Source organism: Sphingobacterium mizutaii, assembly GCF_900187125.1.
GTDB lineage: Bacteria > Bacteroidota > Bacteroidia > Sphingobacteriales > Sphingobacteriaceae > Sphingobacterium > Sphingobacterium mizutaii.
The window spans coordinates 865,072-980,414 of sequence record NZ_LT906468.1 but is presented as its reverse complement, the minus strand read 5'-3'; the positions used below and the strand labels follow the sequence as shown (position 1 = coordinate 980,414).

98 protein-coding genes and 1 tRNA gene (2 of these 99 only partly in view) are annotated in these 115,343 nt (G+C 40.3%); 54 read left to right on the top strand and 45 right to left on the bottom strand.

Annotated features, from left to right (window positions below):
• Positions 1-1,164: the 5' portion of an LptF/LptG family permease gene (locus CKW03_RS04230; RefSeq protein WP_093098724.1), read on the bottom strand. It extends 300 nt beyond the left edge of the window; 1,164 of the gene's 1,464 nt are visible here — the first part of the coding sequence; the start codon lies at positions 1,162-1,164; the stop codon falls past the left edge of the window.
• A 209-nt stretch (positions 1,165-1,373) separates the two neighbouring features.
• Positions 1,374-1,751 (bottom strand): START-like domain-containing protein, encoded by a 378-nt coding sequence (locus tag CKW03_RS04225; RefSeq protein ID WP_093098723.1) that lies wholly within the window; start codon positions 1,749-1,751, stop codon positions 1,374-1,376.
• Between the two features lie 326 nt (positions 1,752-2,077).
• Here CKW03_RS04225 and CKW03_RS04220 point away from each other — a divergent pair.
• Positions 2,078-2,151: transfer RNA gene (locus CKW03_RS04220), tRNA-Met, on the top strand.
• A gap of 262 nt (positions 2,152-2,413) precedes the next feature.
• Here the strand turns inward: CKW03_RS04220 and CKW03_RS04215 are convergent.
• The 3 genes from CKW03_RS04215 to CKW03_RS04205 form a co-directional block, all read right to left on the bottom strand.
• The gene (locus tag CKW03_RS04215) at positions 2,414-2,818 is read right to left on the bottom strand and encodes a hypothetical protein (RefSeq protein ID WP_139185477.1); all 405 of its coding nucleotides are present in this window, start codon (positions 2,816-2,818) and stop codon (positions 2,414-2,416) included.
• 163 nt (positions 2,819-2,981) lie between these two features.
• Positions 2,982-4,013 carry an ABC transporter substrate-binding protein gene (locus CKW03_RS04210; protein WP_093098720.1) on the bottom strand — a complete coding sequence of 344 codons (1,032 nt, stop codon included), beginning with the start codon at positions 4,011-4,013 and terminating at the stop codon, positions 2,982-2,984.
• 8 nt (positions 4,014-4,021) lie between these two features.
• Entirely contained in the window at positions 4,022-6,190 is a 2,169-nt protein-coding gene (locus CKW03_RS04205) for a TonB-dependent siderophore receptor (RefSeq protein ID WP_093098718.1), read from the bottom strand.
• A gap of 244 nt (positions 6,191-6,434) precedes the next feature.
• Here CKW03_RS04205 and CKW03_RS04200 point away from each other — a divergent pair, with 244 nt between their 5' ends.
• Positions 6,435-6,818, top strand: coding sequence for a diacylglycerol kinase (locus CKW03_RS04200; RefSeq protein ID WP_093098717.1), 384 nt, complete (start codon positions 6,435-6,437; stop codon positions 6,816-6,818).
• 12 nt (positions 6,819-6,830) lie between these two features.
• Here the strand turns inward: CKW03_RS04200 and CKW03_RS04195 are convergent, their stop codons facing one another.
• Together CKW03_RS04195 and CKW03_RS04190 are read right to left on the bottom strand one after the other, a co-directional pair.
• Positions 6,831-8,129, bottom strand: coding sequence for a serine hydrolase domain-containing protein (locus CKW03_RS04195; RefSeq protein WP_093098715.1), 1,299 nt, complete (start codon positions 8,127-8,129; stop codon positions 6,831-6,833).
• Positions 8,130-8,492: 363 nt separating this feature from the next.
• Positions 8,493-10,907: an outer membrane beta-barrel family protein gene (locus CKW03_RS04190; RefSeq protein ID WP_093098714.1), complete on the bottom strand. Its 2,415-nt coding sequence runs from the start codon at positions 10,905-10,907 to the stop codon at positions 8,493-8,495.
• A 263-nt stretch (positions 10,908-11,170) separates the two neighbouring features.
• Between CKW03_RS04190 and CKW03_RS04185 the strand changes: the two genes are divergently transcribed.
• From CKW03_RS04185 to CKW03_RS04175, 3 genes are all read left to right on the top strand, one after another.
• Entirely contained in the window at positions 11,171-12,169 is a 999-nt protein-coding gene (locus CKW03_RS04185) for a helix-turn-helix transcriptional regulator (RefSeq protein ID WP_093098712.1), read from the top strand.
• Between the two features lie 98 nt (positions 12,170-12,267).
• Positions 12,268-13,479 (top strand): bifunctional 3,4-dihydroxy-2-butanone-4-phosphate synthase/GTP cyclohydrolase II, encoded by a 1,212-nt coding sequence (locus CKW03_RS04180; protein WP_093098711.1) that lies wholly within the window; start codon positions 12,268-12,270, stop codon positions 13,477-13,479.
• A gap of 104 nt (positions 13,480-13,583) precedes the next feature.
• The gene (locus tag CKW03_RS04175) at positions 13,584-15,017 is read left to right on the top strand and encodes an NAD-dependent succinate-semialdehyde dehydrogenase (protein ID WP_093098709.1); all 1,434 of its coding nucleotides are present in this window, start codon (positions 13,584-13,586) and stop codon (positions 15,015-15,017) included.
• 12 nt (positions 15,018-15,029) lie between these two features.
• Here CKW03_RS04175 and CKW03_RS04170 read toward each other — a convergent pair whose 3' ends face one another.
• The 6 genes from CKW03_RS04170 to CKW03_RS04145 form a co-directional block, all read right to left on the bottom strand.
• Positions 15,030-15,536, bottom strand: a complete 507-nt coding sequence (locus tag CKW03_RS04170) for a hypothetical protein (RefSeq protein ID WP_093098708.1) — start codon at positions 15,534-15,536, stop codon at positions 15,030-15,032.
• A 10-nt stretch (positions 15,537-15,546) separates the two neighbouring features.
• Positions 15,547-16,098, bottom strand: a complete 552-nt coding sequence (gene hemJ, locus CKW03_RS04165) for a protoporphyrinogen oxidase HemJ (RefSeq protein WP_093098706.1) — start codon at positions 16,096-16,098, stop codon at positions 15,547-15,549.
• Between the two features lie 130 nt (positions 16,099-16,228).
• Positions 16,229-17,254 carry a uroporphyrinogen decarboxylase gene (gene hemE, locus CKW03_RS04160; RefSeq protein ID WP_093099064.1) on the bottom strand — a complete coding sequence of 342 codons (1,026 nt, stop codon included), beginning with the start codon at positions 17,252-17,254 and terminating at the stop codon, positions 16,229-16,231.
• An 11-nt stretch (positions 17,255-17,265) separates the two neighbouring features.
• Positions 17,266-17,781 (bottom strand): hypothetical protein, encoded by a 516-nt coding sequence (locus CKW03_RS04155; protein WP_093098705.1) that lies wholly within the window; start codon positions 17,779-17,781, stop codon positions 17,266-17,268.
• Between the two features lie 8 nt (positions 17,782-17,789).
• Entirely contained in the window at positions 17,790-18,497 is a 708-nt protein-coding gene (locus CKW03_RS04150; protein WP_093098703.1) for a response regulator transcription factor, read from the bottom strand.
• The gene (locus CKW03_RS04145) at positions 18,487-19,362 is read right to left on the bottom strand and encodes a sensor histidine kinase (protein WP_093098702.1); all 876 of its coding nucleotides are present in this window, start codon (positions 19,360-19,362) and stop codon (positions 18,487-18,489) included. The genes CKW03_RS04150 and CKW03_RS04145 overlap by 11 nt, the downstream gene beginning before the upstream one ends.
• Before the next feature lie 120 nt (positions 19,363-19,482).
• Here CKW03_RS04145 and CKW03_RS04140 point away from each other — a divergent pair, with 120 nt between their 5' ends.
• Complete coding sequence (locus tag CKW03_RS04140; protein WP_093098700.1) at positions 19,483-20,184, top strand: YjjG family noncanonical pyrimidine nucleotidase; 702 nt, start codon at positions 19,483-19,485, stop codon at positions 20,182-20,184.
• 27 nt (positions 20,185-20,211) lie between these two features.
• Here the strand turns inward: CKW03_RS04140 and CKW03_RS04135 are convergent, their stop codons facing one another.
• The 4 genes from CKW03_RS04135 to CKW03_RS04120 all read right to left on the bottom strand — a co-directional run bounded on the left by CKW03_RS04135 (position 20,212) and on the right by CKW03_RS04120 (position 25,053).
• Entirely contained in the window at positions 20,212-21,315 is a 1,104-nt protein-coding gene (locus tag CKW03_RS04135; RefSeq protein ID WP_093098699.1) for an SGNH/GDSL hydrolase family protein, read from the bottom strand.
• Positions 21,315-22,133, bottom strand: a complete 819-nt coding sequence (locus tag CKW03_RS04130) for a 3-keto-disaccharide hydrolase (protein ID WP_093098697.1) — start codon at positions 22,131-22,133, stop codon at positions 21,315-21,317. The genes CKW03_RS04135 and CKW03_RS04130 overlap by 1 nt, the downstream gene beginning before the upstream one ends.
• Positions 22,134-22,191: 58 nt before the next feature.
• Positions 22,192-24,684, bottom strand: a complete 2,493-nt coding sequence (locus CKW03_RS04125) for a TonB-dependent receptor domain-containing protein (RefSeq protein ID WP_093098696.1) — start codon at positions 24,682-24,684, stop codon at positions 22,192-22,194.
• An 87-nt stretch (positions 24,685-24,771) separates the two neighbouring features.
• Positions 24,772-25,053 (bottom strand): ATP-dependent Clp protease adaptor ClpS, encoded by a 282-nt coding sequence (locus CKW03_RS04120; RefSeq protein ID WP_093098694.1) that lies wholly within the window; start codon positions 25,051-25,053, stop codon positions 24,772-24,774.
• 68 nt (positions 25,054-25,121) lie between these two features.
• Between CKW03_RS04120 and CKW03_RS04115 the strand changes: the two genes are divergently transcribed.
• On the top strand, positions 25,122-26,171 hold the full coding sequence (locus tag CKW03_RS04115; RefSeq protein ID WP_093098693.1) for a 3-oxoacyl-ACP synthase III family protein: 1,050 nt from the start codon (positions 25,122-25,124) through the stop codon (positions 26,169-26,171).
• A 58-nt stretch (positions 26,172-26,229) separates the two neighbouring features.
• On the opposite strand, the gene CKW03_RS04110 is transcribed toward CKW03_RS04115, so the two are convergent.
• From CKW03_RS04110 to CKW03_RS04065, 10 genes are all read right to left on the bottom strand, one after another.
• Complete coding sequence (locus CKW03_RS04110; protein ID WP_236736512.1) at positions 26,230-26,919, bottom strand: sterol desaturase family protein; 690 nt, start codon at positions 26,917-26,919, stop codon at positions 26,230-26,232.
• Positions 26,920-27,525: 606 nt separating this feature from the next.
• Entirely contained in the window at positions 27,526-28,407 is an 882-nt protein-coding gene (atpG, locus tag CKW03_RS04105; protein WP_093098691.1) for an ATP synthase F1 subunit gamma, read from the bottom strand.
• A 152-nt stretch (positions 28,408-28,559) separates the two neighbouring features.
• Complete coding sequence (gene atpA / locus CKW03_RS04100; protein ID WP_093098690.1) at positions 28,560-30,134, bottom strand: F0F1 ATP synthase subunit alpha; 1,575 nt, start codon at positions 30,132-30,134, stop codon at positions 28,560-28,562.
• Positions 30,135-30,192: 58 nt separating this feature from the next.
• The gene (gene atpH / locus CKW03_RS04095; RefSeq protein WP_093098688.1) at positions 30,193-30,738 is read right to left on the bottom strand and encodes an ATP synthase F1 subunit delta; all 546 of its coding nucleotides are present in this window, start codon (positions 30,736-30,738) and stop codon (positions 30,193-30,195) included.
• A gap of 27 nt (positions 30,739-30,765) precedes the next feature.
• Positions 30,766-31,266 carry a F0F1 ATP synthase subunit B gene (locus CKW03_RS04090; protein WP_093098687.1) on the bottom strand — a complete coding sequence of 167 codons (501 nt, stop codon included), beginning with the start codon at positions 31,264-31,266 and terminating at the stop codon, positions 30,766-30,768.
• Positions 31,267-31,374: 108 nt separating this feature from the next.
• Entirely contained in the window at positions 31,375-31,566 is a 192-nt protein-coding gene (atpE, locus tag CKW03_RS04085) for an ATP synthase F0 subunit C (protein ID WP_093098685.1), read from the bottom strand.
• Between the two features lie 38 nt (positions 31,567-31,604).
• Complete coding sequence (gene atpB, locus CKW03_RS04080; protein WP_093098684.1) at positions 31,605-32,690, bottom strand: F0F1 ATP synthase subunit A; 1,086 nt, start codon at positions 32,688-32,690, stop codon at positions 31,605-31,607.
• Between the two features lie 89 nt (positions 32,691-32,779).
• Complete coding sequence (locus CKW03_RS04075) at positions 32,780-33,184, bottom strand: hypothetical protein (protein ID WP_139185476.1); 405 nt, start codon at positions 33,182-33,184, stop codon at positions 32,780-32,782.
• A complete protein-coding gene (locus CKW03_RS04070) occupies positions 33,177-33,404 on the bottom strand; it encodes an AtpZ/AtpI family protein (RefSeq protein ID WP_236736511.1) in 228 nt (75 codons plus the stop codon). Before CKW03_RS04070 ends, CKW03_RS04075 begins: the two co-directional genes overlap by 8 nt.
• Before the next feature lie 1,010 nt (positions 33,405-34,414).
• Positions 34,415-36,619, bottom strand: a complete 2,205-nt coding sequence (locus tag CKW03_RS04065; protein ID WP_093098681.1) for a helix-turn-helix domain-containing protein — start codon at positions 36,617-36,619, stop codon at positions 34,415-34,417.
• Positions 36,620-36,728: 109 nt separating this feature from the next.
• Here CKW03_RS04065 and CKW03_RS04060 point away from each other — a divergent pair, with 109 nt between their 5' ends.
• From CKW03_RS04060 to CKW03_RS04045, 4 genes are all read left to right on the top strand, one after another.
• Positions 36,729-37,235: a cupin domain-containing protein gene (locus CKW03_RS04060; RefSeq protein ID WP_093098679.1), complete on the top strand. Its 507-nt coding sequence runs from the start codon at positions 36,729-36,731 to the stop codon at positions 37,233-37,235.
• A 558-nt stretch (positions 37,236-37,793) separates the two neighbouring features.
• The gene (locus CKW03_RS04055; protein WP_093098678.1) at positions 37,794-39,689 is read left to right on the top strand and encodes a DNA topoisomerase IV subunit B; all 1,896 of its coding nucleotides are present in this window, start codon (positions 37,794-37,796) and stop codon (positions 39,687-39,689) included.
• Positions 39,690-39,742: 53 nt separating this feature from the next.
• Positions 39,743-40,585 carry a formyltetrahydrofolate deformylase gene (purU, locus tag CKW03_RS04050; protein ID WP_093098676.1) on the top strand — a complete coding sequence of 281 codons (843 nt, stop codon included), beginning with the start codon at positions 39,743-39,745 and terminating at the stop codon, positions 40,583-40,585.
• Positions 40,586-40,816: 231 nt separating this feature from the next.
• Positions 40,817-42,598, top strand: coding sequence for a hypothetical protein (locus tag CKW03_RS04045; RefSeq protein WP_093098675.1), 1,782 nt, complete (start codon positions 40,817-40,819; stop codon positions 42,596-42,598).
• Between the two features lie 300 nt (positions 42,599-42,898).
• Here CKW03_RS04045 and CKW03_RS04040 read toward each other — a convergent pair whose 3' ends face one another.
• From CKW03_RS04040 to CKW03_RS04030, 3 genes are all read right to left on the bottom strand, one after another.
• Positions 42,899-43,801 (bottom strand): class I SAM-dependent methyltransferase, encoded by a 903-nt coding sequence (locus CKW03_RS04040; protein WP_236736510.1) that lies wholly within the window; start codon positions 43,799-43,801, stop codon positions 42,899-42,901.
• A 103-nt stretch (positions 43,802-43,904) separates the two neighbouring features.
• Positions 43,905-44,669 (bottom strand): ABC transporter ATP-binding protein, encoded by a 765-nt coding sequence (locus CKW03_RS04035; protein ID WP_093098672.1) that lies wholly within the window; start codon positions 44,667-44,669, stop codon positions 43,905-43,907.
• Between the two features lie 6 nt (positions 44,670-44,675).
• Positions 44,676-45,410 carry an MlaE family ABC transporter permease gene (locus CKW03_RS04030; RefSeq protein ID WP_093098670.1) on the bottom strand — a complete coding sequence of 245 codons (735 nt, stop codon included), beginning with the start codon at positions 45,408-45,410 and terminating at the stop codon, positions 44,676-44,678.
• Positions 45,411-45,620: 210 nt separating this feature from the next.
• Here CKW03_RS04030 and CKW03_RS04025 point away from each other — a divergent pair, with 210 nt between their 5' ends.
• Positions 45,621-46,538, top strand: coding sequence for a toast rack family protein (locus CKW03_RS04025; protein ID WP_093098669.1), 918 nt, complete (start codon positions 45,621-45,623; stop codon positions 46,536-46,538).
• 28 nt (positions 46,539-46,566) lie between these two features.
• A complete protein-coding gene (ispG, locus tag CKW03_RS04020; RefSeq protein ID WP_093098667.1) occupies positions 46,567-48,567 on the top strand; it encodes a (E)-4-hydroxy-3-methylbut-2-enyl-diphosphate synthase in 2,001 nt (666 codons plus the stop codon).
• Positions 48,568-48,654: 87 nt separating this feature from the next.
• Here the strand turns inward: ispG and CKW03_RS04015 are convergent, their stop codons facing one another.
• The gene (locus CKW03_RS04015; protein WP_169918977.1) at positions 48,655-49,440 is read right to left on the bottom strand and encodes an META domain-containing protein; all 786 of its coding nucleotides are present in this window, start codon (positions 49,438-49,440) and stop codon (positions 48,655-48,657) included.
• Positions 49,441-49,762: 322 nt separating this feature from the next.
• On the opposite strand from CKW03_RS04015, the gene nuoH reads away from it, so the two are divergent.
• The 12 genes from nuoH to CKW03_RS03955 all read left to right on the top strand — a co-directional run bounded on the left by nuoH (position 49,763) and on the right by CKW03_RS03955 (position 62,301).
• Positions 49,763-50,836, top strand: a complete 1,074-nt coding sequence (gene nuoH / locus CKW03_RS04010; RefSeq protein WP_093098664.1) for an NADH-quinone oxidoreductase subunit NuoH — start codon at positions 49,763-49,765, stop codon at positions 50,834-50,836.
• Entirely contained in the window at positions 50,837-51,400 is a 564-nt protein-coding gene (locus tag CKW03_RS04005; protein ID WP_236736509.1) for a 4Fe-4S binding protein, read from the top strand. It begins immediately after the preceding gene.
• Positions 51,400-51,942 carry an NADH-quinone oxidoreductase subunit J family protein gene (locus CKW03_RS04000; RefSeq protein ID WP_093098663.1) on the top strand — a complete coding sequence of 181 codons (543 nt, stop codon included), beginning with the start codon at positions 51,400-51,402 and terminating at the stop codon, positions 51,940-51,942. The genes CKW03_RS04005 and CKW03_RS04000 overlap by 1 nt, the downstream gene beginning before the upstream one ends.
• Entirely contained in the window at positions 51,939-52,244 is a 306-nt protein-coding gene (nuoK, locus tag CKW03_RS03995; RefSeq protein ID WP_093098661.1) for an NADH-quinone oxidoreductase subunit NuoK, read from the top strand. Before CKW03_RS04000 ends, nuoK begins: the two co-directional genes overlap by 4 nt.
• A complete protein-coding gene (gene nuoL / locus CKW03_RS03990) occupies positions 52,244-54,250 on the top strand; it encodes an NADH-quinone oxidoreductase subunit L (RefSeq protein WP_093098660.1) in 2,007 nt (668 codons plus the stop codon). The genes nuoK and nuoL overlap by 1 nt, the downstream gene beginning before the upstream one ends.
• A gap of 1 nt (position 54,251) precedes the next feature.
• Positions 54,252-55,856: a complex I subunit 4 family protein gene (locus tag CKW03_RS03985; RefSeq protein WP_093098658.1), complete on the top strand. Its 1,605-nt coding sequence runs from the start codon at positions 54,252-54,254 to the stop codon at positions 55,854-55,856.
• An 11-nt stretch (positions 55,857-55,867) separates the two neighbouring features.
• Positions 55,868-57,355, top strand: a complete 1,488-nt coding sequence (locus tag CKW03_RS03980) for an NADH-quinone oxidoreductase subunit N (RefSeq protein WP_093098657.1) — start codon at positions 55,868-55,870, stop codon at positions 57,353-57,355.
• A gap of 322 nt (positions 57,356-57,677) precedes the next feature.
• Positions 57,678-58,283 carry a DUF4254 domain-containing protein gene (locus CKW03_RS03975; protein ID WP_093098655.1) on the top strand — a complete coding sequence of 202 codons (606 nt, stop codon included), beginning with the start codon at positions 57,678-57,680 and terminating at the stop codon, positions 58,281-58,283.
• A 9-nt stretch (positions 58,284-58,292) separates the two neighbouring features.
• On the top strand, positions 58,293-59,312 hold the full coding sequence (locus CKW03_RS03970; RefSeq protein WP_093098654.1) for a glycosyltransferase family 9 protein: 1,020 nt from the start codon (positions 58,293-58,295) through the stop codon (positions 59,310-59,312).
• Between the two features lie 35 nt (positions 59,313-59,347).
• The gene (locus tag CKW03_RS03965; RefSeq protein ID WP_093098652.1) at positions 59,348-60,586 is read left to right on the top strand and encodes a glycosyltransferase; all 1,239 of its coding nucleotides are present in this window, start codon (positions 59,348-59,350) and stop codon (positions 60,584-60,586) included.
• An 85-nt stretch (positions 60,587-60,671) separates the two neighbouring features.
• A complete protein-coding gene (locus CKW03_RS03960; RefSeq protein ID WP_093098651.1) occupies positions 60,672-61,484 on the top strand; it encodes a glycosyltransferase family 2 protein in 813 nt (270 codons plus the stop codon).
• A 1-nt stretch (position 61,485) separates the two neighbouring features.
• Positions 61,486-62,301 (top strand): glycosyltransferase family 2 protein, encoded by an 816-nt coding sequence (locus CKW03_RS03955; RefSeq protein WP_093098649.1) that lies wholly within the window; start codon positions 61,486-61,488, stop codon positions 62,299-62,301.
• 63 nt (positions 62,302-62,364) lie between these two features.
• Here the strand turns inward: CKW03_RS03955 and CKW03_RS03950 are convergent, their stop codons facing one another.
• Together CKW03_RS03950 and CKW03_RS03945 are read right to left on the bottom strand one after the other, a co-directional pair.
• Complete coding sequence (locus CKW03_RS03950; protein ID WP_093098648.1) at positions 62,365-63,027, bottom strand: glycosyltransferase family 2 protein; 663 nt, start codon at positions 63,025-63,027, stop codon at positions 62,365-62,367.
• A 15-nt stretch (positions 63,028-63,042) separates the two neighbouring features.
• Entirely contained in the window at positions 63,043-64,239 is a 1,197-nt protein-coding gene (locus CKW03_RS03945) for a glycosyltransferase family 2 protein (RefSeq protein WP_093098646.1), read from the bottom strand.
• 167 nt (positions 64,240-64,406) lie between these two features.
• On the opposite strand from CKW03_RS03945, the gene CKW03_RS03940 reads away from it, so the two are divergent.
• From CKW03_RS03940 to CKW03_RS03925, 4 genes are all read left to right on the top strand, one after another.
• Positions 64,407-64,892, top strand: coding sequence for a SixA phosphatase family protein (locus CKW03_RS03940; protein WP_093098645.1), 486 nt, complete (start codon positions 64,407-64,409; stop codon positions 64,890-64,892).
• A 21-nt stretch (positions 64,893-64,913) separates the two neighbouring features.
• A complete protein-coding gene (locus CKW03_RS03935; protein ID WP_093098643.1) occupies positions 64,914-66,923 on the top strand; it encodes a thioredoxin domain-containing protein in 2,010 nt (669 codons plus the stop codon).
• 20 nt (positions 66,924-66,943) lie between these two features.
• Entirely contained in the window at positions 66,944-67,444 is a 501-nt protein-coding gene (locus tag CKW03_RS03930; RefSeq protein WP_093098642.1) for an FKBP-type peptidyl-prolyl cis-trans isomerase, read from the top strand.
• Between the two features lie 83 nt (positions 67,445-67,527).
• A complete protein-coding gene (locus CKW03_RS03925) occupies positions 67,528-68,997 on the top strand; it encodes a sulfatase family protein (RefSeq protein WP_093098640.1) in 1,470 nt (489 codons plus the stop codon).
• A 6-nt stretch (positions 68,998-69,003) separates the two neighbouring features.
• Here the strand turns inward: CKW03_RS03925 and mnmC2 are convergent, their stop codons facing one another.
• The gene (mnmC2, locus tag CKW03_RS03920; RefSeq protein WP_093098639.1) at positions 69,004-69,669 is read right to left on the bottom strand and encodes a tRNA (5-methylaminomethyl-2-thiouridine)(34)-methyltransferase MnmC2; all 666 of its coding nucleotides are present in this window, start codon (positions 69,667-69,669) and stop codon (positions 69,004-69,006) included.
• Between the two features lie 60 nt (positions 69,670-69,729).
• Here mnmC2 and CKW03_RS03915 point away from each other — a divergent pair, with 60 nt between their 5' ends.
• From CKW03_RS03915 to CKW03_RS03895, 5 genes are all read left to right on the top strand, one after another.
• Positions 69,730-70,962, top strand: coding sequence for a dicarboxylate/amino acid:cation symporter (locus CKW03_RS03915; protein ID WP_093098637.1), 1,233 nt, complete (start codon positions 69,730-69,732; stop codon positions 70,960-70,962).
• 285 nt (positions 70,963-71,247) lie between these two features.
• The gene (locus CKW03_RS03910) at positions 71,248-71,667 is read left to right on the top strand and encodes a cytochrome c maturation protein CcmE domain-containing protein (protein WP_093098636.1); all 420 of its coding nucleotides are present in this window, start codon (positions 71,248-71,250) and stop codon (positions 71,665-71,667) included.
• Between the two features lie 22 nt (positions 71,668-71,689).
• Entirely contained in the window at positions 71,690-74,158 is a 2,469-nt protein-coding gene (locus CKW03_RS03905; RefSeq protein WP_093098634.1) for a heme lyase CcmF/NrfE family subunit, read from the top strand.
• The gene (locus CKW03_RS03900; RefSeq protein WP_093098633.1) at positions 74,158-74,937 is read left to right on the top strand and encodes a Rossmann-like and DUF2520 domain-containing protein; all 780 of its coding nucleotides are present in this window, start codon (positions 74,158-74,160) and stop codon (positions 74,935-74,937) included. The genes CKW03_RS03905 and CKW03_RS03900 overlap by 1 nt, the downstream gene beginning before the upstream one ends.
• A 172-nt stretch (positions 74,938-75,109) precedes the next feature.
• Complete coding sequence (locus CKW03_RS03895; protein ID WP_093098631.1) at positions 75,110-76,663, top strand: FMN-binding glutamate synthase family protein; 1,554 nt, start codon at positions 75,110-75,112, stop codon at positions 76,661-76,663.
• Positions 76,664-76,670: 7 nt separating this feature from the next.
• Here CKW03_RS03895 and CKW03_RS03890 read toward each other — a convergent pair whose 3' ends face one another.
• On the bottom strand, positions 76,671-77,114 hold the full coding sequence (locus tag CKW03_RS03890; protein WP_093098630.1) for a MarR family winged helix-turn-helix transcriptional regulator: 444 nt from the start codon (positions 77,112-77,114) through the stop codon (positions 76,671-76,673).
• A gap of 89 nt (positions 77,115-77,203) precedes the next feature.
• Here CKW03_RS03890 and CKW03_RS03885 point away from each other — a divergent pair, with 89 nt between their 5' ends.
• Positions 77,204-77,671 (top strand): hypothetical protein, encoded by a 468-nt coding sequence (locus CKW03_RS03885; RefSeq protein WP_093098628.1) that lies wholly within the window; start codon positions 77,204-77,206, stop codon positions 77,669-77,671.
• Between the two features lie 76 nt (positions 77,672-77,747).
• Here the strand turns inward: CKW03_RS03885 and CKW03_RS03880 are convergent, their stop codons facing one another.
• Positions 77,748-78,524, bottom strand: a complete 777-nt coding sequence (locus CKW03_RS03880) for an amidohydrolase (RefSeq protein WP_093098627.1) — start codon at positions 78,522-78,524, stop codon at positions 77,748-77,750.
• A gap of 70 nt (positions 78,525-78,594) precedes the next feature.
• A complete protein-coding gene (locus tag CKW03_RS03875; protein ID WP_093098625.1) occupies positions 78,595-79,572 on the bottom strand; it encodes a polyprenyl synthetase family protein in 978 nt (325 codons plus the stop codon).
• Positions 79,573-79,685: 113 nt separating this feature from the next.
• Here CKW03_RS03875 and CKW03_RS03870 point away from each other — a divergent pair, with 113 nt between their 5' ends.
• Together CKW03_RS03870 and CKW03_RS03865 are read left to right on the top strand one after the other, a co-directional pair.
• Entirely contained in the window at positions 79,686-80,849 is a 1,164-nt protein-coding gene (locus tag CKW03_RS03870; RefSeq protein ID WP_093098624.1) for a glycosyltransferase family 4 protein, read from the top strand.
• 3 nt (positions 80,850-80,852) lie between these two features.
• Positions 80,853-81,182: an iron-sulfur cluster assembly protein gene (locus CKW03_RS03865; RefSeq protein ID WP_093098622.1), complete on the top strand. Its 330-nt coding sequence runs from the start codon at positions 80,853-80,855 to the stop codon at positions 81,180-81,182.
• 4 nt (positions 81,183-81,186) lie between these two features.
• On the opposite strand, the gene uvrC is transcribed toward CKW03_RS03865, so the two are convergent.
• Both uvrC and CKW03_RS03855 read right to left on the bottom strand, forming a co-directional pair.
• On the bottom strand, positions 81,187-82,989 hold the full coding sequence (gene uvrC / locus CKW03_RS03860) for an excinuclease ABC subunit UvrC (RefSeq protein ID WP_093098621.1): 1,803 nt from the start codon (positions 82,987-82,989) through the stop codon (positions 81,187-81,189).
• Between the two features lie 68 nt (positions 82,990-83,057).
• Entirely contained in the window at positions 83,058-85,319 is a 2,262-nt protein-coding gene (locus tag CKW03_RS03855) for a penicillin-binding protein 1A (RefSeq protein ID WP_093098619.1), read from the bottom strand.
• Positions 85,320-85,543: 224 nt separating this feature from the next.
• Here CKW03_RS03855 and CKW03_RS03850 point away from each other — a divergent pair, with 224 nt between their 5' ends.
• Positions 85,544-86,761: a TCR/Tet family MFS transporter gene (locus tag CKW03_RS03850; RefSeq protein ID WP_093098618.1), complete on the top strand. Its 1,218-nt coding sequence runs from the start codon at positions 85,544-85,546 to the stop codon at positions 86,759-86,761.
• Here the strand turns inward: CKW03_RS03850 and ispF are convergent.
• Positions 86,755-87,240 carry a 2-C-methyl-D-erythritol 2,4-cyclodiphosphate synthase gene (ispF, locus tag CKW03_RS03845; protein WP_093098616.1) on the bottom strand — a complete coding sequence of 162 codons (486 nt, stop codon included), beginning with the start codon at positions 87,238-87,240 and terminating at the stop codon, positions 86,755-86,757. The two genes, CKW03_RS03850 and ispF, sit on opposite strands and share 7 nt — an antisense overlap.
• 680 nt (positions 87,241-87,920) lie before the next feature.
• Complete coding sequence (locus CKW03_RS03830; protein ID WP_093098612.1) at positions 87,921-88,742, bottom strand: glycogen/starch synthase; 822 nt, start codon at positions 88,740-88,742, stop codon at positions 87,921-87,923.
• A gap of 145 nt (positions 88,743-88,887) precedes the next feature.
• Between CKW03_RS03830 and panC the strand changes: the two genes are divergently transcribed.
• The 8 genes from panC (at position 88,888) to CKW03_RS03790 (ending at position 96,758) form a co-directional block, all read left to right on the top strand.
• Positions 88,888-89,736 (top strand): pantoate--beta-alanine ligase, encoded by an 849-nt coding sequence (gene panC, locus CKW03_RS03825; protein WP_093099058.1) that lies wholly within the window; start codon positions 88,888-88,890, stop codon positions 89,734-89,736.
• A 44-nt stretch (positions 89,737-89,780) separates the two neighbouring features.
• Positions 89,781-90,128, top strand: coding sequence for an aspartate 1-decarboxylase (gene panD / locus CKW03_RS03820; RefSeq protein ID WP_093098610.1), 348 nt, complete (start codon positions 89,781-89,783; stop codon positions 90,126-90,128).
• A gap of 52 nt (positions 90,129-90,180) precedes the next feature.
• A complete protein-coding gene (locus CKW03_RS03815; protein ID WP_139185475.1) occupies positions 90,181-90,543 on the top strand; it encodes a DUF8478 family putative metalloprotein in 363 nt (120 codons plus the stop codon).
• 172 nt (positions 90,544-90,715) lie between these two features.
• Positions 90,716-93,055: a TonB-dependent receptor gene (locus tag CKW03_RS03810; RefSeq protein WP_093098607.1), complete on the top strand. Its 2,340-nt coding sequence runs from the start codon at positions 90,716-90,718 to the stop codon at positions 93,053-93,055.
• On the top strand, positions 93,055-93,528 hold the full coding sequence (locus tag CKW03_RS03805; protein ID WP_093098606.1) for a thioredoxin family protein: 474 nt from the start codon (positions 93,055-93,057) through the stop codon (positions 93,526-93,528). Before CKW03_RS03810 ends, CKW03_RS03805 begins: the two co-directional genes overlap by 1 nt.
• A 76-nt stretch (positions 93,529-93,604) precedes the next feature.
• On the top strand, positions 93,605-94,171 hold the full coding sequence (locus tag CKW03_RS03800; protein ID WP_169918976.1) for an FKBP-type peptidyl-prolyl cis-trans isomerase: 567 nt from the start codon (positions 93,605-93,607) through the stop codon (positions 94,169-94,171).
• A gap of 339 nt (positions 94,172-94,510) precedes the next feature.
• Positions 94,511-96,157, top strand: a complete 1,647-nt coding sequence (locus CKW03_RS03795; RefSeq protein ID WP_093098603.1) for an NAD+ synthase — start codon at positions 94,511-94,513, stop codon at positions 96,155-96,157.
• Between the two features lie 43 nt (positions 96,158-96,200).
• On the top strand, positions 96,201-96,758 hold the full coding sequence (locus CKW03_RS03790; RefSeq protein ID WP_093098601.1) for a DUF4136 domain-containing protein: 558 nt from the start codon (positions 96,201-96,203) through the stop codon (positions 96,756-96,758).
• Positions 96,759-97,838: 1,080 nt separating this feature from the next.
• Here the strand turns inward: CKW03_RS03790 and CKW03_RS03785 are convergent.
• The 4 genes from CKW03_RS03785 to CKW03_RS03770 form a co-directional block, all read right to left on the bottom strand.
• A complete protein-coding gene (locus tag CKW03_RS03785) occupies positions 97,839-98,210 on the bottom strand; it encodes a DoxX family protein (protein ID WP_093099056.1) in 372 nt (123 codons plus the stop codon).
• Positions 98,211-98,315: 105 nt separating this feature from the next.
• A complete protein-coding gene (locus CKW03_RS03780; protein WP_093098600.1) occupies positions 98,316-99,356 on the bottom strand; it encodes a GntR family transcriptional regulator in 1,041 nt (346 codons plus the stop codon).
• 39 nt (positions 99,357-99,395) lie between these two features.
• A complete protein-coding gene (locus tag CKW03_RS03775) occupies positions 99,396-99,710 on the bottom strand; it encodes an L-rhamnose mutarotase (RefSeq protein WP_093098598.1) in 315 nt (104 codons plus the stop codon).
• A gap of 13 nt (positions 99,711-99,723) precedes the next feature.
• Positions 99,724-102,573, bottom strand: a complete 2,850-nt coding sequence (locus tag CKW03_RS03770) for an alpha-L-rhamnosidase (protein WP_197700974.1) — start codon at positions 102,571-102,573, stop codon at positions 99,724-99,726.
• A 799-nt stretch (positions 102,574-103,372) separates the two neighbouring features.
• Between CKW03_RS03770 and CKW03_RS03765 the strand changes: the two genes are divergently transcribed.
• The 8 genes in view from CKW03_RS03765 to CKW03_RS03730 are tightly spaced (at most 42 nt apart) and all read left to right on the top strand, a layout consistent with a single transcriptional unit that may run on beyond the window.
• The gene (locus tag CKW03_RS03765; RefSeq protein ID WP_157739389.1) at positions 103,373-106,462 is read left to right on the top strand and encodes a SusC/RagA family TonB-linked outer membrane protein; all 3,090 of its coding nucleotides are present in this window, start codon (positions 103,373-103,375) and stop codon (positions 106,460-106,462) included.
• Between the two features lie 10 nt (positions 106,463-106,472).
• Positions 106,473-107,957: a RagB/SusD family nutrient uptake outer membrane protein gene (locus CKW03_RS03760; protein WP_093098595.1), complete on the top strand. Its 1,485-nt coding sequence runs from the start codon at positions 106,473-106,475 to the stop codon at positions 107,955-107,957.
• Positions 107,958-107,999: 42 nt separating this feature from the next.
• The gene (locus CKW03_RS03755; RefSeq protein WP_093098594.1) at positions 108,000-110,681 is read left to right on the top strand and encodes a c-type cytochrome; all 2,682 of its coding nucleotides are present in this window, start codon (positions 108,000-108,002) and stop codon (positions 110,679-110,681) included.
• A gap of 8 nt (positions 110,682-110,689) precedes the next feature.
• Positions 110,690-111,763: an aldose 1-epimerase family protein gene (locus CKW03_RS03750; RefSeq protein ID WP_169918975.1), complete on the top strand. Its 1,074-nt coding sequence runs from the start codon at positions 110,690-110,692 to the stop codon at positions 111,761-111,763.
• A gap of 11 nt (positions 111,764-111,774) precedes the next feature.
• Complete coding sequence (locus CKW03_RS03745) at positions 111,775-112,986, top strand: cupin domain-containing protein (RefSeq protein ID WP_093098591.1); 1,212 nt, start codon at positions 111,775-111,777, stop codon at positions 112,984-112,986.
• 23 nt (positions 112,987-113,009) lie between these two features.
• The gene (locus CKW03_RS03740) at positions 113,010-114,050 is read left to right on the top strand and encodes a sugar phosphate isomerase/epimerase family protein (protein ID WP_093098590.1); all 1,041 of its coding nucleotides are present in this window, start codon (positions 113,010-113,012) and stop codon (positions 114,048-114,050) included.
• An 18-nt stretch (positions 114,051-114,068) separates the two neighbouring features.
• Positions 114,069-115,229, top strand: coding sequence for a Gfo/Idh/MocA family protein (locus tag CKW03_RS03735; RefSeq protein WP_197700973.1), 1,161 nt, complete (start codon positions 114,069-114,071; stop codon positions 115,227-115,229).
• An 18-nt stretch (positions 115,230-115,247) separates the two neighbouring features.
• Positions 115,248-115,343, top strand: partial view of a 3-keto-disaccharide hydrolase gene (locus tag CKW03_RS03730; RefSeq protein WP_093098587.1) — the 5' portion only. It continues 702 nt past the right edge of the window; 96 of the gene's 798 nt are visible here — the first part of the coding sequence; it begins with the start codon at positions 115,248-115,250; its stop codon lies off the right edge, out of view.

Here is a 115,343-nt window from a genome sequence, read left to right as displayed (position 1 = left end):
CGCCCCTAAAGGTGCCCCTATTCCAAAAAGTAAGAGACAGGATACCGCTAGGGTAAACTTCCTGTGCCATTCGATGTCATATCGAACATCCTTTTCGGCATATGGAGTGAATTCCGCATCCCTATTGACCGCCATGTCCTTTATTTGTCTTGCCTGGCTCAAGCCATTGTTAATGGCCATTCGCAATTGTCCATTTTTATCCAGATCAGGCAAGGAAACCTTGGCTTTCGTTCTGCCGGGACTGTTCTCCCTGAAGTATGGGGAATAATAATTGACATATCGCTTTGCTTCGGCCGCATTGACCAGTTCTAAGCTATCGATATAAACTCTATTGGAATCGGAATATAATCGCAGTTGCTTTAGATTCAACATCTGATGATGGGATTTGAATAGGTCTTGGTCCGTCCTATTCATCTGAAAACTACCCATATCAAACTTGGTTGTCGTCTCTTTGAACCTGAATCGTGTAAATTGTTGTCTCGGATCGTAACGTTTCGCGTTTTCTACACGCGCATCCTCATATCGTACACCGTCCTTTAATTCAAGGACCATGTAGTTATTGTCGGCTGAATTTTGGATAAAGCCTTCCTTAGCGAATGTAACATTGCTAGCTGTCCCTCCAGATGGATGTTCATAGATCATCAGGTCTTTCAAAGTGGTTCCATCTTCACTTTTTCCTTTTGCACGGATACTATAGCCTGGAATGGTATTATTAAATACGCCAGGTTTGATAAAGAAATCCGCTTTTTTCTTACGGACATCATATAACAGGGAACCCATTTTTAAGTTGACCACCGGAAGGATATAATCCGAGAAGAAAAAGGATCCGGCACTAAATAGGCCTACCACAATAAATAAGGGGGTCATGGCCTTACGTAGCGAAACACCGGCCGCCTTGATGGCCACGAGTTCATAACTTTCGCCCAAGTTACCAAAGGTCATGATGGACGAAAGGAGCATGGACAGAGGAAGCGCCATGGAAAGCTGTACGGCACATTGATAAGCTAAAAGCTCTAAAATCACATACCATTGAAAACCCTTTCCGATTAGGTCATCGATGTACTTGAACAAAAACAGCATCAACAGTACAAACATGACAATAAAGAAAGTCACCAAAAAGGGCTTAATAAATGCTTGTAATATGAGTAAGTTTACTTTTTTCATGTAATATCAATAGGACCATTTGACAAAATCCCTTCGGAAAGAGATGGTCTTGCAGCAAAGATACACTTTTTGTGAACGGAAAAATGTTAGAAAAAAGTTAATGTGGTCGTAAAACAATCCAGCTTTCTCGATTTCTGATGGATGAAGAAAGATGGATATAAAGAGGCCTCCAAAAAATATTTAGAGGCCTGCATTACTATAAGTATTTTTTATGCTCCGATAACCCTTTGCAGGTAACCGATGGAGTTGTTCCAAATCAATTTTCTATCGTCCAAATTGTCTTCTTTCACATAATCTGTAACACTCAATGCTACGTCATTGGTCAATTCATCTTGGATGATTTCAATTTCGAAGAAATAGGGTTCATCATCCAACCATTTGAATTTAACGCTTTTGTTTTCTTTAGTTGCGATCAACTTCGCGCGGTGGGATTCATTATCCCAAATAAATTCATAGATACCATCGTGATAATTCACATCATCTGCAAACCATTGAGCAAGCTCATTTGGCTCCTGAAGGTAAGGAAAGAGGATTCTAGGTGAAGAATTTAATACATATTCTAAATTTAATTTAATCTTTTCTGCCATTTGATATGTATAAGTAGATCTTAATATTTTTGTTAGTACTCAATACGCATGGATTACATGCTACTTTTTGTAAGTATAATGAATAAATCCGTTATTCAAAAAAAACTACAAAAATCTTTTATTCACAAAAACAGCATTATTAACAGTGTAGAACTGCGTTAGATGGAGATGGTATCCTGAATTTCGCTAATTTTCTCTTGAGGCTATCCTTTTGAATATAAATTGATTGTAGGGATTCTGCTGAAAACCGAGGATTTGAAGTCTAAAATTGTATAAAATTTTCTTTGAAAATTATTCCTTATTGCTATCTTTGCATACCGAAAAACGGCGGGGTAGCTCAGATGGTTAGAGCGCAGGATTCATAACCCTGAGGTCGGCAGTTCGATCCTGCTCCCCGCTACTGGAAAAAAAGCTCGACTTACGTCGAGCTTTTTTAGTATTTAGTAGAAAGTATTTAGTATTTAGACTTCCTGCAGCCGTGCCGGGGGAATAAATATCAGTTACAGACTACATGAGTTCTATACTAATTACGCTTTTGACATTGAAAAAGGTAAGCCTAGTACGATCATTGCCATCAGGGAAAGGGTGTAATCCTTCAAATAAAAGAAAATGGACATATTATGGTTAAATGTTCACTTGATATATGGTTTAGGTATTGATCCCTAATCTTTCTGTTCCTTCTCCAATTCTTTGATTTTTCTTTTCACCTCTTTTCTGAACTGGATACTTTCTTGAAAGTGTTTCTTCCTCAAGAATTCCAATAAGTATACGGTCAAAGCTCCTCCAAAAATTGCGATCCCTATTTCGGATAGGACATCCAGAATAATTCTATCGACAAATTCACCAAATGCATCATCATCAAAGAAATAGCGCAGGAGTCTAACGCCGATGGTTAAGCCTAGGCCTAAAACAAAGAAATATTTCAAGAATTTGGCTTGGAAGATGGATTGATTGACCATGGAGTCCAGTTCTGTCGGATTCTTTTGATAATATTCAACGATTTCATCGGTAATGATAGGTTTTTCATTCCTGAGCGCAGATTCAAGGATTTTATCTTCTATATTCATCTTTTCATCAATCTTTAAGAAGATAAAGAATTTAAGGCATAAAATGTTTGCTGTAGGTAGGTAATACAAAAACATGGATAAATAGAAAGCTCGACTTTCATCGAGCTTTTTCTTATATGTAGAATATAGGCCGCAATGGGTCTATATGTAATTTTTCTACACATTATAGCAGTTCGACTAACCGATCTGCCTTTTCATTTCCATATAGTTTTTGCAATACTTCCGAGATTCTCTGGCTGGTTTGAGCACTATCGCCTTGGTATGCCCATTCATTTATCAATGTCGCTGTACATAGCGCTTTAAGGGTGTGCGGGTTGTAAAAGAACATCGGCTCCAGGTTAAAGATCTGCTTGTTTTGTATTGCGGGGATTCCTGCAAACTCTTTTCGATCATAGAAAAGATTTGGACTATCATTCCACATTACAATCATATCGGGGTTCCATTCTATGAGGGTTTCAGGATTAATGGTAGGAAATCCGACCTCGTAAGGGCAAACATTTTCAACCCCTGCCATGGTCAAGCACGAGTGCATCATCCCATTAATTCCGGTTGTAGAAAAGATCCTTCCGTGTGCTCCAGTAAAATATACCCGCCTCTTTTTATCTAAACCTGCCACTTCTCCCTGCATCCGCTTCACTTCTGATTTTGTATAGGAAACAATCTCTTCTGCTCTATCCTCTTTTCCGGTCAACATGCCTATATCCTCAACGGTCTTATAGACCTCGTCTTCTGAAATGGCATTCAAGGAATATACTTGGACACCTGCGTTACGAAGGGTTTCGATCAAATCCTTTTGTGTTGAGGCCGCTATAACCAAATCAGGTGATAGTTCGATAATGTTCTCTATATTCCCCTGATTATTCAAACCGGGGGCAGGGATTTTTCTTTCGGCAATCTCCGTACTCATTTTAGAATAATAAGGATATAGTTCTTTGCTCATGTATACATCATTGAATATGCCGACCAAGCTTTTTTCAGCACCCAAAACAAACAAAGCATCCAATCCCGGTTCATCCAAACAAACAATCCGCTTCACAGGCTTATCAAGATTGATTTTGACTCCTAGGGCATCTACGACCATGATGGCTGATTTACCTTCTTCTTTTGTCTTGTCTTGTGAAGAATTACAAGATACCATCAGGAATACTAGCATGATTCCCAGTAGGCTTGTTATGATGTTAATGGAATTTTTCATGTTGTTGATTATAAGTTAACACGTAGGGAAAGTCTTGCATGGATTGGAGCCATCTGAACCCAATAGTACATATCATTTGCACCATTTCTCCATGCTGTTGAATACATTTTCCTGTTCAATACATTATTTACGATAAGGTTTATTTTATATTTTTCATTATTCCATCCTGCCCCAACATCTAATCGGAAATTATCTTCAAGAGGTTGCGAAGTGGCATTTGGAAACCTTTCTGTCCTTCCCATCAAGAGCTGATAGCCAGCGGACAAAGAAAAGCCACTTAGTTTTTGAATGGGCAGATAATAATTCAGCCAAGTATTCTGGATATGTTTTACCAAATTGGGGGTTGCCCTTCCAATAAGTTCTGGATTATATTCATCTTCGGTGATTTCTGAATCCGTATAGGCATAGTTGACGATGGCATTCAAGCCTTTGGCGAGTTGACCTTTCATATCAAATTCAAATCCTCTGGATTGGCTAACCCCGGTCTGATAGATCAAGTTGGAGGTAGGATCGACAGAAACCAGCTGATTACGTTCGATATGATATACTGCCAAGGTTGTATTCCATCTTCCTTCAGCCCAATCGCGTTTGAAACCTAGTTCATAATTGATCCCTCGGATGGGTTTCAAGGCATTTCCTTCTACTGAAATACCCGATTGCGGCAAGTAAGTGCGATCATGCAAAAAGTACAGGGAAGCATCTTTCGTCAGGGAATAATTAACCCCCAGTCTTGGCGTCAAAACCAGGTCGTCGGTTTCGGTTTTTGCTCCGTAGTCGGTAGAGTTTCCATTCGAGGCCGTCAACCGCAAGCCAAGTGTAATCCTTAATCTATCATTCAACATGCTCAGTTCGTCCATGGCATAAACTGATGCATAGAATAGTCTTCTTTCTACGATATTTCCTTCAGAATAGAAATCATTTTCAGAGGCAAAGTCACCCCCAATGCCATTATTCATGATGGTGGTTGAATAGACCGGATTGGAAATGGAAAGAGGATAAACTGCGGTGGCAGTACCCCAAGTATCCCGACTGTTGGATGATTTATTATTGATATCGACTCCTGTAATGAAATTATGTTTTAGTCTACCAGTATTGAAATTGCCATTCAGATAAAACTGGGTAGAAAAGACATTGTATTTATTGGAATCATAGACTAAATTTCGGTCTAGGATATCTGGGTTTTGCTTATTGGCACCATTTACCCAAAAAATGGACCCATCATATCCCATCGTGATATAACTGGCTTTGGCGGTAAACTCCCAATTATTCTTAAAACTGTTTTGGTAGGTCAAGAACATATTATGGTCATTGCCTGAAAAAGGACGGACGCTTGGATCTGTAATGGTAAAATCATTGGGCAGTGTACCATATCCATAAGGCGACATTTGGGCTTCGCTCAACAATAGGTAATTTAGTTGTTGGTAAATATATTCTGCCGTTATTGAAGACCTCTCATTGATCTGGTATTTTAAGGATGGAGCAAAAAGAATTCTGTTGTTTCGATCATGTTCCATAAAACCATTGGCTTTCATCCCCATTAAGTTCAGTCGATATTGAAGTTTTTCTGCTCCTTCAAACTTCCCATCTAGGTCTACCGCTGCCCTCAATTGATTAAAACTACCCATTAATACGTCGATGCTCCGGCGGGTTTCACCTGTTGGCTTTTTGGTGACCACATTATAGGATCCTGCTGGATCGCTCATGGCATGCATAAAGCCTGCTGGACCTTTCAGAAATTCTACCCGATCAATTATCGCAACATCATCCCCAATTGGACCTTTTCCTAAGGGTCTCAAATCCACGCCATTTCTTTGCGCTGAAATATAGCCAGCTCTTGAATAAATATCAGGTGAAATACCATTATGCAGTTCTTCACGCATTGTTCCACTAACGTTTCTCGTCAAGCTTTCATTCAAGTTGGTTACGGCTTGGTCACGGAAAATCTCGCCATCAAGGATTTGAATATTTTGGGAGGTATTCAACAGGGAAGTGCGAAGCCTCAATCCTTCAGACATCTCTTTGATATTATATCGCTTGTAATACTTTGATGTGACTTCTACCTCTTCCACTTGATAGACTTTTAATGTATCGGCTGTTAATTGGTCCTTATTCTGCGCCTTCAAGATTATAGGCAGCATAAAACACATTCCTAAAAAGAGTTTTTTGTTAGTTAGCATAGAGCATGAGTTTGTTTATTTTCTCATTCTCAAAGGAAATAAAATGCTATTAAAGGGGTATAAGTGCGATATTAGAATGAAATTAGAATTCAGTTTTGATCGTTTTTTAATTGAAATCTTATTTTTTCATGACAAAAGAATTTATTCTTTAATAATCTCATTAATTGTCCCTACCTTATTTCTAATACACAGGATTTGATACCTTTGAAAAAATTCGGTCCGCAATTATTTACAACAGAAAGAAATGTCCAAAGAAAAAGAACCCTTCAGCCTAAAAAAAAGAATCAAGAGTTTCGAGTATTCCTTTGCTGGATTAGTACATCTTTTTAGGCTTGAACATAATGCTAGGATACATGCCATTGCTGCAATCTTGGTAGTCATTGCGGGATGCATGCTTGAAATCAGCAGTATGGAATGGGTGGCCATAGTTATTTGTATAGGTCTTGTTTTAGTGACAGAAACCTTGAATACTTCGATAGAAAATATCTGTGACCATTTGACCACAGATATTCATCCTCATATTAAAATCATCAAAGACTTAGCGTCTGGCGCTGTATTAATTAGTGCCATAACCGCTGTTGTCGTTGCATTGATTATTTTTTTACCGAAAGTCCTCAGTTTGATTTAAGAACCATCTTTTTTATTTCTTGTTCAACAGATAGTTGGCTACTGCATCATAAGCTGGCAATGAATATGGGTCATTGGCGGTATTGCTCGCTATTGGATGGGAAGCTAATCTCACCAAGACCATTTCAGCAGTTGGGTCAATGTAGATTGTTTGCCCATGCACTCCCCTAGCACAGAAAGCTCCATTTTTATTATTGGATATCCACCACATATTGCGGTAACTCCAGTTCTTTAGATTGGTATAACCAGCTTTAGCGAAATCAGATTTTTTACCTCCTTTACGGATATCGTCAATAACTTCCTTTTTCAAGACCTGTTTTCCATTGAATTGACCATTGTTTCGGATCATCTCACCAAACATGGCTAAATCCCTGAGGTTAGCATTAAAGCCTCCACCAGCAAATGCGATTCCAGACCGATCGATTTGATAATACCCATCGTGATGAGCTCCAATTGGTTTCCAGATCTTTTCTGAGAGCAATTCAGGAATACTTTTCCCAGTGGCTCGACTAATGATCCACCCCATAGCATCGGTATTAATGGTTTTATAACCAAAAGCCTCGCCATGTTTTCCGGCTTTCTTCACGGTCTCCAAAAACTCATAATAATTGGTAGGTCCCTTATAATCTTTTGGAACTGGAACTGGATTTCCTGCTGCTGAAAACACCCAAATATCTGCATTGGGATCAGCATAATCCTCCGAATAATCTAAAGAGGTAGTCATATCTAAAACCTGCCTGACCGTTGCATCTCCAAAAGCAGAGTTCTTTAATTCTGGAACATAATCTTGGACTAATTTATTCTCATCCAATATCCCCTCAGCAACTAAACTAGCCCCTAATGTTCCGGTAAAGGTCTTGCTAACAGACATGACCGCATGCGTACCTTCTTGGTCCAGCTCGGCAAAATACTTTTCATAAACGATTTTCCCTTTATGCAATACGATAATGCCATCTGCATAATTTTTCGACAATGACTCCTCAAAGGTAACTGGAGATTTTTCTCCAAGGGGTACAAAGGTAACTTTGTCCAACTCCGCATCGACGTCACTTTCAAAGTCATAGCGGTCATTTTGGGTGGCCTGAACCACTTTGGTTGGCATAAATTCACGCATGTGGCAAACACTGTAGCGTAAGCCCGGGAATTGGAAAAAACTGCCATCAAATAGCGATAAGGTGCTGTCTTTCGCAGGAGGGAATCCTTTCATCCATCCCATCAGTTTTGGATCAGATTGTTCTGCTGTTAAATGGTTTTGTGCGCTCAAGGTAGTACAGATTGATAAGTTGACTAAACAGATTAATAGTTTTTTCATAGCAATTCAAAGGTAGTCTATCTAAATTAATAGCTGAAGGCAAAAAATTGTTTGGAATGAATCAATAGTACGCGATGGGATATCGAATCTCGTCAACTACTTGTTAATATAGTGTAGATATTTGTTAATTAAGGCAAAGTTCTTTAAGGCTAATTATATTATTTTCGATTATTCAGAAACATGTAAGAATTTGTAAAAAGATTTGATATGTGGGGAATAATTAACCTAAACCTATTTTACAGGATTAATACATTTCCTCACATTTAATTAAATCATTGCTATTAAAGAGTTAGTTAGTCAATATAGTTTTTAATTTGGTTTAAATCCACCTTGGGGAAGGTGGATTTTTCATATTAATGGGTTTTAGTTCCCTCCTCTTACGCGGTTCTGTTCTTCATTGTCTTTTTTCTTTTGTCTTCCATTGAGTTCCTTTCCTAGTTTTATGGTTGCTGAAAAGATGAAAGTCCTACTGTCAAGATTAAAGTTCTGGTTCATCCTTACTCCACCAGCGTATGATTCAGTTTGATAAGTCATCGATTTAAAAATATCATTGACTGCTAATTTTAGGCTGACCTTGTCTTTCCAAACGTTTTTCATCAGTCCAGCCGATACAAAACCAAAGCCTTTTTGGCGCAAAACGCCATCTGTCTGTGGAGAATTGTATTGACCGTTTATTTCAAATGACCATTTCTTTGGGAGTTTGAAGATATTATTGGATTGAATAGCATAGGACCATTCCCTATTATCGATGGATTCATTGTTGAACTTACCAAAATAATGGTTTTCAAAAATGTTAGCATTGTTGATACTGGTCCAAAAGTTTATTGGAGAATAGGAATGGTTGATATTGACACCTTTGTTCCTAAATCCCTCAATATTCGCAATCGATCGAATAGTGACATTTTGGGCTGGAAGTTGGGTCAATACACTCGTCATCACATCCTTTACATCGGTATAATAGAAGGATGCATGGAGATTCTTTCCAAAACTATAATTCAATTCAAAAGCATTGGCCAACTCAGGTTGCAACAAGGGATTTCCTTCGTAAAAGACAAATGCATCAATGTAATATCGAAAAGGATTCAGGTCTTCATAATCTGGCCTATTGACTCTTTTACTGTAGGAAAACTGAACACTATGTTTTTCACCAATTTTTCTAGTGATTGAAGTACTTGGAAACCAATTGGTATATTTTCTTTCATTTTGGAGATTACTGGTCAATTGATTACCTAAGGAATAGGTGTTTTCAACCCTTATCCCAGCAGTAAAATTCCAGTTATTCGACTCCAAATGATAGTTAACATAGCCCGCATGAATGTTCTCGTTGTAAAGGAAATGATTGCTGGTACTTCCATCATTAACCCAATTCCCTGCTTTTAGGGTATCATTGATTGCATTATTATCAGCGTTCATAAAGCTGCTTTTCCATCCCAGCTCTAACCTCTGATGGCTATTGATATGCTGCAAATAATCCAGCTTGCCGACATAAAGTTGAGTAATGGATGGAGTTTGGTTTTTTCTCTTCGAAAGAAAAGCAGGCTGATGGATGGTTTTTTGGAAATCCGAAATCAGTTGCTGATCGGCTTTATAATGTGCATGTAGGTATTCAAAATCGGCTGATAACAAATTGTCGTTAGAACCTATTTTCTGCTGCAAATTGGCCATCAGGGTATGGGTGTTCCATTTACTGATATTACTGTTATTGGTTAGTGAGTTGGAAATGAGTTCTTCATTACTGAACAGGATATTATTATAGCCTTCATTAAAGTTCTTATAAGTACCGAAGCTTCCAGTCCAACCGATACCCAAGCTTAGCTTTTCATTGGCCTGAAAATCAACTCCTGCTTTTGCGTTATTGGTCTGGAGGGGTTCATTGGTATGGGAATATTGAATTGACTTCCTGGCTAAGGATTCTGATGGGTTCCTTTCAAAAAAACGATTCAATGTTCGAAACTCCTCTTCGCCTCGAAACCCCTTGTCAAATCCTAAGATAAAATTCCAATTGTCCTTTTGGCTGTTCAGGTTTAAACCCGCCCCATACCTTTCTTTCCTTCCTGCGCCTCCGTAGCTATTTACGGACAGATTGAAACCAGCCTTTTTATCATTCTTCATGACAATGTTGATCATGCCTCCCATTCCTTGAGCGTCGTATTTAGCCGAAGGATTCGTAATCAGCTCTACACTTTTTATGGAGGATGAGGAGGTACCTTTAAGCAAGGTAGCAAGGTCTCTAGGTGAAAGGTAGGATAATTTACCATTAATCATGACCGCAACATCAGACTTGCCTCGCATACTGATATTTCCATCATCATCTACCTTGACTGCTGGAGCTCGTTGAAGGATCTCTAAAGCAGTCATACCGTCAGCGAGGATGCTGTTTTCAATGTTGATGACCATGCGGTCCGAGAGTCTTTCAATTAACTTTCTTTCACCTTTGATTTCAATCTCTTCTAGGGATTGAGCTGAAGGAAGCAAAGTAATATTTCCCAAATTCACCTGCTTTGAAGCCACAGGAATATCTTTTCTAATAAAATTTGAATAGCCTAAATAGGAAATTATTAAATCATAATTACCATAAGGTAATTCGAACGAGAAAGAGCCATTTTTATCAGTTGAAATAGATTTTTGGGTTTGATTAGAAATTGATTTGATCGATACGGTAACTTGACTAAGGGGGGCATTATTTTCATCATGCACCCGACCATTTACAATGGATTGGGCATGGAGAGTAACGGAAAACAACAACAGGAGTGTGCATAGTTTGATTTGTAATAACATAATAAAAAATTAATATTCATTGTATTTCTGTTGTTTTCATAGATAGAATGTTTAATTACGGGTAATTATCTTCATCTAATTTCACCTTTCAAGCCAGTCTGGAACCAACCAACTGATAAGGAATTCGTGTATAAAACACGAGGAAGGCAGACAGCTCCCCAATACTGCCTAGGAATCTATTTAGAATAATTATAAATAATGCTGCAAAAGTATTACTTTTGAATACCTTTTGATAACATCTAAAGGATATTCAACAACAAATAATGGATAAATTGCAGTCAGTGACATTAAAGGAATTCTATGGTAAAGAGCATTTGAAAGACCTTTTGTCTAGTCCTGCCAACTTCCAAATAGCCAATGGATTTTCATCCAAGCAGCTTTCCAATGAATTTGTGGAAGGTAAATTATTAAAATACCATGAGGATTCGATTTCTATTACCTATCAAGAATGGGACTTATCCAAATCCTTCAAACTAAGGGTCAAGCATGCATCGCATTTGATTAAAGTACAGTTCGAGATAGAAGGATACTCCCACTTTGAGAGCCAGGACAATTATTGTATCATCATCCCTTCCAATCATTATCAATTTATCAATATCCCCAATCCAGATGGCCATATTACCTACAGCAGTTCCCGTAAAGTTTTGGACATCTACATGGAACAAGAGTTTCTATTCCAGTTATTAAGAACGCAAGGCTATTCCGACCAGCAATTAAAAGCCCATTTCCTATTAAATAACTATACGTTCTGCAGACAGGCAACCCCGATTACGGCACAGCAACAACAGCTGATCCAAGAACTTCTCAATCATCAATATCAATCCGATTTCGCAAAACAGTTCATCCGAATTAAGGCAATTGAATTAATGATTACGGTATTTGCAGGAGCTAGCAACCAGATCAATCAAGTCAAATGGATCCAATCGGATATTGATACTATGATGTCAATAAAGGAGTTTTTGGATGAAAACTATCATCAGGACCTTCGAATCAAAAGTTTGAGTAGGCAATTTGGGATAAATGAATTTAAACTTAAAAATGGCTTCAAGGACCTATTTGGAGATACTGTCTTTGGCTATATCAGAAGACAAAAAATGAAGAAAGCAAAGGAGCTCTTGAGAAATCCTGAATTGGAAATCAAAGAAATCGCCTATTTAATAGGCTTTAAATACGCCCATCATTTCTCGAAGGTGTACTTGGATCATTATCAGATTCGACCAAGTGAGTATAGAAACAAGCATATGGTCGCTGAGGGAGGTTAGTTTCAATTGAGGTTACTTTCCCAATAGCGTTTTTTATGACAACATACTTATAAAATAATGGCTAAATACCCCTACCTTTGCAGTAATATTTAAAACAAATGAAAATTCAATTAAATACGATTGAAGAAGCAATCGAAGACATTAAAGCTGGAAAGGTTATCATTGTTGTAGACGATGAAGACCGTGAGAATGAAGGAGACTTTGTAACCGCAGCTAGAAATGCCACTCCTGAGGTCATTAACTTTATGGCTACTCATGGTAGAGGATTGGTATGTGCTCCATTGACCGAAGAACGTTGTAAGGAATTAAACTTAGGTTTAATGGTCAACAACAATACAGCAGTTTATGAGACAAACTTCACTGTATCTGTAGACCTGCAGGGTTATGGCTGTACCACTGGTATTTCAGCCTCCGATCGTTCAAAAACAATCAAAGCCTTAATTGATCCCAATATCAAACCAGAAGAACTAGGTCGTCCTGGTCACATCTTCCCATTGATCGCCAAAGATGGTGGTGTATTGCGTAGAACTGGCCATACCGAAGCTTCTGTCGATTTGGCGCGTCTTGCGGGTTTTGAACCTGCTGGTGTATTAGTCGAAATCCTTAAAGATGATGGTGAAATGGCTCGTCTTCCTGATTTGATAAAGGTAGCCGAGAAATTCGACCTTAAGATCATCTCTATTGAAGATTTGATTGAATATCGCTTGAAGCATGATACTTTGATCCAAGAAGAAGTAAGTGTTGAAATGCCTACGGAATGGGGTGATTTCAAAATGAAAGCATTTACCCAAAAGAATACTGGCGAACAACATTTAGCACTTTATAAAGGCGAATGGAAAGAAGATGAACCCATCCTAGTACGTGTGCACAGCTCATGTGTGACAGGTGATATCTTCGGTTCTTGCCGTTGCGACTGTGGACCACAACTTCACAAAGCCATGGAAATGATCCAGAAAGAAGGAAAAGGTATTGTCGTTTATATGAACCAAGAAGGTAGAGGAATCGGCCTTGTCAATAAATTACATGCTTATAAACTTCAGGAAACTGGTATTGATACGGTAGATGCAAACCTTGAACTAGGCTTCAAACCTGATTTACGTGATTACGGAGTGGGTGCTCAGATCTTGAGACATATGGGTGTTACTAAAATGCGCCTAATGTCCAATAATCCTACTAAACGTGCTGGCTTGATCGGTTATGGTCTTGAAGTGGTAGATAATGTGCCAATCGAAATCATTCCCAACAAATACAACGAAGAATATTTGAAAACTAAAAGAGACAAAATGGGTCACACCCTAAGTAATCTTTAAAATATAATAATGGAGGCCTAAAAACCTCCATTTTGTTTTATCCAAGGTCTTACCCATGGAGAGAAACATTTCCCATCTCCATTTGTTCGAATAAAAAATTGACTATGAAGAATTCCCTATTAATAGAAAAAGCATATTTGAATGGATCTTTTATCAGTTCCAAAGAAACATTTGATGTCATTAATCCCTCCACTTTAAAGCCAGTTGGTTCTTTGCCAAATCTGACCGTTAAAGACTGTCAGAAATTCATTGACACAGCCTACAAAGCTTGGGATTCTTGGAAAAATACGCCTGTTGGCGAAAGGTCTAAAGTCTTAAGGAACTTATATAACCTGATCAATGAACACAGGGAGGAACTTGCAGAGATCATGACCCTAGAAAGCGGCAAACCCATTAAAGAATCGCTTACAGAGGTAGATTATGCCAATTCCTTTATCGATTGGTTTGCTGAAGAGGGAAAACGTGCGTATGGCGAAACCATTCCATCATTGGCCGGCAATGCTAGGATGCAAACCATCAAACAAGGAGTAGGAGTCGTTGCTGCAATCACCCCTTGGAATTTCCCATTGGCGATGATCACCCGCAAAGTAGGTCCCGCCTTGGCAGCTGGCTGTACTGTGGTATTGAAACCCGCTTCCCAAACACCTTTCTCCGCGATTGCATTGGCTAAACTAGCAGATGAAGCTGGAGTACCTAAAGGCGTATTGAATGTCATTACCTCCAAGGACAGTAAAGGAATAGGAAAAGAACTGGCAACAAACGACAAAATTAGAAAGATTTCCTTCACGGGGTCCACTTCGGTTGGTCGCACCCTGATGGAACAAGCCGCTTCAACTATCAAAAGAATCTCCTTGGAACTAGGTGGGAATGCTCCATTCCTAGTGTTCAACAATGCCGATATCGACAAAGCTGTTGAAGGTGCGGTAGCAGGTAAATTCAGGAATACAGGACAAACTTGTGTCTCGATCAACAGATTCTATGTGCAGGAAGGAGTATATGAAGAATTCACCGAAAAACTAACGCAAGCTGTAAATGCCTTACAAGTCGGTGATGGATTAAAGAAAACATCACAGGTTGGACCATTGATCAACGAAGAAGGACTTAAGAAGGTCGAAGAACATGTGCAGGACGCCATTGATAAAGGAGCAAAAGTAGAAACTGGAGGAAAGGCCATGAAAGGCTTGTTCTATGAACCAACGGTACTTTCCAATATGCCAGCACACAGTGTCATAGCAACAGAAGAAACCTTCGGTCCTATATGCGCCTTATTTAAATTCAAAACGGAAGAGGAAGCTATCAAATTAGCAAACGATACTCCTTTTGGATTAGCATCCTATTTCTTCAGCCAAGATGTTCATCAATGTTTCCGTGTGTCTGAGCAGCTAGAAGCAGGAATGGTCGGTGTCAATACAGGATTGATTTCGAATGCTTCAGCACCTTTTGGAGGTGTTAAGCAATCTGGATTAGGTCGAGAAGGTTCAAAATATGGACTCGATGAATACATCGAAGTAAAATATATCTGTTTTGGAGGTAATTAACCTCCAAAACATCTACCAAATATGATATCTCAAGCCCAACATCACATAGTTGGGTTCCGTAACTTCATCTTTAAATTGATATTTCACTTTATATCCCGTATAAAGCGATAAAGCCACTGACGGGAAATAATAACTGATTCCCACTTGGCCATTGGCTTTCGTAAAGTTTTCCTTTCTAGGCATAGGCTCATCACCTTCAGCACCTACAGCATTCTCATAAGTAAAAAACTCTTGACCCAATCCGGCACCTAAAAAGATGTTGAAATTAGACTTTTCCTTATTAAAAATGCTAACTACATAGTCCGCACCTACCGCCAATAGATCTCCCCTACCATGAATCTGAGCTTGAACAGCAGAACGGTTGGTGAAATCGTACTTACCTTGTACACCGAAACTAGCGTCATAGGCCGCATCATCCAATTTCAAGTCACTATAGATCCCAAAGGCCCAATCATGCTCTTGAGCATGCAAGGCAATAGGAAAAACAAACGCGCAAAAAATCCAAAGTAATCTCTTCATAGCATAAATATTAGTCAACTTGTTCCCCTTTACTCTTTCGGTATTTCTTATAAAGCTTAACAAGTATCATCAGTAAAATCCCTAAACCAAAGATTCCTAATACCCCAAACACCCAACCAATGGCAGATTTAAGGATAACCAGAAACACTATGGCAAACAATATGATCGTAGAAACCTCATTCCACATCCGCAGTTGCGTGGAAGTCCAATTCGATTGTTCATCCCTTAACTTAAACATGATGTTTTGGGAAATAAAATGATAGACGATCAAGGCCGTAACAAAGCCCAACTTCACCTGCATCCATCCTGTAGACAACAGCGCTGGATTGATATAAAGCATGACCAAGGCTGAAATAACAACGATATACATCGAGGGCGTGGTAATCACCCACCACAGCCTATTTTCCATAATGATGAATTGCTTATGCAAAACCTGATATTCTACATCAGATTTCTGCTTGGCTTCCGTATGATAGACAAACAACCTGGGCATATAAAAAAGCCCAGCCATCCAACAGATAACAAAAATAATATGGATTGCCTTCGCGTATAGATAGACCATAATTTGTATTAATCCTCAAAAATATAAATTAAATCAGCAAATATTGACATGATAGGGTAAGGAATTAAGAGCTAAAACGAAAGGAGCTGCCACATCGTGACAGCTCCCCATATCTTAATTTGATAAATTCTTAGTATCTGAATTCCTTAATGGTTTCCACAGCGTATTTCACGTTGTCAAAAGGAATATCAGGCATGATACCATGGCCAAGGTTAAAGATAAAGCCATTCTCTCCGCGCATACGCTCGAATAGATCCAAGATCTTCTTCTTGATTACAGGTTTATCCGCATAAAGCACGAATGGATCCAAGTTACCTTGAACTGCCATATTGCTTGGCAATGATTTTTTGATGTTCAATAGATCAGCATTCCAATCCACAGATACGACATCCGGTTGTGCTTCTGCCATGATTGGAGCAAACACAGAACTTCCCTTACAGAAAGAAATAACAGGAACGTCTTTTCTGTTCAACTTAGAAATAATGTATTTGTTGTATTTATGCGAAAACTCTTGGTAATCGTTCCATGATAATGCCAATGCCCAGCTATCGAATAACTGCAAAGCATTCACCCCTGCTTCGATCTGCATATTCATGTAATTGATGGTTACATCAGCAATCTTTTGCAAAATAGAATGAGCCAACTCAGGTTGATTGTTCAACAATGTTTTGGTCAATTTGAAATCTTTGGAAGAACCACCTTCTACCAAATAGCTCAAAATCGTAAATGGAGCCCCCGCAAAACCGATCAATGGAACTTTCCCATCCAAACGGCCTTGAATTACTTTGATGGCATCCCCTACATACTGTAGCTTATCCAAACAATCTACCGATAGATTCTCGGCATCTTGCACTGTCCTAATCGGATTGGAGAACCTCGGACCCACACCTTGTTCAAAGGATAGGTCTCCGCCCATTGCCTCGGCCGTAACCAAGATATCCGAAAATAAAATAGCTGCATCAACACCTAATAGGTCTATTGGCAGCATGGTAACATCTGCGGCAATCTCAGGGGTTTTGCACATTTCCAAGAAAGAATACTTGTTCTTGATTTCCCAATATTCTTTCATAAACCTTCCTGCTTGACGCATCATCCATACTGGAGGTCGTTCCGTAGGCTGCGACAAGGCAGCGCGAATCAATAGATCGTTTTTCAAATTTTTGTCCACTACTTATTCTTATTTACTTCGTTTTGTATTTTCTCAATAATTGACTGTTGTCTGGCGGTCAGCCTCAATTTATTCGCCACATCTAAATAGGCCTGCACTCTTTCATAATCATGCTTCCTCAAATTGATGTTCGCTAAATTGATCAAGACCATCCCCTTCTCATTATCCTTTCGCCAAGGCAATCGGGAAGCTAATTGAAAATGATATTCCGCCTCCTCAATGTTATCCTCTTTCAAGGCAATATTGCCCATCATAAACTCATAGAAGTTTCTTCTCCCTTTTCTAAGTTTATCTGGGTTCTTGATCTCAGCCAGCAATCTTTTTGTTTTCTCGTAATCCTGTTTATGAAAAGCCTGGGTCGCCAAATAAACGGTACCCTCTTTCAGATAGCTCCATACCAAGTAGGTGATCCCTCCAAAGATATAGACCGCTATATTATAATGCTTAGCATAAATGGCATACAATAGAAAAGCAATCGCAATTGCGATTACTATTTTTCGAGCTTGATTAGTCATCTATTCGTTTAGTTCGAGTTGTCTGTAAATTTATAACCAACTCCACGGATGGAATGGAAATAAATCGGATGCTTTTGATCAGGTTCAAAATACTTCCTAAAGGTCAAGATAAAATTATCGATCGTACGGGTTGATGGATATACATCATAATTCCAAACGGTCTCTAGGATTTGCTCACGAGAAACAGCCTCATTTCTACGCTCAATCAATAATTTAAGCAACATGGTCTCTTTCTTCGTCAAAGAAGTAATGCTACCATCTGCATGATGCAGTTCAAAGGAGTTAAAATAGATCGTCTTATCACCAATCGTGTATGAATTCAACTCTTTTAAATCATCCCCTTTCATACCACGGCGGATCAAGTTGCTCACACGTAAAATCAGCTCTTCCAAATTGAATGGCTTCACCAAATAATCGTCTGCTCCTTTTTTAAGACCTGTGATACGATCTTCTGAACTGTTTTTGGCGGTCAAGAACATAATTGGAACTTCAGAATTCTGAAGCCTAATGGTTTCTGCCACCTGGAAGCCATCGATTTCAGGGATCATCACATCTAGGATAATCAGGTTAAATCGTTCTTCCTTAAATATTTTTAATGCTTTTTTACCATCTGTGGCCGTGGTCACACGGTAGCCTTCAAGTTCTAGATTCAACTTGATCGCTTCCAACAGATGTTCTTCATCTTCAACTAATAGTATACGTTGTTTAGTTTGCATAATTTTCAAAAATTACTTCAAAGATACTTCCAGTAGGAGTATTATCCTTTACCCTAATGGTTGCATTGTGTTTTTGTAATACTGTCTTAACAATATATAACCCTAAACCAGTGCCTTTGGTTTTTCGGGTCGCTTCACTACCTACTCTATAAAACTTATTAAATATAAGTTTTTTTTCATCATCAGGTATTCCTTCACCATGATCTGTTACCGAAAATAACAGGTTGTTGCCCTGTTTCTTCAACTTTACATAAACAGTGGCACATGGAGGAGAGTATTTCACGGCGTTCTCAATCAAGTTGGTGATCACATTACTGATCGCAAATTTGTCCGCCTTCAATTCAATTTCTTGATCTAGCTCAGGCTTAATGACTTGGGATTTACAGGCATTCTTTTGCAGTCGATCAACGATCTGCTCTACCAATTCGGTGACATTGAAAGCCTCTTTCGGCAACTGATAGGCCCGATTCTCTAATTTGGTGGTCAACAAAATATTTTCAACCAAATCATCCAAGCGTTCGATATCCTTCAGGGAATTCCCTAAAAAGACCTTTTGCTGCTCACGATCCAGGTCGCGCTTCAAAATCGTTTGGATATACAGTTTGACAGATGCTAAGGGAGATTTAAGTTCATGCGTAATGGCCAGTAGGAAATTCTGCTGCTGCTGACTGATCTCATGCTCTCTTTTCACATGTCCCTTGAGCTTCAAAGCTCCCCAAATAAAAATGAGCAAGAATATCAGACCTTCTCCTATGATCATCCCCTTGCGGTCAGGTTCAAATTTAACTAAGATAAATCCCCACCAGAATAATTGGGTAATCGCATAAAAGACAAGAAAATAAAATAGAAATAAAGCTTTTCTCATACTTGACGTTTCCTGCGCAAATGTACTCAAATACGGCTTCATTAGGAAGCAAGCAAGACTTTATGACAGTAAACTTAGATTCCTGGTTGATTCAGCGAGCGATTGCCCTTATATTTGCACATGTTCAACGATAAAAAACACTTATTTTTCGATTTAGATCATACCATTTGGGATTTCGACAGAAATGCCAAAGAAACCTTGCATGAGCTTTATTTCAGATATTCCTTCAATGATATCTTCAATAATCCGACCTCAGAAAGCTTTATCGCCACTTATACGGAAAACAATCATCGTTTGTGGAACCTGTACCATCATGGAAAAATTGACAAACCTACCTTAAGAAAGCTCAGATTTGCCGATACATTTACCCAATTAGGTGTCAATCCGGAATTGTTCCCCTTAGCCTTTGAAGAAGAATACCTTGAAATCTGTCCTACTAAAACCAACCTTTTCCCTAATGCCCACGAGACCTTAGGATACTTAAAGGACAGATATACCTTGCACTTAATCTCTAACGGCTTCAAAGAAGCTTGTGAGAAAAAATTGCAGCATAGCAATCTAGCCCCCTACTTTGAGACCATAGTTATTTCAGAGATCATCGGCATCAACAAACCCGATATCCGCATCTTTGAACATGCATTGAATAATGGTGGAGCAAATAAGACCGAAGCGGTCATGATTGGTGACAATTTAGATGCAGACGTACGTGGAGCGCAGAATGCCGGCCTAGAAGCCATTTTCTTCAATCCTCTGGAGGTAGAGAAACCTGAGGATGTGAATCACATGATAAAAGATTTGAAAGAATTACAACAGCTATTTTAATCCTAATAGCTGTTGTAAACCAATATTCTACTTCAAGATTCTCTTCAATAATTTAGTATAGGCATCTGCTATTTTTTCCATTCCAAAATCATTCGGATGGGCATAGTCAACCGTTGAATTCCTATCTAATCCGATTTCCTTTTCAGACAACCAATACAGGTTCTTGTCCCCTTTCCCTTGCAGCGCTTTCACTGCCTTTTCAGCAACTCTGGAACGGCTCTCGTAATCCGCATTAGTTTTCAGGTTATAGACCCCAGGAACCTCACTGGAACTATGAGCAGCAATAACGATTGCTGTTTTCGGATGCAACTCCCTGATCGTCTTTACCGCATTCTGGATCAATCCAGTCAATTTCGCTGCTCCATCTTCTCCAGATACCGAAAGATTGGGAATACAATCCAATATAAAAACAGCAGCATCTTCCTGCTTGATCAGGTCTAAAATAGGTTGTTCCAATCTTCCATTGCCACTGAAGGCCAAATTAATAACCTCATGGTCAAAGTTCCTACCCATCCAATTCGTCCAACCCAATCCCGGTCTTGATGCACAAGCTCCTTGTGCAATAGAAGTACCATATATCACAATTGGCTTACTTTCCCTATGCAGAAAGCTCAAATCCCCTGTTGTACCTATCTCCATCCATTTCACGGCATTATAGAGTGGCAGGTACAATCTATAGGTATTTTCAGGACGAACTCCAAAATCTTCAAATTTATAGCTTATGGTATCTTTAAAGCTATATTTTCCATGGATCCAATTCCAGTCCTTTTCATTGTTTGCCTTGGTATAGAGATCCAAACCGCTTACCCCAGTTGTGGGCATATGCGGCATATTCAAACCTTCTGTCACTTGATATCTCACAGTAAATGATGGAGCTGAAGTCTGGAACTCCACATACACACCAGCTGCATCTTGTCCCAAATTCCAGACTGGTTCCCGAACCTCATCTTTTAGGCCCAATGGCAATCGAGCATATCCATCGCTGGCGTCAATTGCCTTTACTCTACCTTCCAGGGCACTCTCCTTCAGCACATCATGCCATTTCATCTCCTGGGCTGATGCTAGGACTGCCAGCATACAAAAAAGAGAGCTCAAAAAGCTCTCTTTCCAATGTCTTATCGATTTAAACATTATAATTCTTTAACAGTGATATTTCTCAACCATACATCGTCACCGTGATCTTGGAATCCAATCACACCTGATTTCGATTTTCCGCCAACATTATTCAATAACTCAAATGCCAAAGGCCATTTTTCCTTACTGAATTTACTAGCTTCTAACAATTGAGTCCATTCCGGAGTCCACAATTCATATTCCACAACTTTCTCGTCGTTCTGGTAATGAGTTACTTTTCCTTTGCTTACCACGATCTTAGCTCTGTTCCACTCTCCTGCAGGAAATGCATTCTGAGGTTTTGCTGGGATCATATCATACAATGAAGATGATTTACGGTTGCCATCAACACCTTGTTTCGCATCAGGGTGGTTTTCATTATCCAATAATTGGAATTCTGGACTTGAAATATAGATTGGCTGTCCTTTGATCTCTTTTGCCAAGAAGAAGGTTCCAGAGTTTCCTCCTTTTGAAATCTTCCATTCAAATTCAAGTTCAAAGTTTTTGAAATCATGAGCGAAGATCAAATCGCCACCTTCAGGGTTCTGAACACCGGCAGGTGCTTTTGAAAACTTCAACGTTCCATTATCAATGCCCCATTTACTAGGCACATGGTCCTTGCCGTAGCCTCTCCATCCATTCAATGATGTTCCATCAAATAAAACGTATGCTCCAGCGGAGTTCTTTTTAAAATCTTTAAGGGATACTTTAGGCAGATCAAGTACTTCATAGGCAGGAACATCTGCTCCTTTTGGCGTGGTAGCGTTCTTAGTTGCACATGAGGCAACTGTCAATCCGATTGCGCCTACTAATACATACATAAAGTTTCTTTTCATAGTATAAAGTTGATTAAGTAAAAATCTAATTTAATTATTCTTATCGTAAAATCAAGTATTAAAATTGTTGACCGCCCATATCATCCATGTCTGGTCCTTGTTGTTCACGATCTTTCCTTCCAAAATTTTGGAGACCAAAACGATAGGTAAATGATAGGGTAATCATCCTTTTCATCCAACGATGCGAAAACTGCATTTCACGGTTTGGAAGGTAATTGTGCATTTGGAATTTACGCGTGTTGAAGGCATCTCTTACGTTCAACATCAAACTGCCCTTATTCTTCAACACCTCCTTTTTCAAGGCCACATCCACACCTTTCATCGGCTCCATCTCTCCCTGCATGGTCTTCATTCCACTTCTATAATCTCCACGGACCTGCGCAGAAAAAGTAGGCGTAATCTTGAAGTTCGTCGTCAGGTTTCCGTTCCAGTTAAAGGACTCTCTTCCTTCTAGTCCCAAACCTGCTTTCGGATGAAAAGTTATCTGTGAAAGGTTCGCATTGGCTGTAACATCCCACCACTTGGTTAGATTTACTTTGGAAATCAACTCAAAGCCCATCGCATCAAGATCAGAAGCATTTTCCCATTTCATATAGGTCACATTCGTTCTATCCCCTACAATATCAGCAATCAAGCTTTCATCATAGATAACAGGCTGGGTTTGGTCATTTACTCGACGATAAAACACGGAGGAAATAAAATTCCATTTCTCATAAAACTTGGAAAAGCTCAATTCAGTGGAATGGATATCCTCTGGCAACAAATTCGGATTACCTTGACGGTAGTTCTGAACATCTGAAACATCGATAAACGGGTTCACCTGCCAACCTCTTGGACGCTGAACACGACGAGAATAGCTTAACTGCACCTTGTCCCCTTGTCCCTTACCTACGGCATAGCTCAAGAATACACTCGGGTATAAACGGAAATAATCCAATTTACCTTGATCTTTCTTAATGATACTTGGGTTATCTAAATCATGCGAATAGATATTGGTATTCAGGTTCGCTTGCTCCGCTCTTAATCCTACTTGTGCACCAAACTTCTCCGTAATCTGTTTTTGGTAATTCGCATAAAGGGCATGCACGGTGCTCGCCATGTCAAAATCGTTCGTAATTCTATAATCCGGAATAAACTGCTGGGTCACTGAATCCAGTTCTTCTGAATATTGGCTCTCATCAGAATACCTTAAGATACTGCGATATCCAGCTTCAAATTTATGGTTCTCCCCTAATGGCAATACATAATCCAATTGCATATTCCAGTTCTTACCCGATTCCGAAGTGTTATTCACGCGTTTAAGGTCTGCATTTCCATTGGCAAAAGTTTGATGGAAATCATTGACTCCATCTTCCGTGTCATAGCCAAAGGAGACATTTGCCGTCAATTCCTCCCCCTCACGCTTCAAAGTACGTTTGAAATCAACTTGGGCATCAATTCCCAAATCATCTTCATTCTGCAAGGAATTACGGAAACTGGTCGTTCCTAAACCAGGAACATTCCAATAATTATAATTGATATCGTTCCCGCGTTCATTATCCCGTAAGCTCAAGTTTGTGGTCAAACTCAAGGTGGTCTTATCGTTCATATAATAATCCGTACCGAATCGGATCGTATGGTTATAACCTAATCGATTGCTTTCCTCGATACTTTGGGTCCTGGGACTCTCGTTAGTAATTCCGCCATTGACATAATCGATATTATCAGAAAAACCGCTACCTAAGTTATTACGGCGGCTGAAATTATAATTTCCAAAATAATTCACTTTGCCATCCCTATAATTCAGGGTCACCCCGGCATTTGCATTCTCATAGGAACCACCTGAGGCCGTAACTGATCCATTCAGACCCAAACGGGCATTTTTCTTTAAGATAATATTGATGATACCTGATTGTCCTTCCGCATCATACTTCGCTGAAGGATTCGTGATGATCTCCACCTTGGCAATTGCATCTGCTGGCAAAGATTGTAAGAAAGCATTAATGTCCGATCCTGCCATAGCCGACTCCTTTCCATCAACCAAAAAGCGTACACTACTCGATCCACGCAAACTGATGCTACCATCAGACTCTACTTGCAAGGTTGGCACATTACCCAAGAGGTCCTGTGCTGATCCGCCCACGCTGACCATACTTTGGGAAACATCGAACACCTTTTTGTCAATGCCGATCTGAAGGTCAGGAACTCTACCTTGAACAACTACTTCAGAGATCTTTTCCCCTTCTTCAGCTAAGACAATTGAACCTAAGTCAATATCCTTTCCTGCCGTAACAACAAAATTATTACGGGTATAGGTAGAAAAACCAATATAGGTCACTTGTAGGTTATAGGTTCCAGGATCTACATCCGGGATAGAAAAAGAACCATTGGAGCCAGTTTGTTGTCCACGGATATAGGCATTATTCACGTTCGACAGCAAGCTTACACTGGCACCGATCGCCGGTCTGACACTATCTTGTTCTAAAATCCGACCTTTTATATCGACTTTCTGGGCAAATAAAATAATAGGAAATAATAAAAATAAACTGCTTAGGCATCTTTTCAATAGCATTTTGGATCTTTCTTAGTGTTTTCAGCTACAAAGTTGCGCATTAATTAAGAAAGTTAAATCCTCGTAACTGTATTATTACGAGGCTATTTATTCCACGGAAACAGTTAATCCCTCGGTTTTCAAGATCTTTCGGTAGACCTCAACTTCCGTATAGGTCCCTTCCAAGATTGTACATTTCCCCTTGGTATGTACGGTCCAGGCTATACGTGAAGCTTCAGCTTCGGAATATTGGAGGTAATGCATGAGGCAATGAATGACATGGTCAAAAGTATTGAAATCATCATTCCACAAAATCAACTTGTTGGAATCTTTGGTAACTGCAAGGATTTCTTCAAGGGTAAAAGTTTCTTGTTCAACTTCAGTGCTCATACAGCAAAAATAGCTTATTTTTCAAATAAATCAGTATTTTAGCTGAATTGTTTATTAAAGTTAGACCTATGTTTCAATCAAAAATAGCCGGTTTGGGATACTATGTCCCAAAGAACGTATATACCAATAATGACCTGACTCGTTTTATGGAAACGAGTGATGAATGGATCCAAGAACGTACCGGAATAAAAGAACGCCGATTCGCCGATAGGGTTGGTGAAACAACAACTAGCATGGCTGTAGAAGCTTCTAAAATAGCCATTGAAAGAGCCAATACAACGGCAGAAGAAATCGATTTTGTTATTTTCGCAACCCTTTCCCCAGATTACTATTTCCCGGGCTGTGGCGTACTGTTACAGCGTGAAATGGGCATGAAGGAAATTGGTGCTCTAGACGTAAGAAACCAATGTTCTGGATTTATCTACGCCTTGTCCATTGCCGATCAATTCATTAAAACGGGAATGTACAAGAACATCTTGGTGGTAGGATCTGAAAAACACTCCTTTGCTTTGGACTTCTCTACCCGTGGGCGCTCAGTTTCAGTAATCTTCGGAGATGGTGCTGGTGCTGTCGTGTTGCAGCCAACCAACGAGGAAGGAAAAGGTATTTTAAGTACTCACCTGCATTCCGATGGTGCCGAGGCCGAGAAACTGGCGATGTACTTCCCAGGAGCTTCTGCAGGTTATTATTTAGGTGAGCAGATGCCCCAATGGCCAGATGTTGAACTAGGCGGTATGCTGATGACCAAAGAGATGCTGGAAGATGGTTCGGCATTCCCTTATATGGATGGGCAAGCCGTATTCAAAAAGGCAGTTGTAAAATTCCCTGAAGTTATTGGGGAAGCATTAGCAAAAAACAACCTTAAAACAACAGATATCGATATGTTGATTCCCCACCAGGCAAACCTTCGTATTTCTCAATTCGTCCAAAAGACCTTGGGATTGTCTGATGATCAGGTATTCAATAACATCCAGAAATATGGCAATACTACTGCCGCTTCTGTACCTATCGCACTTTGCGAGGCTTGGGAAGAAGGAAAGATAAAAGATGGGGATTTAGTATGTCTAGCAGCCTTCGGAGCTGGTTTTACTTGGGGATCCGCTTTGATCCGCTGGTAATACAGAATTACCCAAAATAAGAAGGGGCTCAGATGATCTGAACCCCTTCTTTATATATTTAATTTAATTGTTGTTCTTGGACTTCCTTAAGTTCATTTCCTTTTTTCTTTTCTGATTGGCCAGCTTTCTTTTTGCTGAATCCCGAACCAAAGATCACATCCCAAATCGCTGAGCTCACCCCAAAACCTTTCTCAGGCTCTGAATAGTGGTGCAACATATGGTGATCCTTAATTCGCTTAAACAAACCAGACTTAAAGTTGGCATGATGCATTGCATAATGGCATTCATCATAGATCAGGTATCCCAATAAGAATCCGGAGAAGAATGCCGCTAAGGTATAAGGCGAAAAGAAAAAGCTAAAGATAAAATAGATGACCGCCGCCATTGGAATACTTGCCGACAAAGGCATTACCAAACGCAAGCGATCCTTCGGAAAATCATGGTGTACCCCATGGAAAATAAAGTGCACCCTTTTGCCAAATTTTGAACTCGGCTCATAATGGAAAACCCACCTATGCAAGACATATTCCGCCAATGTCCAAAAAAGCAACCCGAAGATATAATACATTACAACAGTCCCAACCGATAATCCCCCCGGTACCAATGCTCTCCAAATAAAAAAGATCTTAACAGGAATCCAAAATATTAAAGGAACAGAATAATGCACCTTGGTCAAAGATTCAAGAAAATCATTCTTGAACATTCTCGAAGACTCTGTCGAATTGGATACGTATAATTTCTTTGCCATAACCTAAATAATTTCATTCACACTCCAGGTTAAATATCTTAACCTCCCAAAGCGTTCTATTCAATAAAAAACCCTGCACAAATTTATAAAATTGCCTATCAGAGCAAATAGAAAACTAATATTTTGACAAAATTACGATAATAGTCAGAAATACAGAAGTCAAATCGGTAATATTAAGGTAATGTTGTCATAATATTAATCAACCTTCTCTTAATCATAGAACAGTACAGGATTAGAATGGTTTGTTGGAGGTGAGATATGAGATGTGAGATGTGAGATATGAGAGGGTTTTGAACCAGGATGTGGCTCGACTCCGCTCGCCAAACGAGGATTCGAGGATAGACCAAGATCTAGGCATGAACCAGGATGAATGGGATTAGAGGATAGACCAAGATCTTTGACACCTTTTAAGGTTAATAATCTTGGTCCATCCTCCTATCTGTAAGGCGAGCTGTTCCCTGAGCGAAGACGAAGGGGAGTCGAGCCACATCCTGGTTCTTCCCCTGATCTTGGCCCATCCTCCCATCCCTCGAATCCTGGTTCTACCAAAAAAAGCCGTTATCTCACGATAACGGCTTTCCTTATACAAATTAATATTTTTATCTATTAGCCATTTGAAAGGGCTGCAGCACCAGAAACGATCTCTGTCAATTCTGTAGTAATTGCTGCTTGACGCGCTTGGTTGTACGACAATTTCAATTGGCGTAACAAATCACCAGCGTTTTCGGTTGCTTTATCCATCGCAGTCATACGGGCACCATGCTCAGAAGCATGTGAGTCCAATACGGCTTTGTATAACTGAATCTTGATTGCTTTAGGAATCAGCTCTTCAATGATTTTCTCTTTTGAAGGCTCGATGATATAATCCAATTCTGCAACATTGTCATCTTCTTTATTCTCAGGCAAAAGAGGTAAAATCTGCTCTGATGTTAAGATTTGAACGGCTGCATTACGGAATTGGTTATATACCACCTCAACGCGGTCGATGTTTCCTTCTTTAAACTGATCCATTACGTATTCCGTAATTTTCGAAACGTTCTCGAAATCCAAATTGTTGAACAATTCGTTGTTATTACCGATTACTTTGAAATCACGTTTGCTGAAGAAATCCTGACCTCTTTTTCCGATTGCGATAATACTTACATCTCCTCTTGCGAATTGATCTGCATATTTCGTTGCAATCAAATTATTGGCAGTTTTAATGGCATTAGCATTGAAAGCTCCCGCCAAACCTCTGTTTGAGGTCACCACGATGATCAAAACCTTCGTCGGGATACGATCTTGCGTGAATGGCGAATTATTACCTTCTACGGAGGCTGAAACCTGAGCCAAGATCTCTCTCAATTTCGTCGCATAAGGACGCAATTGGATAATAGCATTGGTTGCACGCTTCAACTTCGCTGCAGACACCATTTTCATCGCTTTGGTAATCTGTTGCGTAGAGGTAACGGAGGTAATACGATTTCTAACTTCTTTTAAGTTTGCCATAAGTCAAATTTAGATGTGAGACGTGAGATATGAGTATTTAGCTATTAACCTCTATACTTTTCTCAAACCCTTCTGATTTGAGAACTGAGATTTGAAATACAAAAAGAACCTTTCTGCTTTCTCAAATCTCATATCTCCAATCTCAGATCCTTTTAATATTTCGAAGCTAATTCCTTAGCTACTTTTTCTAATACATCAGTTAATTCATCAGAGAACTTACCAGCTTTAAGTGCTGACAATACTTCTGGATGACGTTGCTCTAGTTGTGTCAAGTATTCTTCTTCGAATTCTCTCACTTTGTTTACAGGAACATTACGTAATAAACCTTTTGTACCTGCGTAAATAATAGCAACTTGTTTCTCAACTGAAACTGGTGAATATTGACCTTGTTTCAAGATTTCCACGTTACGGATACCTTTGTCCAATACCGCTTTAGTAGCTGCATCTAAGTCAGAACCGAATTTCGCGAAAGCTTCCAATTCACGGTACTGTGCTTGGTCTAATTTCAAGGTACCAGCAACTTTCTTCATTGATTTGATCTGCGCATTACCACCTACACGTGATACCGAGATACCTACGTTGATCGCTGGACGGATACCTGCGTTGAACAAGTTCGATTCCAAGAAGATCTGACCATCTGTGATGGAAATTACGTTGGTAGGAATATATGCAGATACGTCACCCGCTTGAGTTTCAATGATCGGAAGTGCTGTTAATGAACCACCACCTTTAACTTTGTCTTTCAAGGACTCAGGAAGGTCGTTCATGTTACGAGCGATCTCATCTGAACTATTGATTTTCGCAGCACGCTCTAATAAACGAGAGTGAAGGTAGAATACGTCTCCTGGGTATGCTTCACGGCCTGGAGGACGTTTCAATAATAAAGACACCTCACGGTAAGCAACCGCTTGTTTTGACAAGTCATCATAAACGATCAATGCCGGACGACCTGTATCACGGAAGTACTCACCGATAGCAGCACCCGCCATTGGCGCGTAGAACTGCATTGGTGCAGGATCCGCAGCTGATGCAGATACAATCACGGTATAAGGCATTGCACCTTTTTCCTCTAAAGTACGAACAATGTTCGCAACTGTAGAGTTCTTTTGACCTACCGCTACATATATACAGAATACTGGTTGACCAGCTTCGTAAAATTCTTTTTGATTCAAAATGGTGTCGATACAAACAGCAGTCTTACCTGTTTGACGGTCACCAATTACAAGCTCACGTTGTCCACGTCCGATTGGAATCATGGCATCGATCGCTTTAAGACCAGTCTGCAATGGTTCAGTTACGGGCTGACGGTAGATAACTCCAGGAGCTTTACGCTCGATTGGCATTTCGAAAGTCTCTCCAGTAATTGGGCCTTTACCATCGATAGGCTGACCTAATGTATTTACCACACGGCCTAACATACCTTCACCTACTTTAATAGATGCGATACGGTTAGTACGTTTGATAGTATCACCTTCTTTAATTTCATCCGATGGACCTAAAAGTACAACACCTACGTTGTCTTCTTCTAAGTTCATCACAATACCTTGTAGTCCATTCGCAAACTCAACCAACTCTCCTGATTGAACTTTTGTTAAGCCGTAAATACGCGCAATACCGTCACCTACTTGCAATACGGTACCCACTTCTTCTAAATCGGCTGCTGACTTAAAGCCTGACAATTGCTCTCTTAGAATTGCCGAAACTTCATCTGGTCTTACCTCTATCATTGTTGTAATTCGTATAAGGGGTTTTTGATTCTATTATATCTTGTTCTCAAACGAAGGATTAAACACCTTGGTTTTCGAAATGTCTCTCTAATTTATTTAGCTTGCCTTGAATACTCGCATCAATCTGCTTGTCTCCAACCTTAACCACAAAGCCACCAATCAATGATTTGTCTACTTTGTTAGCCAAGATAACCTGCGCATTGATCTGAGCGGCAATCTGCTCTTTCAATGCTTGAAGGTTGGCCTCCGATAATGGACTTGCCGAAACAACTTCCGCATGAACAATACCTTTGACCTCGTTGTATTCACGAACAAACTCCAAGGCTGTCGCATAAACTAATTCTGCACGGCCTTTTCTTACCATGATATTGAAAAACTCCAATATCTCCGGTCTGATTTTACCTTGAAATAAAGCCTTCAAGATCGCCAGTTTCTTGTCCGTCTTAATGATCGGATTATTTAAAACTGCTTGCAATTCAGTGTTGGATTTGATTATGGCAATAACTCCTTCGATATCTGCCTTAACCGCATCCAGACTCTCTTGCTCTAGCGACAAGTCGATTAAGGACTTGGCATATCTTGAAGCTACTTTGAAAACTGACATACGTTAATTTTTAAATTCGTTAACCAATTAGTTTAATTTAACATCTTTCATCAAGTCAGCTACTAAAGCTTCTTGCTTTCCTTGGTCCTCGAATTCTTTCGTTAATACTTTGCGGGCAATCTCTAAAGATAAGGTAGAAACTTGGTTCTTAACCTCAGCCAAAGCTTTTAATTTTTGGTCTTCAATCTCACGTTTTGCTTGTTCGATCAATTTACCACCTTCCACTTGAGCAACCTCTTTTGCCTCTGCAACGATCTTATCTTTCAATACTTTTGCTTCTTTCAAGATAACATCACGCTCTTCACGAGCCTGTTTTAACAAATTCTCGTTCTCATTGGTCAAACGTGCCATTTCCAATTTTGCTTTCTCTGCAGAAGCTAAAGCATCGGTAATGCCTTTCTCGCGTTCCTCTAAAGCATTTACAATCGGTTTCCAAGCAAATTTCCCTAACAAAAAGATGACGATCAAAAGGATGATCAATTGCCAGAAAAATAACCCGAATGAAAAATCATGAATTAAAGCGTCCATTTATTTACGTTATTATATTTTTGAATTTAAATTTTTTGTCTTTTTGATAAACACAACTTGCAACCAACCGTTGCAAGATGTGTTCATTGTTTTTTTAATAAGCTTAGCTTATTTACCTAATAGAAGAGCACCGAATGCTAAACCTTCCAATAAGGCACCGATGATGATCATCGCTGTTTGGATTTTAGATGCTGCTTCTGGTTGACGAGCGATAGCTTCCATTGCTGAACCACCGATTTTACCTAAACCTAAACCAGCTCCGATAACGATCAAACCTGCTCCTACTAAATTTGGAATCATAACAATTTTATATTTAAAAATTTAACAAAAAATTCGAATTAATGATGCGAATGCTCTTCAACCGCCATACCGATAAACAGGGATGACAACATGGTAAAGATAAACGCTTGTAAGAATGCTACCAATAATTCCAAGAAGAATAATAACAACGTTAGAAGTAAAGATACACTCACTGAACCTACTACGGTCAACTGATGTTGCAACAAATAAACAACAGCAATCAGACCCATCACAACGGTGTGACCAGCAGTAATGTTTGCAAACAAACGAACCATCAAGGAGAAAGGCTTAGTAAACATACCTAAAACTTCGATCGGCGCTAGAACAAACTTGAATGGAACCGGTACGCCTGGCATCCAGAAAATATGTTTCCAGTAATCTTTGTTTGCTTTGAAATTTGTAATGAAAAATGTAAACAAGGCTAAACACAATGTAACAGAGATATTTCCCGTTACGTTCACCCCTAGTGGAGTCAATCCCAATAAGTTCAATAAGAAGATCAAGAAGAATACCGACAATAAATAAGGCATGAATTCTTTGTAACGATGTCCAATGTTTGGAACCGCCATCTCATCTCTCACGTAAAGAACCAATGGCTCTAATGCACGTCCAATACCTTTAGGAACAGCGTTAGGACCGTTTTTATATGTTTTAGCTAAACTTGTAAATCCAATGAACAACAACAAAGCTGCTAATAGCAATCCTACCACATTCTTGGTGATCGAGAAATCCCAAGGTTTTGCATTGGTTGGATGATGTTTGTCATCGTAAGTAATCGTACCTGCAGCATCGGTCTTGTAGATTTTGCTATGGTACAATTTGTAATATTGTCCGTCTTTTTCAACCACTTTTTCTCCATGCTCAAACTCGCCAGCTGAAAACACTTTCAAACCACCATCAATCAAAATAACCGGTAAAGGGAAGCCATAACTCTTTCCTGTTTTCGAATCAGTAAAGAAATTGAAATAGTAATCATCCTTTAAGTGGTGTTGAATATGAGCGTTAATTTCCTCAGAACTAGAAGTTTCACCATGTGCATGCCCTTCTTCAGCAACTGAGCGGAATGGATTAACAGTAAACAAAATTACTGCAAATAATAAAAGTACTTTCTTAAGACTCACCATTTTAAAATAATGTTGAATTATGACAAATTTTGCGCAAAATTACAATTTTATTTGGCATAAATTCAGAATTGTTTAAACTTTTTATAAAATTAGTTTTTACTGACCGTTTCTTGTTGATTTACAATATAATAGGCAGCAAAGGCATCATACAGCAAATAAACAAAAAACACAATTAGAAAATTCAACTCAATAAAATCATTTTCCAGCAAATTTATACCCTCATGAATGAACACATAACTGCCCACAGCCTTCAAGGTCATTCCCACCAAAAACGCAAAGCCGACCTGCACCGGCATCGTATAGTCGATGACTAATAAAATAAGGACCATGACAATGGAAGCAATTGCTCCAAAAACATACATCCCCTCTAAACTATATCCCGATCCTATCCACCAATGGTCCTGATGGTTCATCTTCAAAACGGCGTAATGTATGCCAAAACATACACCCGTGACGCCAAGCAGAACTAATAATAAGAGCAGGTATCTATTCATTTCTATTGATATAATTTACTTGTTTAATAAACTGATATAAGGACAGCCCGACGCCAAACATCGTCAATCCTTTCATCCACCATTCCCCCTCTACCGCATATTTTTCATCTAGCCAAGTCCCTAACCAGTAGAACACATAAATGGTCACCCCCATTTGAAAGGGCATGGAGGTAAAAACCAACCATTTGTTGACCTTCTTATTTGACTTGCTATCTTTCAAACTATAGTAGATGTGTTAGCTAACAAAGATAATTAAATCTCATTAGGCTAAACCTTTTGTGTCGATTTTTTGTAAAAAAGCTGCTATTTGACTTAAAAATGATCAATTAATGGACATTTCAGGTTATTTGTGGGTGGTTGCCAAGGATGTCATGGCTCGACTCCGCTCGCCAACCAGGGATGGGAGGATAGACCAAGATTATGATCATATGTCGCTGGAAAGTCCCCGATACTGTAGGGGCGTATCGAATACGCCCGCCTCATACAAACCTAAATTATTATCATCTTCTGATTAAAGAAACTCCTAGATTTTCAAATTCTCATCCGTACAATTTTCAGATTCCAAACCCACAGCGTGGGTGAAATATTTGTAGAATTTGGATGTTTGAAAAGGCGAACCCACAGGGTGGGTGAAATATTTTCAATAATTCCTCATTATGGGTTAAAAAAGATGAAAAATAGATTCTTCGCTCCGCTCTGAATCCCTCCCAAACACATTCAAATTCTGAACGATCAGTGAAGAATCTGTATGGAATGATAAAATAGGTGCCGTACAGGTCCTTAACCTCCGGTTAAGGACCTGTACGGCAGTGCAAAAAATGATTTTTTTGTTGTTAGATGTTTGCATTTTTCCGAGATTCTTCCTTCCTCATAATGACACAAAAAACCTTAACAAAATGATATTGCTCAGCGGGGGTGAAACATTACCTTAACCCTTCCGTGCCACACTGAGGGTTTCCCGATTGTCTCGGAACTATCCTCTCTTTATTTGATAATAGTTTGTTCATCTTACGATGACACACATCCCTAAAAAAACAAAATAGATTCTTCGCACCACTCTGAATAACCTTCGGTTAAGGACCTGTACGACAGTGCAAAAAATGAATTTTTTTGATGTTGGATGTTTGCGTTTTTCCGAGATTCTTCCTTCGTCAGAATGACACAAAAAACCTAGTTATCGGTAATAAAAAACTGGTCGATATTCAGATAAATTATAGGCGGAATTTCCCCTTACTTCCCAGCAACTTCCAAATATTTCTGGGCAATTTTGATCTGTGGGTAATCTACTTTCATGTCCATCAAGGTTCTCAGTTCGGTAGCTGATGCATCTGGATGTGCTTTGATGACCTTGACAATGTTTTGCAGCTCCGCATCTGGAATCAAATCGGAAGCTTCGATATCGGAACCTATAAAATTAATCAGATGACCATAGATGGTCCCTACTACCATATCGCGTTTCGTTGCAATCTCTTCAATATCCATCCCATCCATAAACATATCCAATGAAATCTGCTTGGTATCCTTCTCTTTCTCCTCTACTTCCTTTTCCAGGTTCTCTTTTGGCTTATTCCACTGCAATAGTTCTTCCGTCAGTTCATCAGAAGACTTATTCAAGGCTTCAGCGATGGTCAGGCTATGCTTGAGTTGTTCATGCTTTCTTTTGAAATCCAGCAAGATACTTTTCAAGGTAGCCACATATTTCTTGGTCCTTTTCTTCACAACCCAGGCCTCAATATGCTTTTCCATCGGCATCAAGCATTCTTTTTCAAATGTTGGAATAAACCAACTGACAGCAGCCTTTGAACGTTCGCAGATCTTTTCATAATCAATCTCCACCTGCCCCAGCATTTTATACAATTGGGTGATAAACTTATTCGCAACAATTTCTTGCGCCTTTAACTTACCCAACATATCCTTCAAGAAAGCAACTGCTTCATCCTTACCTTCAATTTTCTTTCCTTCTTGTTCCACGATCAGAGATTCCAGCTCTTCACACATCTGGTTCCAACGGAAACTCTGCAACAAGATCTGACCTAGGTAGCGCTTCTGCGCTTCCTGCAGGATCGGGTCTAAATCGGTAATAGCTTCCATTTGCTTCATAAAGCTCACTACCTGAAAATCCGTACGGATGGCATAGGATGGAACCCTAGACCGCAGCACCAACCCTTCTAATCCTGTCAACCTACTTAAGGCTACATAGACCTGCCCTGCTGCAAAGGATGTCCCCGCATCAATGATCGCCTTTTCAAAGGTCAAACCCTGGCTCTTATGGATAGTAATGGCCCAAGCCAATCGCAATGGAAATTGGGAGAATGTACCCAATACCTCCTCTTCGATCTTATCATCTCCTTTATTATAGGAATAGCGGATATTTTCCCAAGTCTCTCGCTTCACTTCCACATCCTCTTCCCCATTCGGGAAAGAAACGATGATCTTATGCTTTTCAACTTGTATATCTTTGACCGTCCCAATCTTACCGTTGAAATAACGGCGCTCATCGCCGACATCATTCTTGATAAACATCACCTGGGCTCCCACTCTAAGGCTCAAAGTCTCCTCTGCTGGAAATAATCCGTTCTGGAATTCATCCTTGATAATAGATTTGATCTGATGCAGCTTGGTCTCCAAACTTTCCAGTTTTTCTTGGTTGATCTGGTCTGCAAGTCTGTTGTGTGAGGTCAAAGTAATATATTGCTCGCCTTCAGGAGCGATAAAATCCGGCTTGTAATGGGTATTCAATTCATCGAGATCTGAATTAGTAGTCTCATTATTCCTGATCTTATTTAGGATATTGATAAAAGCACTATCCTGCTGCCTATAGATCTTTTGGAGCTCAATGAGAACAGGCGGCTGTTGTTTGAAAACTTTGGCATCAAAGAAGAAGACACTCGAATAATAATCCCTTAACACCTGCCATTCGCGATCTTGCACAACCGGAGGCAACTGGTACAGGTCACCGATAAACAGGACCTGAACGCCCCCAAAAGGACGCATATCTCGACGAACACTCTTCAAGATGACATCAATGGCATCCAAAGTATCCGCGCGCACCATGGAAACTTCATCAATCACCAACAATTCCAACTCCTGCAGGATGGCCCTACGGTTTTTGGTCAGTTTAATCGTACTGAACAACCTATGCTTATTATAGATAAACTGGTCTGATTCTCCCCATTGCAGAGGGTAATCCTCAATAAACACACCGAATGGCAACCAAAAAAGGGCATGCAGGGTTGTCCCACCAGCATTCATTGCGGCCACACCAGTTGGTGCAGTGATCGCCATTTTCTTGTAGCTATTCTCCCGTATAAACTTCAAAAAAGTGGTCTTTCCAGTACCCGCCTTACCCGTCAGGAAGATAGGTTGTTGAGTCTGGTTGACGAACGCGACGGCCTTGGCAAAAATATCATTTTGTGTATCGAATGCTTGTGACATGAGGATTTTTCTTATTTTGCAAATATAAGGTAAATCAATCGATAGACTGATTTATGCCTTGTATTAATACAAAAGTTATATTATCTTCACATAAGTAAACATCGTAACCATGACATATATAGATAAAAGCGAATTATTTCAAGAGATTTCAACTAAATTGACCAATAAGGGATTCAAGATTGAAAGTGAAGATCAGAATAGACCTTGGGGTGGATTTTTTGTGATCAACGAAGATCAGGCACAAGAATTTGCCGACGCTTATTTCGAAGGCCTTAACGTTCAGGACCTGAAGATATCTGGCAAATTAAGTCCTAAAGTTTTGATTGTAGGCCCTAACAAACGTCTATCATGGCAATATCATCACCGTAGAGCTGAAATTTGGCGTGTAATCCGTGGAGAAGTTGGTGTCGTAACCAGCCCTACTGATGAAGAACATGAATTAAAAATCTTAAAAGAAGGCGATTCGATCCGCCTATCACAAGGTGAAAGACACCGTCTAGTGGGTTTAGGCTCGTATGGAGTCGTTGCAGAGATCTGGCAACATACCGACTCTGCTAATCCGTCGGACGAAGAAGATATCGTAAGAGTGCAAGATGATTTCGGAAGAGGAGTCTAAAGAAATTATTGAACATAAAAAAAGGGAGGTTTGTATAAAATCTCCCTTTTCTTTTGAAAATAACCTGCTGGATAAATAGCTGACCTCCTCTACCACATCGCTCCCCTTTTGACCTTATTCGAGAATCATTCGGAATTTTCGCAAAATCTGTCGGATGTTCTCCAACTCCGTCCCGAAGCATTCTCGAATATGCCTCGAATGAATCCCCAATTCCTTTGCTGGCATTTCCATTCCAAAGCAACCCGAGCCTGGGATCAAAACGGAATATTTCAGCATGCCAAAAAACACAAAGGGTCATTTATCTAACTACAATAAACTACAAACCAAGGCTTTAAAGGGTTATTTTTCACGTGAAATAATAAGTTTTACCCTATTAGATGTGGAAAACTCATTTTAGTTTTTATCATTAAATTCCATTTCAGTCCTATCAATTGACAAGAATATAGCTCAATTTGCGATGTGCAATTCTATTGCTGAATTAAATGTGCAAAAGTGTTGTGCAAAAGTCGATTAACTTTTTTATATTTTTGCGATGGTTCAAGCATATCGAAAAACATTATGAGTACATATAACGAAGATAGCATACGGTCCCTAGATTGGAAGGAGCATATCCGACTAAGACCGGGGATGTATATTGGTAAGTTGGGAGATGGATCGGCCTATGATGATGGTATCTATGTGCTATTGAAGGAGGTAGTGGACAACTCGATTGACGAGTTTGTCATGGGAGCCGGAAAGATCATCGATATCACCGTTAATGAGAACAGGGTTACGGTACGTGACTATGGTCGCGGTATTCCTATTGGCTCGGTCGTGGACGTTGTTTCTAAGATTAATACCGGTGGTAAGTACGATAGTAAAGCCTTCCAAAAATCAGTAGGTCTGAACGGTGTGGGTACCAAAGCAGTCAACGCTTTGTCCAATCAGTTTTCCGTACAATCATATAGACAAAACGTAACGCGTATTGCCCAATTCAGCAAAGGTGAATTGGTCTCTGACGAACAAAAAGATACTACTCAGCGCAATGGTACATCCGTGACCTTCTATCCGGATGATAGCATTTTCCGTAACTATAAATATAGGTTAGAATTTGTGGAGAACATGATCTGGAATTATGTTTTCTTAAATTCTGGACTGACCATTAATTTTAATGGGCAACGCTTTATCTCCGAAAATGGTCTAAAAGACTTATTGGAGCGCAACGTAGATACCGAAGGCATGCGCTATCCGATCATTCACCTTAAGGGAGATGATATTGAAATCGCCATGACCCACGGTCAGCAATATGGTGAAGAATATTATTCCTTTGTCAACGGACAGCATACCACGCAAGGTGGTACGCATCAGGCGGCCTATCGTGAAGCGGTCGTGAAGACGATCCGTGAATTTTATAAAAAGGAATTCGATGCTTCTGATGTTCGTGCTTCCATCATTGGCGCCATTGCCATCAAGGTGCAAGAACCTGTATTCGAATCGCAGACCAAAACCAAACTGGGTTCCCAAAGCGTTGGTCCGGATGGTCCAACCGTGCGTACCTTCATCAATGACTTTGTGAAGAAAGCATTGGATGATTATTTGCATAAGAATCCAGCAACAGCTGATGCCCTGCAAAAGCGTATCATGCAATCGGAACGCGAGCGTAAGGACATTGCTGGAATCAAGAAACTGGCAAATGAGCGTGCGAAAAAGGCTTCCTTGCACAATAGAAAATTAAGGGATTGTAAGGTACATTTCAGCGATAAGCATGAGCGTAACCTTGAAACTACCTTATTTATAACAGAGGGTGATTCTGCATCTGGATCGATTACCAAATCCAGGGATGTATATACTCAAGCGGTATTCAGTCTTAAAGGTAAGCCATTGAACTCTTATGGCCTAACCAAGAAGATCGTTTATGAAAATGAGGAATTCAATTTATTGCAGCATGCCTTGAATATTGAGGATGGCATCGAAGGGCTTCGCTATAACAATATCGTGATCGCGACGGATGCCGATGTCGACGGTATGCACATCCGACTTCTACTGATGACCTTCTTCCTGCAGTTTTTCCCTGAATTGGTGAAAGCAGGGCATGTTTCCATCCTACAAACCCCATTATTTAGGGTCCGTAATAAAAAGGAAACGATTTACTGCTATTCCGACGAAGAGCGTGTGAATGCCATCAAAAAACTAGGTGCAAAACCTGAGATTACACGATTCAAGGGTTTGGGAGAGATCTCACCTTCGGAATTTGGCATGTTCATCGGTGAAAATATCCGTTTAGAGCCTGTAATCTTGTCAAAGGACAATAAGCTTCCACAATTGCTGGAATATTATATGGGTAAAAATACCCCGGACCGCCAAGTCCATATCGTCAACAACTTACGCGTTGAGTTGGATACCGAGGACGACCTGGTGACCACCAAAGATGGCGTTGAAGAGGCTGCAATAGAGTCTATTCAGGAAGCCGTTTAATAAAATATTTATGGGGAGAGGTCAAACTTCTCCCCTTTTTCAACCTAACCAACATGAATACGCAAACCTTAATTCTCATCCAGTGTACGGATGCAGTTGGCCTTGTCGCCATTATATCCAATGTTTTGGCAGAACAGGAGCTCAACATCGTAAGTATGCGCGAATTTGTCGATGAAGCCAATAAGAAATTCTTTGTTCGGGTAGTATGTGCTGGCGAACTATATCACAAGGAAGTCCTACAGCAGGCTTTTACAGATAGATTACCTTCCAACAGTCAGGTAATGATCAATCCTGACCAAAGAAAGCGTTTGGTCGTCCTAGTCACCAAGGAGCATCATTGTTTGGCAGATATCTTGGTCCGCAATTATTTCGGCACTTTCCAAGCTGAAGTCCTTGCCGTGGTTGGTAATTATGATAATTTACAGGAATTTACGGAAAAATTCAACCTTCCATTCCATTATATCAGCCATGAAAACAAGAGCAAGGAACAGTTTGAAGAGGAATTAGCGGAGGTTGTTTCCAGCTACCATGCCGATTATATCGTCCTAGCAAAATTTATGCGTATCCTCTCACCTACTTTTGTCTCCAAGTTTAAAGGTAAACTCATCAATATCCACCACTCCTTCTTGCCGGCTTTTATCGGAGCCAATCCCTATAAGCAGGCACATGATCGCGGCGTGAAGATTATCGGCGCAACTGCCCACTTCGTAACCGACGACCTCGACGAAGGACCAATTATCGTCCAGAACACCAAATCCGTCGACCACAGCTACGACGTCAGCGGTATGCGCACCGCAGGAACCGAAATCGAAAAAGCCGTCCTGAGCCGCGCCATCCAGCTCCTCTCCGAAGACCGCGTAATGCTACACGGGAATAGGACGATTGTTTTTAAATAAGATTTGAGATATGAGATGGGAGATATGAGACCTTTCCATTGTCCAGCCAATTTTGGATATAAAATTGTAAAGCAACTTCTGTTTTTCAATTAATTTGACAATTTTCTATCTCATATCACAAATCTCACTTCTCATATCTATTCAAAGTGACCAACATCACATTTTCCTTTTATCACCTGTTACTTTTTGTATGGGGATTGTTTTGTTATTTGCGGACAGTAAAAGATATACATGACGCATTCATTTCATATTCCTGTTTTAGGCCTTGCATTTTCGATTGATACCCCGATTAAAGTTGCTCAATTTGGTATTTCTTCGGTTATTTCAATCGTGGATGACGAGTTGATTGAGCGTATGCGTGAGTATTATTCGAAGAAGTACGAACTTGCTTTTGAAGCGATTAGCAAGAAACATGCTGATTACCGTGCCACGCGCATCTGTAAATACCTGGACTTGGTTCAGGATTTGGTTTCTGAACAGGTGGAACGGTTGAAACGAGTGGATTGGAAGGAAGATAAAGAGGCCCAGCGTTATTTTGAATTGCTTCCGGAGTCACATCCAAGCAAGGAAAACTATGCCCGCTGGAAATCATTGAAGCATGGCTATGAAAAGCATTTGGTTGCGAATGATATCCGTGAGGCCATGGTTGCGGGAGAAATCGACGTGAACATCATGTCGAAAGTGGACAAGATCAATAGAGATGCTGATGGCAATGAATTGCCAGAGGTATTTTCGGATGCATCAGCGGCGGTACGAGGTTTTGCGATGAGTAAATTGCAGTCCTCCTTGGTCCTGTCTGCGGGGATGAATCCAAGATTATATGCGTACCTATCAGAGCTGGGTACCTTCTTTCCAGATGCCGATGGAAATTTCAAGAAGAAGATCACTCTGAAGGTGTCAGACTATAGGTCGGCACTTATCCAAGCCAAGTATTTGGCAAAAAGAGGTATTTGGATTTCCGAATACCGGATTGAATCGGGCTTAAACTGTGGCGGTCATGCGTTTGCCACCGACGGATTTCTTTTAGGCCCGATTCTCGAAGAATTTAAGAACAATAAGGAAGCCCTGATAGCGGATATATTCCCGCTATATCAGCAAGCCCTTCAAGATTTAGGTCTAAATAGTGAAAACGCTCCTGCAATCAAGTTTTCCGTACAAGGAGGTGTGGGAACTTCGCAGGAGCATTCTTTCTTATTGGATTATTATAATATGGATGCCGTAGGTTGGGGATCGCCCTTCCTCTTGGTTCCAGAAGCGACGACCGTTGATGAGGAAACCCTGAATAACCTAGCGACGGCTACGGCTGATGATTTCTATATCTCCCAAGCGTCGCCTTTAGGCGTTCCCTTCAACAACTTCAGGAAGAGCACGGCCGAACTGAATCGGCTGAAAAGGATTGAGCAAGGCAAACCTGGTTTCCCTTGCACCAAAAAATACTTGGTTTCAGATACGAGCAATTCTACTGAGCCTGTATGCACTGCCTCCAGGGTCTATCAATTGAACAAGATCAATGAGTTAAAGCAACAGGAACTCGATGAAGCCAGTTATCAATTGGCGTACAATAAGATTGTTGAAAAACAATGTCTCTGTGAAGGCCTGGCAGCTCCAGCATATTTGAAATATGGAATCCTCAAACCTCGGGAAAGAGATGCTGTTGCCATCTGCCCAGGACCGAATACGGCATATTTCAATAAAGTATATAGCTTAAAGGAAATGGTTGACCATATCTACGGTAGAATCAATGTCCTAAATGATGTGAACAGACCATCGTTCTTTATCAATGAATTGGATTTATATGTTAAACACTTGGCAGGCTATATCAACGAAAACCTGTCCAACTTGGATGTGAAGAAGCAAAAGTACATCCAGAAATTCCACACTCAACTCTTGGATGGTATCAGCTATTACCGTTCCCTTCAATCGAAAGTAAATTCAGCTTTTGGAGAATCCAAAACTGCCTTTTACGAACAATTGAATAGACTTGAGTCCCAGCTTAGCCCCTTAAATGTGTAATAATAAGAAACCTACCTATGAAAAACGAAAGAGGTTGCCGATCATGGCAACCTCTTTTTTTATGTCTATATGGGGTGGGCGTATGCGATACGCCCCTACGAATTTTGTGAATATAATGTTGAATGTAATACCAATAATAATCCTGTGCCGGGTCTCGACGGATATCGAGCGAAGCCGAGATGCCGCTCCATCGGAATTATGATCTTGGTCCATCCTCTTATCCTCGTTTGGCGAGCTGTTCCCTGTGCGAAGCCGAAGGGGAGTCGAGCCAAATCCTGGTTCAAAGGCAATATCTTATGTCTATTTAGCTATTTTCCGAAACTTCCCAAAAACACCTAAAGGCAATTTTGGTCCTGCGGTTGCTTGTAGATACAGCTCTCCAATCTCTAGGTTTTCGACTTTCGGGAAGGAGGTTTTGATCAGGTTTTCGACAATAACAGAAGAAAAACCTAGGGAATAGGTATTGAGGATCAGGAAGTGCTCTTTAGGATCCAATAGTTGAACGACATCGCGCATCATTTCCATGATATGGTCTTCCAATTTCCATTTTTCACCTTTAGGGCCATGTCCATAGGCTGGTGGATCAAGGATAATTCCATTATAGGTGTTTCCACGTTTCAATTCGCGTTTCACGAATTTCAAAGCGTCTTCAACGACCCAACGGATATCGCTGATTCCAGAAAGTTCTTGATTTTCGTTGGCCCAGGTCACCACTTGCTTAATGGAATCCACGTGAGTGGTATCCGCACCGGCGGCCTTAGCGATTAAAGATGCTCCACCCGTATAGGCGAATAAGTTCAATACTTTGGGTTTCGGTGTCTTAAAGGATTTCACAGAATCGGAGATGTAATCCCAATTGACAGCTTGTTCAGGGAATATCCCGACATGCTTAAATGAGGTAAGACCAAGTCTGAACTTGATGGCTACATCTTCATTTTTATATTGAATATGCCAACGGTCTGGAGTTTTCGGGTTCTTTTTCATCCAGTCCCCAGAGGTTGCCGAACGGCCTTTGAATTTGATATGATAACGTTTATTCCATTCTGCATCGCCCAAAGCTTTAGGCCATACTGCCTGCGGTTCAGGACGAATGAGGATCAGTTCGCCAAAACGTTCAAGTTTTTCAAAATCACCACAGTCGATCAGTTCATAATCTTTCCAGTGTTGCGGCGTAAGGAGTTGAATTTGGGTATCGTTGTTCAAGTTGCAATATTTAAAGGACCATAAAAGCCTTTCATAAAACATGACGTTAGCATTGTTTTATGAAGGTTTTTTCTGCAAAGATAGAAAAATCGAAGGAAAAGAATTACTGTTCCTTTTTCAAAGTATTCCGAGCGGCTTTCATCAGAGGGCTGGCGAACACAAAGTCATTCAATTCCTTGTTATCAGATTTCAACATATCCTGGTTGGAGCCTTCCCAATATTTCTTCCCTTTATAGAGGAACAGGATGTAATCTCCAATCCCCATTACCGAGTTCATATCATGGGTTACCACCACGGTAGTACATTGATATTCCTCGGTGAGGTCTTGCACCAGTTCATCGATCAGGATGGAGGTAGCAGGGTCAAGTCCGGAGTTGGGTTCATCACAGAAAAGGTATTTAGGATTCATGCTGATGGCACGGGCAATCCCGACCCTTTTCTTCATGCCGCCGGATAATTCCGAAGGAAAGAGGTTATTCTTACCTGCAAGGTTTACACGTTCTAGGCAGGAGTTTGCCTTGTCAATCTTTTCAGATTTGCTCATTTCGGTAAACATATCCAGGGTGAATACAATATTCTGTTCCACGGTCATGGAATCGAATAGGGCAGAATTCTGAAAAAGCATTCCGATTTCCTTACGGATAGGCACTTTCTCTTCGAAATCCATTTTAGTGAATTCCTGTTTGTCAAAAAACACTTTCCCTTGGTTAGGTTGGTGCAAGCCGACAATACATTTCAGTAAGGTACTTTTTCCTGATCCGGAGCCACCGATAATCTGGCTTACCTTGCCAGGTTCAAAGATGGCATCGATACCATCCAGTACCACATTATCGCCAAAAGACTTATGAATATTTGTTATTTCAATCATAGGGAATTACAACATTAATGCAGTGATCAAATAGTCACATGCCAAGATGGAAATACATCCAATCACTACGGCCCTTGTTCCAGCCTGTCCAACTTCCAAAGCGCCACCACGCACATAAAAACCTTTATAGGCAGGTACCGAGGTAATGATAAAACCAAATACCGTTGCCTTTACCATGGCGACTACCATAGTAAATCCATTGAAGCCACCGCGGATACCTTCGATATAATCATCGGGCGTAACAGCACCAGAAAGGGCGCCACCCAAAAGACCACCGACCAAGGCACAGGAAATCGCGATGATAACCAAAGCTGGCACCATGATCAAACCGGCAATAATCTTAGGAAGAATCAGGTAACCGGCGGCATTGATTCCCATGATTTCAAGGGCATCAATCTGCTCGGTCACGCGCATAGAACCAATTTGAGAAGAGATGGAGGAGCCTACCTTTCCCATCAATACCAGGGCAGAGATGGTAGGTCCGAGTTCCAGGATATTGGAGTCACGGTTAATCTGTCCAATTACCGAGGTTGGAATCAGGTCTGAAACCAACTGGAAGGCAATCTGCATCGTCATTACCGCACCAATAAAGGTAGAAATGATCACAATTAAGCCCAACGACCCCACTCCTATCTCTGTCATTTCATGGAAGATCTCCTTTAGGTAAATCTTCATTTTCTCAGGTTTTCGGAAAACCTTCTTCAGTAACAAGAGATATTCACCAAAATAATAAAATATCATACGTTGGTTTTATTATATATTTTGTTTTAAATCACTAATTCTAACGAATCCTCAGCAAAAATGTTTTGGATAAGTTCAAGATACAAATTCTCGCTGAATCTTTTCACCGACAAAACTAATTGATTTACCGAAAAAATGAAGCGTCAAGCCTATTTTCCATTATTAAATTTGTAATATCGTATTAGTTTTGGTCAACAAAGCTAAGAAACAATGAACAATAAAATTGCAACAGGTATATGGTTGGTATTCGCAGGATTAGTATTCTTGCTACACAACTTGAAAGTAATAGACTTTAATTTCTTCTCCATAATCAGTTTATGGCCATTGATCCTTGTGTCTATCGGTATCAGTTTGCTATTGCAGGGAAGGACTTATGGTAAATATATCGTTATCGGTTCCAACATCCTTTTATGTGGCTTTATTTTCTTCAAAGGGGTAACCAGCAAGGAAAGCATGTATGACCATATCGGCAATATTGATGTTTCCACCGGCGATGATGTAAAAGGACCTTTTACACAGGTTGTCTCCCATCCCATCGGCTCAGAAACTGAATCCGCTAAACTAACGATCAACGGTGGTGCAGCCAAGTATAATTTTGCACCGGGAACAGACTCAAGTTTAGTCCTTAGTGCGAAGACTGCACAACCAACTGCCTCATTGAACTTGCAGACCAAGGGCGATAGGGAGGTGAAAATGGAATTGACCAGCAAAATGAAGAACAACAAGTACAACAATAGCTTGATTGAGGTTGGTCTCAGCAATAAGCCTGTATGGGACTTGGAATTCAATGTGGGTGCAGCTGCAATCACTGGCGATTTCAAACAAATGAAAATCAGCAAATTGGAGGTAAATTCGGGTGCGAGTTCACTGAACCTATATTTACCAAAACCGATAAATGGGACTTGTGATATTGAGGTTAACACAGCTGCTTCCAAAGTAATCTTGTATTTACCAAAAGGCGCTGCTTGTCAAGTCGAGACGGACGCATTGTTCTCCAACAACAAGTATGAAGATGTGGATGTGGTTTTGGATGATGTTCGCAAGAGCAAAAACTATGACCAAGAATCCAACAAGTACGACATCAAGATAGCCGGTGCTGCAAATTCATTATCTATCTTACGCTATTAAACCCGAAATTAGCTAACTTTGCATTGATATGGAAAGTAAGCCTTTGACAACGCTAGCCGGCGGTTATTGCAACAGCAAAACAGCCTATTCAAGATTCTATACCCGAGAGGTACAGATTGGCGATATCCCAATGGGGGGCAATAACCCGATTCGGATCCAAAGTATGACTACGGTCGATACCATGGACACGATGGGTTCAGTAGAACAGACCATTAAGATGGTAGATGCGGGTTGTGAGTATGTTCGTATTACGGCACCAAGTATCAAAGAGGCAGAAAACCTAGCCAACATCAAGAAGGAATTGCGTGCAAGAGGGTATACCGTTCCATTGGTGGCTGATATCCACTTTACCCCAAATGCTGCCGAAGTAGCGGCAAGGATTGTTGAGAAAGTAAGGGTAAATCCCGGTAATTACGCTGATAAAAAGAAGTTTGACCAGATCAATTATACCGATGCTGCTTATCAAGCAGAATTGGACCGCATCCATAAAAAATTCTCGCCTTTAGTAAAGATCTGTAAGGAATATGGCACTGCCATGCGTATTGGCACCAACCATGGTTCACTTTCTGACCGTATCATGAGCCGTTATGGCGATACGCCGGAAGGAATGGTGGAATCAGCATTGGAGTTCATCCGAATCTGTGAAGATCTGAACTACTATAACCTTTGCGTTTCGATGAAATCTTCCAATCCCATGGTAATGGTTCAGGCCTACCGTTTATTGGTTGAAAAGATGGTAGCCGAAAACATGAACTATCCATTGCACTTGGGTGTGACTGAAGCTGGAGATGGTGAAGATGGTCGGATCAAATCGGCGGTTGGGATCGGGACTTTATTGGAGGATGGATTAGGAGATACCGTTCGCGTTTCGTTGACTGAAGAACCAGAAAAGGAAGCTCCAGTAGCTATCGCTTTAGTAAATAGATACAGCAAACGTGTTCATGATCTTGCTGAATCTCAGGAACGAGAAATCATTCAGATTGCCCCTGATCAAGAAACTAAACCTTATACTTCTCAAGAAATCAATGCATTTATTGGAGGCTCATTGGTTCCTAGGATTATCGTCGATCTTTCTAGCAAGAACCTTAAAGATCCATTTATCCTATCTGATGTAGGCTACAAGTATGATGCTTTGTTGGATAAATACCACATGGGGGATCAGTCGGTCGATTTTGTATATTTTGGAGATGCCCTGCCTTCCTTTACGATGCCTGGTAACCTAAAGCAATTGTACAATTACAGAACTTGGAAGGAGCTCAAGAATAAAACGAATATTCACCCTATATATACTTTAGAGGAATTCAATAAAGCGGAATTGAAAGATCCTGCCATGAATTTAATCTATGTGAGCAATGATCTATTGGAAACGGAGGAATTTGCCAATCTTCAGATGGACAAGACGACCGTTTTTATATTAGAAACAGATCATTTACATGGTATGGCTGATCAAAGGCAGTTTTTTGCGAACCTGCAGGAAATTGGAATAGATTGCCCGGTCATTATCAAAAGAAGCTATGCAGCCTCTGAATTTTCAGGTCCAATCGGAGACATCATGAATCCGGAAGAGCCTATCTCTAAAATTCAGCTATATGCAGCTACAGATTTTGGAGCCTTACTGATCGATGGACTAGGTTCAGGGATTTGGCTAGACTCTGAAGCTACGGCAACAGACAAAATCGCGTCGATTTCCTTCGGCATCCTTCAGGCTACCCGTTCAAGGATTTCCAAAACTGAATACATCTCCTGCCCTAGTTGTGGTAGAACCTTATTTGACTTGCAGGAAACTACCCAAATGATCAGAAGCAGAACAAATCATTTGAAAGGTTTGAAAATTGGTATCATGGGCTGTATCGTCAATGGTCCAGGAGAAATGGCGGATGCTGATTACGGTTATGTTGGAGCAGGTCCAGATAAGATTACTCTTTATCGCGGTAAAGAAGTAGTGAAACGTAATGTATCATCTGCAAAGGCCTTGGATGAATTGATAGACATTATCAAATCAGATGGTCTTTGGGTAGAAGAAGGATAAATTAGAACAGTAAAGAAATATTAAGAAATATAAAAGGGAGATGTTTTCAATAAACATCTCCCTTTTTATCTAGATAATTGAATGATCTTATTTGATTTTCTTGAATCTCATAGTTGCAATATCACCAACAATTAAAGTGAGTTGGTCACCATTGACACTTTGAACATTTACCTTTTCCATAGATTGAATGAACAGCGGTTCACCTTCACCTGGACAGGCCATTCTAGTGGTCGCCATCGGACCAAACTTAATGTTCTTTCCATTGATTGTTACAGAACTGTTGAATGTGTTACATCCAGCATTACCAGACACCTTATTTGAAGAAGAATCAAAGGTCAGGGTCGGTTTTTTATCAGGATATAGTTCATTGAATGGTTTTGAAGAATTAGCGATATAGTCCAATTCCCAAGTACCTACCAAGCTGTTTTCTGCATTAACCTTGGCAAATTTTGCCAATGGCATCCTGCGGCCAACATTTAGAGATAAGATGCCATCAGCTAAAGTATAGTTATTAGTTGTTTTGAATACTTCCGACAACAATTTATCAGTTTCCATATCCTCACATGCCATCATGGTTGAAATTCCAGGTTTGAAAGATATCCTGTTGGTTCCAGCGAATACATATTCACCAGACATGGTATTACAGCCACCAGAAGCAGAATAACGGGATTCATCACTCATAAAAACTAAAAACGGCTCTTTGCCATTTAATTTTTCCGGCACTTCTTTACCATTTAATTCAATCAAACGCCATTTGTTGCCAGTGATTTCAGCAAAGTCTGGAGATTGGTTTTCAGTTGTTTTCTTAGCGCCAGCGCAACTTGAAAATAAAATTGTTACTACTGCTAACACACTAAAAATTGATTTTTTCATAGATATCATTGTTTAAACTCTAATATAAATACGTAAAATTTGTCAAAAGGTTTAAAATATTTTTTAAAATTCCCTGTTTTCCATATCATATTTTGTTTTTTGGCCTATTTATAAAATGGATATTTTACGGAAGCAGATTTAATACCACAACAAATTTCAAAAGCATAAGGCAAATACCATGCAAGATTTTTAATATTGTCAAAACTTTAAAAAATAGCTCACAAAATAAGGCAAATCGCTGTTCTAAATGATATTAGTTATGGCTTATTTGCTCCTATTTCCTTATGTTTGTAGCTAATTAAGAATTAATCTAAAAAGAAGATTGGACAGCTTAATCTTGAATATCCTAACACCTGTTGCAATATTTTTGTTTATTGCTTTATTTACGCTTTTTGCAGTTTATGCGGAGCGTAAGATTGCAGGATTTGTTCAGGATCGATTAGGTCCGATGGAAACGGGTAAGTTTGGTTTATTGCAGACCATTGCAGATATATTAAAATTACTTCAAAAGGAATTTATCTCTCCAAGTGCCTCTGACAAGATTTTATTCGCAGTAGCACCGATCATTATTTTCGTTGCTGTTTTCATTGGATATAGTGTTGTTCCTTGGGGGCCTGACCTATTACCATCCAATACCCATACAGGATTATTCTTTATTATGGCTGTAGTGTCCATTGATGCCATTGGCATTTTGATGGCTGGTTGGGGATCTAATAATAAATACTCTTTATTAGGTTCAATCCGAGCCATTGCGCAGATGATTTCCTATGAATTACCGGTAGGTCTTTCCTTAATCTCTGCGGTGATGATCACACAGACCTTAAATTTAAATGAAATCGCACTAAATCAAGGAGTTTGGGCAAATCAAGACCTTTATTTTCTTGGATTTTGGAAGGTGAATGATATTGGCGGAATCTTGTCCTGGAATATTTTCCAGGCACCGCATCTGCTTGTCAGTTATGCTATATTTTTTATTGCATCGTTGGCAGAGTGTAACCGAGCGCCATTTGATATTCCAGAAGCGGAGAGTGAGCTGATTGGAGGCTTCCATACCGAATACGGTGGGATTAGGTTTGCTTTTTTATTCTTGGCAGAATATGCGATGATGTTCTTGGTAGCCATGTTGGGTGTGGTGATATTCTTAGGTGGATGGAACACTATTCTACCAAATATCGGCGCAGCCAGATTGGCGGATTGGACGACAGGCCCAATTTGGGGTGTGTTTTGGACTTTGTTCAAGTCATTATTTATTGTCGCTGTCCAGATTTGGATTCGTTGGACATTACCACGATTCCGTGCGGATCAGTTGATGACCTTATGTTGGAAAATCCTTATTCCCCTTGCCTTTGTGTGCATGGCCATTTCAGGGCTTTGGAGAATATTAATCATGCTATAATTGATCTTAAAAACGACCATACAAGGATTGGCAACAGCCATAAAAGGACTTACCCTAACGGTGAGACACCTTTTCAGTGCCCGAAAATCCCGTCGTTCCCTAGATATCAAGCAAGACAATTACTTTGAGGAGCAAGCTGGTGTAACAACCGTACAATATCCGAAGGTAAAAATGCCTATCCCTGAGGTCGCTAGATATCAGTTGGACGTAGTCATTGATGATTGTATCGTCTGTGACCTCTGTGCAAAAGCATGTCCAGTCGATTGTATTACCATCGAAGCCATAAAATCGCCAGAGGCCATTGGAAAAACTTCTGATGGTTCAGTGAAGAGACTTTATGCAGCTGAGTTTGATATAGACATGGCAAAATGCATGTACTGTGGTCTGTGTACAGTTGTCTGTCCGACGGAATGTATTACCATGACGGATAATTACGATCGAGTAACGACCAATCTTGCGGATTTGACTTATTCCTTTGCGGATATGACAGATGAAGAAATCAAGAAACGTAAAGAGGAATGGACCAAGTTTCAAGCTGAGAAGGAGGCAGCAAAGAATAAATAATGGAATTAGCCATATTTTATGCTTTTGCCGCATTAACCCTAGGTTCAGCCTTATTAGTAGTCAGTTTAAAGAATACGGCAAGAGCCTTATTCCTGTTCTTCGTCGTCTTATTTGGAATGGCTGGCTTATTTATCTTTGCTTTGGCTGATTTTGTAGCCATTACCCAAATCATGGTCTATGTAGGAGGCGTACTGATCTTGATGATCTTTGCCTTTATGCTTTCCAATAAGGAGCTGCTTGCTGATCTACAGAATACATCCAGTAAATTCCTTTCTCTTCCAAACTGGCAAACATTGTTGTTGAGCCTTGGATTTCTTGCTGTCATGATCTATGGGATCTTGGAATTGCAAGATAATACCCCAAAATGGATAACTGAAAATATAAGAAGTGGAAATGTAATTAAATCCACTGATAATAACATCAATCAATTGGGCCTTAAATTTATGACCCAATATCTTTTGCCTTTTGAGGTCATTTCAATTTTCCTATTGGCAGCCTTGATCGGTGCAGCGCATCTTTCCAGAAAGGAGGGTCCGAAATGATTACCCTAACCCATTTTTTGGTTGTTTCGGCTTGCCTTTTCTGTATTGGACTTTATGCGATTGTTGCCAAGCGAAATGCAATCATGATCTTGGTTGGCATTGAGTTTATCATCAATGCTGCAATCTTAAATCTTGTGGCATTTGGCCGATATGATAAAATAAACTATGCTGGACAGGTCTTTGCGCTATTTGCTATTGTACTGGCAGCAGCAGCAGTGGCTGTTGGGTTAGCCATTATCCTAAACCTATATAGGAATTATAAGAGTATTAATCCAGATAACACAACCGACTTAAGAGACTGATGGGCGATTTACTGAACATATCATCACCTGTCTTAGGAAGCATACTGGTTGTACTGCTCCCCTTTGTTGCTTTCTTGATCCAAGCAATTCTTGGGAAAAGGGACCAATCGGGCAATATCGCCTTGATCGCCATTATCTTAAGTACCCTATTAAGCTTGCTTTTCGTGTTTTCAGAAGTCTGGAAAAACGAAGCTATTGTAGCGAATTACGCTTGGTTTACCATTGGTCAAAACACCTTCAATATTGGGGTATTATTAAATAACCTCACGGTTTTGATGCAGTTGATCGTTTGTGTGATTGCATTACCTGTCCATATCTATTCCAGAGCTTATATGAAAGGAGATCCAGGGATCCATCGATATTGGATGTACCTGAGTCTATTCTGCTTTGCCATGTTAGGTTTGAGCATATCCAACAACCTATTTATGATGTACATCTTTTGGGAATTAGTTGGGTTTGCGTCCTATCTATTGATTGGTTTTTGGTTTACCAAAGAATCCGCAGTCCAAGCCAATAAAAAGGCATTTATCATCAACAGAATTGGGGATTTGGGCTTTTTATTGGGAATAGCATCAGTCTACAGCATATATGGGAGCTTGAACTTGGTAGAGCTTTTTGGAAAAGAAGGGCTCTTCTATGAAACGGCACAAGCATCAACGGGCTGGATGACCTTTACGGGAATCTGTTTCTTTGTTGGCGCAATGGCTAAATCAGCACAATTCCCATTGCATGTGTGGTTGCCTGATGCGATGGAAGGACCTACAGCTGTATCATCGCTGATCCATGCGGCTACCATGGTGGCTGCTGGGGTATTCTTGATCTGTACGGTATTTCCATTATTCAATGAAACGGCTTTATTGTTTATCGCGATCATAGGTTCGATTACCGCATTTATTGCGGCGTTCTTTGCCCTTGGGCAGCGCGATATCAAAAGGATATTGGCATTCTCCACGATTTCTCAATTGGGTTTTATGGTGGTGGCGGTAGGAGTTGGCGCATGGGATGCAGCCATGTTCCATTTAGCGACACATGCCTTCTTCAAATGTCTACTTTTCTTGGCCGCAGGAGCTGTCATCCATGAAATGGCGCACTTAAAAGAAAAGAACAATTTAGATATAGATCCTCAGGACATCAATAATATGGGCGGACTAAGGAAATGGATGCCTAAAACATTTATCCTGATGAGCATAGCCTCATTGGCATTGGCTGGCTTTCCATTGACTTCGGGTTTCCTATCTAAGGATGCTATCCTGATCTCTGCCTATGAATGGGCGATACATCATGGCTCCTTCTATTTATTGATACCGATAAGTTTGACCTTAGTCAGTATCTTGACTGCTTTTTATATCGGTAGATTGATCTTCAAAGTATTCTTTGGTGAATTTAAGATTAAACTTGAACATATCCATATCCATGAAGCCAGTAGTAGCATGCTTGGACCTATGATCTTTTTGGGGATCTGTTCGTTGTTTTTGGTTTTCTCTTGGAATCCATTGGCTTACCACCACTCCTTTATCTTAGGAGGATTTAATGTAAAATATCCTTACACTGAAATACATTCCTTACACCTCATCTTACCTGTTGTGTTGACCCTTGGATCTGCGATCGCTTGGGCAATAGGTTGGAATTGGTATGTAAAGAACAAATATCCATTGCAAGCTGGCAATCCTTGGATTGCACTTTCCTTGAACCAAGGCTATCTGAATGAAGTTTACCAAAAGCTTTTTGTGGATAGTACTTTGCGTTTGAGCAATGGCTTGTACTGGTTTGACAAGTATATCGTGGATGGTTTGGTCAATGGCCTTGCCATTATCACTAGAGGCTTGGCAAATTTCAGTGCTTGGGTAGACAAGAACCTGGTCGATGGGCTGGTGAATAGCATTGGGGGAACGACCTACTATATGGGCCATCTACTGAGATGGGTGCAAAACGGAAGGCTTCAAAACTACTTGGGTTTTGCCTTTACGGTATTATTAATGGGAATAATTTATTTGATACTAAAATAAGATGGGTGCATTATCCTTACTTATATTTCTGCCGATGATCGCTGTTGTAGCCATCCTGTTGCTTCCGAATCGGATGGGACAGAGCTACAAATATCTATCACTGATTGTTACTTTGATCCAATTTGGATTGGCAGGTTACTTATATGCAAACTTTCAAGGCAGCACAGGGGCTTTCAATGATGTTGCCTCCTACCAGTATGTGGAGCAACTCCCTTGGATCAGGCTGAACCTAGGTTCCATAGGAAAATTGGAGATCGACTATTTTCTAGGAGTAGATGGCTTCTCCTTACCCTTATTGCTTTTAAGTGCCTTTGTCATGTTGATGGCCGTGGGTGCTTCTTGGAACATGGAAAAGAGTAAAAAGGGCTATTTTGCTTTGTTAATGCTCCTGAATACCGCCGTTATGGGGATATTCTGTGCATTGGATTTCTTCCTATTCTATGTCTTTTATGAAGTGATGCTACTTCCTCTATACTTTTTAATCGGTATTTGGGGTGGAGCACGAAGAGAATATGCAGCGATTAAATTCTTTATTTACACCTTATTTGGGTCAGTATTTATGTTGTTGGTGATTGTGGGACTGTATTTTTCAGTTCTAAATCCAAATACCGGAGCACATACCTTCAATATGCTGTATATGATGAATCCGGAGAATTATATACCGGGCTCATTCTTTGATTTCTTAGGAAATGCCAATGAAATTTTAGGAATTCCAGCGAGAATGATAGGATTTATTGTCCTTTTCATTGCATTTGCGATCAAGATTCCAATTGTCCCATTACATACCTGGTTGCCTGATGCACACGTAGAGGCTCCTACCCCAGTTTCCATTATTCTTGCCGGTATCTTGTTAAAGATTGGTGGTTATGGCGTTATCCGTATCTGTATGGGAATCTTCCCGGATGCGATGTCGGATGCCAATTGGTGGTTAGGTTTGATCGGCGTGGTTTCCATTATTTATGGTGCATTGAATGCTTTGGCACAAACAGACCTAAAGCGAATGATCGCGTATTCTTCGGTTTCCCACATGGGATTTGTCCTGCTGGGCATTTCATCTTTGACAGCTGAGGGTGTTTCTGGAGCCATGTTCCAAATGCTGAGCCATGGATTCTTATCAGCAGCCTTGTTCTTCTTGGTCGGTGTTTTATACGACCGAGTTCACGATCGATATATTTATAATTTTAGAGGATTGGCAGGCATCATGCCTAAATATACGGCTTATGTTGCCATAGCTTTCTTTGCCTCATTAGGTCTTCCAGGGTTTTCAGCTTTTATTGGAGAAGCTTTCGTTATCATCGGAACATTCAATGCAGAAAGTATGCATACTGGCATCCCCCGTTGGATGGCGATATTTGGTTCTTTAGGTATCCTGATGAGTGCAGTTTACTTTTTATGGACTTTACAACGGATGTTCTTCGGACAGACCCGTTTGAAAGGCGGTGAAGAATGGGCAGCGGAATTGACAGATCTAAACAGCAGGGAGCAGATCATTCTATTCCCAACCTTGGCATTGGCCTTAATCCTGGGAGTCATGCCTTCTTTGCTGTTTGGAGTACTGAACAACTCCGTATTAAGTTTATTGGATTTGGTAACAGCTTATTTGTAGGGTTTAGATAGATGAACGAGTTCGCATTGCAGGTTTCAGACCATATAGATCAGATTATTCGATCGATACCTTTGTTCAAAGTTGAACTGAGCATGTCTATTGGATTTCTGCTCAGTATAGCCTGTACCTTAGTGTTTGATAGATACTGGAAACATTCTTCTTTTTTTATCAGCATCCTGACCATCATTTCATCTTTTGCCATTTTATTGACCCAATATGATTATGCAAATTTTGGGTTCTATGGAATGTTGACCCTCGATAAGACCTCTTTTTACGCCAGGGCGTTTATTGCTTTGGGCTTATTGGTATCAGCTATTTTCCTACAGCAACATTTTGCGCAAAAAGAATTCAAGAAGAGAAAAGGTGATATCTATAGCATCCTATTAGCTGCAGGGATAGGCATGAACCTTTTTTCCATGACGACCCATTGGTTGATGGCTTTTATAGCTATTGAGATGGTTTCCATCAGTTCCTATATCATGGTGGGCTATTTCTCGGAGAACAAAAAACAATCTGAAGCTGCGATGAAATATGCCTTATTTGGATCGGCATGTTCGGCAGTGATGTTATATGGGCTTTCCTTGATCTATGGCTTTACCGGAGATCTGAACTTTGCAAGTCCTAGACACCTCCAAGGTCTGATTGCTGCACCAGAGGTGATGAGTAGCATTGCCATCCTTTTTGTCTTTACAGGAATTGGTTTCAAATTGAGTTTTGTTCCTTTCCACTTATGGGCACCAGATGTTTATGAAGGGGCTCCTACTCCAGTGACGGCATTTTTGTCAACTGTACCTAAGATCGCAGCCATTATCTTGATGAGCAGATTGTCCGCAGCTTGGATCAGCACGCCTTTCTATTTTAGCGAACTGACCTTTATGTTTGTGTCCATTGTGGCAATCGTCACGATGCTCTTTGGTAACTTGATTGCCCTAAGGCAGACCGATATGAAACGATTGATGGCTTATTCCTCCATCGGACATACCGGTTTTCTTTTGATGGCAATCATAGGTTATACAAATGGACAGCAGGATATCCTTTTCTTCTATATTTTCATTTATGTCCTGATGAATTTGGCGAGTTTTGCCTTTATTGATGTCTTAGAACAGAAACTGGGCAGCACCAACCTACAGGCTTATATTGGACAAGGCAAGAAATTACCTTTAATCTTTACCTGCTTTTCAATCGTAGGTATCTCCTTGATCGGAATTCCCCCTACTGCAGGCTTCGTCGGAAAACTATTGGTCTTCACCAGTATTTTTGAAATTTACCAATCCGGAGGAGACTTGATCTTCCTTTGGCTTTTGATTATCGGCGCCCTGACTTCCGTAATCTCCCTGTTCTATTACTTTAAAATCCCATTGTATTCCTTCCTAAAAACCAACAAAGAGGAAGAAATCACGCCAATTGACAACAAAATCAGCGTTATGCTGGTCATCGGGGTTGTATTGACTATCCTAGTAGTGGTATTTGGGTTGTTCCCGGGGGTGATATTGAAATAGTATTTAGTATAAAGTATTTAGTATTTAGACCCTAAATGGTTTTATATAGTATTGAAGTACTGAAGTTTTTTTCAAAAAGAGAAATTTCCTTCCCTATATTATTAGCTACCCGTACTAAATACTATTTACTAAATCCTAAATACTACTATATAATGGAAGCTATACCCGTTCTAAATACTAAATACTAATTACTAAATACTAGTATTTAAAGGACGATATACCCATTCTAAATACTAAATACTAATTACTAATTACTAGTATTTAAAGGACGTTTTGAGGGGTCTAATTACTAACTACTAAATACTAAATACTATATTTGTACATGATATCTTCAGCAGCAAACAAAATTTTTCAGAAGGTAATTGAAGATTACCATGTTTATGATAAGATTGATCAGCCGATCGAGAATCCGTATGGTCGTGAGACTTTAGAGCATTTATTGTATTTGAAATGCTGGATTGATACGGCGCAATGGCATATGGAGGATGTGATCCGGAATCCGAATATTGATCCTAGAGAAGGTCTTTATTGGAAAAGAAGGATTGACAGACAGAATCAGGAACGTACTGATACCGTTGAATTTATCGATAGTTATTATCTTCAGAAGTTTGCGGATGTAGTGGCATTAGCTGATGCAAAGGTCAATTCAGAAAGTCCGGCATGGGCGATTGATCGACTGTCCATCTTAGCGTTGAAGATCTACCATATGGAACAAGAAACCAAACGTACGGATGTTTCTAAAGCTCATCAAGATGCTTGTCAGCTTAAGTTGGATGTACTGTTGGAACAACGTAAGGATCTTTCTCAAAGTATCGATGAGTTGCTTGCAGACATTGAGGCTGGCAAAAAATACATGAAAGTGTACAAACAAATGAAAATGTACAATGACCCGAATTTAAACCCTGTTCTTTACGGGGCCCAAAAATAATTTCTTGCGATGAAGCGAATCTTGGTCACTAGATTTTCAGCAATGGGTGATGTAGCCATGGTTGCTTCCGTTTTAAGGGAATTCCAAGCACAGCATACGGACACTGAAATCATCATGGTTTCGCGTCCGTTTTTTTCTGCTTTTTTTGATGGGATACCGAGGTTAATCTTTCATCCCATTGATCCAAAAGGAAAGCATAAAGGCATACCTGGTTTGTTGAAGCTATTCACTGAGCTGAAAAAGTACAAGGCAAAGCAGGTTGCGGATTTACATAACAACATCAGGTCCCGATTTTTGGACATCCTTTTTAAGACTTCGGGATATCAAGTTCAAATCCTAGATAAAGGTAGGTCAGAGAAAAAGGCCCTTACCAGAAGCAAGGACAAGGTTTTTAAACCTTTGAAATTGACTACGGAACGATATGCTGATGTTTTCAGAAAATTGGGCCATAGCCTCCAATTGAGTCATCAGCTGGAGAAGCAACATCGACTTATTCCTCAAGGGATGATGCCGATCCTAGCTTCTAACGCAAAAAAAGTGGGGATCTCTGCATTTGCCCAACATCCCTATAAAGTTCTTTCGGTAGAGAAGATGACGGAGGTAATCCATTCTTTATCGGATTTAGGGGTACAGGTGCTGCTATTTGGTGGTGGGGCAAGTGATAAAGCAATTACAGAGAAATGGGAGAAGCAATTCCCAAATGTGTTTTCTGTGGTAGGGAAATATAATTTAACTCAGGAATTGGATATTATCGCCCATCTGGACCTGATGATCAGCATGGACAGTTCGGGCATGCACATGGCTTCCTTGATGGGTATTCCATGTGTATCGGTTTGGGGGGCCACCCATCCTTATGCGGGATTTTTAGGCTATGGTCAGTCGATGGATGATTGTGTACAGGTTGAACATCCCAATAGGCCGAATTCTGTTTATGGCAATAAGTCATGCCTTTGCGATGGCGTAGAGGCCATTGATTTAATAAGTAGCGAAATGGTTGTTGAAAGGGTGAAGGGAAAAATAAAGGAATAGTAGCAAATAAGGTTAAGTAATACGTTTAACATAATATGGAAAAAATCTGTTTTTTAGTTTGTCAATACGGAAAAGAGGTAAACGGTGGGGCTGAATATCATTGCAAGATGCTGGCAGAGCGACTAGTAAATGATTATGAGGTGGATGTTTTGACAAGCAAAACAATTAATTACAATACTTTTGAGCCATATTATAAGGATAATCGAGAAAACCTTAATGGTGTGAATGTATTGAGGTTTGACTGTAAGCCATATAATGCCGAGGAGCACAATATTTGGCGTAAGAAAACCAAATTTTCAAGAAAGGTAAGGAGGAATTTATTTCGCTTAGGTCTTTTAGAATCAGTTGCTAATATTAAACCGGTATGGAATTTAGGGATTGAAAATGAAGAAAGCCTACTCAAAAGCCATGGATTCTATTCAAAAGATCTCTTAGATTATTTAGAGGGCCACAAAGAAGAATATAAGGCAATAATTTTGTTCTCTTATGTTTATCCGCATACAGTTTTTGGAGCTAGGATTGCCCCAGAAAAAACATTGTTGATTCCAACGGTCCACAATGAGGGGGATGTATTTCGATCAGTTCACACCCATGTATTTACGAGTGTAAAGCATATTGGATTCAATACGGAAGAGGAGCACCAGTTAAGCCTTAAGATATTTGGAAACAAAATGTCTGAAAACAGTATTCTCGCCGTTGGAGTTGAGACTGATTTTGAAAATGAGGTTCAATTAGCGGAATTAAAAGAAAAGTTCAATCTTCCTGAGCGATATATCCATTATTTTGGACGAGTTTGCGGGTCTAAAATGGATAAATTGATTCCTTGGTTTGTTTCTTACAAAGAGAAACATCCCTCAGATCTAAAGCTAGTTTTAACGGGAAGGTTGTTTCAAGAGAAAATCGAACATCCGGACATCATTTATACGGGATTTGTGACGGATGAAGAGAAAGTATCTTTGATTAAAAATGCGACTCTAATTGTTAATCCTTCAAGGAATGAAAGTTTATCCTTACTTCTACTGGAGGCAATGGATCTCGGAAAGACCGTCCTGGTAAATAGTAAATCCGATGTATTACTTGGCCATTCGATCAAGAGCGAAGGAGCAACGGAAGCATATATGAGTGAGAAAGATTTTCATCAGAAAATACATAAATATATTTCAGATCCAACACTTATAGAATTGAACAAGGCCAGAGCAAAGGAATATGTCCAAAGAAATTATTCTTGGCCGTTGATCATGGGAAGGTTAAAGAAATTGATTGAAGCCATGTAAATCTTATAGCTAGATAGAAATCAAAATATATTTTAACAATTAGACAAGAATATATATAATTGAAATATTATTTGCTAAAGAATTTATGAAGATAAAGGACTGTTCGCTTATTGTTGCTACCTATAATTGGCCAGGGGCACTGAATCTATGCTTAAAAAGTATCCTAGAGCAGAGCATCCTTCCAAAGGAAGTAATTATTGCTGACGATGGTTCTACGAATGAAACAAAAGAATTAATTGAATCCATTCGAAGCAGCTTTCCTATTCCCATTAAACATTTATGGCAAGAGGATCAGGGTTTTAGAAAATCGATGATCCTAAATCAATGCTTTTCTGTCGCAGCATATGAATATCTCATTCAAATCGATGGCGATGTTTTTCTGCATAAAGATTTTATTCGAGATCACTTAAAAGCTGCTCGTCCTAATTATCTATTACAAGGTAGTCGTGTGATGTTGAGTGATGAATATTCCAAGAAGTTAATCGAAGAAAACAATGTTCATCCCAAATTACTCGGTGGAGGAAATAAAAGGATAGAAAATGGCATTAGATTCCCTCTTTTGTCAAATTTCCTTTTGAACAGATATAAAAATTCTTTTCCTGTTTATTATGCTAGAGGTGCCAACATGTCTTTTTGGCGAAAGGATATCTTTGCTGTGAATGGCTATAATGAGGCTTATGAAGGTTGGGGTCATGAGGATAGTGATTTAACTTTACGGATGATGAATAATGGGGTAAAAAAATCAGTCATTAAATTTGCTGCAATTGTGTACCACCTTTATCATCCAGAGAAAAAAAACAACAATCAAGAAGCGCGAAATAAGGAAATCATGGAACAGACTCAAAAAGATAATATCACTTGGGTTGATAGTGGAATAGACAAATATTTAAACAATTAGAATGAGTGATTTATCGCAAAGACCGAATACAGTTGCCATAATGATTTCTACATATAATTGGCCAGAGGCGCTGGAAAGATGTGTGCAAACCATATTAGCCCAAGATAGATTGCCCGATGAGATTTTAATTGCAGATGACGGTTCTGGAGAAGCTACAAAACAGGCCGTAGAAAGGTTAAAGTCCATTTCTAAAGTTCCCATTCATCATATCTGGCATCCGGACGAAGGGTTTCGTTTGAGCGTGATCAGAAATAAAGCGATTGAAGCCGCACAATCTGAATATATAATTCAAATAGATGGTGACATTTTATTGGATCCTCATTTTATTTCAGACCATCTATCCTTAATTGAACCGAATGCCTTTTTATGTGGAAGTAGAGTTTGGGTAGACCAAGAACAAAGCAAGGAATTGTTGGAACAAAAAGGAACCATAAAAGTTGATAGAAGTAAATTCCCGTTATCTTTTATTCTGAATAGCATGCGATCTGGTTTTCTTTCCAGGTTTTTGGCTGACAGGTATAAAAAAAATCAACCTAAGATCTTAAGGGGTTGCAATATGTCTTTTTGGAAAAGAGACCTAATTAAGGTTAATGGATATAATGAAAGCATACAAGGATGGGGATCAGAAGATTCTGAGATGGCTTTTAGGTTGATGAATAGTGGAATCAAGAAGCGATTTTTAAAATTTGCTGCCGTTGCATATCATCTCTATCACAAGGAAAACAATAAAGATAATCTTGCAAAAAATGACCTCATACTAGAGGAAACCATAAATCAGAAGAAAACATGGACTGATTTCGGAATCGTGAAGTCCTAAGATAAGCAAACAAAAAAGCCACTTGATTTATTTCAAGTGGCTTTTTTGGTATAAAGATTTTAATTAAAAGTGATTATCGTAAAATTCGTTCTGCAATTCTTGTTTCTTTATTTCTTTTTGATGGATAATTGCAAATTCATAACCATTACCTTTTAACCGTCCCATTTTTTTATAACCGGTCAAAACCTCATGAACTTTATTGCGCCAATTAATTGGATAATCGGTTTTGAGCTTTATTATCCTAGCCTGCCAGTCTGGGTAGTTAATATATCCATCTTCATTTAATTTCCAGTTCCATTTTTTGAGATGCTCCTCTGTAATTCCTTCCACAGTGTTGATCCTTGGAACATTAAAGCAATCGTATTTAGACTTCAACTCCAGATAACCTGGCAACTTCGCAATAAGCGAATCTGGCAACATTTCATCGGCATCAATCTGAAATAGATATTCGCAGGAAGCCAAGGAAATCAATTGATTTTTAAAGTTTGAGAAATCAGAATTGAGCTTTGCTTCTTTAACAATGATATCTTGGGAGTAATCATTTAATACTTCAGACACCTTAGGATTTGGAATTGTAACATCCTGAAGGACTACTATCTCATCTTTGGGCCTGATCTTGGAAATTAAATGTGACAATAGTTTTTTTAATTCTTTATGTTCATTACATACTGTAATAGCATAAGTAATGGAAGGACGCTTATTGAAAACATAAGTTAAAACACTCATTCTGAGAAGATATATTTAGTAATTAATGGCAATTGCCGAAAACTTATCTTCAAAAGAACGAAATTTATTTATCTTACCAGCAATATTACCTATACTAATTTTTCTATAATCTTTAAACAATCGTTTTAAAGGATTTCCATTCTTGACTTGATTTTTGGAAATAATATCAGAAAGCCTTTGTATTTGCTTAAAATCATCTTCTTTCATTTTTTCTTGATCCAAGTAAATCACTACATCATGGTAAGCCATTTGATTTATTGAAAAAACCCTATTCCTAAGATTAATTTTAGTGGTTTTTTGGTATTTAGAAATATAATCTTCAACGGAGGAATCGATGTATATTTTATGGACAAATGGTTCAATTTTAAAAACACCATCTGTTGTTGCATTTTCCACGACCGCCACTACATCATAGGCCTTCCTAAACTTAGCAAAAGGATGAAATCGCCATTTCCTATAAAAGTTGTTTATTGCCAGTTGATCAATTTTTTTGCTTTCTTCTTTGTATTCCTGAGAAAATCTGGAGGTCTTACTCACAAAATGATACGCAATGGCACCTGGGACTTGAATTAAACTCGCATCTTGAATTGAAAACCTCATTATTAGATCTAAATCCTCACAGAACATCGGGCTGAAGGTTTCATCTAAGCCGCCCATTTCCAATAACCAAGATCGTTCTACACAGAGGAAGAAGGAATGATCTTCTGTAACAAATGGTTTTTTTGCACTTATTTTTTGATTTCTAACATATTCAGAAAATTCCTCTTGCTTAAAATTTTCAAGATTATCACCAAAGTCCATCACAGTTTTCCAATCAAAAGAATCATCGGTGAATATTGGAGGTTCTACTAGGGAATAAAAGGTAACCGATCCGGGTTCCCAAGCTTCTATTAAAGCTTCTATAAAGCCCTCTCCAAGGATCATGTCGTTATGAACATAAGTCACCAGCTTGGAGCTAGCAAGTTCGACTCCTTTATTATAAGTTTCAGATAATGATTTGGATACATTTTCATAATGAAATTTCACATGAGGGTCATTTAACCCTTCTAGCCATTCATGGGTTCCATCTGTACTTCCATAGCTCACCATCACAATTTCTACTGCAGGATATTGTTCTCGAATTGCTTTATAAAAAGCTTGGGTATAGGCTAAATTATTTCTTAATCCAACTATTAAAGAGCAATCAGAAAGGCTAGGTATATCGTTTTTCATAGTGTCTTTTCTTTGAACTTCTTTAAAATATTAACGAAAGTCATTACAAGAATGTTACACTTAGGGATAAATTAGTGGTTAAAGGGATGATACATTCCTTAACAATTTCAGAACGATTAATTAATTAATATTTCTTTATCTTGGAGTTTTAACTAGGTATTCAGAACATGAAAACATTATATCTTATCAGGCACGCCAAAGCTGAAGAACATTCTTTTTCAAAAGATGATTTTTATAGAGACCTACAGAAAAAGGGCAGAGAAAGAGCGGAAAGGATTGCTCAGAAATTAAAGGAATCACTGAAAATTGATGAAAAGACGCTCGTGACTTCCTCATCGGCTAACCGTGCCATCCAAACAGCAGAATTATTTTGTGAAGTGCTAGGCTATCCTAAAGAATCCATCCATCAGACTAGGGATATTTATGAAGCACATTTTATGGATATCTTAAAAGTCATCAATACTGTTCCTAATGAGTATGATACGCTATTAATATTCGGACATAATCCCGGACTTTCTAATCTGACCAACTATTTGAGCCATTCAGAGATTGAACTGGCGACCTCGAATGTATCAATTTTACAACTTGAAGGCGATCTAACCTTTGAAATGCTTGGAGGAGGTACTGCCAACCTAATAGGATTATTAAAATAATAGTTTTTACCTTCGTATGTTATGGCAAACAAACTACAAGGTGAAAGTTCCCCGTATTTAAAACAACATGAGCACAATCCAGTTCATTGGTTTCCATGGGGTGAAGAAGCATTAAATAAGGCGAAAGAAGAGAATAAGCTAATCATAGTAAGTATTGGCTATTCTGCTTGCCACTGGTGTCACGTGATGGAACGTGAGAGCTTTGAAAATGAGGCTGTCGCGCAAACCATGAATAAGTTTTTTGTTTGCATTAAAGTGGACCGTGAAGAGCGTCCTGACATTGATCAGATCTATATGATAGCTGTTCAATTGATGACAAACTCAGGTGGTTGGCCATTGAATTGCATCTGCCTGCCAGATGGAAGGCCAATCTATGGCGGCACTTATTTTAAGCCAAATGATTGGCAACAGGTTCTGTTACAAATTGCCCAAATGTGGGAAGAAAAACCGGAGGTTGCCATTGATTATGCAGAACGGCTTACCCAAGGCATTATACAAGCAGAAAAACTTCCTATCCAAACTATTCCTGAGCTATATTCTTTAAATGATATCCTTCAAGTGGTTGATCCATGGAAGGAGCAATTTGATGGTAAAAATGGAGGTTATACACGAGCTCCGAAATTTCCACTTCCAAATAACTGGATCTTTTTCTTGCGTTATGGGTATCTCAACCATGATCAGGCGGTTGTAGACCATGTCCATTTCACCTTGGAGAAAATGGCGAATGGCGGCATTTATGATCAGATTGGCGGCGGATTTGCCCGGTATTCTGTCGATGGTAAATGGCATGTCCCCCATTTTGAAAAAATGCTTTATGATAATGGGCAATTATTGAGTCTTTACAGTGAGGCTTATCAAAATAGACCCCATATTTTATATAAAAACATCGTTGAAGAAACCATTGCTTGGGCTGAACGAGAAATGTTGGACCCCAATGGTGGATTCTATTCTGCTTTGGATGCCGATTCTGAAGGCGTGGAAGGTAAATTCTATACCTTTGACTATGGAGAGTTCGATGTATTAGGTGATGATGCAGAACTCGCTAGGAACTATTTCAACATCAAAAAGAGTGGGAATTGGACCGAAGAACAAATCAATATCCCCTTCGTAACTCCTGAAGACCAGGAGCTCATTAACGAAGCAGGATATAGCGAGGAGGAATGGCATGAACATTTGAAAGAAATAAAAGCAAAACTCCTAGAATATAGAAGCAAAAGAGTTAGACCGGGTTTAGACCACAAGCAATTGACAACTTGGAATGCCTTATTCTTGAAGGGATTGGTTGATGCCTACAGAACCTTTGGCAATGCCCATTTCTTGGATTTAGCAGAAGGCATTGCAAACTTTATTGAGGAGCATTGTTGCCAAAATGGCAGACTTCTACATCAACCGTCAGACCACAATAGAACTATTTTAGGATTTCTTGATGATTATGCTTTTACCATTGAATCCTATATCGCTTTGTATGAAGCAACCTTTGAAGAAAAATGGCTTGAGAAAGCAAAATCCTACCTAGAAATAGCAATATCCCAGTTTTTTGACGATCAAGAGGCTATATTTTATTACAGTAGCTCGGATGCGGAGGTTTTGATTGCGAGAAAAAGTGAGATTATGGACAATGTAATTCCGGCATCCTCATCCACAATAGTGCGTTCTTTGTTTAAACTCGGCGTATTATTTGATAATAGTAGGTACACGGAAATTGCAGATCGAGTTTTTGCTAATGTTTTTCCACATATTAAATCTTATGGTTCGGCCTATTCAAATTGGGCAATCCAACTTTTAGAACTTCATTTTGGAGTTTGGGAAATTGCAATCACAGGAGATGAAGGACAGGCTTGGCGTAAGGAATTAGATCAATACTATGTCCCCAACAAAATCACATTAGGGGGAACAAAAAGCAGTCTTCCTTTGTTAGAGCATAAAAACACAGTGGATGCCAGAGCATACCTTTGTCAGAAGAAAACCTGCAGCCTTCCACAAACGTCAATTGAGAATATTATAGAATTAATAAATAATAAACAGGGATAGATTCCCACAATCTAATCAGAATGGCAGTAGAAAACAACAATGTAGTAACATTGAATTACGTTCTTCACACAATTGAAGATAACGGTGAAAAAACATTTGTAGAGCAAACAACGACTGAGAATCCTTTAACATTTTTATATGGTGTAGGCATGATGCTTCCAAAATTCGAAGAAAACATCGCTGGTTTAGGTGCTGGTGACAAAAAATCTTTCGAGTTAGAGGCAGTTGATGCTTATGGCGAACGCGATGATCGTGCTATTGCACAATTACCTGCTGATATGTTCAAAGAAACTGGACTTCCTCCAGTTGGTGAAGTTCTTCCTTTACAAGACAACCAAGGAAACCAATTCCGTGCGGTTGTTGTAGAAGTAACTCCAGAAGCAGTTGTTGCTGACTTGAACCACCCAATGGCTGGAAAAAAATTAAACTTCGATATCGAAATCTTAGATACTCGTGAGGCTACTCCTGAAGAATTATCTCATGGACATGCTCACGGTGCTGATGGTAACGAAGGACACTAAGAAAATTTAACACGAAAAAAGGTCGCTGGGATTTATCTCAGCGACCTTTTTTTTGCTTATATTAGTTAAAAGACCTAACCCCTATGATCTATCGAATTCCATTACTGCTTTTATTGAATATCCTCTTTAATACTGCCTTTGCACAGAAGAATCTGAACAAACCCAATATTATCCTCGTCTTTATGGATGACCTAGGTTATGGTGATCTTGGAGTTACTGGAGCTTTAGGCTATCACACACCTGTATTGGATAGGATGGCAAACAATGGGATCCGTTTCACCAACTTCCTTGTTCCTCAGGCAGTATGTTCAGCATCCAGGTCAGCCCTATTAACAGGGAATTATCCCAATCGGATGGGAATCAGTGGTGCATTCATGCCCTCTGCTGGGGTAGGATTAAATCCTGATGAGATCACAATGGCAGAAATGTTGAAGAGCAAAGGATATAGTACTCAAATCATCGGCAAATGGCACCTTGGAAGTGAACCTGAATTTCTTCCAACCAAGCAAGGCTTTGACAGCTATTATGGAATCCCCTACTCCAACGATATGTGGCCAGTAGGATTCGATGGCAAACCAGCCAAACCAGACAGTTATGTTGCAAAATACCCTGTTTTGCCTTTATTGGAGGTAAAAGCCGGGCAGAATCTCCCAGATACGGTAATGAAAATAAACAACTTGGAAGATCAAGCAGTATTAACAGAAAACTATACCGAAAAGGCTGTTGATTTCATCAATGCCAACAAGAACAAACCATTCTTTTTGTATTTAGCTCATAGCATGACCCATGTGCCTATCGCAGCTTCAAAGAAATTCCGTGGGACTTCGGAGCAAGGTTTATTCGGCGATGTCATGCACGAGATCGATGATTCCATGGGACAGATCTTTCTAGCCTTGAAATCGAATGGATTGAGCGATAATACCATCGTCATTTTCACAAGTGATAATGGGCCCTGGCTTAACTTTGGGAACCATAATGGATCTTCAGGTGGCTTTAGAGAAGGCAAAGGAGCCAGTTGGGAGGGCGGACAGCGTGTACCTTGCATTATCTATTGGCCAGATAAGATCAAAGAAGGCCGAATCAACAATAACCTGACCAGCAGCATGGATATTTTCGCTACGGTGGCAGAATTAATTGACTATAAAGATCATCCTAATCAAATTGATGGCATTAGCTTTTTATCCCAGATTAAGGATCCTAAATCAGCAGCTTCAAGAAAGTCCATGTACTATTATTACAACCAAAATGACCTAGAGGCTGTGCGTTTTGAGAACTGGAAACTAGTTTTACCACACAAATCCAGATCTTATGAGGGAATCCTTCCTGGAAATGATGGCTTTGGGGGAAACTACAAAGAACATGAAGTAAAAACCATGGAACTCTACGACCTTCGTCGCGATCCTGGAGAAAGATACAATGTCATCGAACAGAATCCTGAAGTATTGGAAAAACTGCTTGAAATTGCCGACGAAGCTCGTAGGGACTTAGGAGATAACCTCACTAAGTCAGAAGGACAGAACCGTAGGCCTTTAGGCAGGATCAATAAAAATTAAGAAATACTATAGCTTGGTTGCTCTCAACATTTCACGTTTTCCGGGAGCACCCGGCGCTTTTTCAATACTAAAGCCTAGAGCTTTCATAGCGCGTTTTAAATTCCCGGTAATTGCATAAGTCACAAAAACTCCACCCGATTTAAGGAACTGGCAGACATGAGCTAAAGTCTCTGGAGTCCACATTTCTGGTTGGTGAATCTCCGCAAAGGCGTCAAAATAGATAACATCAAAAAGTTCGTCACTTTGGAAGTCCATCACTTTCTGATGAGCAACTTCGAACTTTATTGACTCGAAAAGATTGAATTTTGAATCGATGGATTTTGGATATTTTTCAATAAAACTTTCCCAAACAAGGTCTGAAACATACTGTCCATATTCAGATTGCTGAATCAATTCTTGGCTCAAAGGAAAGGCCTCAATCCCTACATAATTAAGGGAAATCTGATGCTCTTGGCAATAATCTGCGGTCATCAAGAAATTCAAACCAGTGCCGAACCCAATCTCCAAAACAGATGCAGAATTACTTGCCTCCTTCTCCAACCAATACCGTAATCCAGTATTCAAAAACACATGCACACTTTCTTGATGAGCACCATGTTTAGAATGGTAATGCTCTCCTACCTCTTCATGGTACAAAGTTTTTGACCCATCTGCTGTTTTAACGAATTCCATTATATATTTTTGGCAAATCTAAAATAAAAACAACTATTTTAGCTTGAGCAAATTACTTAAATGAAAGAAATCCTAAAAAATTACGGAAGTATCATCTTACTTCTAATAGGTATTACTATTGGTAGTCTAATCGGAATATTCTTCCCTCAGGCAGTTGATATCCTAAAACCTGTAGGTGATATTTTCTTAAACTTACTCTTCGTTTCCGTCATTCCCCTTCTATTTTTCGCCATATCATCCTCCATTGCTAATATCGAGGACAGTAACAAACTTGGCAAAACCATTGGGGTGATGACTGCCGTATTTATCGGAACGATCATCATCGCTGCCATAGCGACTATTGCAGGCCTTTGGGCATTCCCTGTCACTGCCATTTCAGATGGCTCGGCAGTCAACGAAGCCCTTTCCACTAATGCTGATGAAACTTGGGGAGACCGGATAGTCCGCTTTTTAAGTGTTGATGAGTTTGCCAACTTACTTTCCAGAAAGAATATCCTAGCCTTTGTCATCTTTGCCTTATTGGTTGGAACTGCCACCCGCAAATCTGGCGAAATGGGAAAACAATTCACAGCCTTCCTAAATGCCGGAAACAAGGTCATGGAAAACCTTTTGATCTTGGTGATGAAAGCGGGACCTGTCGGTTTAGGAGCTTATTTCGCCTATCAGGTAAAGACCTTAGGCCCTGAACTTTTTGGTTTCTATGCTAAGCCATTAGGATTCTATTATGGCTTTGGTGTCGTGTTTTTCATTGTATTTTTTAGCCTTTACGCATTTATTGCCAAAGGCTCCTCAGGGGTAAAATCATATTGGAAACATAATATTTCACCATCATTAACAGCCATCAGTACCTGTAGCAGCTTGGCAACCTTGCCAGCCAACCTAATAGCCTCCAATAGAATTGGAATTCCCAAAGAAATATCCAGTATCGTGGTTCCTCTAGGGAATACCCTATACAAAAACGGATCAGCCATTTCCTCCATCCTCAAGATCTATGTAGCCTTCTCCATCTTAGGTTGGAATTTCTTCGAACCTACTACCCTGATCACTGCCGTAGGCATCACCGTCTTAGTTTCTATGGTAGCAGGAGGGATTCCTAACGGTGGCTTTATCGGCGAAATGCTGATGATCTCCATCTACGGAATACCAAATGAAGCTGTACCATCTATTTTGATTATCGGAGCTTTGGTAGACCCCTTAGCCACCGTACTGAATGCAACTGGTGATACGGTCGCGGCCATGCTAGTGACCAGATTCTCAGGAGAAAAATTTAATCCGGAACAGGCTGAAGCTTAATAAATAAGAGTATTTAAGAAACACGAAAGCTCATTCAAAAACAATATTTTGACTGAGCTTTCTTATTTGAATCACTTTTATTACAAAAGCCTGAAAATGTATTTTCCTGAAAATCGTGAACAAATCACTTTCAACCCACTCATAACTTATTAATACCAAACATTTTACAAATATTAAACCTATTTAAATAGAACCATTCTAAATAACTCAATTTCATTGCTAAATTCATTCCTTGCACTACTATTTCGTAATTTTGCATTTGGTTAATATTATATTCATATAGAGATGAAGAAAAGTTCGATCATTTTAATTGTAATTATAGCGATAGCTATTGCGATGATACTTGTGATCTATACCGATTCTAGTACATATTCAACATTTACTGAGGCGAGGGAAAAGAAGACAGAGATCTATGTAGTAGGTGTCTTGAATAAACAAAAAGATCTGCATTATGATCCTGTGAAGGATGCAAATCATTTCTCTTTTTACATGTTTGACAATGACAGTACAGAGTGTCAAGTAGTATTCAATGGTTCTAAACCTCAGGATATCGAGCGTTCTGAACAAATTGTTTTGACCGGTAAAATGGAAGGTAATGTTTTCCATGCCAGCAAGATTTTGATGAAATGTCCTTCGAAATACAATCAGGATCAAATGGAGGTGATAGAAACATCATCTACTCCGACAACAGCATCAGTCAATTAACAATTCAATACCTCAATATTCTATGGACGTAAATTACGTTGGAGAAAATCTACTTCCAGGTCAAATTGGACAGTTTTTCGTGGTCCTTTCTTTTGGAGCAGCATTATTATCCTTCATTTCCTATTTCTTTGCAACCAAATACCCTGAAGAAAAATCTTGGAAACAATTAGGGCGTATTGGCTTTTGGCTAAATGCCGTGTCAATCGTAGTAATTGGTGCCACCCTATTTTATATCATCTACAATCACCTTTTCGTATATCACTATGCCTACGCGCATTCGTCGATGACCCTGCCTACCCATTATATCATTTCATCATTCTGGGAAGGACAAGAAGGAAGCTTCTGGCTATGGATGTTCTGGCAAGTGGTAATGGGATCTATCCTTGTTTTCAAAGCGAAAAGCTGGGAAAGCCCAGTGATGACCTTTGTCATGCTATGTCAACTTTTCTTGGCTTCCATGCTATTAGGCGTTGAGGTCTTTGGTTCTCGTATTGGTAGTTCACCATTTATCTTGCTTAGAGATGCCATGAACTGGCCAATCTTAAAAGATCCGAATTACCTGAGCATGATCAAGGATGGTAGAGGCTTAAATCCATTATTACAGAACTACTGGATGGTTATCCACCCTCCTACACTATTCTTAGGCTTTGCATCCATGATCGTTCCGTTTGCTTACGCAGCAGCTGGACTTTGGCAAAAACGCTATAAAGAATGGATCAACCCGGGATTAACTTGGGCATTATTCGCTGTAATGATCCTAGGAGCAGGTATTATCATGGGTTCTTTCTGGGCTTATGAAGCACTGAACTTTGGTGGCTTCTGGGCATGGGACCCTGTAGAAAACGTATCGATCATTCCTTGGTTGACTTTGATTGCTGCCGTTCACGTTATGGTCGCTTACAAAAACACGGGACATGCTTACTTCACTGCTGTATTCTTGGCGATGATCAGCTTCGTCCTAGTTATTTATGCTTCATACCTAACCCGAAGTGGTATCTTAGGTGAAACCTCTGTGCACTCCTTCACCAGTTTAGGGATGTCAGGACAGCTTATCATCTTCAACGTTATTTTCTTGATCATTATGGTCGTGCTGTTGGTTGCTAGAAGGAAAGAAATGCCTAGCACCAAGAAAGAAGAAGAAATATATTCACGCGAATTCTGGTTATTCATTGGAGCATTGGTACTAACCGTAGCATGTGTTCAGATGATTGCAACAACATCCATTCCGGTGTTCAATGCCTTGTTTGGAACCAAGGTTGCCCCTCCGGTAGATCCAATTCCTCACTACAACAAATGGCAAGGCGCATTTGCGGTTGTTGTCATGCTTTTGACTGCATTTACGCAATTCTTAAAATATAAACGTACAGATAGCAAGAAATTTTGGGCAGCTACATTAGCTTCTTTTATCTTCGCATTGATCATTTCAGCAGCTATCGTTTACTTCACCAATATTTACACCAACATTATGTTCATCCTGATCACCTTCACTTCGGTGTTCGCAATCTTGGTGAACTTAAGGGTACTGGGTGATTCATTCAAAGGTAAATGGCGCCTGGCTGGATCTGCTGTATCCCATATTGGTTTCGGACTCCTATTGATCGGCGCATTGATCGCAGCGGCAACCAATGAAGTTGTTTCAGTAAACAGCAGTAACTACATCGCCGTAGCCGGATTTGACCAAGTTGAAAAACCAGGTGACAACCTATTCCTAACAGAAGGTGAACCTGTGGATATGGGAAAATACAAGATCACTTACATTGGTGACTCTGTCGCCAAACCGAACGTCTTTTACAAAATCAAATACGATGAAATTGACGAAGAATCCGGTAACATCAAAAACTCCTTTGTCTTAAAACCTTTTGCACAAAACAACCCGCAAATGGGTGGATTGATCGGTACGCCAGGAACAAAACATTTCCTGACCCATGATATCTACACTGTTATTACCGCTGCAGCTTCTGATTCGCAGAAACCTGCTGAGCAAGATGCTCAAGAAGGAAATGCCGGTTTTGAAGACTATGAAGAGCCTGCAACCTATGAGGTTAATGTGGGTGATACCTTACGCTATAGAAATGGTTTCTATGTAATCCAAGGCATCAACAAAGATGCTAAATTGGAAAATATGCCTAAGGCAGACGATGATATCCTTGTCGGATTAAAAATCAAAGTCGTTGCCTCAGATGGCAAGGAATTCCCTGTAGAACCCATCTTTTTGATCAAAGGTGGCAATACCTTCGACTTCTATAAAGATGTCCCTGAACAAGGCCTAAGATTCAGATTCACGAAGATTATGCCGGAGAAGAACAAATTGGAATTGATGGCTTACCAAAAACCTCTTCCTGAAAAGAAATGGGTGGTATTCAAGGCTATCAAATTCCCTTATATCAACTTCTTCTGGTGTGGTACCATCGTGATGACCATTGGTTTCGGAATGGCGATCTATCGTCGCGTAAAAGACAATAAAATCAAAGAAGCTAAACAAGCAGCATAATGAATATCGTCCTCATCGGCAGTGGAAATATTGCAACCCACCTTGGGAAAGCATTCACTGATGCAGGACATCGTGTTGCTCAAGTATACAGTAGAACATTAGCCAATGCCAGTGCATTGGCTAATGTTTTATCCGCTCAAGCGATAGACAACCTCTCCCATTTGGACCCAAACGCCGATCTATATTTATTAGCGGTTTCCGATTCTGCGATCACTGAACTCGTACAAGCACTTCCTAAAGACCTAGTAGGCATCGTGGCACATTGCTCAGGAGCCACTGGTCTTGCAGTCCTTAATCCGTTCAAAAACCATGGGGTTATTTACCCAGTCCAAAGTTTTTCCAAGCAGAAAGCCTTAGACCTTAGCCATACACCATTTGGAATTGAAGCCAACAAGGAAGGTTCAGCCCAAGTCCTTACCCAATTGGCCGCTCAGATATCAGATCATATTTTCAACTGCAATACCCAACAGCGATTGGCATTACATGTTTCTGCAGTTTTCGCAAACAACTTTAGCAACGCGCTTTTTCAACTTTCTTTCGATCTGCTGAAAGAGCATAATCTACCCTTTGATCTGATCCGTCCGATCATACAAGCAACGGCAGAAAAAGTGCAAAATCACGAACCTAAGCAGGTTCAGACAGGACCCGCAGCAAGAAATGACAAAACAACTATGTTGACGCATTTCAACTTTCTTAGTCCCCATCCTGATTGGCAACTTATTTACCAAAAAATATCGGACCTTATTGTTAAAACAAGAGAGAATAATTCAGAAAATTAACAATTCAATAAATCTTTAAACTTCTTACTAATTTTTTCATAATACCCTCTGAACTTGCTAATTTTGCATGCAAATAACCGGTTATAGGGTTCTCGTTCCGTTTATGGCACATTTATGGCGGAACCTAGACTGTGGTAATAAATTATAATAAGTTTAGCATAATAATTTCATCATGCAGGTAAGAAAACTCATCCTAGGGATCATTATTTTAGTAAACCTAATAATTATCTCTTTTGGTGTCATCTTTACTCCAAAATGGTTTTGGTTATTACTGATTCCATTCCCGCTCTTAGTCATTGCATTATATCACAGTTTCCAAACGAAACATGCGATCCTAAGAAACTATCCCGTTGTTGGATACTTCCGTTACTTCTTGGAATCTATCCGTCCAGAATTAAGACAATACTTCTGGGAGTCTGATACCGATGGTAGACCCTTCAACAGACGTCAACGTTCCATCGTTTATCAACGTGCGAAAAACCAACGCGAAACCGTGGCTTTCGGTATGCAGAGCGATCCGCAGGCAGTAGGTAACGAATGGGCAGCGCACAGTATCTTCCCTGTTCATATCGAAGATCACAACCTACGTACAACCGTAGGAAACGCAGCGTGTAAACAACCTTACAGCTTAAGTGTATTCAATATCTCAGCAATGAGTTACGGTGCATTGAGCCGTACGGCGATCACCGCTTTAAATAAAGGTGCAGCTTTGCAAAATTTTGCCCACAATACCGGTGAAGGTGGTATTTCCCAATACCATATCAATGGCGGCGACTTGATTTGGCAAGTAGGTACTGGTTATTTCGGCTGTAGGGACGAGAATGGTTATTTTGAACCAAACCTTTTCCGTGAAAAATCTACACGCCCTTATGTGAAAATGATCGAATTGAAACTTTCACAAGGTGCTAAGCCTGGTCATGGAGGTATCCTTCCTGCCGCTAAGAACACTCCTGAAGTTGCTGCAATCCGTCACGTAGTTCCAGGTACAGACGTCATGTCTCCTCCAGCACACAGTTCATTCAAAACTCCTGTTGAGATGATGAACTTTATCCAAAAGCTTCGTGAGCTTTCCGATTACAAGCCTGTTGGTTTCAAACTTTGTATCGGTGATAAACAAGAATTCATTGAAATCTGCCAAGCGATGCAGGAAACCCAGATCATGCCGGACTTCATCTCTATAGATGGTTCAGAAGGCGGTACAGGTGCTGCTCCTTTGGAATTCACCGACAACTTGGGTATGCCGCTATACGATGCTTTGGCATTCGTAACAACGACCTTGATCAACTTCGGCTTGAAGAAACATATCAAGATCATCGTTTCAAGTAGAATCGTTACAGGATTTGATATCTTAAAAGTGATTGCATTAGGTGCAGATGCTTGTTATAGCGCACGTGGAATGATGTTCGCATTAGGATGTATCCAAGCCTTAAAATGTAACGAAGACGTATGTCCAGTTGGTGTTGCAACGCAACAGCCACACCTATACAAAGGATTGGATGTAGAAGATAAATACGTGCGTGTTGCACAATTCCACCGTAACACTTTACGTGCTACCGTAGAAATCATGGAAGCCTGTGGTTTCAATAGCCTCGACGAGGTAAATGCTGACAAATTCTTCCGTAAGGTTGATAGCCAGAACACCCTAAGCTTCCAGGATATATACTTTAAAAATACCGGTAAATTGGTGAACAACCGCAGCGATTTCGCTCCGGAAGTATTTGACTAAGCCAGTTTTACTTCAAGTTATTAAAAACTATCTCTAAGAGTTGTTGGGCTTGTTGCATAGAATTTCTATCAACGCCTGCCATAGCCTCAGAGATAGTTTTTTCTGCTTGTTGCATACACTTATCTTTGATTTTGTGGCCTTGCGCCGTTAGATAAATCTGGTTCGCTCGCTTATCCCCAGAACTGCTCACTCGGACCAATAGCTTCTGTTTTTCTAGGTTTGAAATTAATCGCGATACACTTGGCTTGTCGCGAAAAGTCAGCTTGGCAATCTCTTGTTGGCTCAATCCTTCTGATTCCCATAGGAAATAAAGAACGCTCCATTGCTCTGCTGTAATATGAAGTCCACTATCCTTAAAGTTCCGTTGCAATCGTCTCCCAATTGCTGTAGAAACTCTCCCCGTTAAGAATGAATAGAATTCATTGGCATAATAAGTCTCATTTGTCATCATGTCAGGTTAATTTGGTAATAAAGTTGTTGATGCAATTAAATGATTAATTGCTATAAATGCAAATTATTTATCTATGTTAAATAATTTCAATGAAAAATTTAGCTATTTTTATAGATATGGATAATCCTATTTTAATCATTCTTATCGTTATCGGCAGTGTAATCTACAAGATTTACCAAGGCTACCAAGAAGAGCAAGAAAAAGCTAAAAAAAGATTGGAGCAGCTTAAAAAGAAGCTTCCAAACCAAAATCCATTTCAAAAAACTAATCCAGACCCAGCCCCACAACAGCCCACTAAACCAGCTCCAAAATCGGTGGTGTTTAATAAACCCGCACCGCCTGAAACTTACAGCGACATCCCTACCTATGATGAAGTGGAAATCCTAAGGCAAAGAAAGATAGAACAGAAAAGATTGGCTGCTGAAAAAAGACTCAAAGAAGAGAAATTGAAATCTGAACGAAAACCAATGGAAGTAGAAGATTTAGATCCTCAACACTTTAACTTACGTCAAGCCATCATCCAACAAGCAGTCTTAGAAAGACCCTATAAGGATTGATAACTCCCTCTTGATTCCCTAGAATCAGAAATAAATTGTTTTCAAAATGGCCTAATTCTTATTGGCTCTAATCGAACTACAAGAATTTAAATTGGTCTTGGTCTTTCAGGAAAGGAAATTGTTCTCTGCTTTCCTCCAAATCTTTAGGGTTTAAGGTAAAGGTATACAGGTCTTCATCTTCTGGTTTATAGTAAACTACATCCCCATTTGGCGATATACACATCGACCCACCTGAATAATATACTTCTTTCCCGTCATGTCCTACTCGGTTCACACCGATTACAAAAGCTTGATTTTCAATAGCGCGTGCAGGAATCAATGCCCGCCAATGCGACGAACGCTTGTCTGGCCAACTTGAGGTGTAGACTATCAGGTCATAGACCCCATTCTGATTCCTCGACCAAGTCGGGAACCTCAGGTCATAACAGATCATCGGACAGATCTTCCAACCTTTCAGCTGGAAAATAATTCGCGATTGCCCCGCAGTGAAGACTTTATCCTCCCCTGCCATTGAAAATAGATGCCTCTTATCATAATGTACAAAGCTGCCATCAGGAGACATCCACACAAATCGATTGTAATATTTACTGTCTTCCTCAATGATTAAAGATCCAGCAACTACACATTCAAATTTCTTCGCCGTCTCGTACAACCAATGCATGGTTTTTCCATTCATGGTCTCTGCACATTTCTCCACATTTGTGGTAAAGCCGGTATTGAACATCTCTGGCAAAATAATCAAATCCGTTTTCTCACGCAATGAAGATAACCTCAAACCTAAATTTTGAAGGTTCTTATCGACATTCTCCCAAAAAAGGTATGCTTGAAATATGGTGATTTTTAGTGGCTCCATTAATGTCCTTAGCTCTATAGATTCTTTAACTGTTTTTACCAAATTATAAAAATCTTGGCAATTTTCATAATTAGCGTGTACGGTGCATTAAAGTATCGGCAAGATTCTTCAATTCCACCTTCTGCGATTCAGGAACGGCAATTTCTTCCAATTTATTGTAAGCCAGTTCCATAAACCGCAACTTAATTTCTTCCGCATGTCGATCGACATTAAATTGCGCATATAGATTTTTCATACGGCTGACTTTCTCTGTATCTTTTATATCCTGCGAATTGATCAATTCTTCAAACTCCACCTTGGCAGAGGAATCAATCAAATGCTCGGTTTTAATCCTTAAATAGGTCTTTTTATTGCATAAAATATCTCCACCCACCTGCTTACCAAAGGTCTTTGGATCGCCATACACATCAAGATAATCATCTTGAAGCTGAAAGGCTATCCCTAAGTTAACCCCAAAATCATAGATCAATTGTTGCTGTTGCTCATCGACATGGGCCAATATTGCACCCATCTGCAGGGCTCCACCCAATAGAACAGAGGTTTTCAAACGGATCATATTCAAGTAATCATCCTCAGAAACATCGGCCATCTTCTCGAAATCCATATCCAATTGCTGCCCTTCACATACCTCCAAGGCAATCTTACTGAATACTTGCAATAAACTTGGAATCCGGTCCGCCGGACTTTTCCCCAATTCTTGGTAGGCTTTTACCAACAAGGCATCTCCCGATAGGATGGCTACATTATCGTTCCATTTCTGGTGAACTGTCGCCTTGCCCCTTCTCAATGGTGCCCTATCCATAATATCATCATGGATCAACGAGAAATTATGGAAATACTCAATGGCAATACTGGCAGGAAGAACCTCCTCCAAATTATCCTTGCCAAACAACTTGGCTCCCATCAGGACCAACATCGGCCTGATGCGTTTACCAGCCAAAGAAAGGATATAAGCTATTGGATCATATAAGTCGGCAGGTTGTTTTGGAAACTCAGCATTTTGAATATATCCAGCAATCAACTTACCATAGGGATGCTGTTCGAACATAATCTTGTAAAATTAGCACGAAGATAACAATTTGAGATGGAATAGCTGAAGCCTAAGGATTTGATTTTAGCCTTTTAACATGTAAATTGCAGGGAATTATTAGAGATCTACTTATGCGCATACTCATCATACACAATCAATACCAACATATAGGCGGCGAAGATTTTGTTATGGGTCAAGAAATGGAAGCTTTGCGCAAAAACCATGAAGTAGATCTGTATACGGTTCGGAATGTCAAAGGATTAAAAGGATACCTACAATACCTTCTCTATCCTATCAATTGGCCAGAGGTAAAAAAAATCAAGGAACGGATCCATGCCTTCAAACCTGATCTTATCCATATCCACAATATGCACTATGCTTTAGGTCCATTGTTTATCCTTCACATCAAAAAAATGAAGATTCCAATGGTCATGACCTTGCATAATTTTAGGTTGATCTGCCCCTCTGCAACTTTATTTTACGATGGAAACATCTACTTAAATTCCATCAATGAGGATTTCCCTTGGGATGCCGTAAAGAAGAAAGTATTAGAAAACTCCTTCATCAAAACCTTTTGGACAGCTTTTACTTATTGGATCCACAGAAAAAGAGGAACTTTCAAGGCCATTGATCGATACATTGTCCTATCCGAATTTTCCAAATCCATCTTCGCAAAATCTAAGTTCAATGTTCCTATGGATAGATTCTCCGTCAAGCCAAACTTTGTGAAGGTAGAAGAAGTAAGCAAAGAATATCCCTCCGATTATTTTGTCTATGTAGGTCGCTTATCAGAAGAGAAAGGCATTATACCTTTACTTCACGCATGGAAAGCAACCAACCACAAGATAAAAATCTACGGAACTGGACCTCTGCAAAAAGAAGTGGAATTGATTTGTAGCCATAGTCCAAACATGCAATTTATGGGCTTTCAGGACAAACAGACCCTGAGCAATCAAATTGCATCCGCCTCAGCCGTCATCGTTCCATCGGTTTGCTATGAATCCATGCCTTTGGCAGTCTTAGAAGCTTATGCGCTCGGTACTCCAGTCATTGCCAGTAGTATTGGCATTTTAAATGAAATGGTTGTACCTTTGTATACAGGGTTACTATTTGACCCACATAACCATATCAATATGGTTCAAACCTTGGCAGAATGGAGTTCACTTCCCAAAGAGAAGATCCTGGAAATCAAAGAAAACTGCCGTAAAGAATATTTAGATAAATACAGCCAACCCATAGTAATGGAAGAACTTGAAAGGATCTATACGGAGGTACTGGCTGATTCAAAAAATTAAGACATGAATATAATCATTATGGATAGGTTGGGCCTTGCTCCTCAAATTCAAGAAGCCCTCGCTACAATTTACGACCCCGAACTAAAACCCGCTAACATATTGGATCTTGGATTGATATATGAAATCATTACCAAAGAAAATAAAAAAGCGAAAATCGTCATGACATTGACGGCACCTGCATGCCCAGTCGCTGGACAGATCATGGATGAAGTCCAAGAAAAAGTTGCCGCAATTGAAGGTATCGAAGAAGCAGTCGTAGAACTTACTTTCGATCCACCTTGGACCAAAGACATGATGTCGGAAGAAGCTAAGTTGGAATTAGGATTTATGTAAGAATCTAACTTTTTTCAGCAAAATACTCCTTAAGTGCTTGCATCTGTTTTAGATTAAGCACTTTTTTTAATTCTTCATCAGAGGCTTCCCGCACTTTCTTAACCGATTTAAAAGTCTTCAACAACTTCTCAACCGTAACTTTCCCAATTCCCGGTATATTATCCAATTCTGAAACAAATGTTTTCCGGCTTCGCTGATTCCTATGGAAGGTAATTCCAAATCGATGGGCCTCATCTCGCAGATGTTGGATGATCTTTAGGGTCTCCGATTTTTTATCTAAGTATAATGGGTACTGATCTCCTGGATAATAGAGCTCTTCCAACCTTTTTGCAATTCCAATGACAGTCACCTGCTTCTCTATCCCCAACAGCTTCAAACTCTTTAGCGCAGCACCTAATTGCCCTTTTCCACCATCGATGATAATCAGCTGAGGCAATGTCTGGTCTTCATCCAAAAGTCTTCTATAGCGCCTAAAAACGGCTTCCTCCATGGTCGCGAAATCATTCGGTCCTTCAACGGTTTTCACATTGAAATGCCTATAATCCTTTTTTGAAGGTTTCGCATCCTTAAAAACTACAATAGCAGACACGGGATAGTTCCCTTGTATATTGGAGTTATCAAAACATTCAATATGTTGTGGCAACTGAGGCAAACGTAAATCTTTTTGCATTTGTTTCAAGATCCGGTCCGTCTTTACCTCTGGATTCAGCTTCTCATATTGCAAAAGCCGCTCCTTCTTAAAGTAAGCCACATTCTTTTGCGATAGCTCCAGCAACTTCTTCTTATCTCCTAGTTTAGGAACATGAAACTTAATATCTTCATTACTCTCAATATCCAGTTCAAAAGGAACAATGATCTCCCGGGAATGGCTCCTGAATCGGGATCTTAACTGTGGAATGGCTATGGCCAATAATTCTTCATTGGTTTCATCCAATCGTTTCTTCAATTCCACTGTCTGCGTCTGGATTACCACTCCGTTCACTACCTTCAAGAAATTCACAAAGGCATAGTTATCCTCCGAAGCAATACTGAATACGTCAACATTCGTAATCGAAGAACTAACCACAGTGGACTTACTTTGATAATTGGAAAGCTTATCCAATTTGATCTTCAGTTTATGCGCCGCCTCAAAATCCATTTGTTGAACGGCCTCATTCATCTGCTCCTTGATCCGATTGGTTACCACAGCGATTTTCCCATTCAGTATATCTTTGATATCAGAAAGATTCTCGTCGTAGCTTGCTTCAGATTGATACCCCTCACATGGACCTAAGCAATTTCCTAACTGATATTCCAAACAGACCTTAAACTTGCCTTTTGAAATATTTTCTTGGGTCAGGCTCAGATTACAGGTACGCAGTGGGAATAACTCACGGATCATATCCAAGATGATATGCATCATCCCAACAGAGGCATAGGGTCCAAAATATTTAGATCCATCTTTGATGTACTTCCTCGTCCAGAAAATCCTCGGGAATGGTTCATTTTTGATCACGATCCACGGGTATGTTTTGTCATCCTTAAGCATGACATTATACCGAGGCTGGTGCTTTTTAATCAGGTTATTTTCTAATAACCAAGCATCAATTTCGGTGTCAACAATGGTAAATGCAATCCTTCTGATTTTGCGGACCAGTACACGGGTCTTGCTGTTCAGCTGGTTTTCATTGACAAAATAAGACCCGACCCTATTCCGCAGGTTCTTTGCCTTTCCCACATAGATCAGCGTATCATCCTTGTCAAAATATTGGTAAACCCCAGGTTTATGGGGAATCTTGGTCAATTCTTTCTTATAGTCAAATTCCATCGTAGCAAAAAAAAACAGACCTTTATTTCTGAAGAATAAAGGTCTGGTCTAATTTATTAAAGAAACGGTTAAAATCCTAACCTATCGTCTTCCATTATTTGTGAATCGCTCTTCGAAGGATCATTTCCATAGAATTGCGAGAAGTTTGAACAGTTCATCTCGAACCTGGTGATCCCATTTGGAGGCTGCGGGAAATCTTCCTGCGAATAATTCAGGTCTTTATCCTTATACACCTTGTTCATATACAGCCCAAACACTGGCATCGCCGCAGCGGCACCCTGTCCATATTGCATACTACTGAAGCTGATTCCACGATCTTCCGCTCCGGTCCAAACTCCTGTAACCAGCTCTGGAGTAATACCGATAAACCAAGCATCAGAGTTATCGTTTGTTGTACCTGTTTTACCACCGATTGGGTTTTTCAATCCACCAAAGTTAGGGTCCCATCTCAAACGAGAACCTGTACCACCGTCCACTACACCTTTCAACATATCCACCATGGCGTAAGCTGTCTCACTGTTCAAGGCTTTCAATACTTTAGGAGCCTTTTCATAGATTGGCGAACCATTCTTATCTTCAATTCTCAAGATCATCGTTGGTTCCACCCATGTCCCTTGGTTAACAAAAGCAGAATATGCTCCAACCATATCAAACAAAGAGGCATCATAAGACCCTAATGCGATGGATAGGTTACTCGGAATATTCGAGTTTACACCCATACGCTTAGTCAGATCCGCCACATTGGCTGCTCCAACTTCACTGATCAAATAGGCAGATGCAAAGTTCTGAGAATATTTTATGGCATTTTTCAAAGTAATAGGATCACCTCCTTGGGTAGTTCCCCTTGGCGTCCAATCACCATAAGTACGCATATGATTCGGAACTGAAACACATGGTCCATAACCATTATCAATAGCATAGGCATAAACAAATGGTTTCGCCGTCGAACCCACCTGACGTGTACCTAATTTAACCTGATCATATTTGAAATGTTCAAAATCAACCCCACCTACCCATGCACGGATATAACCTGTTTGAGGTTCCATCGATACCATGGCATTACGCAAGAACAATTTGGTATATTTGATTGAGTCCATCGGAGACATTACCGTATCAACAGCACCCTTCCAAGTGAACAGGTTCATAGGAACTTTCTTCTCAAAATCTTTCTTGATCTGATCTTCTGATAAACCTTCTGCTTTCAAGACTCTGTAACGGTCTGAACGTTTCATACCCGTTACCAATAGATTAGCATTCTTACCAGTAAAGGCATTTCTTCTTCTCCATTGCTTGTCAAATTCATTCTGCAAACGACGCATCCACTCTTTTTGAGCTTCTTCGGCATATTGCTGCATCTTATAGTTGATCGGCGTATAGATCTTCAATCCATCACGGTCTAGGTCATATGGAGTTCCATCAGGTTTGGTAATCGCCAAACGTTGGAATTCTTTCTTGATCTCTTCTTTTAATACCGCACGGAAATAAGGTGCCAATCCTTCACCATAGTTGGAGATGGTCAATTTCAAGCCCAAAGGTTGTGCTTTATATTTATCAAATTCCTCGTTGGTGATAAAGTTCTGGTCCCGCATGTTCTGAAGGACTAAATTTCTTCTGGCAATAGCTCTTTCTGGGTACCGGACTGGTGAATAATAACCAGGTCCCTTTAACATCCCTACCAATAACGCAGACTGATCGGGTGTTAATTTTTCTGGGGTGGAATTAAAGAATGTTCTTGCCGCTGATTTAATACCAAAGGTATTGTACGCACCGAAATCTACGGTATTGAAATACATCATGACAATTTCTTCCTTGGTATAATTACGCTCCAAACGAACGGATGTAATCCATTCTTGGAATTTTTGCATAATACGTTTCAAGGAATTCTTTTCCCTCTTTTCAGCGAAAAGATTTAGGGCCAACTGCTGCGTAATGGTACTACCACCTTGTTTGTTTCCAGCCAAGGTCAATAATACCGTCGACATGGTACGTGAATAGTCAATCCCAGAGTGTTCATAAAAACGCTTGTCTTCTGTGGAGATCAAGGCATGAACCAATGATGGAGCCAACTCGGTATATTTTACGTTGGAACGGTTATGGACAAAATAGGTCCCTAAGACCCTATTGTCATCGGTCAAAATTTCTGAAGCTAAATTACTTTTTGGATTTTCTAGATCCTTGAAGGTAGGCAACTTACCAAAAATACCAATTCTAACACTCAGGAGGAATAAACATGCAAAAGCTACCAAACCCAACAATACCTTCCAAAAGACCCCCGTATATCGCTTTACATCCTCTTCTGTAAGTTTACTACTTTTTGATTCTCTCTTCATTTGATAATTTAATGAAACAACGAACTTATCCTTACTACTTTAAGTCCATTTCCCTATAAACAGTAAGTGTGCCAAATCTCATTTGGCAACAACAAAAATACCATATTTTTCCCGATGTAAATAAAACTTAACTCTTATAGTTCTAAAAAATGTGGCCTAAGCGCCAAAATTCTTTATTTAATCCATTTTATGGGCAGAAAAAAAACAGTATATTGGAATAGCTTATGCCGAAAATAAAATCTCAAGCCGGGTTACTTTTTATATTTATAACTGTTGTTTTAGACTCCATCGGTTTAGGTATTATCATTCCTGTAATGCCCGCCCTGATCAAGGAATTGATCCACGGCGACCTTAGCCAAGCTTCCTCTTATGGTGGTTGGTTGACCTTCTGCTATGCTTTTACCCAGTTCTTTTTCGCTGCCATTCTTGGTAATTTAAGCGACCACTATGGCCGAAGACCTGTACTGCTCTGTTCCTTATTCGGATTTACCATCAATTACCTCCTGATAGGCTTTGCCCCTTCTATCTTTTGGCTCTTTGTCGGCAGGTTGGTCGCAGGGATTACAGGTGCAAGCCATACAGTAGCCGCAGCTTATATTGCCGATGTCTCTACCAAAGAAAATAAAGCTCAAAACTTCGGCTTGCTCGGTGCAGCATTTGGCCTAGGTTTTATCATCGGACCAGTCATCGGCGGTATTTTAGGCCATTACGGACCTCGATACCCTTTCTTTGCTGCTGCCGGTCTTACCTTTCTCAATTTCCTTTACGGATATTTTGTGGTTCCTGAATCCTTACCAAAAGAACACCGAAGGAATTTCAGATGGATCAATGCAAATCCGGTTGGTAGCTTTAGGCATATCAAAAAATACCCCGTGATCATGCCTTTGGTCATCTGTATTTTCTTGATCAATATTGCAGCCCATGCGGTTCAAAGTACCTGGTCTTACTTTACCATGGAAAAGTTCCAATGGAACGAAAGGATGGTTGGTTACTCCTTGGGGATCATTGGCGTGCTCCTCACCATAGTACAGGCTGGACTGATCCGGGTCATTATCCCTAAGATCGGCATTCCGAAGAGTATTATTTTTGGACTATTGCTGAATTGCATCGCCTTGCTAGGTTTTGGATTTGCTGGTGGCACCTTAGCCCTTTTTATCTCCAGTATTTTTTACGTGTTCGCCGGAATCGCAGGACCAGCCATGCAAAGTTCCATCTCCAACCATACCCCAGCCAACGAACAAGGTCAGATACAAGGCGGTTTGGCCAGTATTATAAGTCTAACGGCCATTATCGGACCTTTACTCATGACATCCCTGTTCTCTTATTTCACGAAAAAAAATGGCCCGATATACCTACCGAGCGCTCCTTTTTATCTTGGAAGTCTTTTAGCTTTGACAGCAGCAATTATTGCCATCAATTACTTTAGACGATTTAATCAATAATTTGTTTTCTCCAACAAACAAACCGCATAGGCAACCACCCCTTCTTCTCTACCGATAAAACCCATCTGTTCATTTGTCGTCGCTTTAATGGAAACATCCTCCACTGAAATTCCGGCAGCCTCCGCAATATTCGCTTTCATTTGTGGAATATAAGGTTTGATCTTTGGCGCCTCCAAACATAGCATCCCATCAATATTGCCCAACTCAAATCCCTTATCCTTAATCAACTTGATGCAATGTCTCAACAGGTCCAAGCTATTGGCACCTTTCCAGCGATCATCCGTATTTGGGAAATGGTATCCGATATCTTCCAGATTCGCAGCCCCCAAGATCGCATCGCAGATCGCATGCGCCAAAACATCCGCATCCGAATGCCCAAAAGCACCAGCGTGGTGATCCAAGGTAACACCACCAACAACAAAAGGATGTCCCGCCTTCATCTGATGGACATCAAAGCCAAAACCTACTTTAATTTTCATAAAACGAAGATAAGGAATATTATTTGAACCAGGATTTTAAGGATGAGAGGATGGACCATGATCTGGGTGAGAACCAGGATGGATGGGATGAGAGGATGGACCATGATCTGGGAATGAACCAGGATTAAAGGGATGGGAGGATAGACCATGATCTGGGCTTGAACCGAACATGTCGCCTGAAAGGTGTCAAATTTGGTAGGGGTGTATCGCATACACCCGCTTAATATTTTGAACAAATAATAGGGTTGCATTGGCGTACAGGTCCTCAATCTTCGATTGAGAATGACATGGTCATTAGGGGGAGATCCGTACAGATTCTTCACTAATCGTTCAGAATTGGATATTCCAGAGAGGGATTCAGAGCGAAGCGAAGAATCTATTTTTTATTTTTTTTTTTTAGGATGGCTGTCATTCCGCTATCGTAAGATGAGGAAACTATTTTTTGGCGATTAATACCCAATAAAAAGGATATATTGAAAAATATTTCACCCCTTTCAGGGGTTATCCGATTTACGGTACATTTTTCTACAAAGATGTCACCCCCTCTGGGGGTTTGCAAATCTTTCAATGTGCAAATTATCTTGGCCCATCCTCCCATCCCTTTAATCCTGGTTCACCCAAAAACCAAAAAAGGGCAGAGAAATGATCTCTGCCCTTTTTTGGTCTCTTTTATCCTCAGCTTAGGCTGAAACTTCTTCGTTTACGAACTCATCATACAGTTCAGAGAAGGCTTCATAGTCCTCATCTGAAGATGGTTCGAAGGTACGGATGTTATTTTCTTGGATGTAAGAAAGAATTTCCGGATTGATATCTGCATCGGCTTTTACGACAACGTCTGTAAAGGATAGAGCACCTTTATAGATGTCAACATAACTACCAGATCCATAATCCTTCAATTTGCTGGCGTCAATGTCTGATTGTGCAGCCATTTCCGCATACTTGCTTCCTAAAGAATCGTTTCCGAATTCTTCATTGTACAAGGAGAAGAACACTTTGGAATCTTTGAATGTAGGATCATCCTGATAAACTGTTTTCAAGTAAGCAGGAACCATCGCAGTAAACCATCCATGACAGTGAACCACATCTGGCGACCATCCTAGTTTCTTAACGGTTTCCAAAGCGCCTTTACAGAAGAATAATGAACGCTCATTATTGTCTGCAAAGCCTTTACCATGCTCATCACGAAAAACTTTTTTCCGCTGAAAGTACTCTTCATTGTCCAAGAAGTACACCTGCATCCTTGCCGCCGGCAATGATGCTACCTTAATAATTAGCGGATTATCATTATTGTCCACCACTATGTTCATTCCCGACAACCTTATCACTTCATGAAGACGATTTCTGCGCTCATTAATATTACCAAAACGCGGCATCAGAATTCGGATTTCGAACCCTTTTTCTTGCATAGCATGTGGTAACTGGCGTGTTATTTCAGAAATTTTACTTAGTTCAAGGAAAGGCGACATTTCATGGGTTATAAACAAGATTTTCGTTTTTGCCATCTCCAACTGTTTTTTATATTATTGAATAGTAAAATCGGTCTACAAAGATACAATTAATTTATCAATTTTACAATTGATTAAAAATCATCATTTTATAATTTAAACTTTATTCCCCATTTTTGCACCTTATTTCTAATTTTTGACCGTGAAAATTTTTCGCACTAAACAGGAACTCCAACATGAACTTGCTGGAATCCGCCAACAAAATCAAGTCATCACCTTGGTACCGACCATGGGTGCGCTGCATGAAGGTCACCTCTCCTTGATCAACTATGCTAAACCACTGACCGACATTACGGTATGTAGCATTTTTGTCAATCCAACTCAATTTAATGACCCTAAGGACCTGGAGAAATATCCTCGCCCTATTGAAAATGATATCGCCCTATTGGAGTCGGTAGGCTGTGATATTCTCTTTATGCCGACCGTTGAGGAGATGTATCCTGAAAATGACCCTGAATGGCATATCGACCTAGGAAATCTGGACCAGATCTGGGAAGGCGAACACCGCCCAGGACACTTCCAAGGTGTTACACAAATCGTTTTTAAGCTTTTTGATCTGGTAAAACCGAACCAAGCTTGCTTTGGCCAAAAAGACTTCCAACAGGTGATGGTCATCCAACGCATGATTGACATCAAAAAACTGGACATCAAACTCCTGATCTGCCCAATCATTAGAAGTGAAGAAGGGCTGGCATTGAGCTCCAGGAACGCACGTCTTTCTGAAGAAGGTAAAGAAAATGCCTTGACTTTAATTACGGCGCTTCGCTTTATCAAGGACAACTTGGAGCAGAAGTCCGTCGCTGAGCTGTTGGATGGAGCGAAAGAAATCCTTGCTTCCAATCCTGCTGTGGAATTGGAATACCTTAGTATTTGTGAAACGAGCACATTGGCCCCTGTCGACAATATCGAAACAGGCAAAGACTACGTAGCACTCATCGCTGCATGGGTGGAGAAGGTACGTTTGATCGATAACATATTACTTTCCCGTTAGAATAATTTTTAAGCCATTTTATATTAAAAGAGTAACTTTGCATCATGATGATAGAAGTAATGAAATCAAAAATTCATAGAGCTCGCGTTACGCAAGCTGAATTGAATTATGTGGGAAGCATAACCATTGATCAAGACTTGATGGATGCTGCGGATATTATTGCCAATGAAAAAGTACAGATCGTCAACAATAATAATGGAGCTAGGCTGGAGACCTATGTCATTCCAGGTGAACGTGGTACTGGAACCATCTGTTTGAATGGAGCTGCTGCCCGTCTGGTACAAGTTGGCGACATCGTAATCATTATTTCTTACGCATTAATGGAACGTGAGGAAGCAAGAAGCCACAAACCATTGCTTGTGTTCCCAGATGAGCACAATAAAATCGTTTAAACACTAATTTTAGCAGATTAATTGTTAATTTTAGCACACATTTGACCCGTGCATGCATAGACTAACCTCATACCGCCAATTTGTTGCCCACTTCCTTCTTGTTTGGATGTGCGGCATCATTATCTCCGGTGTAGTCTTCATGCACAAAGAGGTCACCTCAACCGGTGAGATCGTCACGCACATCCACCCCTATAACCTTGGCGAAAAGAACCACCATCATCACCACTCTGATGCTGAAATCCGATTCTTAGATATCGTTTACCAAGGTTCTTACCTCCACTGGTCCCCATTTGTTTTTGAAGTACCGATCTTACCAGAGTTCAATGTCTATGAATTCGGGTTTAAGACCTTTAATATTATTTTCCAAATCCACGATATCCGTGCTGGACGTGGCCCCCCTTCCTTTTTAGCTTAATCAATATTTTTCTTTTTGAACCTATTGGCTCCAAACCCAAACGCTTTGGGATTATTGCGCTTAATGAGGTTCGCATTAATTAATTTATGTAGTGGCTTGAATGATGCCCTACCCTATTTGGGTTCCTATACTTTATAGGTTTCCAAATATAATTGTACAGCTAAAATTATTTATGAAATTATTTCTACTCAGGAATTTCCTGATCATTATATGCCTTGGCCTAGGCAAACAGGCGGTTTATGCACAAATTTCAGGTCGCGTAATTAATGACAAACAACAAGCTATCCCTAATGCAACCATTCTTTTGGATGGAACCAAAGTGGGAACTTCAACTGATAGCCTAGGATATTTTGAACTGGATACCAAAGGCCAAAGCAGCAAAAGCCTTTCCGTAAGAGCGGTAGGCTACCAAAATGCTAAAAAACAGTTCAATGCCAACGAATCAGGATTGAACATCGTCCTGCATGAAGACAACCTAAACTTGAACGAAGTGGTTGTCAGTGCTTCCCGTTATGGCATGGAAAGAAAGAAAGCTCCAGTAATCGTGAATGTACTGAGCCCAAAATTATTTACCGCAACACAGTCCGTTGCCATGTCGGAAACCTTGAATTACCAACCAGGGGTTCGCGTGGAAAATAATTGCCAAAACTGTGGCTTTACCCAAGTACGCTTGAATGGAATGGAAGGGGCATATTCGCAGATTCTGATTAACTCTCGTTCTGTTTTCTCTGCTCTAAACAGTGTCTATGGTCTGGATCAGATTCCTACCTCCATGATAGACCGCATCGAGGTGGTTCGCTCTGGAGGGTCTGCCCTATTTGGTGCGAATGCCATTGCCGGAACCATCAATATCATTACCAAAGATCCTGTAGAAAATGATTGGCAGATCAAATCGACAAACTCCATCATCGATGGCCAGGCTTGGGACAATACCATTGATTTCAACACATCTTATGTGGACAATGACCTAAAAGCGGGTGCTACATTTTACGGAATGCACCGTAATCGTCAAGCCTATGATGCGAATGGCGATGGTTTTTCCGAAATGACCAAATTGAAGAACATCACCTTTGGAACCAAGGCTTTCTATAAGCCATCTGAATTCAATAAGATTACTTTAGACCTAAGTGCCTTAAATGAGTTCCGTAGAGGCGGTGACAACTTGGATAAGGCTCCGCATTTTACAGATGTAACCGAACAATTAAGGACCAATACCTTTATCGGCGGATTGACTTACGACCAATACTCAAAAGATTACAAGCATAAACTTTCCCTATATGGTTCTGGACAGATTACCGATAGAGAAAGCTTTTATGGTGGTCTAGGTGGCGGTAGAACCGCTCAGGATAGCATTTTGGCTTCTAATGCTTATGGTGATACCGATGATTTCGCCATGGTTGTAGGTGCTCAATATACCTATACCTTCGAGCGTGATGTCATTACGGCTGGGGTGGAATATAACAACAACAGAACCAAGGACAATATCCCTGGATACGATCGTTTGATCGACCAAAAGACACATGGCGTGGGTTCTTATGCGCAATACGAGTGGAACATCTTGGAGAACCTAAAAACATTGATTGGTGCGCGCTATGATTATACCTACGTGGATGGCAGCTATAAATTGGCTGGCTACAACAGAAACTCAGCCCAAAACTTTGGTACATTCAGCCCAAGGTTTACTTTGTTATATGATATCACCGACTATCTGCAATTTAGGGGTGGTTTTGCCCGCGGATTCCGTGCACCACAAGCTTTCAACGAAGATATGCACGTCACTTCCATCGGTGGTCAACAAGTATTCGTATTGATCGGTGAAAACTTAAAAACTGAATACTCCAATGCCTATACAGGTTCATTTAACTTTACCAAAAACTTTGGTTCAGTACAGACCAGTTTATTATTGGAAGGATTCTATACAGACCTTCAGAACCCATTTACCAATATCATGACTTCCCAAGATGAAAACTTGATCATCCAAGAAATGCGCAATGGGACTGGTGCGAAGGTATATGGTTCAAATGTGGAATTAAACATTGCCCCTTCTTCAAAATACAGTTTCCAGATGGGTGGAACTGTCCAACGTTCTGAATATACCGATGAACAACTATTATATGAAGGAAAGACAGCTGCAGAGAATGTCAGCAGCAAAAAGTTTGTTCGTACGCCAAATGTTTATGGATACTTTAATGCAAACTGGAAACCATTGGAGCCTTTTAATATCGACATTACTGGGGTTTACACCGGTAGTATGATCGTGCCACATGTTTTGGAAGGAGAAGAGATGATCTTGAAAAACTCTCCAAATTTTGTGGAAGCAAACTTCCGCTTGGGCTATACTTTTTCTTTAAAGAAGGACTTCAGCATCGAGCTTTTCGGCGGAATGCAGAACGTTTTCAATGCCTTCCAGAAAGATTTTGATAAAGGTGCTTTGCGTGACTCCAATTATATCTATGGACCATCAAGGCCAAGAACAATAACCTTCGGCATCAAAGTTGGACATTTTCACTAATGAAGTTGTTACAAAACATACTCATCAGCATCTTATTGATGGCAGGTTCGCTCCAAGCTCAAGAGCAGAACGAACCTGCCATCAATTGGCTTTCCTTTGAGCAATTATCCGACTCCTTGGAAACACAGCCAAAGCCCGTTCTGATCTTTTTCCATACCGATTGGTGTTCGTATTGCAAAAAGATGCTAGGCGAAACCTTTCAAGACCAAAAAGTGATCGAAAAGCTCAATTCTGAATATTATGCCGTAGAGTTTGATGCAGAATCCGTAGACACTGTCAGTTTTGACGGAGTGAGCTATGTCAGCGAATTAAATTCCAAAAGGACTGGAAAATATCACCCCTTGGCAAGTATATTAATGGGCAGCAAAAACAGGGCTGTTTTCCCTACTACCATGATCTTAGACACCGATTTTTCCGTGAAATTCAAAAAATTTAATTACTTAAGTATTAAGCAACTATTAAATATTTTATAAATTTATGCCCGCAACTGTAGCGTATAAAAAAATACATACGTTATAAGAAGCATTATTAATGATACTAAAAACGAATATGAAAAACTTAAAATTATTCTTAGTTGCTCTTTTGGCTGTGGTAAGTGTTTCATCTTGTATGAAGACTGAAACTAATGATTTTGATTATGAAGCTAATCAAAGAAGAATCGATTCAACTTTGAAAGCTCAAGCTCCACGTATTGAAGCTTATGCAAAAGAACATTTTGGTCCGAACGTAGATTCAGCTTACGGCATTTGGTACGAAGTATTACCTTCTACAGTTGATAGTACATTCGAATATGTTTCTGCAGGAAACGGATGGGTACCAGTTACGGCTAACCTAAAATATAAAGGTCAATTAATGGATGGAAAAGTTTTTGAAGAAAAAACAACTCCAACCCAAATTACCATCAACAGATTAATCACTTCATGGATGGTGATGTTCTACCCTAAAGCTACAACAGGTTATTCTGGTATTTTACCTCATGGATTATTAAAAGGAAATAAAGTGAGATTTATCGCTCCTTCTCCTTTGTGTTATGATAATCAAGCACAAGAAAATATCCCTGCGGATTCACCGCTTATCTTCACCATTGAAGTAACGGATATCAGAAACGCAAACTAAGCGCAAAAAATCAAATAATATTTACAAAAAGGCAATCGTAAGGTTGCCTTTTTCTTTTGGTTTTCATCCCAAAATACCTAAAGAAAAATTCGGGTTTCATTCGAGACTCATTCGAGACACATTCGGGAAATGCCTTGGATTGCTCCGTCATTTACAGCAACAAAAATTCCTTATTCTTCGATACATATTGCAAGTTTTCCGAATATGTCTCGAATAAGGTCAAAAGAATAGTCTGACTTAAAAAATTAGCCCAAAAATTTCCAGTATTTATTACTTAATAGCGGATAGGCTTTAGGCGATAATTAATTAAATTACTATTTTTACAATAAAAGTCCACACATGAAGATTGCTTTATCACAGCTCAACTACCATATAGGAAATTTCGAAAAGAACAACCAAAAAATTATCGATAGCATCCAAAAAGCTAAGGATGAAGGTGCTGAACTGATCGTATTTGCAGAATTGGCTATTGGAGGCTATCCTGCGAAGGATCTTTTGCGCAACTCTGCTTTTTTACAGCATTGCTATCAAAGCATCGAGCGCATCGCTGAACATTGCCAGGATATTGCCTGTATTATTGGCGCTCCTGTTCCCAATCAAGACGGAGAAGGAAAATCCCTGTACAATGCTGCTGTATTGATTGAACAAGGACAAGTTAAGCAAATTACCAAAAAGAGTCTGCTTCCCGATTACGATGTTTTTGATGAATACCGTTATTTCGAACCTAATGCACAAGTAAGCTGTATCAATTTCAATGGCAAGACCATTGCTTTGACCATCTGTGAGGACCTATGGGATGACGATGGCCCTAATTCTTATGTAGGCGATATTATGTTGGAGTTGGCAAAAGAAAATCCTGACTTGATCATTAATATTGCAGCTTCGCCATTCTCATACACGCATTTTGAAAGCCGAAAAAATGTGCTGCAGCGCAATGTGATCAAAGCGAGCGCTCCTCTAATCTATGTCAATCAAATTGGGGCACAAACAGACATCATATTTGATGGTCGCTCACTTGCATTGAACAAAAAGGCGGAAGTGATCCTAGAATTAAAGGCTTTTGAAGAGGATTTACAGTTTGTGGAACTGATCAACAATGATTTAAAGTCCTCGGTGGAACATAGCCCACTGAAAACAACAGAAATCTCATTGATTCATGATGCCTTGATCTTGGGACTAAGAGATTATTTTCAAAAATCAGGCTTTAAATCAGCGGTTCTTGGCCTTTCAGGAGGTCTGGATTCAGCATTGGTTGCCGCATTGGCATGTGAAGCCCTAGGTCCTGAAAATGTGCTTTCTATCTTGATGCCTTCAGTATATTCGACGGACCACTCCTTGAAAGATGCTTTGGATTTGGTGGAGAATACCGGATGTCAACATCAAATAATTCCAATTAAAGACATTGCATCTGCTTTTGAATCGACTCTGGAAGAAACCTTCGCCGGCCGTGATAAGGATACCACCGAAGAAAACATCCAAGCCAGAACAAGGGGTACCTTACTGATGGCAATCTCCAATAAATTTGGCAACATCCTATTGAACACTTCCAATAAAAGTGAGGCTGCAGTTGGTTACGGTACATTATATGGTGACATGGCAGGTTCAATTAGTGTCATTGGCGATGTTTATAAGACACAGGCTTATGGGTTGGCAAAATACATCAATCGCGATCGCGAAATCATTCCGATCAATACGATCGTCAAACCACCATCGGCAGAATTAAGACCGGATCAAAAAGATTCGGATTCCCTTCCTGATTATGATCTCTTGGACGCTGTCCTTTTCCAACTGATCGAAATGGAAAAATCCAAAGAGGATGTCATCAATTTAGGCTTCGATGAAACCTTGGTCAACAGGATCTATAAATTGCTTGGCAATGCGGAATTCAAAAGATTCCAAGCCCCTCCTATTCTGCGCGTTAGCCCTAAATCATTTGGTCCGGGAAGGTCCATGCCTTTAGTTGCAAAATATTCGTTTGGAGGTTAAACTATTTATGGAAAAATACGTCTAATAAAATAAATTGAGGTTTATGAAAAAGTTTTGGTCGATTATGCTACTTGGGGTAGTCTTAGTATTAGGCTCCTGTAGCTCCTATAAATATAATACCACGAGGGTCCAGACTTTGGACTTCGCACAATATAAAACTTATGGTTGGTTACCTCCTGTAGATTCCCTTTCCAAGAACTACTTTACGAACGACATCGCCAGAAACAACATTCTGTCTTCGGCAAACCGTGAATTAGAGGCTAGAGGAATGCGCTACAGCAAAGAGAACCCAGACATCTTGTTTCGTTATATCACCATCGTGAACAACAAAAGCAGAATGGTGTACGGGAACACAGGCTGGGGATGGGGTGGCCCATGGGGCTTTAGTCCTTGTTGGGGCTACGGCTGGGGCGGCAGATCTTATCCAGTAGGAAAAGAAAAAGTCCGCTACTCCCACTTGATCATCGAAGCCGTGGATCGCAAATCAAATTCGGTCGTTTGGCAAGCAAGAGGATCTGGCGAAATCCAAACCCCAGAGAAATCAATCAATAATTTACCGAAAGTGGTAGAAGGAATTTTTAAGGAATATCCTGTGAAATAGGAAACACAAAAAAAGCGAGCAATGCTCGCTTTTTTTGTGTTTGGATATGAGATGTGAGATTTGAGATTTGAGAGAGCGGAAAGGGGATGTTTTTTTAACTATTTGCATCATCGTTGAGGAACGAAACATCTCGGAAACTTTCCTTTTTTAATCCGCAAGCCCGTCATGTTGAGGAACGAAACATCTCGGAAGCATGGCTTTTATTATCCTCGAGCCTGTCATGTTGAGGAACGAAACATCTCGGAAGCATGGCTTTTATTATCCCCGAGCCCGTCACGTTGAGGAACGAAACATCTCGGAAGCATGGCTTTTAATATCCCCGAGCCCGTCACGTTGAGGAACGAAACATCTCGGAAGTATGGCTTTTATTATCCCCGAGCCTGTCATGTTGAGGAACGAAACATCTCGGAAGTATGGCTTTTATTATCCCCGAGCCTGTCATGTTGAGGAACGAAACATCTCGGAAGTATGGCTTTTATTATCCCCGAGCCTGTCATGTTGAGGAACGAAACATCTCGGAAGTATGGCTTTTATTATCCCCGAGCCTGTCATGTTGAGGAACGAAACATCTCGGAAACTTTCCTTTTTTAATCCCCGAGCCCGTCATGTTGAGGAACGAAACATCTCGGAACTATAAATACTGATAATTAAAAAATGATAGCATTGGCGTACAGTTCTTCAATCTTCGATTGAAGATGACAGGCCATTTTTAAAAGAACCGTACAGATTCTTCACTCCTCGTTCAGAATTGGAAATGTGCTAAAGAACCTTCGGTCAATTATTTGTTTGATGCAGTTTAAATCTTGGTCTATCCTCCCATCCCGTACCCTGAGCTCTGCCGAAGGGCATCCTGGTTCAAACGAAGGAATGGAAAGGAGGGACATCCAAAGGGATGATATTATTTTAGGTTTGTATGGGGCGGGCGTATGCAATACGCCCCTACAGTAGCACGTCCAAAAATAGTTTAGAATGCCGCGATTGTACTATGATCTTGGTCCATCCTCCCATCCTCGTAGGGTGAGCGGCGTCGAACCCAATCTTGGTTCAAACGAATAAATGGAACAGGAACCCCAAAAGATCCTATTTTACCATAGGTAAATACCTCTTCCAATTATCGGCAATGATCCAAATATCAATTAACCCTAATACGGCAGCCATTGGTGCTCCGGAAGGATCTAAGGTTGTATGATGTAGAAAGACTCCTATCAAAATAGGCAGCAATATAATGGCTCCTAAGGCTCTTGTTTTGGGAATGGCGACCAAGAGGCCCCCTATAATTTCCATCGTCCCTACCAAGGGAATTAACCATTTTAATTTCACTAAAGCCGCTGTAATGGATAACTGAGCTTCAGTCAGTTCGAGGGTCGGGATGATGTTGATGAACTTGGCAGTGCCGAAGAATATAAATGCCAAACCAAATAGGGTGAAAATAATAGTCTTAAGGATTTTCATGATGATTTTGCTTTGTGGACTGGTATTGAACAGATTACAAAACAAATTGTTTATGGATGGGAGCAATTTTTTGGATGAACCTTACAAACTAATTGTTCTAACTCTTTAAATCGATGACCTTTGATTCAGGTAAAAAGGGACTTCTACATGATCCTTTGATTTGTTCTTGATGAGTTCCGCCGCCATTTTACCCATCATTTCAAAATCCGTTGATATCGTTGTGATACCATTGAGAATGAATTTCTTTAATGGGGTTTCATTATAGGAGATAACGCCGACATCCTGTCCAATCTTTAGGTTTTTCTTGATGATCTTGTCCAATAGCTTCACCAGATCATCTTCGGCGATATTGATATAACAGCTGCCCAATTCAATTTTTTCCTTTTCCAATTCACTCACTAAGGAATGGTTGAAAGCATATTGTTGGGCAAATTTATAGAAGCCTTTGATAATCGCTTTGGGATAATCGCTATTATCCGGAAAGATCAGGTTCAAGGTATGGTACTTACTCAAGGATGGTAAGGCTTCTTCTAGGGCGCCATAGATATCCTTTTCATAATTCTCATATACGGCAGCGAAATCACCTTGTATATCATCGATGTACTTACCCAATAAGATCAGTTTTTCACGTGGAATCAATTTATTAATAATATCGGGGGCTTGATCTCTTCCTTCCTTAAAATGTGGAAAAAGGACATAATAATCATAGGTCTTAGTCAGGCCTCCTAAAAGGGTCCGCAGATAGGTGATATCTGAGTTGTACACGAAAAGATCGAGCGCTGCATCATCCTCTAATTCTCTTGCAAAGGAATCATAGACCAACTTTTTGTGAGCGCTGAGTTTATTCAGAAGGATTGCAATCTTTTGCCTCTGCTTCACGTCAGTAGTGGCTATATAATATCCCTTACCGGGAATGGAGGCAATGACTTCAGCATTTTTGAGGAACTTATAGGCTTTTTCGACGGTATCCCTGGAGATATCCACATACACAGAAAGCTCATTGATGGAAGGCAACATATCCTCTTTTTCCAATGCACCATTCTTGACCGCATCGATAATGGCACTGGCTAACTGCTTGTATTTTGGGGTAGCAGAAAAGTCACTTATCTGAATGGTCTTTAAGAAATCAGTTACCTTGGAAGTCATAAGATCTGTATTACAATATAGGTTTACTTTGTATACATCCTAAGGTAAGTAAAATACTTGTTTTAAGGGAAAAGTTTTTGGCGAATTATCGGCATTGGTTTCCATTAGATCCTTCATATAAGCCCACCATTCCTTCATTATGGGATCTGTCTTTAATTTTTGTTCATCAAATCCTTCCGTCAAGGTCTGCACCGCAAAGAGATCTAAGGTATCCTCATCAAGGAAAATGGAATAATCAGAGATCTCATTTTCTTTTAAGAGCTTAGCCAACTTAGGCCATATTTCCTGATGCCGGCGCAGGTATTCAGTTTCATTGCCCGGCAGAAGTTTCATTTTAAATGCTAGCTGTTTCATGTTCTTTTGAGAATTAAAGGTCTGTTCTGATGGTATACTTACCCGAGCCAAGTTCAACCAAGATTTTGCCGTCCAGTTTCTTTAAGGAACGGACAAGATTGTTCCTATCGATGGGTTCTCCATTTATTTTTACAGCAGTCAGATCATCGGTATTGATACTGCAATAGGCAATTACATTGACTGGGATCTGGATTTCCTGAATGACCTCCTTTTCGGATTTGCTCCAAGCACTTTTGATGTTACCGGCGATGGAACGATAAGACCCAGCCACGTTATTGATTCCGAAATCTCCTATTTCAGGTTGTATATAGATCTCTTGGAAACCATTTTCTTTTAGTCGGATTCCCAACATATATTCAAACATCCATTCATTGACCGAACCGAACGCATAATGCGAGAAGGAATTCATAGCTGCATTATGGACAAATCCCTTGTCTTTGGTATAGCTATCCCATCGTTCCCAAATGGAAGTGGCACCGTTAACAACCTCATAGCCTAAGGATGGGTATTCCGTACTTTGGATCAGCATATACGCTTTATCAGCAGACCCCGAAGCCGTCAATGCTGGCAAAAGCGGCTTGAAACCCAAGAAACCTGTGCTCAATTTATTACCATTGCTTTCCAATAATTCGCGCAGATATTTTCCTGCTATGGCTTCATCCTCATCATCCAGGATCCCCGAATAGATTGCATTGGCATAAGCCGTTTGGGTATGCCCAGAAAAGCCATTCTGCCCTTCAACATAGCCTTCCCCCTTTCCATAAAATGCGGCATTGGTTTTCAGTTTACCTTGATCGTCCATATAATGTTGCTTGAATCCCATCTTGACCGCAAAGGATTCTTTTTCGTAATCATTCGCTACTTGCAAATCCCCGATAGCGCGACACATTTCAGCCATCAATTTATTGCAATAGAAATAATAGGTTGTCGCCAATAAATCCGGGCTAGTCTTTTCACCAACGGATAGCCAATCTCCGAATCCGCCTTTTGGGTTTACATCTTCAAAAGACCCCTCCTGAAGTACATGTCCCTTGGTCCGTGACTTCAGGAAAGCCATAAATTTGTTCATAAAAGGCAGCGATTCCCTTACAATTCGAAGATCATTATAGGCTTTGAAATATTCATAAGTACAGATAATCCCGGCTTCGGACCATCCCGGCGAGAAAGAATCGGATGCTCTGATCGCTGCTACCCCCTCAGCATTTACAGGCATTGGGGCATAGATCGGATAGGCTCCATTCGGCCATTGGGAATCATTCAGGTCTTTGATCCATTTCTTGTGGAAAGCAGCAACATCAGCATTGAAGATCGCCGAACGCATATACACCTGGGCGTCTCCAGTCCAGCCCAATCGTTCATCACGTTGTGGGCAGTCGGTAGGGATATCGAGATAGTTAGCCTTCTGCGTCCAAAGTATATTGCTATATAACTGGTTCAGCATCTTATTGTCGGATTCAAAGCTTCCGACTTGGTCGAGATCGGAACTCATGACCAAGCCTGTCAAGAAATCGAGGCTAGGTTCTTCTTTTAGACCGGTAACTTCTACGAACTGAAAACCATGAAAGGTGAAGCTAGGGCTCCATTCCTCATTTTTTGAACCATTCAGGATATAGGTATCCGTAGCCCTCGCTTTTCGGAGGTTGTCGGTCATCAGCTTGCCATCAGGAAACAGCATTTCGCCATACCGAAAGACCAAGGAATCTCCCTTTGCGCCATTGATCTTTAGGCGGATATTACCAGCGAAATTCTGTCCAAAATCCACGATATATTTACCTCCATCAATTTTCTTGATTGATTTGGCAGATAATTCCTGCAGTACCCGAACTGGATTGCTGGGATAGATTTCTAGCGCTTGTCCCTCTTGATCTGGAAATTCTTGGATAGTCGTCCAAGAGCTTTCATCAAATCCTACCCTATTCCATCCTTGCGGCTCCTTTCGGGCGTCATGCTTTTCTCCTTCCAAGAAATCTGATTCCATTATGGCGCCAGTACTGTACTTCCAACTTGAATCGGTAACAATCTGTTCTTGGCTTCCATCTTCATAGGTTACATCGATCTCAGCCTTTAGTAAGGGAAATTTCCCATAGAATTGATTCACTTGTGGGGAACCCACCAATAATGCATAGCCCAAATAACCGGCATACCAACCATTGGATAAAATAGCTCCAAAAGCATTTTCTCCATTCTTCAGTTGATTGCTGACGTCATAGACATTGTAATAAACCCGCTTATGGTAGTCTGTCCATCCTGACGCAAAATAATCGCGACCAATCTTTTCTCCATTGATATAAAAATTATGGAGGCCAAGGGAGCTGATGTACAGGCGTGCTGATTTTATCTTTTTATTTAGGATCACTTCCTTGCGCAAATAAGGCGAAGGCGGTAAATGATATTCAGCTTTTGGTGCTAGGTGATTTAAATCAACACCAATCCACTTTGCTTTCCAATGGTCGGGATTAGGTTTCGCAAGTTCCCAATACTGCACATCAGACCACTTTCCTACCTTGTCCTTTTCATCCCAAGAACGCACCTTCCAATAGACCCGCTGACCAGGCTTCAGTAACTTTCCAGCATATTCAATTTGGTTAGTTTGGTTGCTACTGACCTTTTTGCTATCCCAAAGGTCTGCTTGGTTCTTTTTAAGCAGCATTTCAGAGCTTGCCACCATCACTTGGTAAGCCAATTGGGATTGATTGAATCCTTTTCCTTCTAATTCCCAACTCAGGCGAGGCTTGCTTTCCTCGACATAAGGATTCAGTTTATATTCTGTACGCAGGTATTTAGGTTGGATATTCGCAAAAGAAGCCGCAAAGTTCAACAACAAGCTTACACAGATACAGGATATAATTTTTAAGGATTCCATGCGCGATGATCTAATAATTTATAGTTTGTTAGGTACTTCAATTTCGGAAATTACCATTCCATTTTCATCCTTTTTTTGCAATAGTTTTAAATAGGCTATAATTCTGAAAATTGATTAAAGATAGAAAAGGCGAAAGGAAGGACTATCCTGTTCTTTCAGGTTGGAGGGGATTATTTAATAAAAAGTAAAGTTCAAAGTAATATAGGACCATTACCTTATTAGCATGAAGCCAATCAAAAGATTATATTTTGTCTATATAATTACTAACCTATCAAGGACTGTCCTATATACTGGTGTAGCCTTCTACAGGACGGTGCAGGATGCTCAACCTAAAGTGGATAACTATATTTGAACTACAGCCAAAGTATTGGCAACCTATAACTTTTAACTAATTCCGGTAGCTCTTCAACCTAGGCTGCCAATAAACCAAATGAAAACGAAAACATGTATTACTTAGAAAAAGGATGATCTGTTATTGAACAATAACATTGAAAAAGACTAATAAAAAAAACCGACAGTGTTCCCGCACTATCGGTTCAATATCAATGGTCTTTTTAAACTAACCAAGAGGGTCGAAACTCTTTATTGTTTAACCATTTAACTTTGCAAAGGTATGCAATATGACCAATTAAACAAAACGAAAAACCATCGATTAATTGCACCTACTGTAACATTTAGGAAGGTTTTGGGGTTCACATTCGGAACGGAACCCAAGAAAAGATTCCTGCAATTATCGTTGATCTTTCCTGCTTTAATTTTATCGCAGGCTGGCCATTCCGAGGTCAACAATTATTCTACTATGAATAAAGAAACACACAACATCTCCGTGGAACATAACACGGGCATCAGCAACTTAAACTTGTTTGGCCAAGAGAAAATCAAGGTCACAGGTACCGTTAGTGATGCCAATGGGGTGCCTATTGCGGGTGTTTCTGTTCGAGTAAAAGGCACCAATTCTGCGACTGCGACTGATGAAAACGGTAAATATGAAATCGAATTGAACAAAGGGCAAACTTTGACCTTTGACAATATCGGTTTCACTTCGAAAGAGATTGTAGTCAATGCAGCTGGTACTCAAAACATTTCTTTAGATAGCAGCAGTGAAGACATTACGGAAGTCGTTGTAGTTGGTTATGGTAGCCAACAGAAAAAGGATGTTACTGGTTCGATTGCCGCTGTGTCCATGAAAAATGTAAAAGGACAGGCGATTGCGAGTCCTGACCAAGCCTTAACAGGCCAATTATCAGGTGTACAGGTAAGTAATTCCAATGGTACTCCAGGTGGAGGTCCTAGGATTCAAATCAGGGGAATTGGCGCAATAGGTGCTGGTAGCCAGCCTTTGTATGTTATTGATGGATTCCCGGTACCGGGCTCTTCCAGTGAAAGGGGAAATCCCTTGGCAACCATCAACCCAAATGATATCGAGTCGATGACCGTGCTGAAGGATGCTTCTGCAACGGCTATTTATGGTTCAAGAGGTTCCAATGGGGTAATCTTGATCAATACCAAACGTGGTACAGATGGCAAGATGAGAATTGATGTAGCGGCAAGTTCAGGTTTACAGCAGGTCCCTCAGAAAGGAAGACCCAACTTGATGAATGCCGCAGAATTTGCGCAATTCAGAAAAGAAGCTATCGAGGATAGAATCAGGTTCGAAGAAGGAAGGGAACCAACTATCAATGATATCCCTGAAGAATATAGAAACCCGGCAGCCCTTGGTGAAGGTGTGGATTGGTATGATGCCGTGACCAGAATTGCTCCGATGTCGGATATCAACGTGAATTTCTCTGGTGGTAATGAGAGTGTTCGTTCATTCGTTTCTGCTGGTTATTTAAACCAAAAGGGAGTGATGTTAAATTCTGGCTTTGATCGTTTCTCAATCCGTGCGAATGTGGAAGGGAATTTTGTCAAGAAATTAAAATTAGGGATGAACATCAACCCTACCTTATCTTATATTGAAGGGGGAATTAACGGTCAGGGCCGTGATGAATTTTTCGAAATCACTACTCCTGTTGCCAAAATCTATAATGATGATGGTTCCTATGTTCCCTATATTCAATCTGCAGGAACCTTTGGAAATCCCAATCCAGTAATGTTCCTAAATCAAAGGACAAACAAGAGCTCGAAGTTAAAACTCTTGATGAGTACCTACGCAGAATATAGCTTTTTAGAAAACTTGAAGTTCAAAACGACCTTCAATGTGGACTATCAAGATGAGAGTGGCGAGACTTTTAGGCCATCTACTATTCCTAATCAAAATGCTCCGGGTGCTTCAATTCCTAGCGGAAGCTATGGCAGAGGCCAATATATTAACTGGGCAAACGAAAACACCTTAAACTACGATTACTCCTCCGATAATGGACATTCTATTTCGGCATTGGCTGGTTATTCCATCCAAATGCAAAAGAATAAGAATGCAAACTTCAATGGTGCCCAATTCCCGGATGATGATATTCAGACCTTGAATGCAGCAGCTAGGATTACCGGCGGTACAGGTATTGAAGATTGGGGATTGATCTCTTACCTAGCAAGGGTTAACTACTCCTATTTAGATCGCTATATCTTGACTGGATCCTATCGTGCTGATGGCTCTTCCCGCTTTGGTAAAGACAATCGCTGGGGTTCATTCCCTTCAGTTGCCGTCGGATGGCGCTTATCTGAAGAGGATTTCCTGAAAGATAAAGAGTGGATCAATGAATTGAAATTGAGAGCTTCTTATGGTCGTTCTGGAAACTTCAATATTGCCAACTATGCATCTTTAAGTAGTATTGGTGCAGCGAATTACATATTTGGAGGAGGTCTTGCACCAGGCCGTACGATGAACAGCCTAGGGAACAGCTTCTTAGGTTGGGAAAGGATGAAAGAGTTGAACATTGGTTTAGATTTCACCACATGGAATAACCGTTTGACCTTAACTGCCAACTATTATAAACGTAATACTTTAGATCTATTATTGAATACCCCGATCCCTAATTCATCAGGATTTGGATCAGTGGTGGAAAATCGTGGAGATGTCGAGAACAAGGGTTTTGAGTTTTCAATTAGTTCAGCAAATATTGCCCGTGAAAACTTTACCTGGAATACCGACTTCAATATTTCATTCAACCGCAACAAAGTCATTGCATTGGGACGCAGTACTGACCCAATCTTCTCAGGACAGAGTTCGGAAGGAAACTTTACCAATATCACCGAGATTGGTCAACCTGTCGGAATGATCATCGGTTATGTGGTAGAAGGAATTTATCAAAACCAAGCAGATGTAGACAATAATCCAGCTTTCCCGGGAGCTATCCCTGGGAACTTAAAAATGAAGGATGTAAATGGAGATGGTCAGATTACACCAAACGATGACTTTGCAGTAATTGGCAACCCTTATCCTGACTTCAATTTTGGTATGACCAATACCTTGACTTATAAAGCATTTGATTTCCGAGTGATGATGGTGGGTTCCATGGGACAAGAAATGTTGCATGCTACCAGGTTCTATACAGACAACATCGACGGTGTATTTAATGTGAGGAAAGAGGTTGCTGATCGTTGGAGATCAGAATCTAATCCGGGTAGTGGTTTGGTGCCAACAACCAATGGTACTGGTAGAGGCCGTGTAATGTATCGCGATACCCATTCCCTATTTGTCCAAAAGACAGATTACCTATGGATCAAGAACATCACTATCGGTTATTCCCTACCAAAGAGCATTGGTGGAGTGTTAAACAACCTTAGAATTTATGCCAACCTTCAGAATCCATTCTTATTCACTGATTACGATGGAAATCCAGAAGGTACCAACATAAATAGAGGTGATATAAGTCCATTGGTGCCAGGTATCGACTATTCGGCGTATCCGGTTCCAAAGATTTACACATTAGGGTTGAATTTCAATTTTTAAGACAAGGATTATGAAACTAAGATATATTCTATTAGGTCTAGGGTTATTGAGCATGAGCTCCTGCAATAAATTATTGGATGTAAAACCCTATACCTTTTCAAGTGGAGAGAACTATTACGAAAATGAAGGGCAGATCCTTCGTGCAGTAAATGGTGCATATAGCAGATTGCAAGTATTGTATACCAGTGATTTTTTTTCAATGACTGAAATGCGTGCTGACAATACCAATTATCAATATGATGAAACGGACCGTGGAGCACAGCAGCGGGAGGAAATCGATGAATTCTTGATTACCTCGTCCAATAACTACGTGAATACCACCTGGGTAAACCTGTATGTTGGCATTCAACAAGCCAACGCCATCATCAGTAGGATTGATCAAGTCGAGTTCGCGGATGAAAAATTAAAGTTACAATACCTGGGAGAGGCGAAGTTTTTGAGAGCATTTTCGTACTTTCATTTAGTTAGACTATTTGGAGAAGTTCCTTTGCTGACCAAAGAGGTTGCGAATCCTTCGGACGCCTTCTCAGATGGAAAGAAAGGAACAGTTGACGAAGTTTATGCAGTCATTATCCAAGATGCTAAGGATGCCATTGCAAACTTACTTCCTAGCTATGATAAAGGAAGTGTAGGTCGGGCGACCAAGGGTGCAGCATACACATTATTAGGAGAAGTCTACCTAACTAGGAAGCAATACGCTGAAGCAGTAACCAATTTTCAGGAAGTAACCAAATTAGGCTATTCCTTGATGCCAGATTATGCATCTTGTTTTAGTCCTAATTCCAAGAATAATGCAGAGTCAGTTTTTGAGGTGCAGTTTGATCAATCGGTAGAGGGAGAGAACAGTAACTTCATTTACATGTTCGGGCCAAGAAATGCAAAAATGCAATTGGTCGGTTTTTCAGGGAACCTAGGCGGAAGTAATATTCCAACACCGAGCATTTATAATGCCTATGAGCAGGGAGATTTACGTAGAGATAAATCCATCCAATTGTTCAATGACCCTTCAAATGCCGCATTTCAGGAGTCTAAAGCATTTGGAGGAAGCATGCCGTTTATCAAGAAGTTTTATCATGCACCTTATATTGAGGATGGTAGATCGAATGAAAACTGGCCAATCTACCGCTATGCCCATGTTCTTTTGATGTTGGCGGAAGCACAGAATGAGGTCGGCTCAGGAGATCCTTTGGCAAACCTGAATATCGTAAGAAAAAGAGCCGGCTTGAAACCAGTATCTGGTTTATCCAAAGATGCTTTGAGAACGGCCATCGCTAATGAAATAAGAGTCGAAGTAGCCTTTGAAAGCCATAGGTGGTACCAACTTTTGAGAACCGGAAAAGCCATAGAGGTGATGACTGCCCATGGTGCCGAGGAGAAGAAAAGATTGACTCGATTAAGCAGTGCTTCATATAATATTCAACCGTTCAAACTATTATTCCCGATCCCTCAGCGTGAGATTCAGATTAATGGAATTGAACAAAATCAAGGTTGGTAGGCACATGTAAGCTGTTATAAACTATATCAACATAAAAACCAAATGATAAAAACGAAAAGAGCACAATTGTATTTGTTTGCCTTGTTCCTGTTCATTTTTGCAGGAGCGTGTAAGCAGGAGAAGGAAAAGGAGGTGGTTAAAGAACCTAATCCAAAAACAGATAAAATAACATTGCCCGATGGGTTTGAAATCGAGCATATCTATAGTCCTTCTGATGACAAAAAAGGATCTTGGGTTTCCATGACTTTTGATGACAAAGGTCGGATGATCACATCGGATCAATTTGGTGGTCTATTCCGCGTTGAATTGCCTCCTCTTGGTTCAGATTCAACTGTTAAGCCAAAAATTGAGGCATTGGACTTTCCAATTGAGGGCCGCGATCCAAAGGATACGACCAGCAATAAAGTAGGAATGGGCTTTGCTCAAGGTTTGTTATGGGCCTATAACAGCTTATATGTTATGATTAACCACCGTCCGAATGAGAATCTTTCAAAAGGTTCCGGTCTGTATAGGCTTCAAGACACCAACAATGATGATAAATTAGATAAAATCACCCAGCTGATGGAATTGGAGGGAGAGGGTGAACATGGACCGCACAGCATCGTATTAGGACCAGATTCTATGATCTATGTTATCGCTGGTAACTTCACGAAAATCCCTAAAATGGACAATTATCGTTCTTTACCGAATGATAAGGTGGACAATTTGATTCCTTACATTTTAGATACCCATGGCCACGATGCTGACTCTCACCTGAACGGTGGATGGATTGCAAAAACGGATTCAGAAGGTAAATCTTGGGATCTTATCGCATCGGGAATGCGTAATGGATTTGACTTAGCCTTCAATAATGAAGGTGAGCTTTTTACCTACGACTCCGATATGGAATGGGATTTCGGGATGCCATGGTACCGCCCGACAAGGATCCTTCACGTTCCTAGTGGCGGTGAATACGGCTGGAGAAAAGGGGATGCAAAATGGGATGAAAGGTTCTTGGACAACCTTCCTGCAACCTTAAATATCGGCCAAGGATCTCCTACTAACTTTATCAACCCTAGCAAAGCTAAGTTCCCAGATAAATATAGAAACAGCTTATTCGCATTCGATTGGAGCTTCGGTATCATCTATGCTATCCAATTGCAACCTCATGGAGCAAGCTATACCGCTAAGGCAGAAGAATTTATTTCGGGTTCTCCACTACCATTGACCGATGGAACGATTGGTCCGGATGGAAACCTTTACTTCTTGACTGGTGGTAGACGATTGGAATCTGATCTTTACCGTGTTTATCATAAAGACCGTGATAAGATCAATAACGAGGTTAAAATATCTGAGCCTAATGAGCTAGTGAAATTACGTAGAGAGATCGAACAATACCACCGACCATCGGCTCCAGGAACTGTTGATAAAGTTTGGGAATATTTAGGCCATGAGGATAGATTCATTCGCTATGCCGCTCGAGTTGCTGTAGAACATCAGCCATTTGACACTTGGAAAGACAAGGTTTTCGCAGAACGCAATGTTGTTCGATTGACTGAAGCGATGGTAGCGATGGCACATGTAGCCGATCCTTCCCTACAGCCTATGATCATGAAAAAATTGGCTACCATTCCTGTAGAAAAGATTACGCCGAAGATGTTGGAAAACCTGTTGAGAGTTTACGAAATTGTCATTGCGCGTATGGGTAAAGTGAATGATGCGGATGCTGCTGCTTTAGCACAAAGGTTAGAACCTTTCTACCCTGCCAAATCGAACTATACCAATAGGGAATTGTCTAAAATCTTACTTGCTCTAAACAGCGAACCAGCTGTTAAGAAGACGCTTGACATCCTAGCCAATGCGAAAGACGACACCACCCAAACCAACTTTATGAATTCTTCAGATTTAATCTTGAGGAATCCACAGTACGGATTGGACATTGCTGATATGTTGGCCAATATCCCTCCAGCACAACAGATCTTCATGGCTACTGCATTAAGCAATACCAGTGTTGGTTGGACTCCGGAATTACGTGAGCAATATTTCAATTGGTTCTACAAAGCCTTCGGTTTTAAAGGCGGTAATAGCTACATCGGTTTTATTGACAATGCTCGTAAAATGGCATTGAAAAACGTACCGCAAGATCAACTTGCTATGTACGGTAAGATGTCGGGAGACTCTTTGATCAATGCACAAGGAAACAGACTTGCTGAGAAAGTAGAAGGTCCGGAAGGTCCAGGAAGAGCATGGGAAGTTGATTCGGCGCTGAAAGTTGTAGATGAAAACACAGGTGTCCGCAATTTCAAACGCGGTAGAGAGTTATTCCTTGCTGTTAAATGTGGTTCTTGCCATACTGTCAAAGGCGAAGGTGGTTCTGTTGGTCCTGATTTAACGCAATTAGGTACCCGTTTCTCTAAACGCGATATGCTAGAGGCTATCATTGAACCAAGTAAAGTGATTTCTGATCAATATGAATCCAAAGTATTCAACCTGAAAGACGGAACCAACGTCCTCGGCCGTTTGATGAGTGAGGATGAGCACAATTATGTGATTTCTCAAAACCCTTACGCACCACAAGTGACCAAGACCATTCCGAAAAACTCAGTGAAATCCATGAACCGTTCTGAGGTATCGATCATGCCTCCGGGAACATTGAATGTGATGAGTCCTGATGAAGTTAAAGACATCATGGCCTACCTGATGTCTGGAGGAAATGAAAAAAGTGAAGTTTATAACAAAAAATAAGTAACGCATTGGAAAACTCAAATCAAGACTGGTTGAACAAAGTCTCCCATGTAGCACAAGTTGGAGGCATAGAAACTTCCATTTTGGATAATGGAAGGGGGAAAGGAACGCGTATTGCCTGGATCAACACTGGGGCAGGACTACGCTTTAAAGTAGTCATAGACCGTGGTATGGACATAGCGGACGCTTCGTTCAATCAGTTTAACTTGAGTTGGCTAAGCCGCCTAGGTGTCACAGCTCCGCAACCCTTCTCAGACAAGGGAATTGATTGGCTGAGAACTTTTGGAGGCGGATTATTGACGACCTGTGGGGTAACCCATGTTGGAGGACCGGAGCAAGATGAATATGGAAAACGCGGCTTGCATGATCAATTCAGCAACAGCCCAGCAGAACTGATATCCATCAAGCAGCCTGATCTGGCCAACGGCGATTACGAAATGTCCATTACTGGAAAAATATTTCAAGGCCATCCCCTAGGAGACAACATCGAAATTACGCGCACAATACGATGCATTCTAGGTCATCCAACCATTTATTTGGATGATGAAATCCAGAATATCGGTAATATCTATTCTTCCCATATGATTTTATACCATTTCAACTTCGGGTGGCCTTTCATTGATGCGGGAACCAAATTGCTCTGGAAGGGCGCTTGGCAATCTCGCGAAACCGGCGCAGACAATAAGATATTCAAAGAAGGACAGGACTTCCGAACCTGCCAAGAACCACGGGAAGACCATAGTGGTTCAGGAGAAGAAGCAGCTTTGATAGATGTGGAGAGTGATGAGCAAGGCCAAGTAGATTGTGGAATTTACAACGAGAAGTTAGGCTTTGCATTAAAACTGAGCTTCAACAAGAAGCAACTGCCTTGGTTGACCAATTGGCAACATTGGGGCAGAGGTGAATATGTAACAGGAATGGAACCTGGCACCAACCCACCGCTAGGGCAGAAACTGATGCGCGAACGTGGGGAATTAATCCAACTGAAACCCGGAGAAAAGCGGAAATATAACTTAGAAATCAGTATATTGAATAAGCCGGACTCCATTACGGAATTTGTAAACAAGTATATAAACCTATAAAAATAATAAGAATGGAAATCATTGAAAAGGCATTCGAACAAGGAAAAGGAATATTGAGATTAGCACCTAACTGGGTGCCAAGATCTTTTTGTGTACCAGGTAAAAGGATAAAACTTCATCCCGATGATTACTATGTATTAGGCGGTGAACGTGGCGGTATTGATGAGCGTTGGTTTTCATCGACCACTCCTGCGAAAAATGGTCCTTTGACGGGTGAATTTGAAGGATTGAGTTTTGTAGTTTATGAAGAAAATGGCAAGACAGAACAGGTTTTATTAGCTGACTGCGTAGACCATCTAAAAGGAAAATTAATTGGTAACCGTCTTTGGGATGAATACCAAAGCTGGCCGATGTATTCAAAATTCTTTGATAACATGGGTCCTCTACCCCACCATATCCATCACAATGATGAAAAGGCAGCACTTATCGAACAACAAGGAAAACCTGAAGCCTATTACTTCCCACCTCAGTTGAACAACCATGGCGGCGATTTCCCGTATACCTTTATGGGAATTGCACCGGGAACACCAAAAGAAACCATCAAGGAATGTCTGGAGAACTTTGCTAAAGGCGACAACAAGATCACCAATTATTCACAAGCCTACCGCTTGGAACCAGGAACCGGATGGGATGTTCCTCCAGGCTTATTGCATGCCCCTGGAAGTTTATGCACCTATGAGCCGCAAAAAGCTTCGGATGTATTTGCGATGTACCAATCTTTGGTAAACGAAGCGATCATCCCTGAAGAGTTATTGTGGAAAGGCGTTCCTGAGAACATGAAAGGTGATTACGATGCTCTGATGGATATCATTGATTGGGATCTGAACGTTGATCCTGACATGATGAAAAACAGATTTATGGCTCCCTTGCCGGTGAAAGATGAGAAAGCGATGGAAAGCGAAGGCTATTCCGAGAAATGGGTTTGTTATAAATCAACCGCATTCAGTGCCAAAGAATTGACCGTATTCCCTGGACAGACAGTGACCATTACCGATGCTGCAGCCTATGGATTGATCATGATGCAAGGTTATGGCAAGATGAATGATTGGACGATCGAAACCCCAGCCTTGATCCGTTACGGACAATTGACTTTTGATGAATACTTTGTATCAGAGGAAGCCGCAAAAAGAGGAGTAACCATTCAGAACCATTCCACTACAGATCCGATCGTGATGCTGAAGCATTTCGGCCCAGACAATCCGGATTTAGTGGTAAAAGGTTAATTAGTGAATAAATAAACTTTGTTATGAGCAAGAACAATTTCCCAAAATTACACAATGCAACATGGCCCGGCATTGTAGGAAAAGGAGACCATGAACCCATCATTTCATTGGATGAGTTATTGGAAAAAACGGCCAAAGCAGAAGTAAACGGCGTAAAATTCGATGGAATAGACTTGGGTTTATTTGACCCACATGTCAAGTTAGATCCTTCGGACGATCATATAAAATCAGTTGTAGACAAGATTGGAGGTACCTATGGTTTAGCTATAGGCACATTAGTAGCTCCTATTTGGCCACCAGATGGCGGTTCCGCAATGGGTTCCCAAACAGACCGAGATCGCTTTGTGGAAGTAGTCCGGAAAGCTGCTGAGTTTGGATATAAACTTAGAAAAGAAGGAATCAGGACCAACAACGTTATCCGCGTAGACTCTGCCAGCAGTGTAGAGGAATGGTCAAAAAACCCTACTGAAAACACTAAACTAATTGCAGACACCTTCCGTAGGGCATGTGATGCTGCGGCAGAATATGGCGAACGCCTAGCTGCTGAAGGTGAAATCTGTTGGGGTGGTATGCAAAGCTGGAAAACCATGCTGGATACCCTAGAGATGGTAGACCGTGATAATATGGGCTTCCAAGCGGACATGTCGCATACTTTCCTTTATCTTTTAGGCTATAATGCACCTGAAGACCGCATCTTGAAACCTGACTTCCAATGGGATGACCGTGAAGAATTAGAAAGAGGGCTAAAGTTCCTGACCTCAAAACTTCGCCCTTGGACCATTGATTTCCACGTTGCTCAAAACGATGGAACGGTATTCGGATCAGGATCGCACGATAAGACAGGAAGACACTGCTTGCCAACCGATCCTAACGGACGTTTGGATATCGCTAAAGATGCAGGCTTCTGGATGAAGGATGAAAATGGAAATCCAACCAAGGCCTTCAACCATTTCTGTTGGGATGGATGTATGTTCCCAAATGAGGTGATGCACAAACAAGAGACCTGGGATTCGATCTTGAAGACCTTGATCGAGGTGCGCGATGTAAATGGATGGTCAGAGTAATCTTCAAAAGAAAAAATCATGAGCAAAAAAGAATTAAGAATTGGATTAATAGGATGTGGTTTCATGGGAAGAACCCATTCCAATGGATATAAACGTGTACCTAATTTCTTTCCTGACCTGGAATATACACCCGTGTTAAAGGCTGTATGTTCACGCAGTGAAGCAAAAGTGAAAGCATTTGCAGAACAGTGGGGATATGAAACTTACGAGACCGATTGGAAGAAACTGATCGCTAGGGATGATATCGACGCTGTCGATATCTGTACCCCAAACAATATGCACATGGAGATCGCAGTAGCTGCTGCCGCTGCCGGCAAAATGGTCCTTTGTGAAAAACCGCTTTCAAGAACCTTGGAAGAGGGCGAGAAAATGGTGGCAGCCGTAGAAGCCAATCAGGTGAAAAACACGATCTGGTACAATTACCGTCGTTTACCTGCGGTAACCTTGGCGAAACAGATCGTAGATAGCGGCAAACTGGGCAAGATCTTCCATTACCGCAGTAACTTCCTTCAAGACTGGACCATCAATGAAAACCTTCCTCAAGGGGGAGCAGCTTTCTGGAGAATGGATGCCGATGCTGCAGGTTCAGGAGTAACCGGAGACCTATTGGCGCATTGTATAGATCTAGCGATGTGGATCAATGGTGGTATCAAGGATGTATCGGCCATGACCGAAATCTTCGTTAAGCAACGCATGCATGAAGAAACCGGCAAAATGGAAGATGTAAAGATTGATGATGCCTGTATATTTCATTGTCACTTCGACAATGAGTCTTTGGGATTGTTTGAATCTACGCGCTATGCCCGTGGGCACAAAGCCCTATTTACTTTCGAGATCAATGGTGAGAAGGGTTCCTTGAAATGGGACTTACATGATATGAACCGATTGGAGTATTTCAACAATGCCGATGATTCGATTGTTAAAGGATGGAGGTCCATTCACGTTACAGATGGCGACCAACCTTACATGGATAAATGGTGGGTTCCAGGTCTATCTTTGGGCTACGAACATTCCTTTGTCCATCAAGTAGCAGATTTTTTACAAACGCTAGAAACAGGAGCCGAATGTCACCCAACTTTTAGGGATGCACTAGAAACTCAGAAGGTCTGCGAAGCCGTTATCAACTCGGCTAAAAACAGAAAATGGGAAGATACCCATGTGGATTGGAAGAACAAATAAGTCTTAGAGAAATCCAAAATGAAAAAATTATTCAAATATAGCTGTATCTGCCTCAGTGCTACTATTTTATTAGGATCATGCAACGGAAGCAATGCAGAACAGAACAACAAACAG

Coding starts and splice junctions, on each gene's coding strand:
- CKW03_RS04225 (WP_093098723.1), bottom strand. CDS start 1,751: ATGGCAGAAAAGATTAAATTAAATTTAGAATATGTATTAAATTCTTCA.
- CKW03_RS04215 (WP_139185477.1), bottom strand. CDS start 2,818: ATGAATATAGAAGATAAAATCCTTGAATCTGCGCTCAGGAATGAAAAA.
- CKW03_RS04210 (WP_093098720.1), bottom strand. CDS start 4,013: ATGAAAAATTCCATTAACATCATAACAAGCCTACTGGGAATCATGCTA.
- CKW03_RS04205 (WP_093098718.1), bottom strand. CDS start 6,190: ATGCTAACTAACAAAAAACTCTTTTTAGGAATGTGTTTTATGCTGCCT.
- CKW03_RS04200 (WP_093098717.1), top strand. CDS start 6,435: ATGTCCAAAGAAAAAGAACCCTTCAGCCTAAAAAAAAGAATCAAGAGT.
- CKW03_RS04195 (WP_093098715.1), bottom strand. CDS start 8,129: ATGAAAAAACTATTAATCTGTTTAGTCAACTTATCAATCTGTACTACC.
- CKW03_RS04190 (WP_093098714.1), bottom strand. CDS start 10,907: ATGTTATTACAAATCAAACTATGCACACTCCTGTTGTTGTTTTCCGTT.
- CKW03_RS04185 (WP_093098712.1), top strand. CDS start 11,171: ATGGATAAATTGCAGTCAGTGACATTAAAGGAATTCTATGGTAAAGAG.
- CKW03_RS04180 (WP_093098711.1), top strand. CDS start 12,268: ATGAAAATTCAATTAAATACGATTGAAGAAGCAATCGAAGACATTAAA.
- CKW03_RS04175 (WP_093098709.1), top strand. CDS start 13,584: ATGAAGAATTCCCTATTAATAGAAAAAGCATATTTGAATGGATCTTTT.
- CKW03_RS04170 (WP_093098708.1), bottom strand. CDS start 15,536: ATGAAGAGATTACTTTGGATTTTTTGCGCGTTTGTTTTTCCTATTGCC.
- hemJ (WP_093098706.1), bottom strand. CDS start 16,098: ATGGTCTATCTATACGCGAAGGCAATCCATATTATTTTTGTTATCTGT.
- CKW03_RS04155 (WP_093098705.1), bottom strand. CDS start 17,781: ATGACTAATCAAGCTCGAAAAATAGTAATCGCAATTGCGATTGCTTTT.
- CKW03_RS04150 (WP_093098703.1), bottom strand. CDS start 18,497: ATGCAAACTAAACAACGTATACTATTAGTTGAAGATGAAGAACATCTG.
- CKW03_RS04145 (WP_093098702.1), bottom strand. CDS start 19,362: ATGAGAAAAGCTTTATTTCTATTTTATTTTCTTGTCTTTTATGCGATT.
- CKW03_RS04140 (WP_093098700.1), top strand. CDS start 19,483: ATGTTCAACGATAAAAAACACTTATTTTTCGATTTAGATCATACCATT.
- CKW03_RS04135 (WP_093098699.1), bottom strand. CDS start 21,315: ATGTTTAAATCGATAAGACATTGGAAAGAGAGCTTTTTGAGCTCTCTT.
- CKW03_RS04130 (WP_093098697.1), bottom strand. CDS start 22,133: ATGAAAAGAAACTTTATGTATGTATTAGTAGGCGCAATCGGATTGACA.
- CKW03_RS04125 (WP_093098696.1), bottom strand. CDS start 24,684: ATGCTATTGAAAAGATGCCTAAGCAGTTTATTTTTATTATTTCCTATT.
- CKW03_RS04120 (WP_093098694.1), bottom strand. CDS start 25,053: ATGAGCACTGAAGTTGAACAAGAAACTTTTACCCTTGAAGAAATCCTT.
- CKW03_RS04115 (WP_093098693.1), top strand. CDS start 25,122: ATGTTTCAATCAAAAATAGCCGGTTTGGGATACTATGTCCCAAAGAAC.
- CKW03_RS04110 (WP_236736512.1), bottom strand. CDS start 26,919: ATGGCAAAGAAATTATACGTATCCAATTCGACAGAGTCTTCGAGAATG.
- atpG (WP_093098691.1), bottom strand. CDS start 28,407: ATGGCAAACTTAAAAGAAGTTAGAAATCGTATTACCTCCGTTACCTCT.
- atpA (WP_093098690.1), bottom strand. CDS start 30,134: ATGATAGAGGTAAGACCAGATGAAGTTTCGGCAATTCTAAGAGAGCAA.
- atpH (WP_093098688.1), bottom strand. CDS start 30,738: ATGTCAGTTTTCAAAGTAGCTTCAAGATATGCCAAGTCCTTAATCGAC.
- CKW03_RS04090 (WP_093098687.1), bottom strand. CDS start 31,266: ATGGACGCTTTAATTCATGATTTTTCATTCGGGTTATTTTTCTGGCAA.
- atpE (WP_093098685.1), bottom strand. CDS start 31,566: ATGATTCCAAATTTAGTAGGAGCAGGTTTGATCGTTATCGGAGCTGGT.
- atpB (WP_093098684.1), bottom strand. CDS start 32,690: ATGGTGAGTCTTAAGAAAGTACTTTTATTATTTGCAGTAATTTTGTTT.
- CKW03_RS04075 (WP_139185476.1), bottom strand. CDS start 33,184: ATGAATAGATACCTGCTCTTATTATTAGTTCTGCTTGGCGTCACGGGT.
- CKW03_RS04065 (WP_093098681.1), bottom strand. CDS start 36,619: ATGTCACAAGCATTCGATACACAAAATGATATTTTTGCCAAGGCCGTC.
- CKW03_RS04060 (WP_093098679.1), top strand. CDS start 36,729: ATGACATATATAGATAAAAGCGAATTATTTCAAGAGATTTCAACTAAA.
- CKW03_RS04055 (WP_093098678.1), top strand. CDS start 37,794: ATGAGTACATATAACGAAGATAGCATACGGTCCCTAGATTGGAAGGAG.
- purU (WP_093098676.1), top strand. CDS start 39,743: ATGAATACGCAAACCTTAATTCTCATCCAGTGTACGGATGCAGTTGGC.
- CKW03_RS04045 (WP_093098675.1), top strand. CDS start 40,817: ATGACGCATTCATTTCATATTCCTGTTTTAGGCCTTGCATTTTCGATT.
- CKW03_RS04035 (WP_093098672.1), bottom strand. CDS start 44,669: ATGATTGAAATAACAAATATTCATAAGTCTTTTGGCGATAATGTGGTA.
- CKW03_RS04030 (WP_093098670.1), bottom strand. CDS start 45,410: ATGATATTTTATTATTTTGGTGAATATCTCTTGTTACTGAAGAAGGTT.
- CKW03_RS04025 (WP_093098669.1), top strand. CDS start 45,621: ATGAACAATAAAATTGCAACAGGTATATGGTTGGTATTCGCAGGATTA.
- ispG (WP_093098667.1), top strand. CDS start 46,567: ATGGAAAGTAAGCCTTTGACAACGCTAGCCGGCGGTTATTGCAACAGC.
- CKW03_RS04015 (WP_169918977.1), bottom strand. CDS start 49,440: ATGAAAAAATCAATTTTTAGTGTGTTAGCAGTAGTAACAATTTTATTT.
- CKW03_RS04000 (WP_093098663.1), top strand. CDS start 51,400: ATGGAATTAGCCATATTTTATGCTTTTGCCGCATTAACCCTAGGTTCA.
- nuoK (WP_093098661.1), top strand. CDS start 51,939: ATGATTACCCTAACCCATTTTTTGGTTGTTTCGGCTTGCCTTTTCTGT.
- nuoL (WP_093098660.1), top strand. CDS start 52,244: ATGGGCGATTTACTGAACATATCATCACCTGTCTTAGGAAGCATACTG.
- CKW03_RS03985 (WP_093098658.1), top strand. CDS start 54,252: ATGGGTGCATTATCCTTACTTATATTTCTGCCGATGATCGCTGTTGTA.
- CKW03_RS03980 (WP_093098657.1), top strand. CDS start 55,868: ATGAACGAGTTCGCATTGCAGGTTTCAGACCATATAGATCAGATTATT.
- CKW03_RS03975 (WP_093098655.1), top strand. CDS start 57,678: ATGATATCTTCAGCAGCAAACAAAATTTTTCAGAAGGTAATTGAAGAT.
- CKW03_RS03970 (WP_093098654.1), top strand. CDS start 58,293: ATGAAGCGAATCTTGGTCACTAGATTTTCAGCAATGGGTGATGTAGCC.
- CKW03_RS03965 (WP_093098652.1), top strand. CDS start 59,348: ATGGAAAAAATCTGTTTTTTAGTTTGTCAATACGGAAAAGAGGTAAAC.
- CKW03_RS03960 (WP_093098651.1), top strand. CDS start 60,672: ATGAAGATAAAGGACTGTTCGCTTATTGTTGCTACCTATAATTGGCCA.
- CKW03_RS03955 (WP_093098649.1), top strand. CDS start 61,486: ATGAGTGATTTATCGCAAAGACCGAATACAGTTGCCATAATGATTTCT.
- CKW03_RS03950 (WP_093098648.1), bottom strand. CDS start 63,027: ATGAGTGTTTTAACTTATGTTTTCAATAAGCGTCCTTCCATTACTTAT.
- CKW03_RS03945 (WP_093098646.1), bottom strand. CDS start 64,239: ATGAAAAACGATATACCTAGCCTTTCTGATTGCTCTTTAATAGTTGGA.
- CKW03_RS03940 (WP_093098645.1), top strand. CDS start 64,407: ATGAAAACATTATATCTTATCAGGCACGCCAAAGCTGAAGAACATTCT.
- CKW03_RS03935 (WP_093098643.1), top strand. CDS start 64,914: ATGGCAAACAAACTACAAGGTGAAAGTTCCCCGTATTTAAAACAACAT.
- CKW03_RS03930 (WP_093098642.1), top strand. CDS start 66,944: ATGGCAGTAGAAAACAACAATGTAGTAACATTGAATTACGTTCTTCAC.
- CKW03_RS03925 (WP_093098640.1), top strand. CDS start 67,528: ATGATCTATCGAATTCCATTACTGCTTTTATTGAATATCCTCTTTAAT.
- mnmC2 (WP_093098639.1), bottom strand. CDS start 69,669: ATGGAATTCGTTAAAACAGCAGATGGGTCAAAAACTTTGTACCATGAA.
- CKW03_RS03915 (WP_093098637.1), top strand. CDS start 69,730: ATGAAAGAAATCCTAAAAAATTACGGAAGTATCATCTTACTTCTAATA.
- CKW03_RS03910 (WP_093098636.1), top strand. CDS start 71,248: ATGAAGAAAAGTTCGATCATTTTAATTGTAATTATAGCGATAGCTATT.
- CKW03_RS03905 (WP_093098634.1), top strand. CDS start 71,690: ATGGACGTAAATTACGTTGGAGAAAATCTACTTCCAGGTCAAATTGGA.
- CKW03_RS03900 (WP_093098633.1), top strand. CDS start 74,158: ATGAATATCGTCCTCATCGGCAGTGGAAATATTGCAACCCACCTTGGG.
- CKW03_RS03895 (WP_093098631.1), top strand. CDS start 75,110: ATGCAGGTAAGAAAACTCATCCTAGGGATCATTATTTTAGTAAACCTA.
- CKW03_RS03890 (WP_093098630.1), bottom strand. CDS start 77,114: ATGATGACAAATGAGACTTATTATGCCAATGAATTCTATTCATTCTTA.
- CKW03_RS03885 (WP_093098628.1), top strand. CDS start 77,204: ATGAAAAATTTAGCTATTTTTATAGATATGGATAATCCTATTTTAATC.
- CKW03_RS03880 (WP_093098627.1), bottom strand. CDS start 78,524: ATGGAGCCACTAAAAATCACCATATTTCAAGCATACCTTTTTTGGGAG.
- CKW03_RS03875 (WP_093098625.1), bottom strand. CDS start 79,572: ATGTTCGAACAGCATCCCTATGGTAAGTTGATTGCTGGATATATTCAA.
- CKW03_RS03870 (WP_093098624.1), top strand. CDS start 79,686: ATGCGCATACTCATCATACACAATCAATACCAACATATAGGCGGCGAA.
- CKW03_RS03865 (WP_093098622.1), top strand. CDS start 80,853: ATGAATATAATCATTATGGATAGGTTGGGCCTTGCTCCTCAAATTCAA.
- uvrC (WP_093098621.1), bottom strand. CDS start 82,989: ATGGAATTTGACTATAAGAAAGAATTGACCAAGATTCCCCATAAACCT.
- CKW03_RS03855 (WP_093098619.1), bottom strand. CDS start 85,319: ATGAAGAGAGAATCAAAAAGTAGTAAACTTACAGAAGAGGATGTAAAG.
- CKW03_RS03850 (WP_093098618.1), top strand. CDS start 85,544: ATGCCGAAAATAAAATCTCAAGCCGGGTTACTTTTTATATTTATAACT.
- ispF (WP_093098616.1), bottom strand. CDS start 87,240: ATGAAAATTAAAGTAGGTTTTGGCTTTGATGTCCATCAGATGAAGGCG.
- CKW03_RS03830 (WP_093098612.1), bottom strand. CDS start 88,742: ATGGCAAAAACGAAAATCTTGTTTATAACCCATGAAATGTCGCCTTTC.
- panD (WP_093098610.1), top strand. CDS start 89,781: ATGATGATAGAAGTAATGAAATCAAAAATTCATAGAGCTCGCGTTACG.
- CKW03_RS03815 (WP_139185475.1), top strand. CDS start 90,181: ATGCATAGACTAACCTCATACCGCCAATTTGTTGCCCACTTCCTTCTT.
- CKW03_RS03810 (WP_093098607.1), top strand. CDS start 90,716: ATGAAATTATTTCTACTCAGGAATTTCCTGATCATTATATGCCTTGGC.
- CKW03_RS03805 (WP_093098606.1), top strand. CDS start 93,055: ATGAAGTTGTTACAAAACATACTCATCAGCATCTTATTGATGGCAGGT.
- CKW03_RS03800 (WP_169918976.1), top strand. CDS start 93,605: ATGAAAAACTTAAAATTATTCTTAGTTGCTCTTTTGGCTGTGGTAAGT.
- CKW03_RS03795 (WP_093098603.1), top strand. CDS start 94,511: ATGAAGATTGCTTTATCACAGCTCAACTACCATATAGGAAATTTCGAA.
- CKW03_RS03790 (WP_093098601.1), top strand. CDS start 96,201: ATGAAAAAGTTTTGGTCGATTATGCTACTTGGGGTAGTCTTAGTATTA.
- CKW03_RS03785 (WP_093099056.1), bottom strand. CDS start 98,210: ATGAAAATCCTTAAGACTATTATTTTCACCCTATTTGGTTTGGCATTT.
- CKW03_RS03780 (WP_093098600.1), bottom strand. CDS start 99,356: ATGACTTCCAAGGTAACTGATTTCTTAAAGACCATTCAGATAAGTGAC.
- CKW03_RS03775 (WP_093098598.1), bottom strand. CDS start 99,710: ATGAAACAGCTAGCATTTAAAATGAAACTTCTGCCGGGCAATGAAACT.
- CKW03_RS03770 (WP_197700974.1), bottom strand. CDS start 102,573: ATGGAATCCTTAAAAATTATATCCTGTATCTGTGTAAGCTTGTTGTTG.
- CKW03_RS03765 (WP_157739389.1), top strand. CDS start 103,373: ATGAATAAAGAAACACACAACATCTCCGTGGAACATAACACGGGCATC.
- CKW03_RS03760 (WP_093098595.1), top strand. CDS start 106,473: ATGAAACTAAGATATATTCTATTAGGTCTAGGGTTATTGAGCATGAGC.
- CKW03_RS03755 (WP_093098594.1), top strand. CDS start 108,000: ATGATAAAAACGAAAAGAGCACAATTGTATTTGTTTGCCTTGTTCCTG.
- CKW03_RS03745 (WP_093098591.1), top strand. CDS start 111,775: ATGGAAATCATTGAAAAGGCATTCGAACAAGGAAAAGGAATATTGAGA.
- CKW03_RS03740 (WP_093098590.1), top strand. CDS start 113,010: ATGAGCAAGAACAATTTCCCAAAATTACACAATGCAACATGGCCCGGC.
- CKW03_RS03735 (WP_197700973.1), top strand. CDS start 114,069: ATGAGCAAAAAAGAATTAAGAATTGGATTAATAGGATGTGGTTTCATG.